Annotated in this window: 101 protein-coding genes, 1 tRNA gene and 1 riboswitch; of the genes, 53 read left to right on the top strand and 49 right to left on the bottom strand. The window is 71.6% G+C overall.

Translation table 11 applies throughout. From position 1 onward, the window contains the following. From fdh to ACFY2Q_RS26220, 9 genes are all read left to right on the top strand, one after another. Positions 1–2,625: formate dehydrogenase (fdh, locus tag ACFY2Q_RS26180; protein WP_387134590.1), on the top strand; the 2,625-nt coding region annotated here is incomplete at its 5' end. Beyond that, a complete protein-coding gene (locus tag ACFY2Q_RS26185) occupies positions 2,615–3,811 on the top strand; it encodes a 4Fe-4S dicluster domain-containing protein (RefSeq protein ID WP_387134593.1) in 1,197 nt (398 codons plus the stop codon). The genes fdh and ACFY2Q_RS26185, both read left to right, overlap by 11 nt. A 272-nt stretch (positions 3,812–4,083) precedes the next feature. After that, the gene (nrfD, locus tag ACFY2Q_RS26190) at positions 4,084–5,040 is read left to right on the top strand and encodes an NrfD/PsrC family molybdoenzyme membrane anchor subunit (protein WP_387134831.1); all 957 of its coding nucleotides are present in this window, start codon (positions 4,084–4,086) and stop codon (positions 5,038–5,040) included. Between the two features lie 34 nt (positions 5,041–5,074). Further along, positions 5,075–5,170: transfer RNA gene (locus ACFY2Q_RS26195), tRNA-Sec, on the top strand. Positions 5,171–5,192: 22 nt separating this feature from the next. Beyond that, positions 5,193–6,497 (top strand): L-seryl-tRNA(Sec) selenium transferase, encoded by a 1,305-nt coding sequence (gene selA / locus ACFY2Q_RS26200; protein WP_387134596.1) that lies wholly within the window; start codon positions 5,193–5,195, stop codon positions 6,495–6,497. Between the two features lies 1 nt (position 6,498). Continuing rightward, positions 6,499–8,253, top strand: a complete 1,755-nt coding sequence (selB, locus tag ACFY2Q_RS26205; protein WP_387134599.1) for a selenocysteine-specific translation elongation factor — start codon at positions 6,499–6,501, stop codon at positions 8,251–8,253. A gap of 70 nt (positions 8,254–8,323) precedes the next feature. Further along, on the top strand, positions 8,324–8,521 hold the full coding sequence (locus ACFY2Q_RS26210) for a hypothetical protein (protein WP_184187418.1): 198 nt from the start codon (positions 8,324–8,326) through the stop codon (positions 8,519–8,521). A gap of 58 nt (positions 8,522–8,579) precedes the next feature. After that, positions 8,580–9,857: a hemolysin family protein gene (locus ACFY2Q_RS26215; protein WP_387134602.1), complete on the top strand. Its 1,278-nt coding sequence runs from the start codon at positions 8,580–8,582 to the stop codon at positions 9,855–9,857. Between the two features lie 72 nt (positions 9,858–9,929). Further along, the gene (locus tag ACFY2Q_RS26220) at positions 9,930–10,115 is read left to right on the top strand and encodes a hypothetical protein (RefSeq protein WP_387134604.1); all 186 of its coding nucleotides are present in this window, start codon (positions 9,930–9,932) and stop codon (positions 10,113–10,115) included. Positions 10,116–10,118: 3 nt separating this feature from the next. Here ACFY2Q_RS26220 and ACFY2Q_RS26225 read toward each other — a convergent pair whose 3' ends face one another. Continuing rightward, on the bottom strand, positions 10,119–10,769 hold the full coding sequence (locus ACFY2Q_RS26225) for a hypothetical protein (protein WP_387134606.1): 651 nt from the start codon (positions 10,767–10,769) through the stop codon (positions 10,119–10,121). Positions 10,770–10,902: 133 nt separating this feature from the next. On the opposite strand from ACFY2Q_RS26225, the gene ACFY2Q_RS26230 reads away from it, so the two are divergent. After that, positions 10,903–11,106 (top strand): hypothetical protein, encoded by a 204-nt coding sequence (locus ACFY2Q_RS26230; protein ID WP_328654239.1) that lies wholly within the window; start codon positions 10,903–10,905, stop codon positions 11,104–11,106. On the opposite strand, the gene ACFY2Q_RS26235 is transcribed toward ACFY2Q_RS26230, so the two are convergent. The 3 genes from ACFY2Q_RS26235 to ACFY2Q_RS26245 all read right to left on the bottom strand — a co-directional run bounded on the left by ACFY2Q_RS26235 (position 11,103) and on the right by ACFY2Q_RS26245 (position 12,741). Beyond that, complete coding sequence (locus tag ACFY2Q_RS26235) at positions 11,103–11,579, bottom strand: hypothetical protein (RefSeq protein WP_387134608.1); 477 nt, start codon at positions 11,577–11,579, stop codon at positions 11,103–11,105. The two genes, ACFY2Q_RS26230 and ACFY2Q_RS26235, sit on opposite strands and share 4 nt — an antisense overlap. Beyond that, the gene (locus ACFY2Q_RS26240) at positions 11,576–11,788 is read right to left on the bottom strand and encodes a hypothetical protein (protein WP_053661037.1); all 213 of its coding nucleotides are present in this window, start codon (positions 11,786–11,788) and stop codon (positions 11,576–11,578) included. The genes ACFY2Q_RS26235 and ACFY2Q_RS26240 overlap by 4 nt, the downstream gene beginning before the upstream one ends. A gap of 71 nt (positions 11,789–11,859) precedes the next feature. Continuing rightward, positions 11,860–12,741, bottom strand: a complete 882-nt coding sequence (locus ACFY2Q_RS26245; protein ID WP_387134611.1) for a universal stress protein — start codon at positions 12,739–12,741, stop codon at positions 11,860–11,862. A gap of 111 nt (positions 12,742–12,852) precedes the next feature. Between ACFY2Q_RS26245 and ACFY2Q_RS26250 the strand changes: the two genes are divergently transcribed. The 15 genes from ACFY2Q_RS26250 (at position 12,853) to ACFY2Q_RS26320 (ending at position 24,460) form a co-directional block, all read left to right on the top strand. Then, positions 12,853–13,599, top strand: a complete 747-nt coding sequence (locus tag ACFY2Q_RS26250; protein WP_387134613.1) for an SAM-dependent methyltransferase — start codon at positions 12,853–12,855, stop codon at positions 13,597–13,599. A gap of 70 nt (positions 13,600–13,669) precedes the next feature. Continuing rightward, positions 13,670–14,848: a PP2C family protein-serine/threonine phosphatase gene (locus ACFY2Q_RS26255; RefSeq protein ID WP_387134616.1), complete on the top strand. Its 1,179-nt coding sequence runs from the start codon at positions 13,670–13,672 to the stop codon at positions 14,846–14,848. A 53-nt stretch (positions 14,849–14,901) separates the two neighbouring features. Further along, on the top strand, positions 14,902–15,366 hold the full coding sequence (locus ACFY2Q_RS26260; RefSeq protein ID WP_387134619.1) for a MarR family winged helix-turn-helix transcriptional regulator: 465 nt from the start codon (positions 14,902–14,904) through the stop codon (positions 15,364–15,366). A gap of 293 nt (positions 15,367–15,659) precedes the next feature. After that, positions 15,660–16,292 carry a CDP-alcohol phosphatidyltransferase family protein gene (locus ACFY2Q_RS26265; protein WP_387134622.1) on the top strand — a complete coding sequence of 211 codons (633 nt, stop codon included), beginning with the start codon at positions 15,660–15,662 and terminating at the stop codon, positions 16,290–16,292. Beyond that, positions 16,289–17,239 (top strand): DUF881 domain-containing protein, encoded by a 951-nt coding sequence (locus ACFY2Q_RS26270; protein WP_387134624.1) that lies wholly within the window; start codon positions 16,289–16,291, stop codon positions 17,237–17,239. Before ACFY2Q_RS26265 ends, ACFY2Q_RS26270 begins: the two co-directional genes overlap by 4 nt. After that, positions 17,236–17,568: a small basic family protein gene (locus tag ACFY2Q_RS26275; RefSeq protein ID WP_007460356.1), complete on the top strand. Its 333-nt coding sequence runs from the start codon at positions 17,236–17,238 to the stop codon at positions 17,566–17,568. The genes ACFY2Q_RS26270 and ACFY2Q_RS26275 overlap by 4 nt, the downstream gene beginning before the upstream one ends. 10 nt (positions 17,569–17,578) lie before the next feature. Further along, positions 17,579–18,583: a DUF881 domain-containing protein gene (locus tag ACFY2Q_RS26280; protein ID WP_387134626.1), complete on the top strand. Its 1,005-nt coding sequence runs from the start codon at positions 17,579–17,581 to the stop codon at positions 18,581–18,583. A 59-nt stretch (positions 18,584–18,642) separates the two neighbouring features. Then, positions 18,643–19,023 (top strand): glycine cleavage system protein GcvH, encoded by a 381-nt coding sequence (gene gcvH, locus ACFY2Q_RS26285; RefSeq protein WP_387134629.1) that lies wholly within the window; start codon positions 18,643–18,645, stop codon positions 19,021–19,023. Between the two features lie 214 nt (positions 19,024–19,237). Then, positions 19,238–19,690 (top strand): FHA domain-containing protein, encoded by a 453-nt coding sequence (locus ACFY2Q_RS26290; RefSeq protein WP_007071101.1) that lies wholly within the window; start codon positions 19,238–19,240, stop codon positions 19,688–19,690. Positions 19,691–19,740: 50 nt separating this feature from the next. Then, the gene (locus ACFY2Q_RS26295; protein ID WP_387134834.1) at positions 19,741–20,442 is read left to right on the top strand and encodes a MerR family transcriptional regulator; all 702 of its coding nucleotides are present in this window, start codon (positions 19,741–19,743) and stop codon (positions 20,440–20,442) included. 182 nt (positions 20,443–20,624) lie between these two features. After that, on the top strand, positions 20,625–21,089 hold the full coding sequence (locus tag ACFY2Q_RS26300; RefSeq protein ID WP_007460347.1) for a bifunctional nuclease family protein: 465 nt from the start codon (positions 20,625–20,627) through the stop codon (positions 21,087–21,089). A gap of 189 nt (positions 21,090–21,278) precedes the next feature. Continuing rightward, entirely contained in the window at positions 21,279–21,875 is a 597-nt protein-coding gene (locus ACFY2Q_RS26305; RefSeq protein WP_387134632.1) for a MerR family transcriptional regulator, read from the top strand. Between the two features lie 322 nt (positions 21,876–22,197). Then, a complete protein-coding gene (locus ACFY2Q_RS26310) occupies positions 22,198–22,596 on the top strand; it encodes a group 1 truncated hemoglobin (protein WP_387134635.1) in 399 nt (132 codons plus the stop codon). Positions 22,597–22,598: 2 nt separating this feature from the next. Continuing rightward, a complete protein-coding gene (locus ACFY2Q_RS26315) occupies positions 22,599–23,768 on the top strand; it encodes a globin domain-containing protein (protein WP_387134638.1) in 1,170 nt (389 codons plus the stop codon). Continuing rightward, complete coding sequence (locus tag ACFY2Q_RS26320) at positions 23,765–24,460, top strand: DivIVA domain-containing protein (RefSeq protein ID WP_387134641.1); 696 nt, start codon at positions 23,765–23,767, stop codon at positions 24,458–24,460. The genes ACFY2Q_RS26315 and ACFY2Q_RS26320 overlap by 4 nt, the downstream gene beginning before the upstream one ends. Before the next feature lie 34 nt (positions 24,461–24,494). Here ACFY2Q_RS26320 and ACFY2Q_RS26325 read toward each other — a convergent pair whose 3' ends face one another. Continuing rightward, complete coding sequence (locus tag ACFY2Q_RS26325; protein ID WP_387134644.1) at positions 24,495–25,151, bottom strand: SDR family oxidoreductase; 657 nt, start codon at positions 25,149–25,151, stop codon at positions 24,495–24,497. Between the two features lie 59 nt (positions 25,152–25,210). Here ACFY2Q_RS26325 and ACFY2Q_RS26330 point away from each other — a divergent pair, with 59 nt between their 5' ends. Together ACFY2Q_RS26330 and gcvP are read left to right on the top strand one after the other, a co-directional pair. After that, positions 25,211–26,050 carry an NAD-dependent protein deacetylase gene (locus ACFY2Q_RS26330; RefSeq protein WP_387134647.1) on the top strand — a complete coding sequence of 280 codons (840 nt, stop codon included), beginning with the start codon at positions 25,211–25,213 and terminating at the stop codon, positions 26,048–26,050. 60 nt (positions 26,051–26,110) lie between these two features. After that, positions 26,111–26,209, top strand: a riboswitch (glycine riboswitch). A gap of 71 nt (positions 26,210–26,280) precedes the next feature. Beyond that, the gene (gcvP, locus tag ACFY2Q_RS26335) at positions 26,281–29,103 is read left to right on the top strand and encodes an aminomethyl-transferring glycine dehydrogenase (RefSeq protein WP_387134649.1); all 2,823 of its coding nucleotides are present in this window, start codon (positions 26,281–26,283) and stop codon (positions 29,101–29,103) included. Positions 29,104–29,252: 149 nt separating this feature from the next. Here gcvP and ACFY2Q_RS26340 read toward each other — a convergent pair whose 3' ends face one another. Further along, positions 29,253–29,453 carry a DUF5999 family protein gene (locus tag ACFY2Q_RS26340; RefSeq protein ID WP_357000983.1) on the bottom strand — a complete coding sequence of 67 codons (201 nt, stop codon included), beginning with the start codon at positions 29,451–29,453 and terminating at the stop codon, positions 29,253–29,255. Between the two features lie 123 nt (positions 29,454–29,576). On the opposite strand from ACFY2Q_RS26340, the gene ACFY2Q_RS26345 reads away from it, so the two are divergent. Together ACFY2Q_RS26345 and def are read left to right on the top strand one after the other, a co-directional pair. After that, entirely contained in the window at positions 29,577–30,773 is a 1,197-nt protein-coding gene (locus ACFY2Q_RS26345; protein ID WP_387134652.1) for a chorismate-binding protein, read from the top strand. Between the two features lie 31 nt (positions 30,774–30,804). Further along, positions 30,805–31,314: a peptide deformylase gene (gene def / locus ACFY2Q_RS26350; RefSeq protein WP_387134655.1), complete on the top strand. Its 510-nt coding sequence runs from the start codon at positions 30,805–30,807 to the stop codon at positions 31,312–31,314. 10 nt (positions 31,315–31,324) lie between these two features. On the opposite strand, the gene ACFY2Q_RS26355 is transcribed toward def, so the two are convergent. Both ACFY2Q_RS26355 and ACFY2Q_RS26360 read right to left on the bottom strand, forming a co-directional pair. Beyond that, positions 31,325–32,110, bottom strand: a complete 786-nt coding sequence (locus tag ACFY2Q_RS26355) for a GNAT family N-acetyltransferase (RefSeq protein WP_387134657.1) — start codon at positions 32,108–32,110, stop codon at positions 31,325–31,327. Further along, positions 32,095–32,868, bottom strand: a complete 774-nt coding sequence (locus tag ACFY2Q_RS26360; RefSeq protein WP_387134660.1) for a sulfite exporter TauE/SafE family protein — start codon at positions 32,866–32,868, stop codon at positions 32,095–32,097. The genes ACFY2Q_RS26355 and ACFY2Q_RS26360 overlap by 16 nt, the downstream gene beginning before the upstream one ends. Positions 32,869–33,052: 184 nt before the next feature. Here ACFY2Q_RS26360 and ACFY2Q_RS26365 point away from each other — a divergent pair, with 184 nt between their 5' ends. The 3 genes from ACFY2Q_RS26365 to ACFY2Q_RS26375 all read left to right on the top strand — a co-directional run bounded on the left by ACFY2Q_RS26365 (position 33,053) and on the right by ACFY2Q_RS26375 (position 36,797). Continuing rightward, positions 33,053–33,832: an endonuclease/exonuclease/phosphatase family protein gene (locus ACFY2Q_RS26365; protein ID WP_387134663.1), complete on the top strand. Its 780-nt coding sequence runs from the start codon at positions 33,053–33,055 to the stop codon at positions 33,830–33,832. A gap of 110 nt (positions 33,833–33,942) precedes the next feature. Further along, entirely contained in the window at positions 33,943–36,045 is a 2,103-nt protein-coding gene (locus ACFY2Q_RS26370; protein ID WP_387134666.1) for a M14 family zinc carboxypeptidase, read from the top strand. 98 nt (positions 36,046–36,143) lie between these two features. Then, positions 36,144–36,797, top strand: a complete 654-nt coding sequence (locus ACFY2Q_RS26375) for a fasciclin domain-containing protein (RefSeq protein WP_387134668.1) — start codon at positions 36,144–36,146, stop codon at positions 36,795–36,797. A 4-nt stretch (positions 36,798–36,801) separates the two neighbouring features. Here ACFY2Q_RS26375 and ACFY2Q_RS26380 read toward each other — a convergent pair whose 3' ends face one another. Continuing rightward, complete coding sequence (locus ACFY2Q_RS26380; protein WP_387134670.1) at positions 36,802–37,812, bottom strand: tyrosine-type recombinase/integrase; 1,011 nt, start codon at positions 37,810–37,812, stop codon at positions 36,802–36,804. Between the two features lie 176 nt (positions 37,813–37,988). Between ACFY2Q_RS26380 and ACFY2Q_RS26385 the strand changes: the two genes are divergently transcribed. The 4 genes from ACFY2Q_RS26385 (at position 37,989) to ACFY2Q_RS26400 (ending at position 42,781) form a co-directional block, all read left to right on the top strand. Continuing rightward, complete coding sequence (locus ACFY2Q_RS26385) at positions 37,989–38,615, top strand: hypothetical protein (protein ID WP_387134673.1); 627 nt, start codon at positions 37,989–37,991, stop codon at positions 38,613–38,615. Positions 38,616–38,952: 337 nt separating this feature from the next. Continuing rightward, complete coding sequence (locus ACFY2Q_RS26390) at positions 38,953–41,412, top strand: PKD domain-containing protein (protein WP_387134676.1); 2,460 nt, start codon at positions 38,953–38,955, stop codon at positions 41,410–41,412. 35 nt (positions 41,413–41,447) lie between these two features. Further along, entirely contained in the window at positions 41,448–41,957 is a 510-nt protein-coding gene (locus tag ACFY2Q_RS26395) for a hypothetical protein (protein WP_387134678.1), read from the top strand. A gap of 71 nt (positions 41,958–42,028) precedes the next feature. After that, a complete protein-coding gene (locus tag ACFY2Q_RS26400; RefSeq protein WP_387134681.1) occupies positions 42,029–42,781 on the top strand; it encodes a FadR/GntR family transcriptional regulator in 753 nt (250 codons plus the stop codon). A gap of 7 nt (positions 42,782–42,788) precedes the next feature. Here the strand turns inward: ACFY2Q_RS26400 and ACFY2Q_RS26405 are convergent, their stop codons facing one another. The 16 genes from ACFY2Q_RS26405 to ACFY2Q_RS26480 form a co-directional block, all read right to left on the bottom strand. After that, positions 42,789–44,000, bottom strand: coding sequence for an LLM class flavin-dependent oxidoreductase (locus ACFY2Q_RS26405; protein WP_387134683.1), 1,212 nt, complete (start codon positions 43,998–44,000; stop codon positions 42,789–42,791). Continuing rightward, positions 43,997–44,743, bottom strand: a complete 747-nt coding sequence (locus ACFY2Q_RS26410) for an alpha/beta fold hydrolase (RefSeq protein ID WP_387134685.1) — start codon at positions 44,741–44,743, stop codon at positions 43,997–43,999. Before ACFY2Q_RS26410 ends, ACFY2Q_RS26405 begins: the two co-directional genes overlap by 4 nt. Beyond that, entirely contained in the window at positions 44,740–45,585 is an 846-nt protein-coding gene (locus ACFY2Q_RS26415; protein WP_387134687.1) for an alpha/beta fold hydrolase, read from the bottom strand. Before ACFY2Q_RS26415 ends, ACFY2Q_RS26410 begins: the two co-directional genes overlap by 4 nt. Before the next feature lie 15 nt (positions 45,586–45,600). Next, on the bottom strand, positions 45,601–46,122 hold the full coding sequence (locus ACFY2Q_RS26420) for a flavin reductase family protein (protein ID WP_387134690.1): 522 nt from the start codon (positions 46,120–46,122) through the stop codon (positions 45,601–45,603). Next, entirely contained in the window at positions 46,112–46,993 is an 882-nt protein-coding gene (locus ACFY2Q_RS26425) for an FAD:protein FMN transferase (RefSeq protein ID WP_387134692.1), read from the bottom strand. Before ACFY2Q_RS26425 ends, ACFY2Q_RS26420 begins: the two co-directional genes overlap by 11 nt. A 128-nt stretch (positions 46,994–47,121) precedes the next feature. Continuing rightward, entirely contained in the window at positions 47,122–48,000 is an 879-nt protein-coding gene (locus ACFY2Q_RS26430; protein ID WP_387134695.1) for an HpcH/HpaI aldolase/citrate lyase family protein, read from the bottom strand. Beyond that, positions 47,997–49,442, bottom strand: coding sequence for a dihydroorotase family protein (locus ACFY2Q_RS26435; protein WP_387134697.1), 1,446 nt, complete (start codon positions 49,440–49,442; stop codon positions 47,997–47,999). The genes ACFY2Q_RS26430 and ACFY2Q_RS26435 overlap by 4 nt, the downstream gene beginning before the upstream one ends. A 53-nt stretch (positions 49,443–49,495) precedes the next feature. Continuing rightward, the gene (locus tag ACFY2Q_RS26440) at positions 49,496–50,914 is read right to left on the bottom strand and encodes an MmgE/PrpD family protein (protein ID WP_387134700.1); all 1,419 of its coding nucleotides are present in this window, start codon (positions 50,912–50,914) and stop codon (positions 49,496–49,498) included. Continuing rightward, on the bottom strand, positions 50,907–51,761 hold the full coding sequence (locus ACFY2Q_RS26445) for a cyclase family protein (protein WP_387134703.1): 855 nt from the start codon (positions 51,759–51,761) through the stop codon (positions 50,907–50,909). Before ACFY2Q_RS26445 ends, ACFY2Q_RS26440 begins: the two co-directional genes overlap by 8 nt. Positions 51,762–51,791: 30 nt before the next feature. After that, positions 51,792–52,991, bottom strand: coding sequence for a CaiB/BaiF CoA transferase family protein (locus tag ACFY2Q_RS26450; RefSeq protein ID WP_387134706.1), 1,200 nt, complete (start codon positions 52,989–52,991; stop codon positions 51,792–51,794). A gap of 79 nt (positions 52,992–53,070) precedes the next feature. Beyond that, entirely contained in the window at positions 53,071–54,321 is a 1,251-nt protein-coding gene (locus tag ACFY2Q_RS26455) for an MFS transporter (RefSeq protein ID WP_387134708.1), read from the bottom strand. Next, positions 54,308–55,732, bottom strand: coding sequence for an aldehyde dehydrogenase family protein (locus ACFY2Q_RS26460; RefSeq protein WP_387134710.1), 1,425 nt, complete (start codon positions 55,730–55,732; stop codon positions 54,308–54,310). The genes ACFY2Q_RS26455 and ACFY2Q_RS26460 overlap by 14 nt, the downstream gene beginning before the upstream one ends. After that, positions 55,725–57,455: a thiamine pyrophosphate-dependent enzyme gene (locus ACFY2Q_RS26465; RefSeq protein WP_387134713.1), complete on the bottom strand. Its 1,731-nt coding sequence runs from the start codon at positions 57,453–57,455 to the stop codon at positions 55,725–55,727. Before ACFY2Q_RS26465 ends, ACFY2Q_RS26460 begins: the two co-directional genes overlap by 8 nt. Next, positions 57,452–58,525 (bottom strand): ABC transporter substrate-binding protein, encoded by a 1,074-nt coding sequence (locus ACFY2Q_RS26470; protein WP_387134716.1) that lies wholly within the window; start codon positions 58,523–58,525, stop codon positions 57,452–57,454. The genes ACFY2Q_RS26465 and ACFY2Q_RS26470 overlap by 4 nt, the downstream gene beginning before the upstream one ends. A 124-nt stretch (positions 58,526–58,649) precedes the next feature. Beyond that, entirely contained in the window at positions 58,650–59,522 is an 873-nt protein-coding gene (locus ACFY2Q_RS26475) for an ABC transporter permease (RefSeq protein ID WP_387134719.1), read from the bottom strand. 21 nt (positions 59,523–59,543) lie between these two features. After that, positions 59,544–60,338: an ABC transporter ATP-binding protein gene (locus tag ACFY2Q_RS26480; RefSeq protein ID WP_387134722.1), complete on the bottom strand. Its 795-nt coding sequence runs from the start codon at positions 60,336–60,338 to the stop codon at positions 59,544–59,546. 172 nt (positions 60,339–60,510) lie between these two features. On the opposite strand from ACFY2Q_RS26480, the gene ACFY2Q_RS26485 reads away from it, so the two are divergent. Next, the gene (locus tag ACFY2Q_RS26485; protein ID WP_387134724.1) at positions 60,511–61,131 is read left to right on the top strand and encodes a cysteine hydrolase family protein; all 621 of its coding nucleotides are present in this window, start codon (positions 60,511–60,513) and stop codon (positions 61,129–61,131) included. Here the strand turns inward: ACFY2Q_RS26485 and ACFY2Q_RS26490 are convergent. The 3 genes from ACFY2Q_RS26490 to ACFY2Q_RS26500 form a co-directional block, all read right to left on the bottom strand. Further along, positions 61,062–61,985, bottom strand: a complete 924-nt coding sequence (locus tag ACFY2Q_RS26490) for an IclR family transcriptional regulator (RefSeq protein ID WP_387134727.1) — start codon at positions 61,983–61,985, stop codon at positions 61,062–61,064. The genes ACFY2Q_RS26485 and ACFY2Q_RS26490 overlap by 70 nt on opposite strands. A 62-nt stretch (positions 61,986–62,047) precedes the next feature. Next, positions 62,048–63,247, bottom strand: a complete 1,200-nt coding sequence (locus tag ACFY2Q_RS26495; RefSeq protein WP_387134731.1) for an FAD-dependent monooxygenase — start codon at positions 63,245–63,247, stop codon at positions 62,048–62,050. 2 nt (positions 63,248–63,249) lie between these two features. After that, positions 63,250–64,035, bottom strand: coding sequence for a hypothetical protein (locus ACFY2Q_RS26500; protein ID WP_387134734.1), 786 nt, complete (start codon positions 64,033–64,035; stop codon positions 63,250–63,252). A gap of 248 nt (positions 64,036–64,283) precedes the next feature. Between ACFY2Q_RS26500 and zwf the strand changes: the two genes are divergently transcribed. Further along, positions 64,284–65,663 (top strand): glucose-6-phosphate dehydrogenase, encoded by a 1,380-nt coding sequence (gene zwf / locus ACFY2Q_RS26505; protein ID WP_387134736.1) that lies wholly within the window; start codon positions 64,284–64,286, stop codon positions 65,661–65,663. Between the two features lie 33 nt (positions 65,664–65,696). On the opposite strand, the gene ACFY2Q_RS26510 is transcribed toward zwf, so the two are convergent. From ACFY2Q_RS26510 to ACFY2Q_RS26525, 4 genes are all read right to left on the bottom strand, one after another. Beyond that, positions 65,697–66,623, bottom strand: coding sequence for a hypothetical protein (locus tag ACFY2Q_RS26510; RefSeq protein WP_387134738.1), 927 nt, complete (start codon positions 66,621–66,623; stop codon positions 65,697–65,699). Then, complete coding sequence (locus ACFY2Q_RS26515) at positions 66,620–67,978, bottom strand: hypothetical protein (protein WP_387134741.1); 1,359 nt, start codon at positions 67,976–67,978, stop codon at positions 66,620–66,622. The genes ACFY2Q_RS26510 and ACFY2Q_RS26515 overlap by 4 nt, the downstream gene beginning before the upstream one ends. Continuing rightward, a complete protein-coding gene (locus ACFY2Q_RS26520; RefSeq protein ID WP_387134743.1) occupies positions 67,975–68,280 on the bottom strand; it encodes a DUF6403 family protein in 306 nt (101 codons plus the stop codon). The genes ACFY2Q_RS26515 and ACFY2Q_RS26520 overlap by 4 nt, the downstream gene beginning before the upstream one ends. Positions 68,281–68,417: 137 nt before the next feature. Continuing rightward, the gene (locus ACFY2Q_RS26525) at positions 68,418–69,146 is read right to left on the bottom strand and encodes an SDR family NAD(P)-dependent oxidoreductase (RefSeq protein WP_387134746.1); all 729 of its coding nucleotides are present in this window, start codon (positions 69,144–69,146) and stop codon (positions 68,418–68,420) included. A gap of 89 nt (positions 69,147–69,235) precedes the next feature. Here ACFY2Q_RS26525 and ACFY2Q_RS26530 point away from each other — a divergent pair, with 89 nt between their 5' ends. From ACFY2Q_RS26530 to ACFY2Q_RS26540, 3 genes are all read left to right on the top strand, one after another. Next, complete coding sequence (locus tag ACFY2Q_RS26530; protein ID WP_387134748.1) at positions 69,236–70,069, top strand: patatin-like phospholipase family protein; 834 nt, start codon at positions 69,236–69,238, stop codon at positions 70,067–70,069. A 46-nt stretch (positions 70,070–70,115) separates the two neighbouring features. Further along, positions 70,116–70,577: a peroxiredoxin gene (locus ACFY2Q_RS26535; protein WP_387134751.1), complete on the top strand. Its 462-nt coding sequence runs from the start codon at positions 70,116–70,118 to the stop codon at positions 70,575–70,577. An 83-nt stretch (positions 70,578–70,660) separates the two neighbouring features. Beyond that, positions 70,661–71,347 (top strand): hypothetical protein, encoded by a 687-nt coding sequence (locus tag ACFY2Q_RS26540; protein WP_387134754.1) that lies wholly within the window; start codon positions 70,661–70,663, stop codon positions 71,345–71,347. A gap of 6 nt (positions 71,348–71,353) precedes the next feature. On the opposite strand, the gene ACFY2Q_RS26545 is transcribed toward ACFY2Q_RS26540, so the two are convergent. Continuing rightward, positions 71,354–71,800, bottom strand: a complete 447-nt coding sequence (locus tag ACFY2Q_RS26545) for a MarR family winged helix-turn-helix transcriptional regulator (protein ID WP_387134757.1) — start codon at positions 71,798–71,800, stop codon at positions 71,354–71,356. Positions 71,801–71,895: 95 nt separating this feature from the next. Here ACFY2Q_RS26545 and ACFY2Q_RS26550 point away from each other — a divergent pair, with 95 nt between their 5' ends. Next, on the top strand, positions 71,896–72,342 hold the full coding sequence (locus ACFY2Q_RS26550; RefSeq protein ID WP_387134760.1) for a hypothetical protein: 447 nt from the start codon (positions 71,896–71,898) through the stop codon (positions 72,340–72,342). A 99-nt stretch (positions 72,343–72,441) separates the two neighbouring features. Here ACFY2Q_RS26550 and eis read toward each other — a convergent pair whose 3' ends face one another. The 3 genes from eis to ACFY2Q_RS26565 form a co-directional block, all read right to left on the bottom strand. After that, positions 72,442–73,635, bottom strand: a complete 1,194-nt coding sequence (gene eis / locus ACFY2Q_RS26555; protein WP_387134762.1) for an enhanced intracellular survival protein Eis — start codon at positions 73,633–73,635, stop codon at positions 72,442–72,444. An 86-nt stretch (positions 73,636–73,721) separates the two neighbouring features. Next, a complete protein-coding gene (gene cydB, locus ACFY2Q_RS26560; protein ID WP_387134765.1) occupies positions 73,722–74,720 on the bottom strand; it encodes a cytochrome d ubiquinol oxidase subunit II in 999 nt (332 codons plus the stop codon). A 14-nt stretch (positions 74,721–74,734) separates the two neighbouring features. Continuing rightward, positions 74,735–76,150 carry a cytochrome ubiquinol oxidase subunit I gene (locus tag ACFY2Q_RS26565; RefSeq protein WP_387134768.1) on the bottom strand — a complete coding sequence of 472 codons (1,416 nt, stop codon included), beginning with the start codon at positions 76,148–76,150 and terminating at the stop codon, positions 74,735–74,737. 202 nt (positions 76,151–76,352) lie between these two features. Between ACFY2Q_RS26565 and ACFY2Q_RS26570 the strand changes: the two genes are divergently transcribed. After that, positions 76,353–77,126, top strand: coding sequence for a lysophospholipid acyltransferase family protein (locus ACFY2Q_RS26570; RefSeq protein WP_387134771.1), 774 nt, complete (start codon positions 76,353–76,355; stop codon positions 77,124–77,126). Positions 77,127–77,152: 26 nt separating this feature from the next. Here ACFY2Q_RS26570 and ACFY2Q_RS26575 read toward each other — a convergent pair whose 3' ends face one another. Further along, positions 77,153–77,989, bottom strand: coding sequence for a nitroreductase/quinone reductase family protein (locus ACFY2Q_RS26575; protein WP_387134774.1), 837 nt, complete (start codon positions 77,987–77,989; stop codon positions 77,153–77,155). A 339-nt stretch (positions 77,990–78,328) separates the two neighbouring features. Between ACFY2Q_RS26575 and ACFY2Q_RS26580 the strand changes: the two genes are divergently transcribed. From ACFY2Q_RS26580 to ACFY2Q_RS26590, 3 genes are read left to right on the top strand one after another with little or no spacing between them, the layout of a single operon-like run. After that, a complete protein-coding gene (locus ACFY2Q_RS26580) occupies positions 78,329–79,096 on the top strand; it encodes a glycerophosphodiester phosphodiesterase (RefSeq protein WP_387134777.1) in 768 nt (255 codons plus the stop codon). Between the two features lie 17 nt (positions 79,097–79,113). Next, positions 79,114–80,505 (top strand): MFS transporter, encoded by a 1,392-nt coding sequence (locus ACFY2Q_RS26585; protein WP_387134779.1) that lies wholly within the window; start codon positions 79,114–79,116, stop codon positions 80,503–80,505. A 57-nt stretch (positions 80,506–80,562) separates the two neighbouring features. Then, positions 80,563–81,276 (top strand): thymidine kinase, encoded by a 714-nt coding sequence (locus ACFY2Q_RS26590; RefSeq protein ID WP_387134782.1) that lies wholly within the window; start codon positions 80,563–80,565, stop codon positions 81,274–81,276. 9 nt (positions 81,277–81,285) lie between these two features. Here ACFY2Q_RS26590 and ACFY2Q_RS26595 read toward each other — a convergent pair whose 3' ends face one another. Next, a complete protein-coding gene (locus tag ACFY2Q_RS26595) occupies positions 81,286–82,476 on the bottom strand; it encodes a low temperature requirement protein A (RefSeq protein ID WP_387134785.1) in 1,191 nt (396 codons plus the stop codon). Beyond that, on the bottom strand, positions 82,463–82,921 hold the full coding sequence (locus ACFY2Q_RS26600) for a hypothetical protein (RefSeq protein ID WP_387134788.1): 459 nt from the start codon (positions 82,919–82,921) through the stop codon (positions 82,463–82,465). Before ACFY2Q_RS26600 ends, ACFY2Q_RS26595 begins: the two co-directional genes overlap by 14 nt. 147 nt (positions 82,922–83,068) lie before the next feature. On the opposite strand from ACFY2Q_RS26600, the gene ACFY2Q_RS26605 reads away from it, so the two are divergent. Further along, the gene (locus ACFY2Q_RS26605) at positions 83,069–84,772 is read left to right on the top strand and encodes an acyl-CoA dehydrogenase family protein (protein ID WP_387134789.1); all 1,704 of its coding nucleotides are present in this window, start codon (positions 83,069–83,071) and stop codon (positions 84,770–84,772) included. A 119-nt stretch (positions 84,773–84,891) separates the two neighbouring features. After that, positions 84,892–85,263 carry a VOC family protein gene (locus tag ACFY2Q_RS26610; RefSeq protein ID WP_387134792.1) on the top strand — a complete coding sequence of 124 codons (372 nt, stop codon included), beginning with the start codon at positions 84,892–84,894 and terminating at the stop codon, positions 85,261–85,263. 25 nt (positions 85,264–85,288) lie between these two features. Here ACFY2Q_RS26610 and ACFY2Q_RS26615 read toward each other — a convergent pair whose 3' ends face one another. From ACFY2Q_RS26615 to ACFY2Q_RS26650, 8 genes are all read right to left on the bottom strand, one after another. Beyond that, positions 85,289–86,287 (bottom strand): tyrosine-type recombinase/integrase, encoded by a 999-nt coding sequence (locus ACFY2Q_RS26615; protein ID WP_387134794.1) that lies wholly within the window; start codon positions 86,285–86,287, stop codon positions 85,289–85,291. A 142-nt stretch (positions 86,288–86,429) separates the two neighbouring features. Continuing rightward, entirely contained in the window at positions 86,430–86,855 is a 426-nt protein-coding gene (locus tag ACFY2Q_RS26620; RefSeq protein ID WP_387134836.1) for an Hsp20/alpha crystallin family protein, read from the bottom strand. 102 nt (positions 86,856–86,957) lie between these two features. Beyond that, positions 86,958–87,452 carry a GNAT family N-acetyltransferase gene (locus tag ACFY2Q_RS26625; RefSeq protein ID WP_387134796.1) on the bottom strand — a complete coding sequence of 165 codons (495 nt, stop codon included), beginning with the start codon at positions 87,450–87,452 and terminating at the stop codon, positions 86,958–86,960. A 50-nt stretch (positions 87,453–87,502) separates the two neighbouring features. Beyond that, positions 87,503–88,009 (bottom strand): DUF664 domain-containing protein, encoded by a 507-nt coding sequence (locus tag ACFY2Q_RS26630; protein WP_387134799.1) that lies wholly within the window; start codon positions 88,007–88,009, stop codon positions 87,503–87,505. Then, positions 88,006–89,037 (bottom strand): aldo/keto reductase, encoded by a 1,032-nt coding sequence (locus tag ACFY2Q_RS26635; RefSeq protein ID WP_387134801.1) that lies wholly within the window; start codon positions 89,035–89,037, stop codon positions 88,006–88,008. The genes ACFY2Q_RS26630 and ACFY2Q_RS26635 overlap by 4 nt, the downstream gene beginning before the upstream one ends. Before the next feature lie 48 nt (positions 89,038–89,085). Next, entirely contained in the window at positions 89,086–90,315 is a 1,230-nt protein-coding gene (locus ACFY2Q_RS26640) for an MFS transporter (RefSeq protein WP_387134803.1), read from the bottom strand. A gap of 83 nt (positions 90,316–90,398) precedes the next feature. Continuing rightward, the gene (locus tag ACFY2Q_RS26645) at positions 90,399–91,592 is read right to left on the bottom strand and encodes an RNA polymerase sigma factor (protein WP_387134806.1); all 1,194 of its coding nucleotides are present in this window, start codon (positions 91,590–91,592) and stop codon (positions 90,399–90,401) included. A gap of 77 nt (positions 91,593–91,669) precedes the next feature. Continuing rightward, on the bottom strand, positions 91,670–92,026 hold the full coding sequence (locus tag ACFY2Q_RS26650; RefSeq protein ID WP_387134808.1) for a YciI family protein: 357 nt from the start codon (positions 92,024–92,026) through the stop codon (positions 91,670–91,672). 448 nt (positions 92,027–92,474) lie between these two features. Here ACFY2Q_RS26650 and ACFY2Q_RS26655 point away from each other — a divergent pair, with 448 nt between their 5' ends. From ACFY2Q_RS26655 to ACFY2Q_RS26665, 3 genes are all read left to right on the top strand, one after another. Next, positions 92,475–93,062: an NTP transferase domain-containing protein gene (locus ACFY2Q_RS26655; RefSeq protein ID WP_387134811.1), complete on the top strand. Its 588-nt coding sequence runs from the start codon at positions 92,475–92,477 to the stop codon at positions 93,060–93,062. A 9-nt stretch (positions 93,063–93,071) separates the two neighbouring features. Next, positions 93,072–93,533, top strand: coding sequence for an HNH endonuclease (locus ACFY2Q_RS26660; protein ID WP_387134813.1), 462 nt, complete (start codon positions 93,072–93,074; stop codon positions 93,531–93,533). Positions 93,534–93,618: 85 nt separating this feature from the next. After that, positions 93,619–94,395 carry a maleylpyruvate isomerase family mycothiol-dependent enzyme gene (locus ACFY2Q_RS26665; RefSeq protein ID WP_387134816.1) on the top strand — a complete coding sequence of 259 codons (777 nt, stop codon included), beginning with the start codon at positions 93,619–93,621 and terminating at the stop codon, positions 94,393–94,395. 61 nt (positions 94,396–94,456) lie between these two features. On the opposite strand, the gene ACFY2Q_RS26670 is transcribed toward ACFY2Q_RS26665, so the two are convergent. After that, positions 94,457–95,065, bottom strand: coding sequence for a TetR family transcriptional regulator (locus ACFY2Q_RS26670; RefSeq protein ID WP_387134819.1), 609 nt, complete (start codon positions 95,063–95,065; stop codon positions 94,457–94,459). Between the two features lie 94 nt (positions 95,066–95,159). On the opposite strand from ACFY2Q_RS26670, the gene ACFY2Q_RS26675 reads away from it, so the two are divergent. Then, a complete protein-coding gene (locus ACFY2Q_RS26675) occupies positions 95,160–96,200 on the top strand; it encodes an NAD(P)-dependent alcohol dehydrogenase (protein ID WP_387134822.1) in 1,041 nt (346 codons plus the stop codon). Positions 96,201–96,648: 448 nt separating this feature from the next. Next, on the top strand, positions 96,649–97,500 hold the full coding sequence (locus tag ACFY2Q_RS26680; RefSeq protein WP_387134824.1) for a hypothetical protein: 852 nt from the start codon (positions 96,649–96,651) through the stop codon (positions 97,498–97,500). Between the two features lie 210 nt (positions 97,501–97,710). Here ACFY2Q_RS26680 and ACFY2Q_RS26685 read toward each other — a convergent pair whose 3' ends face one another. Further along, on the bottom strand, positions 97,711–98,445 hold the full coding sequence (locus tag ACFY2Q_RS26685) for an alpha/beta hydrolase (RefSeq protein WP_387134827.1): 735 nt from the start codon (positions 98,443–98,445) through the stop codon (positions 97,711–97,713). Positions 98,446–99,051: the final 606 nt, after the last annotated feature.

Consider the following 99,051-nt stretch of genomic DNA (forward strand, 5'->3'; position numbering starts at 1 on the left):
TCCGACCTGATCGTGATTCAGGGTTCGAACATGGCCGAGGCGCATCCGGTGGGTTTCCAGTGGGTGATGGAGGCCAAGCGTCGTGGCGCGAAGGTTTTCCACGTCGACCCGCGGTTCACGCGTACCAGTGCGGTGGCTGATTCGTATCTGCCGATCCGGGCGGGCACGGACATCGCGCTGCTGGGTGGGGTGGTGCGCTACATCCTGGACAACGAGCTGGACTTCCGCGAGTACGTGCTGTCGTACACCAACGCGGCGACGATCATCAGCGAGCAGTTCAGCGACACCGAGGACGGCGACGGGTTCTTCTCCGGCTTCGACTCGGAGACCGGAAGTTACGTGCAGGACAGCTGGCAGTACGCGGGTCACGAGGATTCGTCGGGCAGCGGGCACACGGCCAAGGAGCGCGACACCGCGTCCGGTTTGGAGCACGAGTCGCACGGCGCCCAGGTGGGTGGGCAGACCCAACGGGACGAGACGTTGCAGCACCCGCGCTGCGTCTACCAGATCCTCAAGCGACATTTCTCCCGCTACACGCCGGAGATGGTGGAGCGGGTCTGCGGCATCCCGCAGGCACAGTTCCTGGAGTTGGCGCAGGCGTGGACGGCGAACTCCGGCCGGGACCGCACCGGGATGCTGATCTATTCGGTGGGCTGGACGCAGCACAGCGTGGGTGTGCAGTACATCCGGACCGGGGCGATCATCCAGCTGCTGCTGGGCAACATGGGCCGTCCCGGTGGCGGGGTCATGGCCCTGCGCGGGCACGCCAGCATCCAGGGCTCCACCGACATTCCCACGCTGTTCAACCTGCTGCCGGGTTACCTGCCGATGCCGCACCACGCCGATCACCCGAGCTTCGACGAGTGGGTGGACAGCATCCGGCATCCGGGCCAGAAGGGCTTCTGGGGCAACGCCGGGTCGTTCGCCGCCAGCCTCCTCAAGGCGTACTGGGGTGACGCGGCGACACCGGACAACGACTACTGCTACGGCTACCTGCCCCGGCTGACCGGCGACCACGGCACGTACCAGCAGGTGCTGAACATGATCGACGGGAAGATCAAGGGGTACTTCCTGCTCGGCCAGAACCCGGCGGTCGGGTCCGCGCACGGCCGCGCGCAGCGTCTCGGCATGGCCAATCTCGACTGGCTCGTGGTCCGCGACCTGTTCATGATCGAAAGTGCCACGTTCTGGCAGAACGGCCCCGAGGTGGCCACCGGCGAGATCGTTCCGGAGGAGTGCCGCACCGAGGTGTTCTTCCTGCCCGCCGCCTCGCACGTGGAGAAGGAGGGCACGTTCACCCAGACGCAGCGGCTGTTGCAGTGGCGGGAGAAGGCCGTCGAGCCGCCCGGCGACGCCCGCTCCGAGCTGTGGTTCTTCTACCACCTCGGCCGCAAGCTGCGGGACAAGCTCGCCGACTCGACGCTGCCGCGCGACCGCGCGCTGCTCGACCTCACCTGGGACTACCCCACGCACGGTCCGCACGCGGAGCCGAGCGCCGAGGCGGTCCTGCGCGAGATCAACGGGTACGACGTGACGACCGGCCGCCCACTGTCCAGCTTCGCCGAGGCCCGCGACGATGGCACCACCGCGATCGGCTGCTGGATCTACACAGGCGTGTACGCCGACGGCGTCAACCAGGCCGCCCGCCGCAAGTCCCGCCACGAGCAGGACTGGGTGGCCGCCGAGTGGGGCTGGGCCTGGCCCGCGAACCGGCGGATCCTCTACAACCGTGCCTCCGCCGACCCGGACGGCAAGCCGTGGAGCGAGCGCAAGAAATACGTGTGGTGGGACTCGGACAAGGGCGAGTGGACGGGCTACGACGTGCCCGACTTCGAGAAGACCAAGCCGCCGTCGTACCGGCCGCCGCCCGGCGCGTCCGGCACCGAGGGCATCGCCGGTGACGATCCGTTCGTCATGCAGGGCGACGGCAAGGGCTGGCTGTACGCGCCGAGCGGCGTCCTCGACGGGCCGCTGCCCACGCACTACGAGCCTGTCGAGTCGCCGGTGCGTAACCCGCTCTACCGTCAGCAGGCCAACCCGACCCGCAAGTCGTACGCGCACCCGGTGAACTCGGTGAACCCGAGCCCGCCGCAGGAGCACAGCCAGGTCTTCCCGTACGTCTTCACGGTCAGCCGGCTCACCGAGCACCACACGGCCGGGGGGATGAGCCGTACGGTGCCGCACCTCGCCGAGTTGCAGCCGGAGATGTTCGTGGAGGTGTCGCCGGAGTTGGCGGTCGAGCGTGGCCTCACCCACCTCGACTGGGCGCATCTGGTGACCGCCCGCGCGGCCATCGAGGCGAAGGTGCTGGTGACCGACCGGCTCACCCCGCTGCGTGTCGACGGCCGGGTGATTCACCAGGTCTGGTTGCCGTACCACTTCGGTTTCGAGGGTCTGGTCACCGGTGATTCGGCAAACGACCTGTTCGGCATCAGCCTCGACCCCAACGTGCTGATCCAGGAGAGCAAGGTCGGCACCTGCGATGTGCGGCCTGGCCGTCGCCCGAGAGGACAACAGTTGCTGGATCTGGTCGCCGACTACCAGCGCCGGGCCGGGATCACCGCGGGCGGGCACGCGCCGGCCGTCACCACGGACAGTGAGGGGGAGGGACAGGGTGCTTCCTGACCCGAACAGCCTGTACGGGCCGCTCGACCCGGCGCCGGACGCCGGTTATGAGGACGCGCCGCCGCGGATGGGGTTCTTCACCGACACCAGCGTCTGCATCGGATGCAAAGCCTGCGAGGTGGCCTGTAAGGAGTGGAACGGGGTGCCCGGCTCCGGCCTGGATCTGCTGGGCATGTCGTACGACAACACGGGTGCCCTGACCGCGAACTCGTGGCGACACGTCGCGTTCATCGAGCAGCCCCGCCCGTCGGGGCACGGCAGTGCGCCGTTCACGGGTACCCCGACCGGCGGGACGGCCAGTGCGGCGTCGGCGACCGTCGCGGCCGGCACCACCGGCCCGACCGGCACCCAGCCGGGCCTGCCGCCCGGCTCACCGCCGGCGGCCGCCCGCATGTCCGTCGGCGACCATGGCGGTGCCACCGGCGGGCCGGTCGACGTGCTGGGCGCTCCCGTCGCTGCCGGTCCGGCTGGCGGCTCGGCTGCCGGCGCCTCGAATGCCGCAGGCCGGGGCGACGCCGCCGGCGCCCCGCCCGCCGCCGGCCGGGCGGGCGGTCCGGAGTTTCTGGGGATGCCGGGTGCGCGGCCGCCGGGTCGGGGCACGGGCGCGGAGGGGCGTACGGACTTCCGCTGGTTGATGATGTCGGATGTGTGTAAGCACTGCACGCATGCGGCTTGCCTGGATGTCTGTCCGACGGGTTCGTTGTTCCGTACCGAGTTCGGCAGCGTCGTGGTGCAGGAGGACATCTGTAATGGGTGTGGGTACTGCATTTCGGCGTGTCCGTATGGGGTGATTGATCAGCGTAAGGGTGATGGTCGGGCGTGGAAGTGCACGCTGTGTTATGACCGGTTGGGTGTGGGGATGACGCCGGCGTGTGCGCAGGCGTGTCCGACGGAGTCGATTCAGTTTGGGCCGTTGGAGGAGTTGCGGGAGCGGGCGGCGGCGCGGGTGGCGACGTTGCATGAGCGGGGTGTGCCTGAGGCGCGGTTGTACGGGGATGATCCGAATGACGGTGTGGGTGGTGATGGTGCGTTCTTCCTGTTGTTGGATGAGCCGGAGGTGTACGGGTTGCCGCCGGATCCGGTGGTGACGACGCGGGACCTGCCGGCGATGTGGAAACGCGCAGGCCTCGCCGCACTGGCCATGGCCGCGGCAACTGTCGTCGCTTTCGCCGGGAGATCGTCGTGAGTCCACACCGCCCACCGGTGGGCGACCTGTTCCGCCGCTTCCGCGCCCGCCTCGCCGCTCAACCCACCGACCGCCTCGTTGCCGAAAGCGCCGACCGCCTCGCCGCGCAACCTCCCGACAGGCTGGGCGACTCGGCCCGCCGGGCACCACACGAACACACAGGCGCGGCGCACGTCAACGGCGCGGACACACCCACCGACCCAGGCGCACAGCCACCCAGGGCCGCCCCAGCTAGCCGCCGCCGACCCGGCCGGCGCGGCGGCGGCGAGGAACTGCGGGTGCCGGAGGCCGAGTTCACCTCGTACTACGGTCGGCCGATTCTGAAGGCGCCGGTCTGGAAGTGGGACATCGCCGCGTACCTGTTCACCGGAGGGCTGGCCGCCGGCTCGTCGCTGCTCGCCGCCGGAGGGCAGGTCACCGGCCGGCCGGCGCTGCGCCGCGCCGGTCGGGTCACCGCCTTGACCGCCGTGACCGCAAGCGCCGTGTTCCTGATCCACGACCTGGGTCGGCCGGCGCGGTTCCACCACATGCTGCGGGTGGCCAAGCCGACCTCGCCCATGTCGGTGGGCACCTGGATCCTCACCGCGTTCGGGCCGGCCGCCGGGATAGCCGCGATCGCCGAGGGCGCCGGCCTGCTGCCGCGCCACGGCCCGCTCGGACTGGCCCGCCGGGTGCTGCCACCGGTCGGGCACGCCGCTGGGCTGCTCGCCGCCGCCACGGCCCCGGCGCTTGCCACGTACACAGGGGTGTTGCTCGCCGACACGGCGGTGCCGTCGTGGCATGAGGCGTACCCCGAGTTGCCTGTCGTCTTCGCGGGCAGCGCGTTGGCCAGCGGCGCCGGCGTGGGTCTGCTCGCCGCGCCGCCGGCGCAGGCCGGGCCGGCCCGGCGGATGGCGGTGGCCGGCGCGGCCCTGGAACTGTATGGCGCGCACCGGGTGGAGACTCGTCTCGGGTTGCTCAGCGAGCCCTACCGGCTGGGCCGGCCCGGTCGTCTGCTGCGCGCCGGTCGGTTGCTGACCGCCGCCGGGGTCACCGGTGCGCTGCTGGGCCGGCGCAGCCGGACGGTCGGCGTGCTCTCCGGTGCCGCGTTGCTGGCCGCGTCGGTGGCCACCCGGTTCGGCATCTTCTACGGCGGTGTCGCGTCGGCCCGCGATCCGCGCTACACGGTGGTGCCGCAACGCGAGCGGGTGAACGCTCGGCGGGCCGGGACGGATCTGGCGGCTGACTGAGCGTCCACGTCGGCGTTGTGATCGAATGGCCGACGGAGGCGTTCAGGCGGCTGGTGCCCCTCCCGGTCTTCAAAACCGGTGTGGTCCGGGACCCGGGCCAGGCGGGTTCGATTCCCGTCCGTCTCCGCCAACATGGGGCAGGAGATGACGCGATGCGCGACGGTGCGGTGGATCCGCGACGTCGGGTGCCTCGCACCGACACGTTGCTGGCCGACCCGCAGTTGGCCGCGGCCACCTCGACGCTTGGCCGGGATCGGGTCAAGGCGCTCGTCGTGCGGGCGCAGGAGCGGGCCCGCCGAGGCGAGATCAGGCCTGACGAGGTGCGGGACGCGGCGGTCGCCGCGTTGCCGGCGCCGAGCCCTCGCGCGGTGCTGAACGCGACGGGCGTCGTGCTGCACACCAATCTGGGTCGGGCGGCGCTGTCGCCCGCCGCTGTCGCCGCCGTCGTGGCCGCCGCCGGTCACACCGACGTCGAGTTGGACCTGAGCACCGGGCGTCGTGCCCGCCGCGGCCGGGACGCGCTCGCCGCGCTCGCCGCCGCCGTACCCGACGCGGGCGCCGTGCACGTGGTCAACAACGGCGCGGCCGCGCTGGTGTTGGCGGCGACCGCGTTGGCCGCCGGGCGGGAGATCGTGGTCAGCCGGGGTGAGCTTGTCGAGATCGGGGACGGGTTCCGCCTGCCCGACCTGTTGGAGAGCACCGGCGCCCGGCTGCGGGAGGTGGGAACCACCAACCGCACCACAGTCGCCGACTACGCCGCAGTGCTCGGCCCGCAGACCGGCTTCGTGCTCAAGGTGCACCCGTCGAACTTCCAGGTCACCGGGTTCACCTCGGCCACGCCTGTGCGACAACTGGCGACGCTCGGGGTGCCTGTGGTCGCCGACATCGGCTCCGGCCTGCTCGCCGCCGATCCGCTGCTGCCCGACGAACCGAACGCGGCGGCCACCCTGCGTGCCGGCGCGTCGCTTGTCACGGCGAGCGGTGACAAGCTGCTCGGTGGGCCGCAGGCGGGTCTGCTGCTCGGCGACGTCGAGCTGATCGACAGGCTGCGCCGCCACCCCCTGGCTCGTGCGTTGCGCGTGGACAAGCTCACCCTCGCGGCGCTCGCCGCCACCCTGCACCAACCGGCCACCCCGACCCGGGCGGCGCTGCACGCCGACCCGGCCGCCCTGCGGGAGCGGGTGGAGCGGCTTCGTGACCGGCTCGGCGCGGACGGCCGCAAGGCGGAGGTGGTGCCGGCCGTCGCGGTGGTCGGCGGCGGCGGTGCCCCCGGCGTGGAGCTGGACTCGTGGGCGTTGAGCCTGCCCGAACGGTACGCGGCGCCGCTGCGCACCGGAGACCAGCCGATCCTCGGCCGGGTGGTGCGGGGTCGACTCCTGCTCGATCTGCGCTGTGTGCCCGCCGACGCCGACGAGGCTGTCCGCGCGGCCGTGCTCCAGGTGCCTGGGGACGACTGACGTGTTCGTCGTCGCCACCGCCGGGCACGTGGACCACGGCAAGTCGACACTGGTCCGGGCGTTGACCGGCATGGAACCGGACCGGTGGGCCGAGGAGCGCCGCCGGGGCATGACGATCGACCTGGGCTTCGCCTGGACGACGCTGCCGTCCGGCGGCACTGTCGCCTTCGTCGACGTGCCCGGTCACGAGCGGTTCGTGCCGAACATGCTCGCCGGGGTCGGCCCGGTGCCGGCCGCGCTGATCGTGGTCGCCGCCGACGAGGGGTGGATGCCGCAGTCCGCCGAACACCTGGCCGCGCTCGACGCGCTCGGCGTCGCGTACGGCCTGCTGGCGGTGACGCGCGCGGACCTGGCCGACCCGGGGCCGGCGATGGCCCAGGCCCGCGCCGAGATCGCCGCGAGCAGCCTCGGCGCGGTGGAGGCCGTGGCGGTCAGCGGCCGGACCGGCGCCGGCCTGCCGGAGTTGCGGACCGCCCTGGATCGGCTCGCCGGCGGCCTGCCGGCGCCCGCCGTGGACGATCCGGTCCGGCTCTGGGTGGACCGCAGCTTCACCGTGCGCGGCAGCGGCACCGTCGTCACCGGCACCCTCGGCGCCGGTCGCCTCCGGGTGGGCGACGAGGTGGAGGTGGCCGGCACCGAGGAGACGGTCCGGGTCCGTGGCCTGCATTCGCTGGGCGAGGCCCGACCGGAGGCCGCGGCCGTCGCCCGGGTGGCGGTAAACCTCCGGGGTACGCCCCGCGACCTGATCGGCCGCGGCGACGCCCTGCTCACCCCGGGCCGGTTCCACCGCACCGATCTCGTCGACGTCCGGCTCACCGGCGACCCGGCCGCCGACCTGCCGGCCGCCCTCACCCTGCACGTCGGGTCGGCGGCGGTGCCGGTGCGTGTTCGGCCGCTCGGCGTGGACACCGTCCGGCTCCGGCTGGCCCGGCCGCTGCCGCTGCTGGTCGGCGACCGGGCGTTGCTGCGCGACCCGGGGCGGCACCACGTCTCCGGCGGCGTGCGCGTGCTCGACGTGGCGCCGCCGCCGCTGGCCCGCCGTGGGGCGGCGGCGGCCCGCGCGGCGGTCCTCGCCGGCCTGGACGGTCGACCCGACTTGGCCGGTGAGCTGCGTCGCCGCCGGCTGGTCCGCGCCGGCGCGCTGATCCGCATGGGTGTGCCGGCGCAGGTCACGCCGGTGGCCGGTGACTGGCTCGCCGACGCCGAGCACTGGGAGCGGCTGGGCGTCCAACTGACCGAGGAGGTCACCCGCTACGCGCGGGAGCACCCGTTGGAGCCGGGCATACCTGTGGACGCGTTGCGCCAACGCCTCGCCCTGCCCGATCGGGCGCTTGTCGAGGCGTTGGTCCGGCCACCGCTGCGCGTCCACGCGGGTCGCGTCGGGGCGGCGAGCGTGGACGTTCTGCCGGAGCCGGTGGCCCGTGCCGTGCGGCGGGTACGCGCCGAGTACGCCGACCGCCCGTTTCGCGCTCCCGAGGCGGACCACCTCGTCGAGTTGGGCCTGGGGCCCCGGGAGATCGGTGCGGCGGTGCGGGCCGGCGCGCTGCTGCGGCTGGCCGACAACGTGGTGCTGCTTCCCGACGTGCTCGACGACGCGGTGAAGGTCCTGGCCGGGCTGCCCCAGCCGTTCACCCTGTCGGCGGCCCGGCAGGCGTTGGACACCACCCGCCGGGTGGCCGTGCCGCTGCTGGAGTTGCTGGACCGTCGGGGCGCCACCCGTCGACTGCCCGACGACGCCCGGATGATCGTGCCCTGAGCGGCTCGGGCGCGCGGTGGTGTCGCGCCAATGGCCTCCCCGGCCGGTGTCGGTCACCTACGGTGACGCCATGGACCCTTCGGCGGTCTGGCGGGACCGGCAGCACCGGTGGCGGATCGAGGCGTACCGCGCGCCGGACCTGCGGTTCGCCATCTACGCGACAAACGGCCCCACCGAGTCCGTTCCGCTGTGGCTGTTCGGCATGTCGGCGCTGGCCCGGTGGCTGATGTCGCACGCCATCTCACTGGACGACCTGGAGGTCGACTGAGCGCCTGGTGCGCTGCGGCTGAGGTGACAGGGGGTGGCGGGCGGACGGGGGATGCGCGATGGGCGGCCAGCTCGGGCAGTTGGCGTTGGTGGCCGTGCTGGTGCTGGTGAACGCGGCGCTCTCCGGCAGCGAGATGGCGCTGGTGACCCTGCGCGAGGGGCAGCTGCGGCGGCTGGGGCGGCGAACCCGTGCCGGCGAGCGGTTGGCGCGGCTCGTCCGCGACCCGAACCGCTACCTGGCGACCATCCAGTTGGGCATCACCCTTGCCGGTTTTCTCGCCTCGGCGGCCGCCGCCGTGTCGCTGGCCCAACCGCTCGTGGCCCCGCTGGGCTTCCTCGGCGCGGCGGCCCGGCCCGCCGCCGTCGTTGTGGTGACCGTGGCGCTGACATTCCTTACGCTCGTGTTCGGCGAGTTGGCGCCGAAACGGTTGGCCATGCAGCGGGCGGAGCGTTGGGCGCTGCTCAGCGCCCGGCCACTGGACCTGCTCGCCCGGGTGTCCCGGCCGGCGGTCTGGCTGCTCAGTTGGGCCACCGACCTGGTGGTCCGGTTCGCCGGCGGCGACCCACGGGCCAGTCGGGAGGAGATGAGCGAGGAGGAGCTGCGCGAGATGCTGGTCAGCCAGCGGGGCCTGTCGGCCCAGCAGCGGGAGATCCTGAGCGGCGCGTTCGACATCGCCGGCCGGACGCTGCGCGAGATCCTGGTGGCGCGGCGGGAGGTGACCACGTTGCCGGCCGGTCTGGCCGCCGACGAGGGTGTGCGTCGGCTCGCCGCCGCCGGCCGCTCCCGTGCGCCGGTGACCGGCCCTGGCGGGCTGGACGACGTGACGGGCGTGGTGCACATCCGCGACCTGGTGCGGGCCGGCGCGGGCACGGTGGGGCAGTGGTGCCGGGCACCGCTGCTGCTGCCGGTCACCCTGCCGGTCGCCGACGCGCTGCGTCAGCTGCGCCAGGAGCACCAGCAACTGGCCCTTGTCGTCGACGAGTACGGCGGCATCGACGGCATCGTCACCCTTGAGGACCTGCTGGCCGAGGTGGTCGGTGAGTTGTACGACGAGACCGACCGCGACCTGCGGGGCGCGATCCGGGAGCCGGACGGGTCGCTGCTGGTGCCCGGTGACTTCCCGCTGCACGACCTGCCCGATCTGGGGGTGCGGCTGGGCTTTCCGCTGTCACGGGAGTACACAACGGTGGCCGGTCTGGTGCTGGCGCGGCTGGGTCACCTGCCGGGTGGGCCGGGTGAGACGCTGCGGCTGCCCGGGTTGACCATCGAGGTGGTGGAGGTCGCCGACCGGGCGGTGCGGCGGGTGCGGCTGCGCGGCTGCGCCACCGGCCGCTGACCGTCGCCCGAACGGCTGTTGATTCGGGCAAAAACATCCCGAAGTGGCCCTGCGCCACCTAGCGTGCGGTATGTGAAGGACCGAGGGTTTCGCAAGTTCGCCGCCGTACTCGCCGGCCTCGCGGTGATCTACTTCGGCACCGCCGGCCGCAGTCCCGAGGAGGGCCGTGGCATCTCCGGCGGGTTGGTCGTCCTGGCGCTGCTCGCCGCGCTGCTGGTGTGGCACCTGACCCGCCCGGGTGACAAGACGGTCAAGTGAGCCTCACCGGGCGGCGACCCGGGTGACGTCACCGGCGGACTCCTCGCCGAGCGCCACCCGGACCAGCGCCGAGGCCAGGCGGCCGAAGTTCGGCCCGTCGACGAGCCCGGCCAGCCGGTCCGGTGATCCCGGCAGACCGAGCCGCTTCGCGCCGGCCAGCGCACGCCTGTCGGCGTACGGGCGCAGGTCGGACCAGACCGTCTGGGCCTCGCGCAGGTAGATGTCCGCGCCGGTGGGCCCGATGCCGGGAAACTCGGTGAGCCGTCGCCGCAGCCCGGCCGGGTCGCCCTGGGCCTCCCGGTGCAGCCGCCGCAGGTCGCCGTGCCAGCGGTCCAGGCACAGTCGGGCGCCGGTGCCGAGCATGGTGGCGGTCCGCTCGTCGTAGCGGCGGTAGTGGCCCCGGCCCAGCGCGTCGACCCGCTGCTGCCAACTGGCCGCCTCCATCGCCTGCGGGGTGCGGTAGCCGGCCGCGAACAACTCCCGCGCGGCGTCGACGGCCACGCACGCCCGGATCCGGGTGCTCAGCAGGGTGGCCAGCACCAGCAGTTGGTACAGCGGCCCGGGTCGGTCGGAGAGCCGGATCCCGGCCTCCTCCGCGTACGTGTGGCCGCGCCGGTCCAGCAGGACCCGCACCACCGCTCGATCGTCGCCCACGCCCGGTAGGTACCCGCAGCGACGGCGAGTAGCCCTCGCGGCGGCCGGCGGGGCCGGAATGGCGTCGGGTCGGGCGGGTATGCGTGCGGTGGCGGCGGTCGATACCGCCCGCCCTACCTGGAGGGAGACACCTGTGGTCAACCCGCAGCAGGAGGAGTTCCGGCGTAACGCCAAGGGAGCAACCAGTCAGGACAGCAAGGGACCGAAGCCGACCGGGCATCCGCTCAACAGTGGTTCGTCGCGCGGAGACGCCGGTCGGCCGGTGCCCAAGGGGCAGGTGTCGCCGTACGGCCCGGCGGGTGAGCCGGTCGCCGAGGACGACAGCGACACCCGCTAACGGTGGCGTGCTGACGGCCGCCGCAACCTGTTCCAGGTGGCGGCGGCCGTCAGTCCGTACGCCAGGTGCGGAATGATGTCGGAGACCCAGTCGGAGCGCCCCCACGTCCGCGGGTTGCTGATGCCCAGCGCGGTGATCGACCCGTCGGTCATCGCCATGACGCCGGTGCCGAGCACAGCCGTGGACAGGGGCAACGACTGCCGCCGTCCGCCCGCGTAGACCGCGAACGCCACCCCGGCGGCGATGCCCAGCCCGTAGCCGATCAGGGGCCCGAGCCCCGAGCGGCGGGTCGCCGCCCGGGGCTCCGACCCCAGGTTCACGTGCGCGATGTCCGCCAGCCGGCCGACGGTCTGCTCCGGCGTGCTGCTCGCGGGTCGCGCCCGCAGGGCGATGTCCAGAAAGCCGACCACGTTCAGCGCGGTGCTGCCGACCGCGCCCGCGATGGCGCCGTCGGCCAGGTCGACCCTCCTCACTTCGGGTCGCCCGGTTCGCGCTCACCCTTGGGGCCGTAGGTGCGCTCTCCGCGCACGACGCCCCGCTGGCCCCGATCCTCCTGGAGGATCTTGTTGGCGACCTGGTTGGCCTTGCCGTCGGGCACTCGCCGTCCGGAGTCGTCGATGGCGTTGCGCAATCGCGCCCGCTGCTTGTCGTACGCGTTGCTTCCCGGCCGTGGTCCTGGCATCTGCTGCCTCCTTCGTCGCCGTTGGCGTACCGCGGCCGTCTACCCGTCTCGCGGCGTGCCAACCCCCGGTTTCAGCGCGGCGCGCGGATCACGGCGACGGGGCAGTGCGCGTGGTGCAGCACCGACTGACTCACCGACCCCAGCAGCAACCCGGTCACCTCGCCGCGACCCTGCCCACCGACGACGACAAGTTGGGCCGTGCGGGACGCCTCGGCGAGCACGGCGCCGGCGCGGCCCCGTGTGGTCCGGCAGGTCAGCCGCAGCCCTGGGTGGTCCTCGACCAGCCCAGACAGCCACCCGTCGAGCATCCGGTCCTCGTCGGTGTGTAGCCCGGTCTCGTCGTACACCAGAGGTTGCATGTCGCCGGGGCCGCTGCTGCCCGGATGCCGGTAGACGTGCACGGCGTGCAGCGGCACGCCGCGCGTCACGGCGGTCTCGGCGGCGAACTCCGCGGCGCGCCGGGACGCCGCCGAGCCGTCGATCCCGACAAGCACCGGTTCGTCGGGGCGTTGCTCGCCGCGGGCCACCAGGACCGGGCAGTCGGCGTACGCGGCGACCTGCACCGCCACCGAGCCGACGACAAGCGCGGAGAAGCCGCCGAGCCCTCGGTCGCCGAGCACGATGAGCGCTGCGGTGGGGGATTCGCCGACAAGCACGGCGGCGGCCTCGCCGTCGATGATCTCGCCCGAAATCGACAGGCCCGGTACTGTCGCGTCGGCCTCGGCCACCGCAGCGGCGACCAGTTCCTCGGCCTGGTGTCGCAGCCCGCCGCCGGGCGGCGCGTCCGGCGCGGGGGAGACCGGCACGTGCAGTAGCGGCCAGATGAACCCGTGGACGACCCGCAGTGGCCGGTGCCGGCGGGCGGCCTCGATGGCGGCGAGACGCACCGCGCGCAGGGACGGCTCCGAGCCGTCCACGCCGACCACCACCGCCGCGCTGTTCGCCGAGTTCACCGCGTACCTCCCGCCGGCAAGTATCGCGGGCGGGGCGACTCGGCGGAGCGATACCGCCCAGCGGGCCCGGGTCGGTACGCTGGGCGGTGATCGCCGGAGGGAGCGTCGTCGATGGGTGAACCGGCCGAGCCGAGCACCGCCCGCATGATCGACTTTTGGTTGGGCGGGGAGCATCACTTCCCGGTCGACGTGGCCGCCGCGAACGCCTTCGAGCAGGCGTACGGGCCATGTGCTCCGGTCTTTCGCGAGCTGCGGGCCTTTCTCGGTCGGGCGGTGCGGGCGATCGCCGAGCAGGGCGTGGACGGTTTCCTGGTCTTCGGTGCGGGGGTGCCCACGATGGGCAACGTGCACGAGGTCGCCGCGGATGCCACAGTGCTCTACACCGACGTGGATCCGGTGACCATCCGGTTGGGGCAGCGCATCCTCGCCGGCAGCGACCGGGCGGGCTACGGCTACGGTGACGCCACCGACATCGGCACCATCGACCCGGCGCAGCTGCACCGGTTCGTGCCGGGCTGGGGGCGGCGGCCGGTCGGGGTGGTGTTCCTCGGGCTCGCGGCCTTCCTCGACGACGACACGTTGACCCGTACCCTCGACGAGTTGTATGCGGCGGCGGCGCCGGGCAGCCTGCTGGCGCTGGATTTCGACACCGAGGAGCTGGCGGGGCATCCGCGGGCGCTGGCGATGATGGGGCCGGCGTTTCGGATGCGTCCGCCGGCGGCGTTCCCGCCGCTGCTGGGGCGGTGGACGCCGACGCCGGACGGGATCGTCCCGGTCAACAGGTGGCGGCCGGACGGGCCGCCGGTCGAGGTGCCGGACGCGTTCCACGGGGTGCTTGCCACGCGCGACGCCGACTGACCCGCGCCGACCGCCAGTCGGCGGCGTCCGTATGATGCTTGCCCTGTAGCAAGTTTCTGGAGGAGCGAGCATGGTGGACGCGCCGGACGCGGTGTCGCGGGCGCTGCGTGAGGCGTCGCCGGACCAGTTGGCGGAAGCCGCGGACCGGGCGATCCGCTCGGCGCTGGGTGCCGTACGCACCGACGTGTTCGTCGCCGACTACCGGATCAGTGGCCTCTGGCCGGTGCTGGATCCGGACCTACCGGCGGGTGGGTTCCTGGCGTGTCACACAGTGGCGCAGCGCTGTTTCAGCAGTCAGCAACCGGTGCGCGACAGCGCCGACGACGGCGCGTGCCGGCTCTACCTGCCGTTGACGGTGTGGGGGGAGCGGCTCGGCGTGCTGCTCATCGAGCTGCCGGAGGTGCCCGGCGCGGCCGTCACGGGCCGCGCCACCGACATCGCCGGCGACCTGGCGGTGGCGATGCGTGCCGCGGACCGGGAGACCGACCGTTACCGGCGGGTCCGCCGACGTGAGCGGCTCAGCATGGCCGCCGAGATGCAGTGGGACCTGCTGCCGGGTCGCAGCGTGGCGCACCGCGCGTTTCACCTGGCGGGTCAGCTGGAGCCGGCGTACACGGTGGGTGGTGACCACTTCGACTGGTCGTTGGACGGTGACCGGTTGACCCTGACGGTGCTCAACGGCGAGGGCAACGGGCTGGCGGCGTCGCTGCTGACGTCGGTCACTGTGAACGCGATGCGCAACGCGCGGCGCTCCGACGGTGGTCTCGTGGAGCAGGCGGAGCTCGCGTCGGACACGGTCTTCTACCAGCATCGGGGTCGCCGGCACGTGGCCACGTTGCTGCTGGAGCTGGACATCCGGACGGGGCTGACGCGGGCTGTCGACGCCGGCTCGCCGCACATGCTGCGGATGCGCGGCGCGACTGTCGAGCCGATGGAGCTGGAGCAGCAGTTGCCGCTTGGCATGTTCGCCGAGACCCGCTACGAGTTACAGGAGTTCCAGCTCGCGCCGGGTGAGCGCCTCTTCGTCGTCAGCGACGGGGTGTGGGCGGCGGAGCCGGCGGGCCGGGAGCCGTACGGCCAGCGGGCGATGGCGCGTTCCCTGCGTGCCACGCGGTTGCAGCCAGCGACCGAGGCGGTTGGTACGGTGATGCGCGAACTGCACGCCTATCACGCGGATTCCGATCTGCGCGACGATGCCGTGGTGGTCTGCCTGGACTGGCATGGTCCGCGCGAGCGGGACGGCGAATGAGGATCGCCGCCGCGCCTGGCGGGCACCAGCGCGACGACGGCAGGGGACATCGGGTGGAGCGACCTGAGGATCTCGCCTCGGCGATCGAGGCGGCCGCCGAGACGCTGATCGCCGTACTTGACTCGGCGGCGTCGCGACATCCGGTGCCGCCGACCCAGTTGCGGGTGCTGGCGCTGATCAGCAGCCGGCCGGAGACAAACGTCAACAGGTTGGCCGAGCTGTTGGATGTGGTGCCCTCCTCGGCCAGCCGGCTCTGTGACCGGCTGGAGGCGACCGGTCTGCTGCGTCGGGTCGCCGATCCGCGGGACCGGCGGGAGGTGCGGCTGGTGCCGACGGCTGCCGCGCAGACCCTGCTGCGGGAGTTGGCGGAGCGGCGTCAGCACGCGGTGCAGGTCGTGTTGGACCGGATGCCGCCTCGGATGCAGCACGACCTGTTGCAGGCGCTGCGCGCCTTTGCTCGGGCGGCGACCCAGACGGTGCCGGAGCAGCAGACCGACCCGGCTGTGCAGACGGCCTGAGGCGCCACATCCCTCCACTAGCATCCTAGGACGCTCTACGCGTGGTGACCCACCTCACAATGCGGCAACGCCGCACCAACTGAGGCACGACGGCACCCAAGACCCGGCCACGAGCCCGATATAGTGGCAGCGCCCTTACCCGGCCCGCGATCATCGAGATCGCGGGCCGCGTCAGGAAAGAGGTCCCGTCCCGGGGCCGCAGGGGAGCCGGTGGTTGCCGGCCCGACAGCGCGTACGACCTCCGCCGCGCCCGACGACGGCCGGGTGCCGGAGCGTGCCGTGGAGGAGGTTCGGTGTCGCGTCGGCCGGCTCGGGAAGAGCACCCACGGGACATCGACGACCAGACCCCTGGCGACCAGGTGCTCACCCTGCCCAACCTGATCAGCTTCGGGCGACTGCTGGGCGTGCCGATCTTCCTTTACCTGTTCCTGGTAGCCCGCGCGGACGTGGCGGCCGTGATCGTGCTGGTCATCGGCGGCACCACCGACTGGGTGGACGGCTGGATCGCCCGCCGGCTGCGTCAGGTGAGCCGGCTGGGGGAGCTGCTCGACCCGCTGGCCGACCGGCTCTACATCCTCGCCACCCTCGTCGCCTTCACCGTCCGGGAGGTGGTGCCGTGGCAGTTCACCGCGGCGCTGCTGGCCCGGGAGTTGCTGCTGCTCGGCTCGCTGGGGGTGCTGCGCCGCTACGGGTACGGCCCGCCTCCGGTGCACTACGTCGGCAAGACGGCCACCTTCCTGCTGCTCGCGGCGTTCCCGGTGCTGCTGTTGGCGACCGCGGCGACAGGCGTGGCCACGGCCGCCGCCGCCATCGGTTGGGGTCTGGCCTGGTGGGGTCTGGTGCTCTACTGGGTGGCCGGCGCGATGTACGTGGTGCAGGCGGTGCGGCTGGTGCGCGCGGCGCGTGACCCGGGAGCGGCGGCGTGAGCACGACGCCGACGCCGCCCGAGCGGCCCCGCCCGGACCGGGTGTACGCGCCGGACTTCCTCACCGAGCTGTTCCGCAACCCGCTGGACCCGGGGTACGCCGACGCGGCAGCGGCACGCGGGCGTTTGGGCTCGTCGACGCCGGCCCAGGGATGGCGGGCCTGGTCGGGGCGCTCGATCAGCATGTTCGTGGTGGTGGTGCTGGGTTTCCTGTTCGCTGTCGCCTACCGGCAGACGATGGCCGACGAACCGGGGCGCGCTCAGGCACGCTCCGGGTTGGTGGCGCAGATCAAGGATCGGGAGAGTCAGACCGACCGGTTGTCCACGCGCGCGGACCAGTTGCGCGAGGAGGTCAGCCGGCAGCGGGACGCGGCGTTGACCGGGTCGGCGGCGGCGCGGCTGCGGGACCTGGAGGCGAGCACCGGGCTGGGTCGGGTGCGCGGCGACGGCGTGGTGGTGCGGTTGGCGGACGCCCCGGGTAAGGCGGACGCGGTGACCGGTGCGGGTGCGGGGCCACCGCGGGTGCTCTACAGCGACCTGCAGGGTGTGGCGAACGCGCTGTGGAGTGCCGGTGCGGAGGCGGTCGCCATCAACGGGCAGCGGTTGACCTCGACGTCGACGATCCGTTCGGCGGGTGAGGCGATCCTTGTGGATTTCCGGCCGGTGACCGGGCCGTACGAGGTGTCGGCGATCGGTCCGAGGTCGATGCGGCGCGCGTACGACGACAGCCGTAATGCGGCGTTGATGAGGCAGGTCGCGCAGGAGACTGGATTGTCGTTCGGTCTGCGCAGCGCCGATAACCTCACCCTGCCGGCGGCTCCGGAGCCGCAGCTACGCTACGCCAGGCCGTCGGTCAGTCCGAGCCCGTCCGTGTCGGGTGGCCGGTCCGTCAGTCCCGGGTCGTCGGGTTCCCCGCCGACCGCTAGCCCTTCCGGAGGTGGCCGATGATCGCGGTGCTGGCGTTGCTCGCCGGTGTGGTGCTCGGGGTGTGGCTTGATCCCACGGTGCCGGCGGCGTTGCAGCCGTACCTGCCGATCGCGGTGGTTGCCGCGTTGGACGCGGTGTTCGGTGGGGTGCGGGCGAAGTTGGACCGTATCTTCGACGACAAGCAGTTCGTGGTGTCGTTCATCTCGAATGTGCTGGTGGCGGGTCTGATCGTGTACCTGGGTGACCAGTTGGGGGTGGGCGGGCAGTTGTCCACGGGTGTGGTCGTGGTCCTCGGTGTGCGGATCTTCGGGAACGTGGCGGCGATCCGCCGGCACCTGTTCCGGGCGTAGGTTTGAGGCGATGAGCGACGAGCAGACGGAGACGGGGACGGGTTGGCCGCAGCCGGCGGGTCCGGCGCGGCCGGGTGGGCCGGCGGGTGAGCCGGACCCTCGGCCGGATGCGCCGGATCCGGACGAGCTGAGCCCGTTGGCGCCGCACGGCCCGGTGGAGCCGGAGTCGCCGGCTGCGGAGCCGGGGGCGCCGCCGGTCGGTGACGAGGCCGCGACGGTGGATCTGAGCGCGATGCCGCGTCCGGAGGAGCCGGTGGAGCGGTCCGACGGGTTGGCGGAGCTGCCAGTGCGGCGGGCCGGGCCGGTGGTGGCGGGTCGGTGGCGGGTGAGTACGGCCGGGGTGATGATCGCGACGTTGTTGGCGTTGTTGGGCTTCACGCTTGTGGTGCAGTTGAAGACGACGTCGACGGATCCGACGTTGGGGGCGACGCGTCAGGAGGACCTGGTGCGGATCCTGTCGGATCTGGATGCGCGGGAGAACCGCCTTCAGCAGGACATTCGGGCGTTGGAGGACAGTCAGCGGCAGTTGGCCTCGGGTGAGCAGGGTCGTCAGGCGGCGTTGGACGAGGCGACCCGTCGGGCGGACGAGCTGGGCATTCTGGCGGGCACGTTGCCTGCGGTGGGGCCGGGGTTGACTGTGCAGTTCACCGGTGGGGTCAAGCCGATCTCGGCGAACCGGGTGTTGGACGCGGTGCAGGAGTTGCGGGGCGCGGGCGCGGAGGCGATGCAGATCTCCGGTGGTGACCGGGTGACGGTGCGGGTCATCGCGTCGACGTACTTCCTGGATGGGGAGAACGGTTCGCTTGTGGTGGAGGGGCGGCGGTTGGCGGCTCCGTTCACGATCACGGTGATCGGTGATCCGGCGACGATGCGTACGGCGTTGAACATTCCTGGCGGGGTGGTCGCGTCGGTCCGGGGTGACGGCGGTAACGTGACGTTTGGGGAGCGTGAGGTTGCCGAGGTTTCGGCGCTGCACCTGCCGATCGAGTTGGAACACGCCCGTCCGGTCTCCTGACCGGCGCGGCCGCGCCGGGCCCGGGTGGTCCGGGGCACCGATGGATGAGGACGCGTCTGGTGATTCCCGAGGATCTGCGATACACCGCCGAGCATGAGTGGGTGGCGGGTGACGGCACGGGTTCGGCCCGGGTCGGCATCACGCACTTCGCGCAGGACGCGCTGGGCGACATCGTGTACGTGCAGTTGCCCGAGGTCGGTGCGGTGGTGGCGGCCGGTGATTCGTTGGGTGAGATCGAGTCGACCAAGAGTGTGTCGGAGATCTACGCGCCGGTGGCGGGTACGGTGGCGGCGCGCAACGAGGCGCTGGGTGACACACCCGAGTTGATCAACACTGATCCGTATGGTGCGGGTTGGTTGGTGGAGATCACGCCGAATGACCCGACCGCTGTGGACGGGTTGCTGACGGCGGGTGCGTACCAGAAGATCACCGAAGGCTGAGTGTGCTTGATCCGGCGGGCGGGTTGTCTGCGCGCGTCCGGTTGCCCTGCATTTCGGCGCTGGCTAGGCTCGCCCAGTCGACCGAGAAACCATTAGTTGAGCGTTGCGGAATTGCCTTCCCGGGCACGGGGAGCCAGCCGCCGGGTGTTCGAGTGCCCGGCGGCCAGACCCGCCATTACCCGACGCCGACCGAACAGATCCGTGAGGTGGTCCCATGACGCGGCCAGACGACGAGTTCCCCCCGCTCGACGTCACTTCGACGCTCAATCTCGGTTCGCTCGACGAAGTGCTGGAGGGGCCGGACACCGATGTGGTGCCGAGCCGGATGTCCGGTTCGCTGCCGCCCGGTATGGCGCTGCTGGTGGTTCGTCGCGGTCCGAATGCGGGTGCCCGGTTCCTGTTGGACCACGATGTGACGACAAGTGGCCGGCACCCGGACAGTGACATCTTCCTCGACGACGTGACGGTGTCGCGTCGGCACGCTGAGTTCCACCGGGATGGTGGCACGTTCACGGTGCGGGATGTGGGCAGCCTCAACGGCACGTACGTGAATCGTGAGCGGGTCGAGGCGGCCACGTTGAGCAATGGTGACGAGGTTCAGATCGGTAAGTTCCGGGTGGTGTTCATCGCCGGTCCGCGCCCGGAGGAGGAGGCCGGCCGGGGGTGAACGAGCCTGCGGCCTCCACGCCACCCGGGGCGGCCCGGTCCCAGCCGCTGATGAGCATCGGTGAGGTGCTGGGGCAGTTGCGGGTGGATTTCCCGGACACGACGATTTCGAAGTTGCGGTTTCTTGAGGCCGAGGGCCTGGTGGAGCCGCAGCGGACGGCGGCGGGTTACCGGAAGTACAGCTGGGATGATGTGGCGCGGTTGCGGTTTGTGCTGTCCGCGCAGCGGGACCGGTATCTGCCGTTGCGGGTGATCCGTGAGCAGTTGGCGGAGTGGGATTCGTCCGGTGAGCAGCCGGGGCGTTCGCGGCCTTCGTTGGTGGCGGTGGGTCCTGATGGTGCGGTGCCGGGTCGGGAGTCGGTGGAGCCGGCCGAGTCGTCGCAGGTGCGGCTCGGCCGGCTTGATCTGGTGGCCCGTAGTGGGATCGACGAGTCGACGTTGACGGAGTTGGAGCGGCTCGGTTTTCTCGTGCCGGATCCCCCGGGGTGGTATGACGCGGATGCGTTGATCATCGCGTCGGCGGTGGCGGGGTTGGCGGCGTACGGGTTGGAGCCGCGGCATCTGCGGGGTTACCGGAGCGCGGCGGACCGTGAGGTTGGATTGTTCGCTCAGTTGGTGGCGCCGTTGGCGCGGCAGAGTGATCCGGCGGCGCGGGCGCGGGCTGCGGAGACGGCGCGGGAGTTGGTGGCGTTGTCGGAGCAGTTGCACGCGGCGTTGGTGCGGGTGGGTCTGCGGTCGACGTTGGGTCGGTGAGGGTCCCGGTGGGCGGCGGCGGAGCGGAAAGATCTCTTTCGGGAAGCGTGCCGTAGGCTTGCCGGGGTAACCCCTTTCTGGCGCGGTTGTGGTGCTGTAGCGCATGGGACGGCCGTGTCGCGGTCCGTGTACCGTGCAGGGAAGGGCGCGGTGCGTAGGTTGACGACGACACGGAGGCGGCGGTGCGCGAGCTGAGCGTGGTCGGAGTTCGGGTGGAGCTGCCCAGCAACCAGCCGATCGTCCTGCTCAGGGAGGTCGAGGGGGACCGCTATCTGCCGATCTGGATCGGCGCGGTCGAGGCCACGGCTATCGCTTATGAGCAGCAGGGGGTCAAGCCGGCCCGTCCGTTGACGCATGATCTTCTGCGGGACGTGTTGGCGGCGTTGCAGGCGCCGTTGCAGGCGGTGGAGATCACCGAGCTCAAGGAGAACGTGTTCTACGCGGATCTGTTGATCGGCGATGGGGTGCGGGTGTCGGCGCGGCCGAGCGATTCGATCGCGTTGGCGTTGCGGGTCGGTGCGCCGATTCGTTGTGCGGAGCAGGTCCTCAGCGAGGCGGGGATCGTTATCCCTGACGAGCAGGAGGACGAGGTGGAGAAGTTCCGCGAGTTCCTGGAGCAGGTGCGTCCGGAGGATTTCGCGGGCTGACGGGCTCGGGTCCGGGTGGCTGATCACTGTGGGTGATGCCCGGCCGGTTGGTGATCTTTCTTGGTGGGTGCGCGGCGTGTCGCGCCGGTTCCTCCGTGGTAACTCCTGAGCGTGGCGATAGGGTTGCCGTGTCGAGGGGTGCGCGTCCCGGAAACGACGCGTCGCCGCACTGACGGGGAGGTTGTCCGGATGCACGAGCCGCAGGATTCCGATCCGGGTACACAGTTGAGCGAGCCGGGCGCGTCGTCGTCGGGTGCGGCGACTGAGAGTGACGGTTCGGTGGGCTACCGAGGTGTGACGGCGTGTCACGCGGTGGGCATCAGTTATCGGCAGTTGGATTACTGGGCGCGTACGACGCTTGTGGTGCCGAGCGTGCGGGACGCGTCGGGTTCGGGGACGCAGCGGCTGTACTCGTTCCGCGACCTTGTGGTGTTGAAGGTCGTGAAGCGGTTGTTGGACGCGGGGGTGTCCCTGCAGAACATCCGTAAGGCGATCGAGGCGTTGCGGTCGCGTGGCGTGGAGGATCTGGCCGGGATCACGCTGATCTCTGATGGGACGACGGTGTACGAGTGCCGGTCTCCGGAGGAGGTGGTCGACCTGTTGCAGGGTGGGCAGGGCGTGTTCGGGATCGCGATCAGTGGCGCTTTCAAGGAGATCCAGGGGTCGTTGTCGCATCTGCCGGCGGAGCCGGCGGCGAGCGGTCCGGTGGAGCCGGCGGTGGCGTCGGCTGTGGATCCGGGGGGCGACGAGTTGGCGGCGCGGCGGGCGCGGCGTCGCGCGGGCTGAGTTCGCGGGTTGCGGTGTGACCGGCTGGTGACCGTGGGTCAGGCCGGGTGGCTCGGGTGGTGGTTCCCCGGGCTGTCGATTCCACAGTGGACGCCGTGGGTGGTTGTCCGGTTGCCGAGTGTGGAGCTTGAGTCTGTCTTTGGTGACTCTGTGTGCGCGGTGTGGTGAGAATCGGATAGGGGGGCCCGGACCGCTGGTTGGCGGCACGCTATGGTCCGAACGGCCAAGCGGTGCGGCGTCGTGACTTAGCGGGTGCCGCGCCGGTGGGCCGTTTGCCCCTCCGCGCTGCCCGGCGCGATTTCTCACCCCGGAAGGAACGACCGTGACGGTTACCCAGGAAGCCGCTCCCGTCTCGCACTACGACCGCATCGGCGGTGCGAACGCTGTGAAGGCGGCCGTCGAGCTGTTCTACGACAAGGTGCTCGCCGATCCTGACCTGGCTGACTATTTCGCCACTGTGGACATGGTGGGTCAGCGCCGGCACCTGGCCCTGATGTTGGCTGTGGTGTTGGGCGGCCCGAACGAGTTCGACGGCCGCGGGTTGGCCGAGGCGCACCAGCCGCTGGGCATCACTGTGGAGCAGTACGCGTTGGTGGGTGGGCACCTGAGCGCGGCGTTGACCGAGTTGGGTGTGCCGGCGGACATCCTTGCCGACGTGCAGGCGGTGCTGGCGCAGGTGCAGGACCAGGTGGTGGCCGCCGGGACGCGTCCGGGCGCCTGAGCGTGGACGCGGCCCGACTCAAGCAGAGCTGGTCGGTGGTCGCCGGGCACGGCGATCAGGTGCCGCTCTATTTCTATTCGACGTTGTTTCTGGCCCATCCCGAGACGCGGCAGATGTTCCCCACGAACATGGCCGGTCAGCGGGACCGTCTGGTGACCGCGCTGGGGCACATCGTGTCGCACGTGGACCAGGTGGATCGGCTGGTGGGTTACCTGCAGGATCTCGGCGGGGACCACCGTAAGTTCGCGGTGCGCGCGGAGCACTACCCGGCGGTCGGTGAGGCGCTGCTGGCGACGTTGCAGCATTTCTTGGCGGAGCAGTGGACCGATGAGCTGGCCCAGGAGTGGGCGGCGGCGTACGGGCTGATCGCGCAGGTGATGACGGAGGCGGCGCAGGCCGCGGAGGCGGTGAACCCGCCGTGGTGGGTGGCGGAGATCGTTGCCCATGAGCGGCGGGCGTTCGACGTGGCGGTGTTGACGGTGCGCCCGCAGTATCTGTTGCCGTTCGTGCCGGGTCAGTCGATCGGGGTGTCGCATCCGTCGGTGCGGTCCTGGCGGTATTACTCGCCGGCGAACGCGCCGCGCGCGGACGGCACGTTGGAGTTGCACGTGCGGGCCGCGCCGGGTGGTGTGGTGTCGTCGCGGTTGGTGTACGGCTCGGCGGTGGGTGATGTCGTGCATCTGGCCGCGCCGGTGGGGGAGCGGCTGGCGTTGTGGCCGGCGGGTTCCAGTGATCTGTTGCTGCTGGCGGCGGGCACCGGCTGGGCGCCGGTGAAGGCGTTGGTGGAGCAGGTCGCGGCGGAGGGTTCCCGCCGCCGGGTGGATCTGTATGTGGGTGCCCGTTCACGTGGCGAGTTCTACGACAGCGACGCGATCGACAAGTTGGCGTCGTCGTGTCCGTGGTTGACGGTGACGTACGTGGAGGGTGCGGACGTGTCCCGGCCCGGTGAGTTCGTGCACGTGGTGGATCGGGCGTTGGCCGATGGTGATTGGCGCTCGCGGCACGTGTACGTGTGCGGGTCGGACGAGATGGTGTCGCATTCGGTGCAGGTGTTGGCCCGGGCGGGCTATCACGCGGGTCAGGTGCACCACGAGGGCCTGGGCGCGCAGTGGTACGGCGCGTCGTGGCGTACGTCGGTGCAGCAGCAGTCAAACGAAAGGGGTGAGCAGTGAGCGCGACCCCGATCAGCCGGTACGACGGTGTGCAGGTCTCCGGTGGTGTGCAGGTGCGGATGACGGCCGACCGGGTCCGGCGGTGGGAGTTCGGTGCGGCGCCGTTCACGCGGCGTGGCTATGACAGTGCCGACGTGGACCGGTTCCGGATGCAGGTCGCCGACGAGTTCGATCTGATGGCGACGCAGGTCGCGAATCTGCGGGCGGAGATTGAGCGCCTCACCGACCGGGTGGAGTTGCATCGGCACGGGGTGATCCCGAGCGCGGGTGCGGCGGCGAGGACGCCGGCGGCCAAGGAGGTGAATCTCCTCTCGGCGGCGCAGCGCGAGGCGGAGCAGATCATCGCGCAGGCGCATGACTACGCGCGGCGGGTCGCCGAGTACGCCCGGGTGCAGTACGAGAGTTACATGCGGGCCGCGGCGGAGGAGGCGAAGCAGGAGGCCGAGCGGGCGGTGGCGGAGTACCGCGCGTCGGCCGGGTCGAGCTTCGACGACACGGTGGCGACCCGCGAGGCGTTGCGGATCTTCGGCGAGATGATGGTGTCGCACATGCAGGCGGCGGCGCGGCATCTGGACGACGGCAGTGAGCAGTTGGCGCGCACGATGGACCGGATCGCGAGCCAGACGCCGGGGGCGCCGTTCGTGGGCGGTGTGTCGGGGCAGGCGGCGCTGCCGCGTCACCACCAGCGGTGATCGTCGCGGGGGTGGGGTTCGTCGTTGACGAGCCTCACCCCTGTGGGTGTTGGACGGCGTCGGTGATCGGCGTCGACCCGCCGACGAGTTCCAGTGTCGCGCCGGCGGTGTGGGGGGTGTCGAGGAGCGCGGCGAGGACGTGGGCGACGTCGGCGCGGCTGATCGCGCCGCTGCCGGCGTGCCGGGTGAGCGTGACCTGTCCGGTGGGTGCGTCGTCGGTGAGCCGGCCGGGGCGCAGCACCGTCCAGGCCAGGTCGCGGGCGCGGAGGTCGTCTTCGGCGGCGCGTTTGGCCCGCAGGTACGCGGCCCACACGTCGTCGGTGCCGGCGGTCGGTGGGTCGTCCACACCCATCGAGGAGACCAGCAGGTAGCGGTGGACGCCGGCGCGGGTGGCGGCGTCGGCGAGCAGCGCGGCGGCGGCCCGGTCGACGGTGTCCTTGCGGGCGGTGCCGCTGCCGGGGCCGGCTCCGGCGGCGAAGATCACCGCGTCGGCGTCGGCGAGGTGCCCGGCGAGTGTGCCGACGTCGGTGTGTTCGAGGTCGCAGACGATCGGGGTGGCGCCGGCGGCGCGCAGCGCGTCCGCCTGGTCGGGGTTGCGGATGAGGCCGACGGCGGTGTCGCCGCGGTCGGTGAGGTGACGTTCCAACAGCAGGGCGATCTTGCCGTGGCCTCCGGCGATGACGACGCGCATCCTGCCAACCTACCGGTTGGGGTTCGCCGTCGGCTGCCGCGTTGAGGCAGCATGGGAGGGTGACGGAGAGCCTGGAGGTGTTGGCGTCGCTGCTGGCCGGCGGGCGGGTGGTGGTGCTCAGCGGCGCGGGCCTGTCCACCGAGTCCGGCATCCCGGATTACCGGGGACCCAGCGGGGTGGCGCGGCGGCACACCCCGATGACGTTCCAGGCGTTCACCGGTGATCCCCTCGCCCGGCAGCGGTACTGGGCGCGCAGCCACCTGGGGTGGCGGTTGATCGCGCGGGCCGCCCCGAACGCCGGGCATCGGGCGGTGGCGCGGCTGCAACGCGCCGGCCTGGTCGACGCGGTGATCACCCAGAACGTGGACGGGCTGCACGGGGCTGCCGGCAGCGGGTCGGTGGTGGAGTTGCACGGTCGCCTCGACGAGGTGACATGCCTGGACTGCGGCAACCTGACCTCCCGGGAGGAGGTGGACCGGCGGCTGCGCGAGGCCAACCCGGGCTTTGTGGCCCGTGTCGCCGCGGTCAACCCGGACGGTGATGTGGATCTCCCCGATGAGCAGGTGACCGCGTTCCGGCCGGTGGACTGCGGGATCTGCGGGACGGGGATGCTGAAACCGGACGTGGTGTTCTTCGGCGAGACGGTGCCGCCGCAGCGGGTGGCGCGGTGCTTCGCGCTCGTGGAGCAGGCGCGGGCGTTGGTGGTGCTCGGGTCGTCGTTGACGGTGATGTCGGGCCGCCGGTTCGTGATCCGCGCGGCGAAAGGCGGCATTCCGGTGGCGATAGTCAACCAGGGACCGACCCGGGGTGACGCGTACGCCACCGTGTGCGTCGACGCGCCGTTGGGTGAGGTGCTGCCCGCGCTTGCCGACCGGGTGACCGGCGGGGTGCGGGTGTGAGGGCCCGGGGGTAGGACATCTGCCGGTAACACCGACGCTGGTAGCGTTGACCATGCCGGTAGCACCCACGTGGGAGAGACCGCCCGACAGCACCCGGGGCGGCGCCGAAGGGGCAAATCCTCCCCGGAACCTCTCAGGCAAAAGGACCTCGTGGGCAGGCACTGTGGAGCGCTCTGTGGGCGTGACAGAGGGGGAGGCCGACACGTCGACCTCGCCCGGGAGCTTCCCTGATGACCGTAGAGCAGTTCGCCACCCGTCACATCGGTCCCGGACCGGACGATGAGCGCCGCATGTTGGAGGTCGTCGGGCACGGCTCGATCGACGAGCTGATGGACGCGGCGATCCCCGAGGTGATCCGCTGGCACGGCACCCTCGACCTGCCGGAGGCGGCCACCGAGGCCGAGACGATCGCCGAGCTGCGGGCCCTCGCGGCGCGCAACACCGTCGCCGTCTCCATGATCGGCCTCGGCTACCACGGCACGCACACCCCCGCGGTGATCCGCCGCAACGTCCTCGAGGACCCCGCCTGGTACACGGCGTACACCCCGTACCAGCCAGAGATCAGCCAGGGTCGCCTGGAGGCGCTGCTGAACTTCCAGACGATGGTCACCGACCTGACCGGGCTGGCCACCGCGAACGCCTCGATGCTCGACGAGGGCACCGCCGCGGCGGAGGCCATGACCCTCGCGCGCCGCGCCTCCAAGAGCAAGAGCCGGGTGTACGTCGTCGACGCCGACACGCTGCCGCAGACCATCGCGGTGATCACCAGCCGGGCCGAGCCGCTCGGCATCGAGGTGCGGGTCGTCGACGTCGACTGCGACGAGTTGCCGGCGGAGTTCTTCGGGCTGCACCTGCAGTACCCGGGTGCGTCCGGGGCGGTGCGGGACCACGCCGCGCTGGTCGAGGCGGCGCACGCCGTCGGTGCCCTGGTCACCGTCGCGGCGGACCTGCTGGCGTTGACGCTGCTGCGCGCCCCGGGGCAGATCGGCGTGGACATCGCCGCCGGCACCACCCAGCGTTTCGGCGTACCCATGGGCTTCGGTGGGCCGCACGCCGGTTACCTGGCGGTGCGCTCGGGCCTGGAGCGGATGCTGCCCGGGCGCCTGGTCGGGGTGTCGCGGGACGCCGACGGCAACCCGGCGTACCGGTTGGCGTTGCAGACCCGTGAACAGCACATCCGGCGGGAGAAGGCGACCAGCAACATCTGCACCGCGCAGGTGCTCCTCGCGGTGATGGCCGGCATGTACGCCGTCTACCACGGCCCGGACGGGCTGCGGGACATCGCGACGCGTACCCACGCGATGGCGGCGCGGCTCGCGGCCGGGCTGCGCGCCGGCGGGGTGGACGTCGCGGACGTCGCGTTCTTCGACACGATCACCGCGAGTGTGCCCGGCCGGGCGGCGCAGGTGGTGGCCGCGGCGGCCGAGCGGGGCGTGAACCTGCGGCTCGTCGACGCCGACCGGGTGGGCATGTCCTGCGACGAGACGACCACCGGCGCGCACCTGGAGGCGGTGTGGGCGGCGTTCGGAGTGCCCGCCTTCGACGGCGACGGCGCGACGGCCCTGCCGGCCGGTCTGGCCCGCACGACCGACTTCCTCACCCACCCGGTGTTCCGCAGCCACCACTCCGAGACGGCGATGCTGCGCTACCTGCGGCGGCTGTCGGACTTCGACTACGCCCTGGACCGGGGCATGATCCCGCTGGGGTCGTGCACGATGAAGCTGAACGCGACCACCGAGATGGAGCCGATCAGCTGGGCGGAGTTCGCGCACATCCACCCGTTCGCGCCGGACGCGCAGACCGCCGGCTACCGGGAGATGATCGGTCAGCTGGAGTCGTGGCTGGCCGAGGTGACCGGCTACGACGCGGTGAGCGTGCAGCCCAACGCCGGGTCGCAGGGTGAGCTGGCGGGGCTGCTGGCCATCCGCTCCTACCACGCGTCGCGGGGCGAGTCGCACCGCGACGTGTGCCTCATCCCGTCGTCGGCGCACGGCACCAACGCGGCGTCGGCGGTGATGGCGGGCATGCGGGTCGTCGTGGTGGCCTGCGACGACGACGGCAACATCGACCTGGTCGACCTCGACACGAAGATCGACAAGCACCGGGACGCGCTCGCCGGGATCATGGTGACGTACCCGTCGACGCACGGGGTGTACGAGACGGGCATCGCGTCGCTGTGCGCGAAGGTCCACGACGCCGGCGGGCAGGTGTACGTCGACGGGGCGAACCTCAACGCGCTCGTCGGTTTCGCCAAGCCGGGGAAGTTCGGCGCGGACGTGTCGCACCTGAACCTGCACAAGACGTTCTGCATCCCCCACGGCGGTGGCGGCCCCGGTGTGGGTCCGGTGGCGGTGCGGTCACACCTGGCGCCGTTCCTGCCCGGTGACCCGCTGGGCGCGCACGCCGACGCCACGCCGGCGATCTCGGCGGCCAAGTACGGGTCGGCGGGGATCCTGCCGATCCCGTGGGCGTACCTGCGGATGATGGGCGCGGCCGGCCTGACCCGGGCGACAGGCGTGGCGGTCCTCGCCGCGAACTACGTGGCGGCGCGGCTGCGCGGGCACTTCCCGGTGCTGTACGCCGGCAACAAGGGCCTGGTGGCGCACGAGTGCATCCTCGACCTGCGGCCGCTGACGAAGGCGACCGGGGTGAGCGTGGACGACGTGGCGAAGCGGCTCATCGACTACGGCTTCCACGCGCCGACGATGTCGTTCCCCGTCGCGGGGACGCTGATGGTGGAGCCGACCGAGAGTGAGGACCTGGCCGAGCTGGACCGGTTCTGCGACGCGATGATCGCGATCCGCGCGGAGATCGACCAGGTCGGCTCGGGCCAGTGGCCGGCGGGGGACAACCCCCTGGCGAACGCGCCGCACACGGCGGCGATGGTCAGCGGTGACGAGTGGCCGCACCCGTACCCGCGGTCGGTGGGCGCGTACCCGACCGGGGTGGACCGGGCGGGCAAGTACTGGCCGCCGGTGCGGCGTGTCGACGGCGCGTACGGCGACCGGAACCTGGTCTGCTCGTGCCCGTCGCCGGAGGCGTTCGAGGACTGACACCGCCGGAGGCGGTCAAGACTGACGACGGCGGGCCGGGGCGGGCTGTCTGTGCCGCCCCGGCAGCCGGGCTGACCTGGGCTCGAGTGTCCCGTACCGGGGGACTAGCCTGGGTCGGCGGCGGCGATTCGGTGACGCTGGGTGGTCGGTCAGGCCGCGAGGGCGTGTCGGGCGGGGCCGCGGTGCGGGGCGATGCTGCTGCCGTCGGGGAGCAGCTCGCCGGTGTCCTCGAAGACGATGACACCGTTGCAGAGCAGGCTCCAGCCCTGCTCAGGGAAGCAGGCGAGGACCCGGGCGGCTTCCCGGTCGGTGGCTTCAGCGGAGGGGCAGGTCGGTTGGTGCTGGCACATCGGGTTCTCCGGACTGTGGGGGCACTGTGTCATGGTTCACATGACCAGTGACGCACAGTACCAAGCGAATGTGTCCAACGCCGAGCAGGTGTCGGTCTTGGACACGGGAAATCCACTGAACGGATGAGGAAGGTCGGGCCATACGGCGTGGAAACGCTCCCAGAGGTGCTGGTCGATGTCCCCGCGGCACCCGCCGGCTGCCGGGGCGCGCTCGTCGAACGCGCCCGTCTGCAGTGGCGCCGCACCGACGGAGGCGACCCCGCCGCCCTGGCCGAGGAATTCCTCGCCGCGCACGGCCTGCCGCTGCACGACCTGACCCGACCCGCCCCCACCCACCACGGCGACACCCGCCTCTGCGGCGCCGCACTCTACCTGTCCGCGGCCGCCGGCGCGCTGCTGGCCGGCGCCCCACCCGCCGCGCCGGAACCCGCACCGGCCCTGCCCGACCTGGCCGTCGTCGTCTACGACCACCGCCCGACCCGCACCCCCGACGGCGGGCCGCCGACACCGTGGTGGCTCGGCCCATGGGCCGAGAGTTGGACCCCCGCCCAACACGCCGCCGCCGTCGACGCCGTCCGCGCCGCCATCGGCCGCGGCGACGTCTACCAGACCAACCTCGTCGGACACGCCGCCGCCCGCTACACGGGCGACCCGCTACCCGCGCTGAGCCGCCTCGGCGCGCTCCCCGGCGCCCGCTACGGCGGCGTGCTCACCGGCGACGGCTGGGCCATCGGCTGCGCCTCACCGGAAACCCTCATCGAGGTCCACGACGGGCACCTGATCACCCGACCGATCAAAGGCACCCGCCCCGCCACCCCCGCCGGCCGCGCCGAACTGCTCGCAAGCGCCAAGGAACGCGCCGAACACATCATGATCGTCGACCTGGAACGCAACGACCTCGCCCGCATCGCCCGCACCGGCACCGTCACCGTCGACGACCTGTTCGCCGTACGCCGCTGGTGCGACCTGTGGCAGGCCGAATCGACGGTCCACGCCACCGCCGCCGACGGCCTCGGCCTGGCCGACCTGCTACGCGCCACCTGCCCCGGCGGCTCCGTCACCGGCGCACCCAAACGCGCGGCCCTCACCCAGATCACGCGCCTCGAACCCGTCGGCCGGGGCGCCAGCATGGGCGCCCTGGGCTGGGTCGCCCCCGGCCACGTCGACCTCGGCCTCACCATCCGCACCGCCGCCGCCGACGGCGAGAAGCTGCACACCTGGGCCGGCGGCGGCATCACCTGGGACAGCGACCCCCACGCCGAGGTCGCCGAGGCCGCCGCGAAGACCGCACCCGTACGCGCCACCCTGGCCGGGCGCTGAACCCACCGCCACCGGCGATACGCTGACCCGCATGACCATGCGGCCCATCCGGATCATCGGCGACCCCGTCCTGCGCACCCCGGCCGAACCCGTCACCACCTTCGACGCCGACCTGCGCGCCCTGGTCACCGACCTGATGGACACCCTGCTCGGCGCACCCGGCCGCGCCGGCGTCGCCGCACCCCAGATCGGCGTCAGCGCCCAGGTGTTCGTCTACGACGCCGACGGCCACCGCGGCCACCTCATCAACCCGACGCTCGAACTGTCCGAGGAGACCGAGGACGACGAGGAGGGCTGCCTGTCCATCCCCGGGCTGTACTTCCCGACCACACGCGCGCTGCACGCCACCGCCCACGGCGTCGACCAGAACGGCGAACCCCTGACCATCACCGGCAGCGGCTTCCTCGCCCGCGCCCTGCAACACGAGACCGACCACCTGCGCGGCACCCTCTACGTCGACACCCTGCGCGGCGACACACGCCGCCGCGCCCTGCGTGAGATCCGCGCCGGCCGCTTCGACTCACCCAGCCGCCGCCGCTGACGGCACGCGCCTACCGGGCCGTCAACGTCCACTCGTCGTAGTCGGCCACCCGGGTGAACCCCACCCGCTCGTACAGCCGCACCGCCGCCGCGTTGTCCGCCTTCACGTTCAGCGTCACGTGCGTGACGCTGACCCGCAGCCGCGCCGACAACGCCGCCACCACCGCCGTGCCCAGACCCCGACCCCGCCACCGGGGGTGCGTCGCCACGTTGCCCAGCGCCGCCACCCGGTACGCCGACGAGAACACGTGCACCCCCGCCACCGCGACCAGCTCACCGCCGTCGCGCACCCCCAGGTACTGCCCGGTGTCCAGCATCCGCGCGTCGAACCAGTTACCCGGGTACGCCCGCTCGTACAGCTCCCGCAACCGCGGCAGATCCGCCGCACCCAGCACCGCGCCGGCCGGCGTCACCGCCGCCAGCCGCGCCGGATCGGTGAGCGCCATCCGGTGGTGCCGCCCGCCGGACTCGCACCGGAACGACCCCTCCAGCGCCTCGGCGAGCCCGGGGGAGAGGTGCGCGTACAACCGGGCGGGCAGCAGCGGCGCCACCTCGGCCAGCAACGCCGCCATACCGTCGCGCTGCGCCGGCGCCGCGAACGCCAACAACGTCGGCGGAGCCACGCCGTGATACAGCAGGACGACCTGGTCACCCCGGCGAAACCACGACGTGTACGGCCAGAAGAAATCGTCCAGATCACCCAACTGGTAGGCGTGCAGCACCGGATCGCGCCCCAGCAGCCGCGCCAGCACCGCCCGGTCGTGCTCCGCCCGCACCGGCATCAGCGGGCCATCCACTGGTCGTAGCCCAGCTTCGCCACCAACGCCAGCACCACCACCAGCAGCACCACCCGCACGAACCCTGAGCCGCGGCGCAGCGCCATCCGCGCACCCACCACCGCGCCGGCGATGTTGCACACCGCCATCCCTGCGCCCAGCAGCCACCACACGTGCCCGGTCACCCCGAACACCACGAGCGCACCCAGGTTCGTGCCCGCGTTGACCACCTTCGCCATCGCCGACCCGTGCACGAAGTCCGCGCCCACAAGCGTCGTGAACGCCAACACCAGGAATGTGCCCGTACCCGGGCCGATCAACCCGTCGTACAGGGCGATGCCCAGCCCGGCCACCGCGATCACCACCGCCACCCGCACCGGGGTACGCCGCGCCGGCTGCGCCACCACCCCCAGCCGCGGACGCAGCAGCACGAACAGCGCCACCGACACCAGCACCACCAACACCACCGGCCGGTACGCCGACGCCGGCACCGCCCCGGCCAACGCCGCACCCACGCCCGCGCTGAGCACCGCCAACCCCGCCGCCGGTCCCGCCACCCGCCAGTCGATCTTCGTGCGCCGCGCGTACGTCGCCGCCGCCGTCGCCGTACCGAAGATCGCCGCCAACTTGTTGGTGCCCAACGCCGTCGCCACCGGCAACCCCGGCGCCGCCACCAGCAACGCCGGCAGCAGCAGCAACCCGCCACCGCCGACGACGGCATCCACCCACCCGGCCATCGCGGCGGCGGCCAGCAGCGTACTCAGCGTCACGGCGTCCACGGCCGGCAATTCTGCCCACCCCCGCGCGCCTGAGCGGCACCGGAGTGGCCAGCCTCACCCGGTCAGCGACCCCGCATACGCCGCAGCCACACCCCCAAAGCGCCCACCGCCACGAAGACCAGCACGGAACACAGCAGCAGTTTCACCACCGGGCAACCATGCCACGGGGACGTAGGGTGCAGAGGTGCGCCTGGCCACCTTCAACCTGCTGCACGGACGATCCCTCACCGACGGGCTCGTCGACCCCGAGCGCCTCACCGCCGCCGTCCGCGCCCTCGACGCCGACATCCTCGCCCTCCAGGAAGTCGACCGCGACCAGAGCCGCAGCGGCCACCTCGACCTCACCGCCATCGCCGCCCGCGCCCTCGACGCGCCCCACCACCGCTTCGCCGCCGCCGTCGTCGGCACCCCCGGCGAACAGTTCCGCCCTCTGCGCCACGACGACGACGGGCACGGCGAACCCTGCTACGGCATCGGCCTCATCAGCCGCCACCCCGTCCGCAGTTGGCACGTCACCCGCCTCAAACCCGCCCCCGTGCGATCCCCGGTCTACGTCCCCGGCCCCGGTGGCGGCCTCATCCTGCTGCACGACGAACCCCGCGTCGTCCTCGCCGCCGTCGTGGACACCCCACACGGCCCACTGACCGTCGCCGCGACACACCTGTCCTTCGTGCCCGGCTGGAACGCCCACCAACTCCGCCGGACCATCCGCGCGCTGCGCGCCCTGCCCGGCCCCCGCGTCCTGCTCGGCGACCTCAACCTGCCCGCCGGTCCGGCCCGCCTCATCACCGGCTGGCGCCCTTTGGGCCGCCGCCCCACCTACCCCGCCGGGCAGCCCCGCGTCCAACTCGACCACATCCTCGCCGACCGGCACGCCCTCGACCGGCTCCCGCCGGTGCGGGCCGTCACCGCACCGCTGTCGACCATTTCCGACCACCGCCCGCTGCTTGTCGACATCGGCTGAAACGGGCACTCCGGCCATCGAGTCGCAAGATTCCCTCAAGATCTTTGCATCGACGAACTCCGACGATCATGCTGTGCGGGTCGCGCCACGATCAACTAGTCGGAGGCCACATGAGACGCCAGCGACCCACCCTGATCGCCGTATCCACGGCTATCGCTTTAACGCTTACCATCGCACCCAGCCCCGCCAACGCCCAGACCGCCGCGCAAGCGGACCAGGTCGCCAACCTCACGGTCCGCCAGGCCGAGGGGTACGCCACCCTGGCGTGGCAGCCCGTCGAGGGCGCCACGGACTACCAGATCGAACGCACCGCCGTCGACGCCAGCGGCAACCCCACCGGCGCCCCGACAATCGTTGGCATCTGGCGGCCCAACCGCCAGATCAACCAGCAGGCACCCACCTTCGCCGACGCCGGATTCAACCCCGGCGACACGTTCCAATGGCGAGTGCGCGCCCGCGCAGGCACCACCGAGCAGCCCTACTCCGCGCCGGTCGTCGCCACCACCACCACACCGTGGGGCAACCCCGCGACCCCCGGCGAGCAGCTGCGCACCCAGTGGGAGACCACCCGCGGCGCGCAGTACACAAGCGACGTCAACGAGTACGCCTACACCGAGGCCATCGACGCCCTCAGTGACCGCGTCCGCGTCGTCGAGCTCGGCCGCACCCTCCAGAACCGACCCATCAACATGATGGTCATCGGCCACCCCACCCCGGCGGCCACTCCCGAAGCCGTCGCCGCCACCGCACCCGTTGCCATCAACTGCAACGTGCACGGCAACGAGCCCGGCGACCGCGAAGCCTGCCTCATCATGGCCCGCCAACTCGCCTTCAGCACCGACCCCCGCGTTGTGGACCTGCTCAGCCGCACCAACGTGCTGATCATCCCCACCATCAACGGTGACGGCCGGGCCAACAACACGCGCGGCAACTCCGCCGGCCAGGACCTCAACCGCGACTACTCGCTGATCCGTCAGCCCGAGACCGCCGCGTACATCAAGATGGTCCGCGACTACCGGCCCGTCGCCGGCTACGACGGCCACGAGTACGGCAACACCCGCGCCGGCGACCTGCCGATGCTGCCGCCGCGTCACCAGAACGTGCCCCAGGCCATCTTCGACCAGTCCCAGGACATGATCGAAGGCCACATGTACACCAAGGGCGCCCAAGACGGCTGGTGGGCCTGCCCCTACGGCTGCGAAGGCGGCAGCACCGTCGGCAACAGCGAGGAAACCATCCTCCGCAACACCCTCGGCCTCAAGAACGTCGCCAACTCCCTCCTGGAGCTTCGCAGCTCCGGCGGACAGACCCGACCGGACGAGGGCAACACCGCCAACAACCGGCGCCGCAAGACCTACTCCGCGCTGTGGACCTTCAACCAGTTCCTCGACTACCGGGCCGCCAACAAGGCAGAGATCCTCGCCGCCCGCGCCGAGGGCATCGAGGGCCAGGCCGCCAACACCGGCCGCCTCGTCTTCCGCGGATCCCGGCCGATCCCGGCCTACCCGGCCCCGCACCCGGGTGACAGCCCGCCGGGGCTCGACGCCCCCCGCGCCGACCTCATCCTCGACAACGCGCCGTGCGCCTACAAGCTCACCGAGGCCCAGTACAACGGTGCCCGCACCGACGGCCCCGGCGGCGTCGGCGCCACCGTCGCGCAGCGCATCGCCGCACACGGTTGGAAGGTCATCAAGACCGCCGACGGCTACTACGTGCCCCTCAACCAGCCCGAACGCGGCCTGATCCCGCTGCTGCTGGACACCAAGGGCGTCGAGAAGCTCGTCGACGGCGAGCGCATCTACCCCAACCTCACCGGCCGGCGCAACGGACCACTCACCGTGTCCGGCTTCACCTGCGCCGCCAACGCCACCATCAACGGCCCGGTCACCATCCAGGCCGGCGCGGCACTCGTGGCGACCGGCACCACCATCAGCGGCCCGGTCACCGCCAACAGCGCCGCCGGCGTCATGCTCGCCGACAGCACCCTCAACGGCCCGCTCCAGATCACGAAGGCCACCGGCGCGGTGTCCCTCATCGACGTCGCCGTCTCCGGCCCGGTCAACCTGACCGGCACCACCGGCGACGTCCCGCTGCTGGCCGGCAACACCATCCGCGGCCCGCTCAACTGCTCCGCGAACAGCGCGACCCCGACCACCCTCGGCGTCGCCAACACCGTGCACGGCCCCCGCAGCAACCAGTGCGCGGCCGTGTGACCACCTAGCTAGCCGCACCACCGTGCCGGCGGCGTGGGCCTGACGCCCGCGCCGCCGGCACACCCCACCCACCAACCCGCGAACCCGTGGAGACCGCCGTGCCACAACCCGCCAACCCGAACGGCACCCCACCGCGACGCCGTCGACGGCCGGCCCTCGGCCTCCTCGTGCCAACCCTCCTGCTGCTCGCCGCCTGCACCAGCAGCCCCGCCGCCCCCCGCGCCGACGCGGCACCCCCACTCACCGGACCCCTCTGCGCCGCACTGCCCGCCGACACCGAACCCGGAAACCCGGCCTTCCTCGCCGGTCAACCCGTCAACGAGGCGCTGCGCTGGATGCCCACCCTCACCACGTTCGAGGCCGCCCTGCGCACCAGCGGCCTCCTGGCCGAGCTGCCCACCGACGGCCTCACCATCCTGGCGCCCTCCGACGACGCCTTCGCCGCCAAGTTCTCCGAGGACAACTGGGACGACCTGATGGTCCGCCACGCCGACAAGCTGCGCACCCTGCTGAAGGCGCACCTGATCGCCGGCACCCACCAGATCGACGACCTGGTCGACGCCGGCACCGCCACCACCCTCGACGGCACCGCCATCGCCGTCACCCGCACCGGCCCCACCGCACGCCTCGCAGACCGCGCCGACGCGGTCTGCGCCGGCTACCAGGCCACCAACACCCGCATCCACATCATCAACGCGGTCCTCGGCCCACTGCCCACCACCGCAAGCGACTCCGACCACCGCGCGCACTGACCGCTCAGCCCGACGCCGCGCGGTCGCCTGGCAGGAGCGCCGCCAGCGCACGGTTGGTCCGGTTGGCCCGCACCGCGTCGCGCTGCTGCCCGGCCGTCACCTCGATGTACGTCTGTGACGACGCCAACGACGCGTGACCCAACAACCGCATGATCTCCGCGGCGCCCGCCCCGTCCTCGGCCAACCGCGTCGCGAACGTGTGCCGCAGCGCGTGCAACCGCGCACCACGCGGCACACGATCGCCGATGCCCGCCCGCCGGTAACACGACTCCACCAGATATTGCAGCCCACCACGACGCAGCGGCTCGCCCTGCCGGTCCACAAGCAACGCCGAGTCGGCGCGTACCGACCGCGCACCGAAGCGCCGCCGCCGACTGTCCAGGTAGTCCACAAGCACCCGGTCCAGATCCGCCTCGATCGGCACCACCCGGGGCCGTCCACCCTTGCCGACGACCTCGACGCGCCGCTCACCGGGCCGGCCGCCCAACGAGTCGACCCGCAACGCGAGCAGCTCCGACAGGCGCAGCCCCGCGCAGAGCGCCACCGCCAACACCGCGACGTCCCGCTCGGGCCACGGGTCACGCTGCCGACCCTCGTCGCGGGCGGCCGACGCCAGCAGCACCTCGGGAGTGTCCGCACCGCGCAACGGCTTCGGCTGGGGGAGTAGCGCCCGGGGACGCCCCACCGCAGGCATCGGATTGCCCGCCACGACCCCGTCGGCGACCAGGAACGTGAAGAAACTGTTCCAGGTGGACCAGGCCCGGTGCACCGACGCGGGCGCGCGGGGTGCGGCGAACCGGGCGAAGGCTGCCCGCATCACCCGGGGGGAGAGGTCGGTGATCACCAGCGCGTCGAGGGGGAGGGGAGTGGTGGCGTCCTCGGCGACAAGCGTCGCCACCGCGTGCAGATCCCGCCGGTAGGCCGCCAGGGTGTGGGGGGAGGGCTTGCGGGTGGCCCGGGCGGTCAGGAACTCCTCGATCAAGTCGATGAGCGATTCGTCCTGTTTGTCATGCATAAGGGATATTATGCATGAATCTCAGGTTTCCCGGCAAGGCGGGCGAGGGGAGTGCCCGTATCGTGCGCGGTATGACGTCGCACACCGCCGGGTGCCGCGAATGTGGTCGGCGCGGCATGCCGCTTGCGTACCGGGAGTCGGGCGGGTGGGTTTGCCCTGAGGGGCACGAGCGGCAGGTGGACGCCCAGCCCGGGTGGGCGCCGGCACCGACCGCCGTCGCGCAGCAGGCGTCGACCCGCAATCCGGTCGACGCCACCTTGGACGGGCGGAGTTGGCGGATCGGCACCGACGACGACGTCGCCTGGCTTTCCGGTCACACCACGCCGCACGGCTTGACCATCACCACCGCGATCCCGGCCGTGTTCGACGCGTACGCCACCTTCCACCCGCCCGACGGCGTCAGCGTCGACGCCCACGAGCGTGCCCTCGTCGACGAGTTGACGGCGTTCACCCCGGACCAGCCCTGGTGGCTGGGCTATCTCGACACCGGCGCACACGACATCGTCTTCCCAGGCGCTCCGACGGTGTCGCTCTACTGGGGCTGGTCGTATGTCCTCGTCGAGGCCGGACCGGAGCAGGCGCTCACATGGCGGACCGGCCATCTGCGCGGTGACGGATCTCTGCCCGACCTGTTCTTCCCGGCGGATCGTTCCTGGCTCGTCTCCGCACTGTGGGACGACACCTGGACCGACATCGGTGGCGGTACCGCTGTGCTCGCGGGCCTGCGGCGCAACCCGTTGGTCAGGGCTCGGCTCGTCCGGCCCGACGAGGACGCGCTTCCGCCGGGTCTGACCCGCGAATGACAATCCTCGGGCTCCTCCGAGGGGACCGCCAGATCACGCAACTTTACATAATGTGCATTATCGAATCTTGCTGTGAGGCGGGTCAGGGCCTTTTCCGCCAGGGCCGGTGATCAGGTGGTGGTGGACGCATCTGATCATGCGAGTGCGTCTCGGCCTTTAATGCATATCCATGTAGCTCACTTTCTGCGTAGCATCCGTTACGAACCTGCCGGAGGCATCGGTGCCCCGCGGGTGGCACGGGGGTGCCTCTACCCCGCCGCAGTTCCTACCGGAACCCACGCACCGCGGCGGTCCTATGGTCCGGCGACGGCTGCGTGACGGCTGTCAGGAGAACGTGTTGGCATTCAGCGGGTGGCATCGCCTGGTGGCGATGTTGGCGATCAGCACACTGGGGGTGGGACTGCTCGTGGCGCCAGCCTCGGCAGAGCCCACCTCGACGACGTACGGGCCGGACAACCCGGTTCGCCTGGAATCCTTCTACGAGCCCACCCCGGACGGGCGGGCGGCGGCCGACCTGTCGGCACCTACCTCACGCGCCCCGCTCGCCTCCAGCTCCGTCCGCAGGCCACCGGCCTCACCGGACGCCGACGGACGAGCCTCGGAGTGCATGGACCAACCCGGTGTCGGGAGCGTCGAGGGGCGTACCCACAACCGGTTCCTGTGGTGCCAGTCCATCTTCGTGGGCAGCAGGGTCTACAGCATCGACCGCAAGGTGTACGTCGGCCAGGCGGTCTTCGCCATGAACGCCGTGGCGTACGGCCGGGACGACGGCAACCGCACGGTGGAGGTCTTCTTCCGCTCCGTGCCCGGCAGTCTGCGGTATCTGGAAGGTGACCGGGGCGAGTTGGCCAACGCCATCATGATGGTGTTCGCCGACTGCAAGCAGTGGCTCACCGGCTGCTCGGCGGGAGGGCCGTCGGCCGCGAAGAGGTTCGCCGACTGGAACGTCGACGGATCCTGGCACTCCTGGACGATCGCCTCGTCCGAGTTCCAGGGCGTGGGGCCGGACAAGGTCAACCGGCACGACTGGGCGCTGACCATCGACGCGTACGCACCCGGCACGCCGGACGCCGGTGGGGAGGCCCTGCCGTCGCACCGGATCCGTTGTGACACCGCGCAGGTGGGGTTCTCCACGCGGCCGAAGGCCTGCATCATGGACGACGTCATCCCCCACCTGCAGTACTCGTTGCAGAGCGCGAACTACGCCCAGGTTTCGGCGCACGTGCACTGTGCGATGACTCCGGGCTGTCAGACCTGGCCGGGGCCGCGTAGCGACCGGGTGATTCCCGGCCGGTACACGGGTAGCCGCGACGATCCGGGCCTGCATCGGATCACCGAGGATTTCCCTGTCGACGCGTCGGACAACAGGACGTTCTACTCGAAGAACTCCTCGGCCAAGAATACGGCGTGCGCGACGCTGCCGGCGTACATCCTGGACCGGACGACCCAGCAGTGCGACGAGTTCCCCTTCGCCTCGACCATCGAGGGGGCGGGTAAGGGTGACGGCAACTTCTCCGTGCTCGGGGTGACGAGCCGGCACAACAGTTGCGCCGGTAACGCCCTGGCCAGGTACTACCGGCAGGACCGCATCCTGGTCTGGCAGCCGGGTTTGCCGAACGAGGCCCTCGACACGTACTACGTGGAGATCACCGACGTGCCGACGAGCAGCACCGACGAGTGCCTGCCGCCGCAGGACGACCCGGCCGAGCCGAACTCGCCGCCGACGGCGAACGCGGGGCCGGACACCACAGGCGACGAGGGTTTCACGATCGTGCTGGGTGGCTCGGTCAGCGACCCCGACGGTGGGCCGCCGACGGCGCAGTGGACGTACGCGCTGGGCCCGGACGCGGATCCCGGCATGTCCTGCACGTTCCACGACTCGCGCAGCGCCAACACCACTATGCGGTGCAACGACGATGGAGCGGTCACTGTCACGTTGACGGCGTTCGACGGGGTGAACGCGGCGGTCAGCGACAGCGCCCTGGTCACCGTACGCAATGTCGACCCGAGGCTGCGGCGGCTCGGCGAGCTGGCGCCACCGAGGGTGGCCGCGGCGGAGGATGTCGAGTACGGCATCACCTCGCCGCAGCCGTGGCAGGTGTTCCGGGTAGGCGATGCGGTGCCGTTCAAGGCCCGTTTCCTCGATCCGGGTGACAACGACACCCACTCCTGCGCGATCGAGTGGGACGACGGGCAGACCAGCACCTTCGACTCGTACGCGGACCGGTGCGAGGCGACGCACACCTTCACCCACCCGGGGATGTACACCATCAAGCCGACGATCACCGACGACGACGGTGGTGCGTCGCCCGCGGCGAGCGTCATGGTGATCGTGTACGACCCGAACGCCGGGTTCGTCACCCAGGGTGGCTGGCTGAACTCCCCTGCCGGCGCGCTGGTCGACGAGCCTGCGGTGCAGGGGCGGTTGATGGTGGAGTTCAACCCGAAGTACCTGCCTCGGGAGCCGGGGCCTGCGCCCGGTGGCGGCAAGGTGGCCGCAGCGCTGCGGGGTACCGGGTTCGACCTGGCCTCCACCACTCTCGAATGGCTTGTGGTCACGCCCGATCAGAAGGCCGCTGTGAAGGGCACCGGCACGATCGGCGGGGCGGCCGGGTACGGCTTCGTGGCCTACGGCGTCGACACGCCGGACGCGGTGCGGCTTGTGGTGTGGCCGCTGTCGGCGGGGCACTATCCGCAGCAGACACTGGTGTATGACAACCGGCCTGGGAAGAGTTACGACCTGGATCTGAGCGATCCGCAGCCGCTGGGTGGTGGATCGGTGCAGGTGCACGACTAGCGCCACCGACGCCCGTACCGTGATCGGGGGGTTCGATGACCGTTGCCTTCGACGGCCTGCTGAGTGTGTCCTACAGCCAGGCGTACGTGGTCAGCGACGACGATCCGCCCGATCCGGTACGGGCGTTCGCCGGCCAGGTCAACGGCCTGTGCGGCGCCCGCGTCCCCGGTGCGCTGTTCCTGGTGACCGGCCGGCACACCGGTAAGGTCGCTTTCCGGGTCGACGTGGTGGACGGGCCGCCACCTGTCGACCCGGGGTGGGAGGAGGTCGTCGAGGTCTCCTTCACGGCGTTCTCCGGCGATGTGCATCTGATGGATTGGCACCAGGGGATGTATCCGCTGCCGTTGCGCGAGTCAGTCAGCTACCGGGTGCGTTACTGCGCCAGGGGTATGGACGCGGGCAAGACGTACCTCGGTGAGCTTGAAACCGTCCTGGACCACTACCTGTTGGTCTTCTGGCCGGCGCCGGTGGAGGCGGACCGGATCGTGCGGCGGACCAGCCGGATCGCGGCGTACTGGCACGACGAGGGTTTCCTCGTGGGTTGAGCTGCGGCTCCCCCGTCACGTGGCGGCGAAGGAGTCGTGGCGGCAAGATCGTGGGCCCGTAGGATCGGGTCATGTCTGAGGCCCAGCCTGCCCCACGGTTCCGCCAGCACGCGGCGAAGATGGGTGAGCTGGTGGCCCGACAGATCCTTGAGGACATCGTCGAGCAGGGGTTGTCGGCCGGGGCGGGGCTGCCCACCGAGGCGCAGATGGTGCAGGCGTATGGCGTGAGTCGCGGGACGCTGCGGGAGGCGCTGCGGATCCTGGAGATCAACGGGCTGGTGCGGGTACGCCCGGGTCGTGGTGGCGGGCCGATCGTGGGGGCTGTCGATCCGCACACGTTCGGTCGGACGATGGCGTTGTTCATGCAGATGGGTCGGACCCGGTTCGGTGAGCTGGTCGAGGCGCGCGTGATCATGGAGCCGTTGATGGCCCGGTTGGCCGCCGAGCGCAGGGATGAGGCGCACCTGCGGGAGTTGGCCGAGTCGATGCGTGAGCACGCCACGTTGGAGGAGCGCGACGAGGCCAGCTATCTGGCGGTGATGCAGCGTTTCCACGGTGTGGTGGCGGGGTTGTCGGGCAATGGGGTGCTGGATCTGTTCGGCCGGGCGCTGAAGGAGATCTACACCGAGCGGGTGGTGGCTGCGGAGCGTCGTCCGGAGCGGTGGGAGGACGTGCGGCGGGAGCACCAGGCGGTCGCGGCGGCGATCGCCGACGGGGACGCGGCGCGGGCGGAGACGTTGATGCGGGCGCACATGGTCGCCCTGGCCGATCACCTCGAACGCGACTATGCCGGGTTGCACGACGAGGTGATCGGCTGGTGGTGACGTCCGGTCAGGACAGCGCGCTGGAGAGCACCGCCTGCACCGGTGTGGTGTCCTTGTCGACGCGCCAGGTCGTGTCCTTGTCGCGCCAGTCGGCGCCGAGGGCGCTGACGGCGGGCATGACCTCCCTGGCGAACAGGGTGAGGTGGTCGCGTACCTCGTTGCTTGTCATGTCGCCGGCGTGGTTCATCAGGATGAGGTGTCCGGCGCCGGTCTGTTCGTAGAGGCGGTGGATCTGCGCGGTGACCTGGTCGGGGGTGCCGATGAGGAGGATGCCGGCGTCGATGAGGTCGTCGTAGCTCATGCGGCGTACGGCGCCGAGGCGTCCCTGGAGGGCGGCGACGGCGGCGGCTGGTGGGAAGTAGCCGGGTGGGCTGGCGGCGCCGAGGCGGAGTTTGCCGGGCTTGAGGTAGTACATGAGTTTGCGGCCGATCTCGCGGGCTTTCGCCTCGGTCGGGGCGACGTGGCACAGGGCCATGTAGGCGAACCGGTCCGGGCCGGGTTCGGGGAGGCCTGCGGCGACGGCGGTGCGGCGGTAGAGCCGGAACGAGGTGGCGGTGTCGTCGTAGGTGCCGAGCAGGTTGCACAGGGTGTAGCCGTGGCGGGCGGTCCATTCGACAAGTCGGGTGGAGGTGCCGCTGATCCAGATCGGTGGGTGTGGCTGTTGGTACGGGCGGGGCCACACGCTGACGTACCGGTAGTGGTAGTGGCGGCCCTCCCAGGAGAAGACGTCGCCGCTGGTCCACGCCTTTTTGATCAGGTCGTGGGCTTCGATGAACATGTCGAGGTTGTGTACGGGGTTCTGGTTGGAGGGGAACGTTTCGCCCTGGACGCCGCGGACGAAGCCGCAGTCGATGCGGCCGCCGCTTACCGAGTCGAGGTAGGCGATCTCCTCGGCGACGCGGATGGGGCTTTCGCGGTGTGGCAGTGGGGTGCCGAGGACCAGGACGCGGCCGCGGCGGGTGCGGTGCAGGACGGAGGCGGCGCTGAGGGTGGCGGAGACCTGCAGGGTGGATGCGGACTGGTGGTGCTCGTTGACCATGAGGTCGAAGCCGAGTTCGTCGGCGAGTTCGTACTCGTCGAGGTAGCGCTGGTAGAGCTCGTGGCCGAGGACGGGGTCGTAGTAGCGGTTGGGCATGAAGTATTTGAGGCCGCGGTTGGCCTCTTCGGCCTCGGGTGGAACGAACGGGTAGGGCATTTCGGTGAAGTGGTAGAGCTTCACGGGGTCGCTCCGATCAGGAAGGACCGGAGCAGCCGGTGGAATGCGTCGGGGCGCTCCAGGTACGGGTAGTGCCCGGCGTGTGGCAGCTCGACGAAGCGTGCCGAGGGCAGCAGGTCGGCGAGTGCGGCGCTGTGTCGTGGCGGTACGAGCCGGTCGTGGGTGCCGGCGATCACGAGTGTGGGCATGGTGGCCAGGTGTAGCCATCGGCGCAGGCGGGGGTCGTGCAGGAACGGTTTCCAGGCGTACCGGGACAGGGCGGCCCGGTCGGCGAAGGCCCGTTCGTACTCGCTGTCGGTGAGGCCGGTCGGGAAGCCGGGCATGCGCAGGTCGTGGCAGGCGGCGGGGTCGGCCCAGCCGAGGTCGACGATCTCGGTGGGGTCGAGCAGGAGGATGTCGGCGAAGTCGGGTTCGGTCGGCCCGGACAGTTTCACCCCGTACGGGCTGACGAGGGTGAGTGAGGTGAACAGGTGTGGTGCGCGTACGGCCATCTCCAGGGCGATCCAGCCGCCGAAGCCTGCGCCGGCCAGGTGCAGGGGGCCGTGTGGCGGGTCGGTGACGGGGTCGGACAGGTAGTGCTGGGCGAGGTCGGCGACGCTGTCCCACTCCTGTGCGGTGTCGTCAAGTGGTGTGCCGAAGCCGGGGTGTCGGGGTACGGCGACGTCGAGGTCGGTGGCGAGGGGTGTGAGGGCGCCGACCGGTCCGGGGAGGACGTCGGCGTCGTGCAGGAACAGCAGGGTGCTCATGGGGTGCCGCTCCCCCGGGTGAAGAAGGTTCGCAGGAGGGTGGCGAGGGCTTCGGGTTGGTCGAGGTTGGGTGCGTGTCGGGCGTCCATGCGGTGTACGTGGACCTGTGGGGTGAGGTTTTCGAGGTGGCGGCCCCAGTCGGGTTCGAGGAGGTCGTCGCGGGTGGCCTCGATGACCAGGATCGGGACGGGGGTGTCGCGGAGTGGGGCCGGCCAGTTGTCGGGGCCGGGTTTGGGCAGTGTGGGGTGGTGGAGGCGGGGGGCAAGGCACGCCTGGACGTGGCCGGGTTTGCGGGTGTTGGCGTAGCGGATCTGGACGGTGTCGTCGAAGCCGGCGTAGTTGTCGGTCATGAGGGCGACGAGGCGGCGTACGTCGTCTTCGGTGCCGTCGAAGCGGCCGAGTTCGGTGGTGCCCTTTGTGGAGCGCCAGGGGCCGCCGGTGCCGCAGATGCTCACCGCGGACAGGGCCGGCAGGGTGGGTGCTGGTGTGGCGAGCGCGCGTAGCAGGAGGGATCCGCCGAAGGACTGGCCGGCGAAGTGGGCGGCGTCGACGTCGAGGGCGGCGCAGAACGCGGCGAGGTGGTCGGTGCGGAAGGAGTACGGCGAGCGGTCCAGGTAGATGACCTTGTCGGTGTCGCCGTAGCCGAGCAGGTCGGGTGCGAGGACCCGGTAGTGCGTGGCGAGGAGGGGCATGACGCTGGCCCAGCTGCCGATGGCGTCGCCGCCGAATGCGCCGTCGTGGACGAGGACGACGGTGCCCTCGGGTTGTCCGGGTGGTGTGGATTCCCAGTAGCGGGTGGTGAAGCCGCCGGCGTTGATGGTGTGGGTCCGGGGTTGGGTCATGGTTCTGCCTCGCGGTCAGGGGCGGTCGGTGTGGAAGGTGCCGTAGCGGCCGTTGAGGTAGAGCAGGGGTTGGGCGTCGGTCTGGGAGCGGGCGTGCAGGACCTCGCCGCAGAGGATCCAGTGGTCTCCGCCCTTGTGGATGGCGGTGGTGCGGCATTCGAGGACGGCTGTGGTGCCGGTGGCGAGGGTGGGTACGGGTGTGCGGCCGGTGACCACGGCGGCGGCGAGGTCGTCGAGGTCCCGGCCGCGGGTGGCGAAGGCCCGTGCCCAGGCGGTGCGGTCGGCGGCGAGGTAGTTGACGCTGAACCGGCCGGCGTGTTCGGCGAGTGGTGCGAGGCCGGTCTTGGTGTCGACGGCGACCATCACCATCGGTGGTTCGCCGGACAGGGAGGTGGCGGAGGTGCAGGTGAGGCCGGTGACGCCTGCGGTTTTGTCGGGGACGAGCAGGATCGCCACGGGTGCGGGCACCTGGCGGTAGGCGGCGCGGAAGCGGGGGGTTTCGACGAGGCGGTCCGGGTGGGTGAGGTCAGGGTTCATGGCGCCGCTCCCCTGTCGGTGGGTTTGTCGTTCGGGTCAGCCACATGTGGTGCACGTCGGCGCGGGCGTTGAGGTGTGCGGCTGTGGGGCTGCCGCCGATCACCGTCGCCGAGGCGACCCAGTCGGCGCTGGCGCCGGTGCGGGCCAGGATGGTGCTCTGGGTGATGTCGGAGGCGCTCGGTTGGCCGGTGCGCGGGTCGATGAGGTGGTGACCGTCGGTGCCCCAGCGGCGTTTGCCGGTGCCGCTGGTGGCGACGCCGCCGTCGCGGACCAGCAGGACGTCGCCGTTGGGCAGGTTGACGGGCCAGCCGTCGCCGTTGGGGCCGGGGCCGCGGCAGGTGACGTCTCCCCCGATGCTGGCTGCGGAGTTGGGGCCGAGCCAGGTCACGACGTCGTCGGCCCATCTGCCCTTGGCCAGTGCGCCGACGTCGACGCCGTATCCGGGTGCCAGGCGGGCGGTGTTGTCGCGTAGTTCCAGCAACGCTGCCAGCGGTGGCACTGGTGTCGGTGTCGTGGGCGCGGCGGTGGGTGGGGTGCCGGTGGCCCAGGAGCGTACGTAGCCGGCGGCGAGTAGCCGGGGCAGCATCGCCGCGTTGACGAGGTTGGCGCTGGCGACGGCGACGGCCAGGGCGTGTCGGAGCATGGCGTGCAGGTCGGCGGAGATGGGGTGCCATCGGCCGGCGGCGGCGTTCAGTTGGGACAGTTCGCTGTCGGGGCGGAAGCGGGAGTAGCGCCGGTCCAGTGCCTGTAGCCGCCGCTGCACTTCGGTGAAGGGTGTGGCGGGTGGCCCGTGGCTGGCCAGGGTCACCTCGCAGGTGAACACCGGGCAGGTGAAGCGCTGCACGGGGAGCGGGTGGTGTGTGCCGGTCATACGGGTTCTCCCTCCACCACCAGTTTTAACATGCTAAACATGATGATGTTTCGGGAGCAAGAGTCTGTCCGGGTGGTTCCCGGCCGGCCCCTCGAATGAGGGGTCGGCCGGGGGAACGCGGTCGACGGCTAGCGGCCTGCCGCGTCGCGGTCCAGCACCTCCCGCGCGCTGCGGGCGACAGCGGCGTCGATCATCCGCCCGTCGGCGGTGACCGCCACCCCGGAGCCGGCGTCGGCCAGCCGGTCGACGACGTCGCGGGCCGCGTCGACCTCGGCCGCCGTCGGCGAGAACACCCGGTTGACGACGGGCACCTGCGCGGGATGGATCGCCGTGCGGCCACGGAATCCCTGACGCAGCAGCAGCCGGCTGGTGGCCTCGAGCCGTTCCGGGTCGCGCAGGGCCGTCTCGGTCGGGCCGACCGGCGCGGCAAGGCCGACCGCCGCGCAGGCCAGGACGATGCGCGCACGGTACGGCCACAGCTCCTCCCGGTCGGGGCCGGGTTGCAGGCGCAGCTCCGCCGCGAGGTCCGCCTCGCCCAGGCCGAGGCGCTGGACGCGGGGGGCGGCGGCCACGGCCTCGGCGTGCAGCACACCGCTTGCCGTCTCCAGCAGCGCGAACACCGCGATCTCCCCGGCGGGGAGGCCACTGTCGCGTTCGGCGTCGCTGAGCAGTTGGTGCACCTCGGCCAGCAGGTCGACGTCGGCCTTCGGCACGACCACGCCCGTCAGGTTCGGGCCGACCACCGCGGCGATGTCGGCGGCCGGCGTGTCCGCGTTGATGCGTACCCACCACTGCGGGGCGTTCGGCACCTCCGCGGCGCCGTCGGCGAGGGACACGCCGACGGCGCCGCGGGCGGTGGCCTTGTTCGACGGCGACACGGCGTCCTCGAGGTCGAGGATGCAGGCGTCGGCGCCCCGGGCCGCCGCACGCGCCACCTTGTCCGGCTGGTCCCCCGGCACGTACAGGTAACTGCGGGCGGTCGGCCGGGGTCGTCCGACGGCCGTCACGGGCGGGTGGGGCGGGCCAGGTACTGGCCGCGTGGCTGCCCGACCACGGCGCCGCCACGCAGGATCTGCTCGCCGCGCAGGAACGTGTCGGTGACGCGGGCGGTCAACTCCATGCCCTCGAACGGCGTGTACTCCTGCGTCGACAGCGACTCCTCGGCCCGTACCGTCCAGGTGTGGTTCGGGTCGACAAGGCAGAAGTCGGCGTCCAGGCCCTCGGCGATGGCGCCCTTGGTGGCCAGACCGAAGCGGCGGGCCGGCGCCCACGACGTCAGCTCGGCGACCCGGGAGTACGACAGGCCGCGCTTGGAGCCCTCGCTGACCAGGCCGGGCAGCAGGTACTCGGCGCCGCCGAAGCCGGACTTGGCGACGAAGATGTCGTCGGCCGGCTCGCCGAACTTGGTCTCGGCGCGGCAGCACGCGTGGTCGCTGACGACCCAGTCGAGGTGCCCGTCGAGCAGGTGGCCCCAGAGCGCCTCCACGTCCTCGCGGGGACGCAGCGGCGGGTTGACCTTGCCGCCGAGGCCGTACGCGGTGTCGATGTCGGCGAGCAGGTGGCCGATTGTCACCTCGCGGCGGAAGTCGACGTGCGGGAACGCCTTGGCCATGCGCAGTGCCGCGTCGACGGCCTTCTCTGACGTCAGGTGCAGCAGGTTGATGGTGGGCAGGCCGGTCTCGTGGGCGAGGTAGGAGGCGATGCTGATCGCGAGGCCCTCGGAGTGCGGCGGCCGGGACGCGCTGTAGGCGGCCAGGCCGGTGAGGTTGCCCTCCTCCTCGACCAGGCGGGTGTATGCCCGCATGATCTCGGCCGTCTCGCAGTGCAGCGACAGCGAGATCTCGTCGGCCAGCTCGGGGAACTGCTCGCGGGCGGCCTGCACGCCGCGCATGACGAACTCGAAGTGCGCGTAGTCGTAGCGGGCGTCCGGCGGGATCATGAGGAAGGAGCTCTGGTCGGTGGAGCGGCCGTGCAGGCCGTGGCCACCGTAGAACATGAACACCTTGAACGAGGTGACGCCGTGGTCGCGGATCAGCTCGGGGATCTCGTCGATGTGCTCGCTGGTCATGGGCGCGACGTGGAACGCGAAGTCGACGTAGGACTTCTGGTCGGTGGCGCTGCGCACCTCCGGGAAGAACTCGCGGTACGGTCCGCCGCGGTTGAGGTAGTACTGCCCGGTGCGGATGTAGTTGATGGCGGAGGTGACGCCGCCCTGCGCGCAGGCGCGGCTCTCCGTCGCGGTGTCCTCGGCCAGCGGGTGGTAGATGCCCCAGTGCTGGTGGGCGTCGACGACGCCGGGGAAGGCGAGCTTGCCGCCACCGTCGACGACTGTCTTCGCGCCGGTCGGGTCAATCGACGGCGCGAGGTGGGCCACGCGGCCGTCGCGGACGCCGATGTCCAGCGCCGCGGGCTCGGCCTGGTCGTGCCGCACCACTCTGACGTTCTTCACTACGAGATCGAAAGGTTCCACGGTGTGCTCCTGGGATTGAGTCGGTGGCGGCGTCACGCGGCCTGTAGTCGGGTCAGGGGGCGCAGCAGGTCACCGACGTCGGTGACATCGGCGAGGCCGAGCACCGCGGCGACCACCTGGTCGGCGGTGTCCGGGTCGACGCGCCCGGCGACGTTGTCCCGGAACTTCAACGCCAGTTCCGCGTCGGACAGTGGCCGCTGCGGCCCACCGCGGTTGGTCAGCACCTCCTCGCGCCACGTCCGGCCGTCGTCGGTGCGTACCTCCACGACGGCCGGGAACTGGTGCGGGAAGATCGCGTTGCACTCGTCGTCGGGGACCACGTCCACGCGGGCCATCAGCGCCCGGCGTTGCGGGTCACGGGCCAACTCGTCGGTGAAGTCGCCCAGCCCGAGGCCCAGTCCGCCGCCGCCGAGCAGGCCGGCGACGACCGCATAGGGGCCGCTGAACTGCGCCTGGTAGCCGGTGTCCGGGGCGCGTTTGGTGGCGATCGGCTCCCCGATGGTGCGGATCACCGCGGCGGGTACCCGCAGTTCGATGTGCGTGATCCGGTCCACGGGCACGCCCCGGGCGCGCAGGGCCAGGCCGGCGTCGATGGCGGCGTGGGTGAAGTGGTTGGCGGGGTACGGCTTGAAGAAGATGTCCGGCACCGCCCACCGCTCGCCGAGCCCGTCAGTGATCTGGTTGTGGTCGGCCTCGCCGCGCAGGAAGGCGGTGAAGAAGCCGAACCGGCCCTCCAGCACCGTGGGTGGCCCGGTGAAGCCGCGCCGGACCAGGTCGGCGGCGGTGACGGCGCTGTGCGCGGCCCAACCGCAGTGCAGCCGCTTGACAGTGCCGCCGGTCCGGTTGGCCTCGATGACCCCGGAGGCCATGGAGGCGGTCACCCCGAGCACGTCCAACAGACCGTCCTCGTCGAGGCCCAGCAGCATGCCGGCGGCCACGGCGCCGCCCATCGCGCCGCAGATGCTCGTGGCGTGCTGGCCGTGTTCGAAGAACACCGAGTTGTTCAGCACCGGGTCGAAGCCGGCCATCCCTAGCCGTACCGTCGTCTCGATGCCGACCGCTACCGCGTTGGTGAGCGCGACGCCGTCCGCGCCGGCGGCCTGGGCGGCGGCCAGGGCCGCCGGGACCACTGCGGCGCTGGGGTGCAGCACCGAGGGCAGGTGGGTGTCGTCGTAGTCCAGGGAGTGCGCGAGGACGCCGTTGCCGAACGCGGCCTGCGCCGCGGGCACCGCGTCGGGCAGCCCGACGACGTGGGCCTGGGCGCGTCCGCCCTGGTCGGCGACGTAGTCCAGGGCGGCGCGGCTGGTGGGCAGCCGGTGCGCGGCCACGCACAGCCCGAGGATGTCGAGCACTCGTTGGCGCACGCTTGTGGCGAGCCGCTCGGGCAGGGGTTCGTCGCCGGTGCGGGCGGCGAAGGCGGCCAGTTGCCGGGCGAGGGTCTGCTCAGCCATTGGCGATCACCGCCAGGGGGCGGACCGGCGAGCCGGTGGCACCGAAGATGGCCAGCGGCGACAGGACGAAGAGGAACTCGTGGACGCCGTCGGCGGCCAACTCCTCCAGCGCCATCGTCTCGATGATGTAGATGCCGCGTTCGACGAGCAGCACGCGGTGGGCGGGCAGGACGCTGTGTCCGGCGCCCGGTCGCAGGCACTCGAAGGCGATCGTGTCCGCGCCGACGGCGTGGATGCCCTTGTCGGCGAGCCAGGTGGCGCCTGCCTCGCTGACGCCGGGTACGCCTGTGGTGAGCCCGATGTAGCGGGTGCGGTCCTCGTGGTCGAACAGCCGGCCCCAGCCGCTGCGGATCAGCGCCACGTCGCCCGGCCGGAGCGGGGTGCCCTGCCGGTCGACGGCGGCCGCCAGGTCGGCCGGTGTGATCTCGTAGCCGGGGGCGCAGCCTTCGGGCAGGTCCAGGGCGGCCGGGATGTCCAGCAGCACGCCTCGGCGGACCATCGGGGCGATGGTGTGTGCGCCCAGTTCGGGGTACCTGCCGCCGCGTCCGGCTTCGGTGGCGTCGGAGCCGTCGAACAGCCGCCCGTCCTGGGAGACGTGGGAGAAGGCGTCGATGTGGGTGCCGACGTGGGTGCCCATGGTGATGATGTCGTTGGCGGCGGAGCCGCCGTCGGAGCGCACTGCGTCACCGTGCCGGCGGGGCAGGGCATGCCAGAACGGCGGATGGTTCGGCGACTGCGGCATGCCGATGCTCAGGCGACGACCCAGGTCGTACGTCCGGACTCCGGCGTCGACGGCGGCCAGGAGCGCGGCCGTGCCGGTGTCGGTGCTGATGTTCGTTGTGGTCACGACAATCCTTACCTTCGGTGGTGACGGCCGTCAGGCCACGATCTCCCGCGAGCGCAGCTCCGCGACGGTGTCCGGGGTGCAGCCGAGTTCGTTGACGAGGAGGTCGTCGGTGTCGGCGCCGAGAGGGCGACCGGTGAAGCGGATGCGGCCTGGCGTGTCGGACATACGCCACAGCACGTTGTGCATGAGGACCTCGCCGAGGTCGGGGTCGGGCACCTTGACGACCATCTCGGCGGCTTGGACGTGTTCGTCGGCGACGATGTCGCGGGCGGTGTAGACGGCCGCGACGGCGGCGCCGGCCTCTTCGAAGGCGCGCATGACCTCGTCGCGGGTGCGCTCGGCGATCCACCCGCCGACGTACTCGTCGAGCAGGTCGGCGTGCGCGGCCCGCTGCCGCCCGGAGGCGAACCACGGCTCGTCGATGACCTCGGGGTGACCGACGAGGCGCAGGACCCGCTCGGCGATGGACTGGGCGCTCGTGGACACGGCCACCCAGTCGCCGTCGCGGGTGCGGTAGGTGTTGCGGGGTGAGTTGTTCGTGGACCTGTTGCCGTGCCGGTGCTCGACCACGCCGAGCTGGTCGTAGACGGTGGGGCCGGGGCCGACCGCCATCATGATCGGCTCCAGCAGGCTCATGTCGACGACCTGGCCCTTGCCGCCGTTGCGGTCGCGGGCGAACAGCGCTGTCATCGTGGCCGACGACGCGGCGATGCCGCAGATGCTGTCGGCCAGGCCGAACGCCGGCAGCGTCGGTGGGCCGTTTTCGTCGCCGGTGAGGTGGGCGAAGCCGCTCATCGCCTCGGCGAGCGTGCCGAAGCCGGGTCGGCTGGCGTACGGGCCCTTCTGGCCGAAGCCGGAGATGCGCACGATGACCAGGCCGGGGTTGACCTCGTGGAGCTTCTCGGGGCCGATCCCCCACCGTTCCAGGGTGCCGGGGCGGAAGTTCTCCACGAGCACGTCGGCGGTGGCGGCCAGGCGCAGCAGCAGGTCGGCGCCCTCGGTCGTGGACAGCTTGAGGCCGAGTGTGCGCTTGTTGCGGGAGATCTCCTTCCACCACAGCGGTACGCCGTCCTTGGCGTGGCCGTGTCCGCGCATGCTGTCACCGGCGACGGGGTGTTCGACCTTGATGACGTCGGCTCCGAAGTCGCCGAGGATCTGGCAGCACAGTGGGCCGGCCAGGATCGTCGAGGCGTCGATGACACGGAGTCCGGTAAGCGGTCCGTCGTGCACTGGGCCTCCCCAACTCAGATCGTTCGCTTCAAGCGAACGGTGTTTCGCTCAGCAGAATAGGTTGTGATGAGGTGCGGGGTCAACGTCCACGTCGGATCAACCGACCCCGCAGGACCACCGCGGCGGCCACCGCGGACGCCGCCGCGACGAACGCGCCGGTAGACGCCGAGAACGTGTCCCCCAGCCAGCCGTGCAGCATCGCCGCACCCGGCCGGATACCGAGGAAGCACATCGACCACAGCGCCATCACCCGGCCGCGTACCGCGTCGGACAGTCCCTCCTGCATGGTGGCGTTGACGTCGCTCACGGCCAGCAGGTAGCCGGCCCCGCCCACCGCGATGCCCACGGTGGCCAGCACCGGGCCGGGACTGACCGCCAGCACCACCATCCCGACGCCCAACGCGGCCACGCCGACCGCGCCGGTCCGGCCGCTGCCCACCGTGCGCCGCAGCCGGCCCACCCAGATGGCGATAAGCGCCGAGCCGACACCGAAGAAGGTGATGAAGACGCCCACGAGCAGCTCGCCGCCGCCGAAGCTCTCCGCGAACAGCGGCGACAACGTGTTGATCGGCTCCATCGCCAACCCGATCAGGGCCACGGCGACCAGGCACCGCACCAACTCGGGTCGGTGCCGCACATAGGCGACCCCGTCGAAGACCCCGAACCGGCCGCGTCCCCGGGCGCTGTCGGAGCGGGGCAGCCGCACCCGCGTCAGCGCCAGCGCGAACACCAGGAAGCTGGCGGCGTTGACGGCGAACGCCGTACCGGCGCCGGCCAGCGCGTACGTGGCCGCGCCGGCCACCGGGCCGATCGCCCGCGACAGGTTGAACGTCAGCGAGTGCAGGGCGATCGCCTGGGGCACGTCGGCCCGTCCGACGATGTTGGGCACCAACGCCTGCGCGGCCGGGCCGGTGACCGCCTGACCCACCCCGGACAACCCGATGAACGTCAGCAGCAGCACCGGGTTCAACGCGTCCAGGAACGCCAGTAGCGCGAGCACCGCGGCGGCGGAACCACCAAGCGTCTGCCCCACGATGATCAGCAGCCGCCGGTCCACGCGGTCGGCCAACGCCCCGATCACCGGGGCGAGGACCAACTGCATGGCGAACTGCAGGGCGGTCACCAGACCCACCATGAACGCCGAGCGGGTCAGCGCGTAGATGGTCAGGATCGCCGCGACGTTCTGGAACCACGTGCCGGTGTTCGACGCCAACGACCCGAAGAAGTACGGGCCGAAGCGGCGGTCCCGCAGCAACGCGAGACCGCCGCGGCCCCTCTCGTCGGCTGACCCGTCGGCCGGTGGCTCGGCCGGGCGGTCAGCCTGCCGCACCAGCGCCTCCCATTCCGTACCCCTGGGGGGTGCCGCTGGTCAGCGAGGTCCACACCGACTTCGGGCGCAGGTAGAGCCGGGCCGCCTCGGTGCCGTTCTCGCGGCCGTACCCGGACAGGCCGACACCGCCGAACGGCACCAGGTCGGACAGCACCCGGTAGGTGTTGATCCACACCGTGCCCGCCCGCACCTGCCCGGCGAACCGGTGCGCCCGGGCGATGTCGGCGGTCCAGACGCCCGCCGCCAGCCCGAACTCGGTGTCGTTGGCCAGCCGCAGGGCCTCGGCGTCGTCGCGGAACGACGACACCGCCAGCACCGGCCCGAAGACCTCCTCGCGCAGCAGGCGGGCATCGTCGTCCAACCTGTCGAACACCGTCGGCGGTACGTAGAAACCGCCGCGCAGCCGCTCGTCCTCGGGCAGGGCGGCCTGCGCGACAAGCCGTCCGGCGCCGGTGGACTCGGCGATGAACGCCACCGTCTTGTCCCGCTGCGCCGCGGTGATCTGCGGACCGAGGTCCGTCTGCGTGTCGAACGGGTCGCCCACCCGCAGCGCCCGCACCCGCTCGGCCACCCGGTCGAGGACCTCGTCGTAGATGGACTCGTGCAGGACCAGCCGCGAACCGGCGATGCACATCTGCCCGCAGGACGCGAACACGCCAAGCACGACGGCGTCGACCGCCCGATCCAGGTCGGCATCGGGGAAGAGGATCTGCGGCGACTTGCCACCCAGCTCCAACGCCACGGGGGTGAGGTTGGCCGCCGCCGAACGGGCGATGGCCTTTCCGGTGTCGTGGTGGCCGGTGAACACGATCAGGTCGACGTCCGGGTGCGACACCAGCGCCACGCCGGTCTCGCGACCACCGGGCAGCACCCGCACCAGACCCTCCGGCACGCCCGCCTCGGCCAGCAACTCACCGAGCCGCAGGGCGGTCAGCGGGGTCTCCTCGGCCGGCTTGAGCACGCACGCGTTGCCGAAGGCCAGCGCCGGAGCGATCTTCTTGGCCGCGAAGAAGAACGGCACGTTCCACGGGATGACGCCCGCGACGACGCCGTGCGGCTCGGGCACCGTGTAGGTGTGGTACTCCGGTCCGACCGGGATGGTCTCGCCACGGACCTGCTCGGCCCAGCCCGCGTAGTAGCGGAAGCTACCGGCCGCCCGGAGGACCTCCCGCCGGGTGTCGCTGAGGATCTTGCCGGTGTTGCGGGTCTCGGTCTCGGACAGCTCGTCGACCCGGGCCTCGATGAGATCCGCGACCGCGTGCAGGACCCGGGCGCGATCGCTGCCGGTACGACGGGCCCACGCCGGTTGGGCGGCGCGCGCCGCCCGGACAGCGGCGTCCACGTCGGCCGGCGAGGCGGGCGCGACGGTGCTCAGAACCTGGCCGTCGATAGGCGAAAAGACATCAGCCATCGGTGTTCCCTTCGTCGTGAGCCGAGCGCGCCCGGCGTCCCGGGTCCATCGACCCGGTGAGGTGCTCGGGCACCCAGACGTCCAGCACGGCCGGGACGCGGTCCCGCGCCACCGCCGTGCGGGCCCGGTCCAGGGCCGCGGTCAGATCGGCGGCCCGGACCACCCGCTCGCCATAGCAGCCCTGCGAGCGGGCGTGCGCCGCGAAGTCCGGCGACGGGGTGAGGTGCCCGCCGATCACAGTGGGTTCGGTGACGGCCAGGCCGTCCGGGTAGTGCGCAGCGAGCGTGGTCGTGCCGGTGCGGTACCCGCCGTTGTTGACGACCACGGTGACCACCGGGGCGTCGTGCTGCTGCTGCAACCACAGGCATGAGTCCGGCGAGCCGAACAGGTACGAGCCGTCGCCGGTCACCGCCACCGCGTGGGTGCCGCCGGCGGCCATGCTGGCGCCGGTCGCCGCCGCCACCGACCAGCCGAGGCTGGACCCACCCTTCTCGAAGAGGGTGCCCGGCTTCGTGCGGCGGACCGTCGTGGTGTCGAACACCTCCCAGGTCAGCAGGTCGTCGGGGTGCAGGTGCTGGTCCAGCGCCGCGGCGATCAGCGCCGGCGTGGGTGCGCCGGAGACCGCCGCCGACCCGCCGGCGGGCCGCCGCGGGACTGCCGGCCGTTGCCGCCGTCGGCGCACGGCGTCGGCGTCGCCCGGGCCGGCCGCGCCGACCTCGGCCAGGACCGCCGCGAGGAACGCCGCCGGGTCGGCCGTGGTACGGGCGTCGGCGCGCAGCTCGTACAGCGGGACGCGACCCTCGATCGGGTCGGGTCCGGCCCAGCCGATCCAGGCGTCGTCGTGTGGCCGTTCCACAGCGGGCATCCAGGGCACCGGGTGGTCCAGCACGATGACCACGTCGAACTCGTCAAGTGACGCGCTCGTGTGCCACGGGTTGTCGTCGGGCAGGTTCACCCGGTAGCGGGAGGCGCGCACCTCCACGCCGAGGGTGTCGGCCAGCTCGGCGAGCAACGCCACGGCCCGCGGGTCGACGCCGACCCGGTCGGTGACGATAACCGGCCGCCGGGCGGTCGTGAGGCGGCGGGCCACCTCGCTGACCACGCCGGGGTCGCCCGGGCCGAGGGTCGGAACGCCGAGCCTCTGGGCGCTGGGAACCGGGTCGCCGATCGCGACCGGGTACCGGCCCACCTCCTCGGGCATCGCCAGGTAGACGGGGCCCCGCCGGGGCGCGAGCGCGACCTGGAAGCCACGCGCCACGACCAGGGCGGCGTCGTCGAGGGCGGACAGCTTGTAGTCCCACTTGACGTACTGCCGCACGATCGAGCCCTGGTCCCAGCGCTGCTGCTTCCAGAACACCGGCGAGTTACGCGACTCCGTCCGGGTGGGCGGATAACCCGACATGATCATGATGGGGTGGTCGCCCCACATGGCGTTGTGGATGGCGCCGCCGTGGTGCAGCAGGCCGAGGTCGGCGTGGGCCGCGGTCATGGAGGGCTGGCCGGAGACCATCGTCTCGCCCATCGCCGCGGTGAGCGCGACGTGCTCGTGCGGGCAGGTGATGACCTCCGGGGTCGGCTCGCCCCGGTGCCGGGCCTGCGCGCTGGCCTCCTGGAACGAGGTCAGCTCGGAGCCGCTGTTGAACCACAGCCGCCGCACGCCGCTGGCCGCGGCCGCCGCCAGCACCGCCGAGGCGGCGCTGGCGGCGGCCGGGCCGCCTGTCACAGGTTCCTCGCGCGCTCGAGGTAGCTGCCGTTGATCAGTTTCTCGATCGGCGCGGCGGACTTGACCAGCTTGGCCTTGATGAGGCTCTCCTGACCCTTGAGCCAGACCTGCTCGTTCATCTGCAGGGCCTTGTCGGGACCGGCCGCCAGCCAGCTCTCCACCAGCAGCGGCAGCTCCGCGCGAGCCTGGGCCGGGTCGGTCTCCGGGTTGTACTTGCGCAGGTCGGCGATGACCTGGTCCCAGTTCTCTTCCTTGCTGGCGAACTCGATGGCCTTGAGCACGCCGGCGAGGAACTTCACAGGCATGTCGCTGCCCGACTCGACCATCTTGGAGCTGGTGTTGTACGAGTCCGACGGCATCGGCGCGAAGTCGTCGGTGCTGAAGAAGACGACCTCGCCGACGTCCTTCTGGATGGTGGCCCGGTCGGTGTTGACGCAGATCCAGGCGTCCACCTGGCCCTTGCGGGCCAGTTCGTACGCGGCGGTGCCGACACCGGTGACCGGACGCTTCACCGACTTGGGGTTGACCCCCGCGTTGATCAGCATGACGTCGAGCAGGTTCTCGGTGGCGCCACCGGTGGAGACGATGCCGCAGGTGCGGCCGGCCAGCTCGGCCGGATTGCGGATCGGCTTGTTCGGCAGGGACACCACCTCGAACTGCGACTTCTGCCGCACGCTGGCGATGCTGACGAACGGCGCCTGCTCGTTGGCCACCGCGATGATCGCGTTGATGCCGTTGGCCCGGGTCAGGTCGGCCGAACCGCCGAGCACCGCCTGGATGGCCGTGGCGGTGCCCTGCCCACCCTTGATCTCCAGGCTCAGGCCGAACTCGGAGAAGTAGCCGCGCTCCTTGGCGACCATCGTCTCCACGAAGCTCAGCGTCAGGCCGGAGGCGGTCATGTACGAGCCGGAGATGCTGCCGTCGGCGTTGACCTTGTTGTCGTCGCTGCCGCAGCCACTGAGCAGCAGGGTCATGCCGCCGGCGCTGGGCAGCAGGAGCCCTGCTGTGGCGCCGGCCCGGAGGAACGAGCGCCGCGAGACCGGCGCGCCGATGGAACGGTCAAATTTCATGTAAATCTCCTGGTGCCGAGGGGGGAATGGAGATGGTGCGACGGATAGAGGCAAGGAGGGCCCTGCCCGCGCCGCGTCGCGGCGCCGACCGTGGATCGGAGGTGGGGGTGTGGAGCGGGGCCCGTCAGGGGGTGCGGCGGGGCTGCACCGACTCGTGCCAGGGGATCAGCAGGCGGCGGGCACCGGTCACGATGCTGTAGAGGGTGAAGCCGAACAACGCCATGATCAGGATCGCGCCGAACAGTTTGTCGACCTGGAGGCCGTTCTGCAGGTTGACGGCGTACCGGCCGAGGCCCTTGTCACCGCCGAGATACTCACCGACGATCGCGCCGATTGTCGCCTGGACGACCGCCAGCTCCATGCCGGCCAGGATGAACGGCATCGTGTACGGCAGGTCGGCCCGCCAGAACCGCTCCCAGCGCGACGCCTTCAGGGTCGTCATCAGGTCGTGCATGGAGCTCGGCACGGAACGGACGCCGAACGAGGTGTTGATCAGCAGCGGGAAGAAGGCCAGCAGCGCCGCCATGACCACCTTCGACGACGGGCCGAAGCCCAGCCAGAGGATGAACAGTGGCACCAGCGCGACCTTCGGCACCACCTGGGTGGCGACGATGAACGGCCGGACGATCCGGTCGAACAGCGGCGACTTGCCGATCATCAGGCCGAGCCCGACACCCAGCACGATGGCCAGTGCCAGACCGATCATGACCTCGTAGAAGGTCGTCCAGATGTGCGTCTGCCACACGAACGGGTCGGTGATCTGCTCGAGGAATGACTTGAACACCGCCTCGGGCGGCGGCAGCACGAACCGGGACAGGTCCGTGACCTCGACGTACACCTTCCAGAGGACCAGGAACAACGCGATCAGCAGAGGGCTGGTGTAGAAGGACAACCAGCGGTTGTTGCGCAGCCGCTGCGACAGGGTCGGCGGCGGCGGGCGGAGCTGCTGTGCGGAAGACGTCGTCGGCGCCGGGTGGCGCTGATCTGTAGTGCTCACGTGCGACACCTCAAGTGCTGCTCAGGCCGAGACGGCGGGTCGAATGTCGTTGTCCTGCACCTCGCCGATCTGCCGACGCAGCTCGGTAGCGAGGGCGCGGAACTCGGCGGACTCGGTCATCGCGAGGGTGCGCGGCCGAGGCAGCGTCACCTCGGTGATGGAGTGGATGTGCCCGGGCTTGGTCCCCAGCATCACGATGCGGTCGGCCAGGAACACCGCCTCGGAGACGGAGTGCGTCACGAAGACGACCGTCTTGCGGTTCTCCAGCCAGATGCGCTGCAACTCCGCGTTCATCATGTCGCGGGTCTGCGCGTCCAGGGCGCCGAACGGCTCGTCCATGAGCAGCACCTGCGGGTCGTGTGCCAACGCCCGGGCGATGGACACCCGCTGCCGCATGCCGCCCGACAGCTGGTGCGGGAGCTTGTTCTCCGCGTCGGGGAGCCCGACGAGGGACAGCATCTCCCGGACCTTCGCCGTGCGCTCGCTCCGGCCGACGCCGGCCATCTCCAGCGGCAGGGCGACGTTGGCGCCCGTCGACCGCCACGGCATCAGGGTGGCCTCCTGGAAGACGAAGCCCAGCGGGCGGTCGGCGTTCTCCTGTTGCCCACCGTGGTCGAGCCGTACCCGCCCCACGGTCGGGCTCTCCAGCTGACCGATGATCCGCAGCAGGGTCGTCTTGCCGCACCCGGACGGGCCCAGCAGCACGACGAATTCGCCGTCGGCGATGTCGAGCGATACGTCGCTCAACGCGACCATCGACTGCCCACCGGCGCCGGCGAAGACCTTGCTGACGCCCTCCACTTTGATCGCACTCATGGCTACCCCTGTCACCGACCGGTCCGCGATTAACGCGAATTTGTTCGCTTGTGCAGTACGCCGTTCTGTTGGAGGGAACGTAAGCTATGTTCGGCGGCAAGGTCAATGGCCCACAGGGCCCGACTCCATACCACTAGTTCCTTACTAATCGCCCAACTCCGGAGGAACTGCCATGGAACGACTGGCTCAACGCACTGCGGTGCTGGTCATCGACATGCAGAACGACTTCTGCGCCCCCACCGGAGCCATGGCGAACCTCGGCGCCGATGTCAGCGTCAACGCCGACCTCGCCCGCCGGCTGCCGAGCTTCCTCGACCACGCGCGGACCGCCGGTTGCCTGGTCATCTGGGTACGTCAGGCCGCCCACGAGCAGCTCGTGTCACCGGCCCGGCGGGCACGCGCCGAGGCGATGGGCCGCAGCCCGCTCAGCGTCTGCGCCGCCGGCTCCTGGGGCGCCGAGCTGGCCGACGGCCTGCACCCCGAGCCGGGCGACTGCCACCTGGAGAAGACGCGCTACAGCGCGTTCGTCGGCACGCCCCTGCACAACCTGCTCCGCGCGCACGGACGTGACCACGTGGTGGTGGTCGGTACGGCCGCCAACGTCTGCGTGGACTCCACCATCCGCGACGCGTACATGGCCGACCTGACCACCACGATGCCGACCGACCTGGTCGGCTGGACCCGCGCGGACCTCGCCGAAGCGGCGATCCGCAACCTGGGCTTCTACTTCTGCGAGACCACGACCTCGGCCGAACTGGTCGCGGCGTGGTCCGCGACGGACCGGGTCGCCTGACGCCGGGTAACGCGCTTGCGCTCCACCGGCTCCGGGGCCCCATCCGCCGCCGCCGGCTGGTAGCCCAGCTCGGCGCTGACCTGGCGGGCCGCGTCGGCCACCAGTTCGCCGTACTCGGCGAGCAGTTGCGACGAGAAGCGGTCCTGTGGGCCGCACAGCGACAGCGACCCGTAGACCTCGCCGGAGGCCAACCGGATCGCTGCCGCCACGCTCGCCGCGCCGGCCTGCCGTTCGCCCCGGCTCACCGCGTAGCCCTGCTCACGGACCACCCGCAGGTCGGCCCAGAGCTGCTCGACCGACGTGATGGTGGCAGCGGTGACCGAGACCAGCTCGTGGGTCGCGAGGTATTCGGCGATCTCGGAATCCGGCAGTGCCGCCAGGATCGCCTTGGACGACGATCCGGCGACGAGCGAATGTCGGGAGCCGAGCGTGACCGACATCCGGATCTCGTGCGGCGACAGCACCTGGTCGGTGTAGACCCGCACCCAGCCCTGTCGCATCGACAGCGTCGCCGTCTCCCCCGTGGCCTCCACCAACCGCCGCATGTGCCGATTGGTGATCGCCTGCACGTCGATGGCGCGCAGGGCGGCCAGGCCGACCGCGAGGGCGCCCGGCCCGAGCCGGTAGCGCCGGGTGCCCTCGTCGAAGGTGACGAACTGGTTGGCCGTCAACTCCTTCAGGATGCGATGGGCCACCGCCTTGGGCAGGTTCAACTCCCGCGCGACAGTGGACACCCCGATCATCTCCGGGCTGCGCTCGGCGAGCAGGTCGATCACGGCCAGCGCCCGACCCAGGCCGCTCGTCGTGTAGCGATGACCATCCTCCGGCTCAGTCACCGGCACGCTGATCCCCATTCAGATCACCTCTCGAAGGTGCATGTGAGCACGCAAGCGGTCGACTGTGGTGGGCCCGGCGCCTAGTGCTGGATCCCGAGCATACTGACACGCCGGAGGTACTCTCGGGCATCCTCGGGGTTCTCGGCGAGTGCCCGCAGGCGCAGCAGCCGCTCGCGGCGCCCGGCCAGTTCGACACCGTCCGCCGAGGTGCGATTCTCGGTAGTGGTCGGCTGGACGAAGCGCTCGGCGACCGACCGGCGGCGCTGCGCGTACTCGCTGGTAGCAGCGTCCGGGTCGGACTCGGCCAGCGCGGCGGCGACCGCAACCGCGTCGTGGATGCCCGAGTTCAGACCCATGCCCCCGGTGGTGCTGCTCAGGTGGGCGGCGTCGCCGGCGAGCAGCACACGGCCGATCCGGAAGGAGGCCGCGAGTCGCTGGTGGCTGCGGTACAGCTGGTGTTGGCTCAGCGGCAACTCCCGGGCGTCGGGCTGACCGCCCAGCAACAGCTCGACGGCGGCCAGGAACGCCGGGTGGGTGCCGGTCGGCGGCTCCTCGTCGACCCCGGTCCCCGTCGACAGCGCCGCACGCCAGATGTCGGGTGTCCTGATCAGCGAGAAGCGACCCTTGGGGCCGGACCAGTATCCGACCGCGCCGAGGTCGGGCACCGCGTCCTCGAAGCGGAACGGCGTGGCCACGACCAGGCTCAGCGACGGGTACGTGAAGCCGGGGAACGGGACGTCGAGCAGTTTGCGGGCGATGCTGTGCGCGCCGTCGGCCGCCACCACCCACGGGGAGGCCACCACGGTCCGGGTGTCGCCCACCGCGACGTCCAACTCGACGTGCGTGTCGTCCTGGCGCACGCCGACGACCTCGTGCCCGAACCGGATGTCCACGTTCGGCGCCTCCGCGACCGCCTGGCGCAGCAGTCGGACCAGCTTGTACTGCTCGTACTGCAACCGGAACGGATACCGGGTCTCACCTTCGAGCGCCTCGTAGGAGAAGCAGGCGGACTCGGTCAGCTCCAGGTCGCGGTAGTCCAGCCGCTGAACCCGGACCGCCTCCTTGAGCAGCGGGCCGGCCAGGTCGAGCTCGTCGAGCAGTTCGGTCGTCGGCGGGTGAACTGTCGAACCGCGCCATTCCGACTGCACCTCGTCGGGGCCGCGTTCGAGGACGATCACCGGGATGTCCCGGCGGGCCAGGGCGAGGGCGGTCACCATGCCCACCGGTCCGCCGCCGAGGACGACGACGGGTGCTTGCACGGCGTGACTGGATGGCGCCACGTTCACTCCTTCCCGCCGGCGATACCGCCGACGAAACCGGTCGAGGGGGATTGGGCCAGGGTCGCGGCCAGGTGCCGCAGCGCCGGGCTGGGCGACTCACTCGCCAGGTCGGTGATGCCGGCGGTCTCCAGCAGTTGCCAGGCACCGGCCAGGTTCGACGACAGCACCGGCAGGGGTGCCTGCGGCAGGACCTCGTCGAGGACGTCCAGGCTGGGCGCGCCCGTTCCGGTCAGCAGCACCGCGTGCCCGGGCGGGAAGCTGTCGGCCAGTGACTCGAGGGTCTGGCGCACGGTGTCGCGCACGGTGGTCGAGGTGAGGTCGTAGATGGCGCCGGTGCCGGGCACCGGCACGGGCGTGTCGACCCTGCGGCCGGTCGCCCGCCAGAACGCCGCCGCCTGCTCGGTGAGCCAGTCCGGGTACGGCGAGACAAGTGTCAGTGACCGCACCGCGAGGCGGTCCAGCACCTGCCGCACGGCGGCGGCCGCTCCGAACACCGGCGAGCCGAGCCGCTCGGTGGCCGCGCCGTCGGTGCGCTGTGTGTCGCGCCCCGGCCGGTAGTAGCAGCCGGTGCAGGCGACGTAGGTGGCCCGCAGGCCCAGGCCGTCGAGCGTGGCCGCGGTGTCCGGCAGCAGGTCGGCGTAGCGGTCCAGCCGCTGCGCGAGTGAGCCGTTCACGACCGGCAGGCGGGCGGTGTGGTAGCGGACCCGCGCCGGCAGCAGGCGGCGGAGTTCGGGCTCCACCGTCGGGTTGGCCGGTGGAACAATGATGCCCAGAGCTGCGTCGACCACTATCTACCGCCAAATCGTTCGACTGAGCCGTACGGCGTTCTACGTACTGGAACGATAGGGGCTGCGGTGGGGTCGGTCAACCCATCACGGGCAGCCGCTCACACCCATCTGACCAGGGCAACTGCCTACAATCTGGGCGTCGGGGCCCGCCGCTGCCCTGTCGCGGGCCTCACGCGGGGAATTCGACGAGGGGTCGGGAGGTTCTCCGTTCGGAAGATCAGGTTTCACTCCGATCGGATGGAAGAACCATGCGCGTGCGCTCAGACGCGATAGTGCTGTTCGGCGTCACGGGAGACCTCGTCTCGAAGAAGCTCTTTCCGGCGCTGTACGAGCTGACCAGACGCGACCGCCTCGACGTCCCCGTGATCGGCGTGGCCCGCTCCCCCTGGGACGACCAGCAGCTCGTCACCACCGCCCGCAAGTCGATCGCCGAAGCCAATCCCCAGATCGACGACGAGACGTTCGACGCCCTGGCGGCCAACCTCTCGATGATCTCCGGCGACTACGCCGACCCCACCACCTACAAGCGGCTGGCCGAGCGCCTGCGCGACGCCGAACGACCGATCTTCTACCTCGCGATTCCGCCGGCGGTGTTCGGCGCCGTCGTCGACGGACTCGCCGCGGTGGGCCTGGCCGACCGGGGCCGGGTGATCGTGGAGAAGCCGTTCGGCCGCGACCTGGCGTCCGCCCACGAACTGGACCGCACCCTGCGCGCGGCCTTCGACCCGCAGCGCGTGTTCCGCATCGACCACTACCTCGGCAAGGAGGCCGTCGAGGGCCTCTACGCCTTCCGATTCGCCAATCGGCTGTTCGAGCCGCTGTGGAACGCCGAGCACATCGACAACATCCAGGTCACCCTCGCCGAGGGCTTCGGCACCCAGGGCCGCGCCGGCTTCTACGACACCGTCGGGGCCACCCGCGACGTACTCCAGAACCACATCCTGCAGGTCGTGGCGCTCATCGCGATGGACGCGCCGGCCGCCGACGACACCGACGCGTTCCGCGCGGCGGAGGTGGCGGTGCTGCGGCAGATCGCGCCGCTGGCACCGGAATCCACCGTGCGGGGACAGTACGCCGGCTACCGGGACGAGCCGGGCGTTCGGCCGGACTCGAACACGGAGACGTTCGTCGCCACCCAGCTGACCGTCGACTCGCCCCGCTGGGCGGGGGTGCCGTTCTATCTGCGCACCGGAAAGTCCCTGCCCGGCACGGCGACCGAGGTCGTGGTCGAGTTCAAGCAGCCGCAGCGGTCCCTCATTCCCGCCGCGGACGGCGCCGCGACGCCTGCGAACCGGCTGCGGTTCCGGCTGGGCCACGGCGACGGCATCACCATGTCGATCCAGGCGAAGAGCCCCGGCGCGGAGGTGGCCAGCCGTCCGGTGGACCTGTCCGTGGACTTCGGCGCGGCGCTCGGACGCCGGCAGGAGGCGTACGAGCGGCTGCTCGACGACGCGATGGACGGGCAGCACCTCCGGTTCGCCCGCGCGGAAACCATCGAGCAGGAATGGCGCATCGTCGAGCCGATCCTGGACCTGGCGACACCCGTGCAGACGTACGACAAGGGCAGTTGGGGTCCGGCGGACGCCGACGCGCTCGCCGGCGGCTGGCACACCCCGGACCTGCGATGACCGTGCGTGCGCTCGCCGAGCGGGCCCACGCCGTCAGCCACTCACCTGCGCTGCTCGCCGGCTCAGCGCATCGACGTGCTCGACGAGCCGGCGTACCGCCGCGTCGTCGTCCGCGTCCACCGTGGCGATGCGGTCGAGCAGTTCGGCGTAGTCCGAGGTCAGTGCCACGTACCGCCTGCCGAAGTCCCTCTCGACGTCGCTGACACGGGCTTGGCGTCGGTTCGCCGCGTACCGCTTGTCGAGGTCGATGATCTGCTGGGCCAGCACGGCGGCGGCGGCGCTCAGCGCGCTGCGTCCGTCGGCGTTCTCGTCGCGGCGACGCCGGCGGGCGTTCGCGAGCCGACCCGCCCGGCGGCCTCCGATGTAGAGGGTCGCCGCGCCGACGACGACTGCCGCGAGGGCCGCCACCGCGAGCAGGAAGCGGGGCAGCGACGGGCTGATCGTGCGCGTGCCGTCGGGGACGGTGCCGGCCTTCACCAGCAGGTCGTAGTTGACGGTGACGACCTTCAGCGCCTCCAGCGGACGGTCGGGGAACGTGTCGACGCCCCGACGGATGATCGACTCTGCCACCGCGGACTTGCCGAAGTTCTCGTCGTCGCGCCCGGGCAGCAGCGCGCACCCGTACGTGTCGTAGTCGTCGCCGTCGCGGCTCAACACCAGCACGACGTTGCCGTCAACGGCGCGCGTGACCTGGCGGCAGCCCTCCCGCAGGTCGGCGCCCGGCTCCAGCAGCAGCACGACAAGCCTGCGGTTGCCGATGATCCGTTCGGCGGCGGCCCGGTCCAGGTCGACGCCGGGTGCCGCGTAGACGGAGGAGGTGCGGACCTGGCGGGCGGCCGGACCGTCGAGCACCCCGCCGGTCCACAGCGCCCAGCCGGCCAGCACCAGACAGGCCAGGACGGCGAGGCCGAAGGGCGTGCCGACCAGGGCGGCGAGCCATCGCCGGACGGACTGTTTCACGACAACCTGCCCTGCAGATAGAGGTCCGGACGGTAACTGACGAGCCCCGACGTCCGGGCGCTGTCGTCCAGTTCGTCGGACGCCTCGTTCAGCAACGAACGTACGTGGTGCTCCGGCAGGCCCTCGTCCAACGCGGCACGTGCCGCCTGGAGCTTCACGATGCCCCGGGTCAACGCCGGATTGCTGCGGGCGTCGGTCAGCAGGGACATCTCGACGGCGAGCGCGGTGAGACCGGCCAGTCGGGCGGGCGCGCCGGCGCCCTGCCGGATCCCCATGCCGTCCGGCCGGCGCAGCGACCGGACCGACAGGGCCAGGAACGCCGCCACGCAGCCCGCGAACAGCCACGGCAGCGCGGGCAGCGCCACCCGCAGCGGGTCGACCGGCTGGTACGGCAGTGGACGGTCGAACAGCCCCGAGTAGCGGATGTCGGTGACCCGGTTCAGGTAGACCGCCAGCACCTGATCCTGGGGATAGTCGTACTGGCTGATCCGGTCGGCGAAGTGGCCGTAGAAGCTCGCCCCGGCCACCTCGGCGAAGTCCGCCGCCGGGCCGTGGTATTCGATCCAGTTGCCGTACATCACGATGATCGGGGTGCCCGGAAACAGGCCGGTCAGGGCCGGCCCGAACCGGGGCAGGGGTTCGCCGAACGGCTGCGCGGGAAGCGCCACGTACAGGGCGCCGTCCGGGAAGGCGGTGGTCGCGGCCTTGCCGGGCACGCCGGTGAGGCTCGCTCCGGGCGCGGCGTGCAGGCCCTTGGCCCGCAGGTCGGCGGCGACGGCGGCCACCTCCGGGCCGGTCGGCTCACGCCACCGCAGCCCATCGTGGTCGGGCGGGGCGGGCACGTCCCGCAGCGCGGCGATAAGTGTCACGAGGGGGCCTGTCACGTCGGCGGTGGCGAACTGCGCGCGCCAGCCGGTCAGGTCATCGGGTACGGCCCGGTAGATGTCGCCGGACACGTCGGTGCCGCTCACCACGATCGTGGCGTTCTCCACCTCGCGTAGCCGACGCCTCTCGTCCTCGTCGAGCCAGGGCGGCGCGACCAGGATGCGGACGGGGTGGTCGCCGGCTGCCTCTCTGACCCGCTGCTCGTCCCAGTGCGCGATCGAACCGGGCAGCCGCACCACGGGGCTGGCGGCGACAAGCGCGGTCATCTCCTCCACCGACGGCACGGTCGGGTCGCCCGATCGGGGCACCGGGTTCTTCGGGATCGTCGCCGAGTCAGCCGGGGACCGCCCGTAGCTGACGTCGGCGCCGTGTTGCTGCTGGGCCTGCACGAAGATCACCAGGATGACCGCGGCGACGCCGAGGAGCGCCCAGCGCAGCAGCGTGCGGTGGTGCGGCCGGCGGGCCGTCACCGCTGCGTCCGCCACAACCGGTCGGCCTGCTGCGCGTGCTGCTCCGCCGTTCGCGCGGCGGAGACCCCGCCGCGGCCGGCGGCGATCAACTCGGCGCGGGCCAGCAACTGCTCGGCCGCGGGCACCGGGCTCGTCGCCGCGTCCCGGCTGACGGCCGCGCTGTCGATGGCCGCGCGGGCGGCGGACCAGGCGGTCTGCCGTTTGCGGTCCCGTGCGCGCCGGGCGGGGACCACTGTCGTGGCGAGGCCCGCGCCCACGAGCAGGACGCCGCCAACCAACCAGACCAGGAGGGTGTGGGACATGCGCTCCAACCATCGGACGAGGGGGGTACGGGGCTGCTCGACGAAAGCCGGGCAGACGCGGGGGGCATGATCGAGTCTGACTGACGCTGTCGAATCGGCGCGAACGAGTCCCGGTCGGCCGGGCGAGGGCGCAGTGGTCAGAGACCGCCGGCGACGCGCAGCACCGTGCCTGTGGCGTACGAGGCGTCCGGGCCGAGCAGCCAGGCGACGGCGGCGGCGATCTCGTCGGGTTCGCCGGCGCGGCCCAGCGGAATGCGGCCGGCAGCGCTGTCGGGACGGTCGGGTACGCCGGAGACGGCGTGGATGTCGGTGCGCACGATGCCGGGGGCGACGGCGTTGACCCGGATGCCGCGCGGGGCGAGTTCCTTGGCGAGGCCTACGGTGAGGGTGTCGGTGGCGCCCTTGACGGCGGCGTAGTGCACGTACTCCCCCGGCCCGCCGAGGGTCGCGGCGGCCGACGACACGTTGACGATGGCCCCACCGTCGGTCATCCGGCGGGCCGCCTGCTGGGCACAGAGGACGTACCCGATGAGGTTGACGTCGACGACGCGGCGCAGGTCCTCGACGCGCAGCTCGGTGAACGGCCCGATGGGGCTTGTGACACCGGCGTTGTTGACCAGGCCGGTGAGCGGGCCGAGCCGCGCGGCGGCGGTGAACAGCTCGTCGACCTGGTCGGGGTCGGTGGTGTCGGCGCACACCGCCACGGCCGAGACGCCGGTGGCCCGAAGGTCGGCCAGGACCGTCTCGGCGGCGGCATGGTCGCTGCGGTAGCACAGGGCGATGTGGTGGCCGGCCGCGGCGAGGCGGCGGGCGGTGGCCGCGCCGATGCCCCGGCCGCCGCCGGTGATGACGGTGACGGGTGCCACGGCGCCCTCCCGGGGTGTCTGGTGGCTGCGAACCGGATGCGCCGACGCTACCGTGACCGGCGCGGGCCGGTCGTCGAGAGGAGAGTCACATGCAGCGGGCGTTGGTGCTCGGTGGTGGCGGGGTGACTGGCGTGGCCTGGGAGCTGGGGCTGCTGGCGGGGTTGGCCGAGCGGGGCGTGGACGTCTCCGAGGCGGATCTGGTGGTGGGCACGTCGGCGGGTTCGGTGGTGGGCGCGCAGGTGTGCTCGGGGGTGCCGCTGGAGCAGCTGTACGCCGAGCAGTTGGCGCCACCGTCGGGCGAGCGGGCGGCACGGTTGGGCTTCGCGGCGTTGGCGCGTCTGGTGTGGGCCGGTGGCCGGACCCGCGACCCGGTGCGGTCGCGGGCGCGGATCGGGGCGATGGCGGTGGCGGCGCGTACCTCGTCGGAGGCGTCGCGGCGCGCGGTCATCGAGGCCCGCCTGCCGGTGCGGGAGTGGCCGGCGCGACGGCTGCTGATCACGGCGGTGGACGCGGCCTCCGGCGAGTTCGTGGTGTTCGACGCCGACAGCGGCGTGGCCCTTGTGGACGCGGTGGGCGCGAGCTGCGCGGTGCCCGGGGTGTGGCCGCCGGTGACTGTCGGCGTGCGCCGCTACGTCGACGGAGGGATGCGCTCGCCGGTGAACGCGGACCTGGCGGCCGACGCCCGGCGGGTGCTGGTGATCGCGCCGACGTCGGGGGCGTTCGGCCCGATGCCACGGTTGTCCGCGCAGGTGGCCGCGTTGCGGGCCGCCGGGTCGCGGGTCGTGCTCGTGACGCCGGACGCGGGCGCGCGTAAGGCGATCGGCCGCAACGTGCTGGATCCGGCGCGGCGGGCTGGGTCGGCGCGGGCCGGTCGGGCGCAGGCGGCGGTGATCGCCGACGAGGTGGCGGCGCTCTGGGCGTGATCGCTTACGCTCACCGCCTGGCCGGACTGACCAACGGAGGTGCGCGGTGGCGGGTGTGAAGGTCGGCGACGTGGTCGAGGACTTCGAGCTGCCGGACGAGACGGGCACGCCACGGCGGCTGTCGGAGTTCCTGGCGACCGGACCTGTGGTGCTGTTCTTCTATCCGGCAGCGATGACCCGGGGCTGCACGGCGGAGAGCTGCCACTTCCGGGATCTGGCGGCGGAGTTCGCGGCCGTGGGCGCGACCCGCGTGGGCATCAGCGCCGACCCGGTGGCCAAGCAGGCCGAGTTCTCCCGGCTGCACGGCTTCGACTATCCACTGCTGTCGGATGAGGACCGGGCTGTGGCGCAGCGGTTCGGCGTGCGTCGGTGGCTGCCGTTGGGCCCGCTGAGCACCAGGCGGATGACGTTCGTCATCGGCGCGGACCGGCGGATCATCGAGGTGATCCACAGCGAGGTCAGCATGAACGACCACGCGGACCGGGCACTGCGGGCACTGGGCGGCTGAGCGGGCGCGAACCCCGTGCGGCGGGTGTCGCAGTGGGCTGGTATCAAGACAGCAATCAAACAGGTGTACGGAAGAGGGTAGTGATGGATGCCGGCCAGGGTTTGTCCACTGACGAGGTGCAGAGCATCCGCGAGGGGTTGGCGGCCGGGCGTAAGCCGAGAGTGGTGTTCACCGCGTCGGCGGGGCAGATCGCCGGCCAGGTCGGTCAGGTGATCGAGCTGACCGACCCCGAGGTGTCCGACGAGTTCGTGGTGGTGCGGTTCGGCCGTGACGAGCTGCCGTTCTCCCCCGCCGATCTGGCCGTGGCGCCCAAGGGCGCGGGCCGTCGGGTGGTGGAGCCGAAGCCGGAGCCCGAGCCGCAGGAGCCGCCCGCGGTGGCGGCGCCGGAGTTCGTGTTGGACACGCCGCGGGTGCCCGCGCAGCGACAGGAGGAGCCCAAGGTGGAGCAGACGGAGAAGCCGCCGGCGCGGCGGGCGGTCAAGGCCGTCAAGCCGAAGGGCCCGGCGGGCCTCACGGTGACGCTTGCGTACGCCGACGGTGAGTGGACGGTCGCCGCGCAGCAGGGCAGCAAGGCGCTCGCGAAGCCGTACGTGGTGAAGCCGGCCGAGGCGTTGAGGATGGTGGCGCTTGTCGACGTGCCCGGCGTGCAGGAGGCGGTGGAGCAGATCCTCGGCACCGAGCGGGCCGAGGCGGAGCAGCAGGCCGAGAAGCTGCGCGCCGAGCTGGCCGAGATCGAGGCACGGTTGGCGGAGTTGCGCGAGGCCCGCTGAGGCGGGTCAGCGCCCGTTGTGGTGCTCGACCAGCCGGGTGAGCAGGCGGGTCAGCTGCTCACCCTCGGCGGCGGACAGCGGGGCGAGCAGGTCGCGCTGGACGCGGTCGACGGTCTCACCCATCCGGCGGGCCTCGTCGACTCCGGCGGCGGTGGGGCTGATGACGTTGCGGCGGCGGTCGGCCGGGTCGGGGGCGCGTACGACGAGTCCTCGACCGGCCAGGTCGTTGACGGCTGCCACCACGTCGCTGCGGTCGATGCCGCAGCGTCTGCCGAGGTCGGCCTGGCTGGCGGGCCCCTCCGCGGCCAGCGTGGCGAGCAGGCGGTAGTGGTAGCCGCGCAGGTCGTGCGCGGCGAAGCCCTCGCTCAGCAGGCGGGCGGCGTGGCGGGCGGCCTGGTTGAGCAGCCAGCTCGGGGTGGTGCGTAGCCCGGCGGGTGACTGCGGGGACTCCATGGCGGCAGCCTAACAGGAATCGTTGGCGCGACCCACGATCCATGTTACGTTGGCCGCACCAACGTTGGCGTAGCCAACGTTTCGAAGGAGGCGTCATGTCCACCACTCCCACACTCACCGGCCAGGTCATCGGCCAGGCCCACTACGCCACCCGGGCCCTGCTGGAGCGTGCCGTCGCGCCGCTCGGGCTCACCTTCGGGCAGGTGCTCGCCCTCAACGTCCTCGCCGCCGGCCCCGTCGAGCGCACACGGATCGTGCACCGGATCACCAGCACGCTCAAGGTCGACGAGCCGGCGGTGCACGAGATCATCACCGGCATCCTCGACGCCGACCTCGCGCGCAGCGCTTCCCCGGACGTCGACGACCCGCGCATGCAGCTCACCGACACCGGCCACGACGTGCAGGCCCGCGTCGCCGCCGTCGTCGCGGGCATCACCGCCCGGTTGTACGCGGACATCCCGGCCGACGAGGCGGCCACCGTCGCCCGGGTGCTCACCCTGGTCACCCAGCGCGCCAACGCCGAGCTGCCCGGAACCGTGTGATCGACTCGGCTTCCTGGACGTCGGCCTGTCCCGGTCGCCCGGACACCCCGGTTTCCCAGAACCCGAGTCGATCACACGAATAGGCCCGGCAGCGGCCGGTCAGAAGTAGTCGAGCAACTGCGCCGGGCCGCCGACCGCCAGGAGGTCCAGGGCAGCCGGGTCGACGCCAGCGGTGTGGTGCAGCAGACCGGCCTGCGCCACCGAGCGGGCGGGGGCGGCGCCGGCGTAGAGCAGGGCGAAGCCCCGTACGTCCAGGCGCAGGTCCGGCTCGCCATCGACCCGGGTCAGCTCGGCGGCGCCGTCGGCGACGACCAAGCGCCAGGCGCCGGAGTTCCACTCGGCGAGCGGGTCGGCGAGGGCGAAGTCGACGGCGCCCCGGGCGTGGGCGGGCCACCCGCGTGCGGCGACGGCGCGAGTCACGTCCACCGGGCGGTGCATCCACAGCTTCCGCTGGTGTTCGCGGGCCGCCTCCAGTGGCAGGTGAGGGCCGACGGCGTCGCCGTCGAGCGGGCACAGCCGCACCGTCGGCGCGACGCTTGCCCAACTGGCGAGCACGCCGACGAGTTCCCGAGCGGCCTCGGGGTTGACGGCCAGAGCCTCGTCGACGGTGAGCACGGACTCGGCGTGGTAGCCCCGGCCCCGCTCCCAGCTGGCATAGCCGACCAGGCCGCCGCCATCCTCGACGAGGGTGAGCCCGTCGCCGGGCAGCCCGCCGTCGGCGGCGAAGAAGTCGAACAACTCGCCCCGGCGGGTGAGCGGACCGTTGCGGTGCCGGACGACCCGCTCGTACAGGTCGGTGACGGCGGGCAGGTCGGCGGGCGTACCGGTGCGGACGGTGAGCCGGGGATTCGGCCGGTGCCGGGGCAACGCGGCGGTGGCCAGGTCGAGGGTGTGCAGCACGCCGGCGGCCTCCCAGCCGCAGGCCCGGTAGGGGGCGGCGACGGTCGGATACAGCGCGCTGATCGCCGCGCCGCGCTCGTGGGCGCCCCGCAGCAGCGCGCTGAGCATCGCGCGGGCCACTCCCCCGCCCCGGGCCTCGGGCGCGACCGCCACACCGGCCACGTCGGCGGCGGGCACCGCCCGTCCGGTCCACCACTGGTCGTGGTGCAGGTCCACGGCCTTGCCGACGAGCCGGCCGTTGTCGTCGAACGCGCCGTAGCGGGTCATGCCGGGCACTGCGGCGGTGTGGTGCGCGGGCCGTTGCGGGTCCGAGCCGAACGCGAGCCGGCCCAGCTCCCAGGCGTCGTCGAGGTCGTCGACGGTGAGTTCGCGGACGTGCACGATGGCGGGCATCGGCACACCCTAGCGGGATGGATCTTCGCCGACCGCCCCATTCCGGCCCGGGGCGCGGGGCCGGTGTCGGCCCCGCGCCCCGGCGGTCAGTGCTGCGGGATGTTGGCCACGCCGATGCGCTTGCGGAACACCCAGTACGTCCAGCCCTGGTAGGCAAGCACGATCGGGGTGAAGATCACCGCCACCCAGGTCATGATCTTCAGGGTGTACGGGGTGGAGGCCGCGTTGGTGGTGGTCAGCGTGCCCGCCGCGTCCAGGGTGGACGGCATGACGTTCGGGAACAGCGCCGCGAACAGGGTGGCCACCGCCAGACCGATCGCCACTGCCGTACCGGTGAAGGCCCAGCCCTCTCGGCGTACCTTGGCGGCGGCCAGACCACCGAGCAGGGCGACTGCCGCGCCCACGGCGAGCACGACGGCGGCCGCGCTGGAGCGGATGGTGAGCGTCCAGGTCAGGAAGCCCACCGCGAGCACTGCGGTGCCGATGCCCAGGCGCACCGCGAGGGCGCCGGCGCGCTCGCGGATGTCGCCCGTGGTCTTCAGAGCCAGGAACACCGCGCCGTGGGTGAGGAACAGCGCGAGGGTGGTCGCGCCGCCGAGCAGGGCGTACGGGTTGAGCAGGTTGAGCAGGCCGCCGACGTACTCGTGGTCGGCGTCCAGCGGCACGCCGCGCAGGATGTTGGCGAAGGCGACACCCCACAGGATCGCCGGCACCAGTGAGCCGACCACGATGGCGGCGTCCCAGCGGCGCTTCCAGGAGGCCTCGGGGCGCTTGTGCCGGTATTCGAAGGCCACGCCCCGGGCGATCAGGGCCAGCAGGATCAGCAGCAGCGGCAGATAGAAGCCGGAGAAGAGGGTGGCGTACCACTCGGGGAAGGCGGCGAACATGGCGCCACCGGCGGTGATCAGCCAGACCTCGTTGCCGTCCCAGACCGGGCCGATGGTGTTGATGAGGACGCGGCGTTCACGGTCGTTGCGGCCGAGCACGGGCAGCAGCATGCCGACGCCGAAGTCGAAGCCCTCCAGGATGAAGTAGCCGGTGAACAGCACGGCGACGAGGAGAAACCAGATGGTGGTGAGGTCCACGATGGGCTCCGGGATCAGTAGGCGAAGGCGAGCGGACGCTCGGAGTCGTCATGGGTGTCGTCGATGGGTGGCTGTTCGCTGACGTCGGGCACGCCGGCCTTGGCGTAGCGCAGCAGCAGCTTGACCTCGATCACGGCGAGGGTGGCGTAGATCAGCGTGAAGGCGGTGAACGAGGTCAGCACCTCGGCCAGCGAGACGCTGCGGGACACGCCGTCGCGGGTGAGCATCTCGCCGAAGACGATCCACGGCTGGCGGCCCATCTCGGTGAAGATCCAGCCGAAGGAGTTGGCCAGCAGCGGCAGCACCGGCATGGCCAGCCCGGCGCGCAGCAGCCACTTGCTGCTCGGGGTGCGGCCCTTGCGCTGGGTCCAGAGCACCAGCAGGGCGATGGCGGCGGCGGCCAGCCCGAAAGCGATCATGAAGCGGAAGCTCCAGTAGGTGACCGGGATGATCGGGGTGTAGTTGCCGGCGCCGTACTGGGCGGCGTACTGGGCCTGCAGGTCGTTGATGCCGTGCACGGTGCCGTTCGGGTCGCCGGTGCCCAGGTACGACAGCAGGTACGGGATCTTGAGGGCGAACACCTCGCGGCTGCCGTCGAGGCTGCCGATGGTGAGCACGGAGAACGAGGCGGGGCTCTCGGTGGTGTAGAGCCCTTCGGCGGCGGCCATCTTCATCGGCTGCACCTGCGTCATGATCTTGCCCTGGATGTCACCGGTGAGCACGACGGCGGCGGAGGAGACCAGGACGACCCAGGAGCCGAACTTCGTGGCGAAGCGGTACGCGCCGGTGTCGGCGGAGTCCCGGTTGCGGATCACGTGGTACAGGCCGACGGCCACGACAAGCGAGCCGGCGACCAGGAACGAGCCGGCCAGTGTGTGCGGGAAGGTGATCAGGGCGACCTTGTTGGTGAGCACCGCCACGAAGTCGGTCAGCTCGGCGCGGCCGGTGTCGGGGTTGAGCCGGAAGCCGACCGGGTTCTGCATGAAGGAGTTGGCCGCGAGGATGAAGTACGCGCTGAGGTTGGTGCCGATCGCTGCGGCCCAGATGCTTGCCAGGTGGAGCCGCTTCGGCAGTCGGTCCCAGCCGAAGATCCACAGGCCGATGAATGTGGATTCGAGGAAGAAGGCGACAAGCGCCTCGATGGCCAGGGGCGCGCCGAAGATGTCGCCGACGAAGCGGGAGTAGTCGCTCCAGTTCATGCCGAACTGGAACTCCTGCACGATGCCGGTGACCACACCCATCGCAAAGTTGATCAGGAACAGCTTGCCGTAGAACTTGGTGAGCTTCAGGTAGCGCTCGTTGCCGGTGCGGTGCCACATCGTCTGCAGAATCGCCACCAGCACCGACAACCCGATGGTCAGCGGCACGAACAGAAAGTGGTAGACGGTGGTGACACCGAATTGCCACCGGGCGACGTCTAACGCGTCCACCTGAAACCCCCAGCTTTTTATACTACGAGACGTAGTAAATACTACTGCTCGTCGTAGAAAAAGCGGCAGGGCCTGCCGGCCCGAACCAGCCCGGGACCAATGACCCTGATCACCCCGGCCGCCCGGCCCCTCTTCAGCCGAGGAGGGCAACCAGCCGACCGGCCCTCGCGGCCCTGCCGCCGCGTGCGACGATGGCGCGCTGATGGACACCGCGCACACCCCCTGGCAACCGCCGTTGATCTGGCGCGCCGCCCAACTGCTGGCCCGGGCCCTGGTCAGCCTCCTGGCCCGCCTTGAGGTCACCGGCGACGTCCCGGCGCACCTGCGCCGCGGCCCGCTTGTGCTGACCGCCAACCACATCAGCCCCTTCGACCCAGTGGTGATGGTCGCCGCCTGCCAGCTCCGCGGCATCGCTCCCCGGGCCATGGCGACCGCCGGGCTGTTCCGCGCACCGCTGCTCGGCACCCTCATGCGCCACGCCGGGCACATCCGCGTCGACCGCGGCACGACAGCCGTGCACCGGGCACTCGACGCCGCCACCACCGCCGTCGCCGCGGGCTCGGTGATCCTCATCTACCCGGAGGGACGCATCGGCCTGGACCCCGGCATGTGGCCCGAACGCGGCAAGACCGGCGCCGCCCGGCTCGCCCTGGACTGCGCCGCCCCGGTCATCCCCGTCGCCCAGTGGGGCGCCCACGAGGTGCTTCCCTACCGGGCGCCCCGCGGAATGCTGCGCGGCCTCGCCCGGGCGGTCTGGCGCCGGCCGGTGATCCGCGTGCACTTCGCCGAACCCGTCGACCTGCGCGAGATCGACGCCGCCGATCCGGGCGCCGCCCGCCGGGCCACCGACCGGATCATCGATGCGCTCACCGACGCCCTCGCCCCGCTGCGCCCCGACGAGCCCGACACACCCCGGTACGTCGACCCCGGCCGCCCGAGCGACACCAGCCGCGCACACCGCCGCCGGTCGGGCTGACCCAGGGCCAGCCCGACCGGTACACGTCAGCGGGCGGCGTCCAGCAGCGGCACGAGCTGCTCCTCCTCGTACGCCAGGTGCGACCGCACCTGCTCGGTGAGCCGGGCCACCTCGCGGCGCAGCACCTCCCGGTCCGGCTGTGGCGTGCCCAGGACGACACGCAGCTCGTCCAGCACCGCCGCCATCGCCCGGTGCTCGTCGGCGAGCCGGGCCAGCACCGGGGCCAGATCGGGCCGTTGGTCGGCGAGCCAGGCGAACAGGCCGGCGTCCTCGCGCTCATGGTGGCCGTGCAGCCCCTGGCACAGGCTCAGGCAGTTCACCCGCAACTGCGCGCCCACCTGCGGGCCCGCGTCGTCGACCTCCTGTTGGATCAGCGCGAGTTCCCGCCGGAACGCGTCGTGCACGGCGACGAGCGCCGCGCCCGGCGGACCCGGCGGCGGCGTGGGCGGACCCGGCAGCGGCTCCAGCGCCACGACCGGAAGCACGCGCCCCGCCCGGTCCTGGTACTCGCCCCAGCCGGGGTCCGCCGCCACCGCCCGGGCGAAGACCGCGTCGCGGTCGGCCCCGGTCAGCACCTCGGCGCGGGCCCGATAGGTGAACACCCCGTCCTCCACCGTGACCAGCGGATCGGCACGCACGTTGCGGAACCACTGCGGGTCGCGTGGCGCGCCACCGGCGGACGCGATGACCAGGACCCGCTCGCCGCCGTCGGGCAGGTAACCCAGCGGGGTGGTGTGCGGCGCGCCGGTGCGCGCCCCGGTGGTGGTGAGCAGCAGCAGGCGGGCGTTGGCGAACCAACCGCCGACGCGACCGCCGTTGGCGCGGAACTCCGCGATGACGTCGTCGTTGAAGGTGTGGGGCATGTGACTCCCGGTGAACAGGGGCCCGCCACGACACGGCGCGGCGGGCACGGGCAGGCAGGAATGGGTCGGCCATGCGGCGGCGACGACACGACGCGGGCGGGCGAACGTAAGGGCGAAGCGGAGGCAGGGCGGGCCTCGGGCCCGCCCGGGAGTCACTCGCTCGCCGGGTGCCCTGTCCGCTCGTGGCCAATGGCCGACCCGGCAGTCACGACACCGAACCTAGTTGGAGCGCCCGCGCGGCGGCAACCCTCGATTCGGAGCCGCCCCGCACGACCGCATTGCGGCGATCGTCGCCGCAAGGTCACCCGCGATCCACCGGCGACAGGCATACTGCGTCGCGTGCTGACCCGATCCGGCTACCTCGACGCGCCCGGGCCGCTGGCGTTCGCCCACCGTGGCGGCGCCGCCGAGGGCGACGAGAACACCACCGAGGCGTTCGCCCGCGCCATCGGCCTCGGCTACCGGTACGTGGAGACCGACGTGCACGCCACCGCCGACGGAGTCGCGGTGATCTTCCACGACCCGACGTTGCGGCGGGTCACCGGTGAGCCGGGGCGCATCGCCGAACTGAGCTGGGCCGACCTCGCCTCGGTACGCGTCGGCGGCGCCGCCGTCGTACCGAGGCTCGACGAGGTGCTGGGCGCCTGGCCGCAGGTCCGGTTCAACATCGACGTGAAGGCCGACAGCGGCGTCGCGCCGACGGTGGCGACAGTGACCAGGGCCGGCGCCACCGACCGGGTGCTGCTCGCCTCGTTCAGCGACGCCCGGCTGACCCGACTGCGAGCGCTCACCGAGGGTCGGGTCGCCACCAGCCTGGGCATGCGCGGCGTGGCCCGGCTGCGGCTCGCCTCGCTGCACGGTCGGCCGCTGCGCCTGCCGGAGTCGGTGGTCGCCGCGCAGGTGCCGCCCCGCTACGGGCGGGTGCCGGTGGTGGACCGCCGGTTCCTCGACTACTGCCACCGTCTCGGCCTTCAGGTGCACGTCTGGACTATCGACGAACCTGCCCAGATGCACGACTTACTTGATCGTGGTGTGGATGGCATCATGACCGATCACGTCGGCCTGCTGCGCGACGTCTACCGCAGCCGCGGCCACTGGGCCGCCTGATCGTCGAAGGACCCCCGATGGCCGAAACCGTGACCCCCACGGTGGACGACACCCCGCCCCCGGCGAGCACCCGCCGCGAGCGCCGCGGCTGGTACATCTACGACTGGGCGAACTCCGCGTTCCAGACCACGGTGATCACCGTGTTCCTCGGCCCGTTCCTGACCACAGTGGCCGAGATGGCCGCCGGTTGTGAGCTGGGTGCCGACACCTGCGACGGTTACGTCTACCCGCTGGGCATCAAGGTCGCCGCCGGGTCCTACTACCCGTACCTGATCTCGCTGTCGGTGTTCCTCACCGTGTTCGTTCTGCCGGTCATCGGGGCGATCGCCGACCGGTCGGCGCACAAGAAGCGGTTGCTCGGCGGGGCCGCGTTCACAGGCGCCGGCGCGACGATCGCGATGGCCTTCGTGACCGGCGACCGCTACCTGCTCGGCGGCGCGCTGTTCCTCGTCGCCAACATCTCCTTCGGCGCCGCGATCGTGGTCTACAACTCGTTCCTGCCGCAGCTCGGCGGCCCCGACGAACGCGACGGCATCTCCAGCCGCGGCTGGGCGCTTGGCTATCTCGGTGGCGGCCTGCTGCTGGCGCTCAACCTCGTCGCGATCACCATGTTCGACGAGGGCGACAACCCGCAACGCACATTGGACCTGGCCCGCTGGTCGATCGTGTCCGCCGGGGTGTGGTGGGCGCTGTTCACGCTTGTGCCGCTGCGCTGGCTGCGTGAGCGTCCCAGCGTCGCGGCGCTGGCCGGTGGCGGCAACGTGCTCATCGACGGATTCCGGCAGCTCGGCCGCACCATGCGGGAGATCAAGGCGTACCCGCTGACGCTGTACTTCCTGCTGGCCTTCCTGGTCTACAACGACGGCATCCAGACCGTCATCACCCTGGCCAGCCAGTACGGCACCGAGGAGCTGCGGCTGGAGCAGAGCACCCTGATCATCACGATCCTGCTCGTGCAGTTCCTCGCCTTCGGCGGCGCGCTGAGCCTCGGCGCGCTCGCCCGGCACATCGGCGCCTGGAAGACCGTGCTGCTCAGCCTCGTGCTCTGGACCGGTGTGATCATCGCCGCGTTCCGGCTGCCCGCCGAGGCGCCGGTGCCGTTCATGATCCTCGGCGGGGCCATCGGCCTGGTCCTCGGCGGCAGCCAGGCGCTGAGCCGGTCGCTGTTCAGCCAGCTCATCCCCGCCGGCAAGGAGGGCGAGTACTACGGGTTCTACGAGATCAGCGACAAGGGCACCAGCTGGCTCGGCCCGCTCGCCTTCGGCCTGGTGTTCCAGCTCACCTCCTCCTACCGGGTGGGCCTGGTCTCCCTGCTGATCTTCTTCGTGGTCGGGTTCCTGCTGCTCCTCGCCGTACCGATGCGCCGCGCCATCATCGCCGCCGGCAACACCCCACCACGGGTGCTCTGAGCACGCCTCCCATCGGCCGACCAATCCAGGACGGCCGATGGGCTAGGCTGCCCGACCGTGACTGACGACGCCGCCACCTCCCCGACCTGCCTGGCCCACCCGAACGCCGGCCCGCACCACGCGGCCGGGTGCGCGGCGGCGAGCGGCCTCGACGGGCGTCCCCTGCACGCTGCGGCGTTGAAGTGGTTCTGGGGGCCGATGGACTGCGGCAAATCCACGATGGCGTTGCAGATGAACTACAACCACGCCCGGCAGGGCCGCCGCGGGCTGGTCACCACACGCATCGACCGCTCGCTGGGCCCGCAGGTCACCACCCGCATCGGCCTGGCCCACGAGGCCATCGAGGTCACCGACGACCTGGACCTGCGGGCGCTCGTGCGGGGTCGCTGGGCCGACGGGGTACGCGTCGACTACCTGATCTGCGACGAGGCAGGCTTCTACACCGTCGAGCACGTCGAGCAGATGGCCGAACTGGTCGACAGCTACGACGTGGACGTGTTCGCGTTCGGCCTGGCCACCGACTTCCGGTCCTGCCTGTTCCCCGCCGCGCAACGGCTGTTCGAGCTGGCCGACGAGGTGGCTCGCATCCAGGTCGAGGTGCTCTGCTGGTGCGGCCGGGAAGGGCTGCTCAACGCCCGGGTCGTCGACGGGCGGGTGGTCCGCGAGGGCGCGCAGGTCGTCATCGGCGACACCGTGGACACCGCCGACGTGCGCTACCAGGTGCTCTGCCGCCGGCACTACCGCACCGGCGACCTCGGCCCGCGCGTCTGACCGCCGCGCTCAGGCAGACCGGGCGGCCCGCCGCCGATCCGTCAGGATCACCGCGATGGTCACCGCCACCGCCGCCGCGCTACACGCCGCCACCGGCACGGCCAGCCCCACACTCACCGGCACCAGCGCCACCAGCACCGCGACCGCCACGAGCCGACTGACCGGCGGGATCCTCCACAGCACCGCCTTGTAGGCGGCGTGCCCGGCGAGGAACAGCGCCGGGCCGCCCAGGATGAACAGCGCGGCGACCGGGGTCGCCGGGGCGCCGGGCTCGCGCAGCAGTCGCTCGTCGCCCGCCGAGGTGACGACGATTCCGGCGACCATCACCGGGTGCAGGTAGTTGAACGCCAGCCGGCTCAGCGCGCCCGTGCGGTCACCGGCGCGGGCCAGGATCTCCGTGGCGGCCGTCGCCGACCGGGCGAAGTACACCCACCACAGCGCCACCGACCCGGCGAACGCCAGCAGGAACGCCCCGGACGTCGCCCGGTCCAGATGCCGGGTGAGGGTGCTGCCGGTGACCAGGATCGACTCGCCGAGCGCGATGAGGATGAACGCCGCGCAGCGTTCGGCCAGGTGTCCGCCCTCGACCATCCACCGCTCGGGTCGGCTGCGTCCCCGGCCGGGCAGCGGGTAGCCGCTGGACAGGCCGATCACATCGAACACGATCGCCGCCGCCCACAGCGTCTCCCGCGCGGCCCCGCCGAGGAGACCGCCGATCAGGATGAGCAGCGACGTTCCCACCGCCCACGTCAGCGACTGCTGAAATCCCGCGACCAACCACGGACTGCCCCGCACCGCCCACAAGCCGAACACCGCCCTGCCCAGTTGCACGGTGACGTAGACGACCGCGAAGAACAGACCCATCCCGGCGAACGCCTGCGGGATCGCCGCCGACAACAGCACGCTGCCCAGCGCCACCCCGAGCAGCATCGCCCGGACCGGTCCCTGATCCGGTTGCAGCCAGTTGGTCACCCAGGTCATGCGGACCCAGACGAACCAGATCAGCGCCAGCAGCAGCGCGGTACGGGCCGCGCCACCCGCGTCCGGGTGCTCGATCAGATAGTGCGACAGCTGGGTGATGGTGAAGATGAAGACCAGGTCGAAGAACAGCTCGCTGGAGGTGGTCGGCTCGACGCCGTGGCGTTCGCGCAGCAGCCGGGGACGTGCCGGGTGGGCGACCGGCGGCTCAGAAGGGGTCACCGCACACCCTCCAGCCGCCGCTTTCGCGGACCACCGGCAGGCGGCGTTCCTCGTTGAGCCCGCCGTCGCGGGTCAGCTTCACGGTCACCGTGCCCTGCGGGCGCCCGCTGCGGGTCGCGACCGACACGTCGGTGATCTCGTAGTCGGTGACCATCGGCGGCGTACGCACCCAACTGGTGAAGCCGATCGGGCTCCACTTGCCGCGGGCGTCCGCGCAGAGCCGCTCGTACGCCTTGTCGCTGTCGCCGAGGGTCACCTCGCTGAGGAACCCGTCGGCGGTCTCCCGGATCGGGCCGGTTGCCTGGCGCACGGTCTGCAGGTTCCATACGCCCAGCCCGGCCACCCCGACGCAGCACAGCGCCACGCCGATCCCGACGAAGGCCAGCCCGGTACGCATCGGGCGGTGCCGCCGGGCCGGTCGGCTCCACGACTGGCTGGCACCCACGACTACCGACCGTAGAGAACGCCATCGCCGCAGAACGGGACAAGTCGGAAACTGGGTGCGTCCGGTGCGTGGCTGTGCCCTGTTCGCGGCGGCCACGGATCGTCTACCGTCGGCGCACACCCCCGAGCAGTGCCAGGGAGCCGATCTATGAGCCGCTTCGTGCAGCCGGTACCACCCCCCGCCGACCCGTACGCCGGTGACGCCCTGCTGCGGTCCTGGCTGGAGCGTCACCTCGGCCCGGCCGGACACGCGGCCGCCAAGGGTCGCCTCGCCGACCTGGCCGCCGACGTGACCGGGCCGCTGCGGGCGGCGCACGCCGACGCCGAGGCACACCCACCGACGCTGGTCCGCTACGACGGGTGGGGCGCCCGCGTCGACCGGATCGACACGTCGGCGGGTTGGCAGGCCCAGCGGGAGGCCGCCGCCCGGCACGCCGTGGTCGCCCTGCCCTACCTGGTGGACGCCCGGGGCACCTGGGGTGCGGCCGCGCGGGTCGTGCAACATGCCCTGCTGCATCTGTACGGGCCGGAGTCGGCGACGTTCTCCTGCCCGGTGGCGATGGCCGACGGCGCTGCGGCGCTGCTCAGCCTGCCCGACGTCGACGCCGGGATCCGGGACGCGTGGCTGCCCCGGCTGGTCTCCACCGACCCGGCCACGGCGATCACCAGCGGGCAGTGGATGACCGAGGCGCAGGGCGGCTCCGACCTGGGCCGTTCCAGCACGGTCGGCCGGCCCGCCGCGGACGGTTCGTGGCGGCTGACCGGCGAGAAGTGGTTCTGCTCGGCCGCCGACGCGGCGATGGCCGTGGCGCTGGCCCGACCGGAGGGCGCCGGCCGGGGCAGCCGGGTGCTCGCCCCGTTCCTGGTCCCCCGCTACGCGGCCGACTCACCGCTGGCCACCGGCGCGGCACCGGACGCGCCCGCCACCGGTGTGACAGTGCACCGACTCAAGGACAAGCTCGGCACCCGGGCGTTGCCGACCGCCGAGATCGGCCTGCACGACGCGTACGCGTTGCCGCTGGGCGACCCGGCGGTGCCAGGCCTGGTGCGGGCGATGACCCTGGTCGTGGTGACCCGTGTGCACAACGCGGCCGCCGCGGCCGGTGGGATGCGGCGCGGCCTGGCCTACGCCCGCGCGTACGCCGACGTGCGGCACGTCGCCGGCGGCCCGTTGGCGTCCTCGCCGCTGCATCGGGCCACCCTGGGCACCCTCGCGGTCGACGCGGCGGGCGCGTTCGCCCTGGCTGGGCACGCGTTCGCGCTGCTCGGGCGGGTCGAGGTCGGCGCCGACCCGGAGGCCGCCGCGGAGCTGCGCGTCGTGGCGCCGCTGGCCAAGCTCGCCACGGGCCGGCTCGCGGTCAGCTCGGCAAGCGAGTACGTGGAGAGCTTCGGCGGGGCCGGCTACGTGGAGGACACCGGCGTGCCCCGGCTGCTGCGCGACGCCCAGGTGCTGCCGATCTGGGAGGGCACCACAAATGTGCTGTCCCTGGACGTGCTGCGCGCGTTGACCCGCGAGGACGCCGGGGCGCCGCTGCTGAGCAGGCTCGCCGCCGCCGTTGACCTGGCCCGGCCGATGTCGCCGGCGCTTGCCGACACCCTCGCCACGACCGCCGCCCAACTGGGCGACACGATCGCCGCGGTGACCGCCGACCCCGGCGCCGAGGCGGTCCTCGCCGGTGCTCGCGGCCTGGCGCTGCGCCTGGCGTACGCGCTGACCGCCGCCCTGCTCGTCGAGCACGCCGCCTGGGGTGACGAGCAGGCGGAGCTGGCCGCCCGGCTGTGGGCGCGACGCTGGCTGCGGCACGAGGAGATCGCCGAGGACGCCCACCACCACCTGGACCTGCTCTGCTGACCGGGCGGGGTCTCCTGCGACGGTGTCAGCGCAGCGGGCCGCGGGCGACGGCGGCGCGCATCGGCGCCGACTCACCGGCCGGGACGAATTCTGTCGGACCTCGGCGACATACTGCCGATGTGACAGTTTCTGCCGACCTTGCGATGGTCAATCTGGACAGCTCCGATCCCGCCGGCCACGCCGCGTTCTACCACGAGGTGCTGGGCTGGGAGATCACCCACAGCCAACCGGAATACGCGATGATCAAATCCGGTGGCGTCTCCATCGGCTTCGGTCTGGTCGACGGCTACCGGCCTCCGTCCTGGCCGGACCCGGCGGGCGATCAGCGCTACCACCTGGATCTGTACGTCGATGATCTGGCAGCCGCGGAGCAGAGCTTCGTCGCGGCGGGCGCGTCGAAGCCGACTTTCCAGCCCGGTGGCGAACGGTGGGTGGTGCTGCTCGACCCGATCGGGCAGCCGTTCTGCATCTGCCCCCGCCCGCAGAGCTGAGCGGTGCCCCCGCTGTGCGGGGCGCTCAGGCGCGGCGGCGCGACCGCGCCGCCCAGACCGCGTACGCCGGGTCGCGGTCGAGGTTGTGCCGGTCCCGGTCGTAGCGGCGGGTGGTGCGCGGGTCGGCGTGGCCCATCGCGTCCTGCACGTCTTCGAGGGGGACGCCCTCGGAGCGGGCGGTGGTGGCGAAGGCGTGTCGCAGCGAGTGCGGCGACAGCCTGGCCCAGGCCGGGATGCCGGCGGCGCGGGCGAGGCGGCGGACCATCCGGAACACCGAGTGCCGGTCCAGTCGGGCACCGCTGGCGGTGACAAGCAGCGGCCCGGAAAGCTGCGTCACCGGCACGCCGGTGGCGGCGGCCCGCTGGGCCAGGTACGCGTCCACCGCGTACCCGGTGCCGGGGGTGAGGGCGCGGCGGCGCTGCTTGCCGCCCTTGCCGACGAAGCGCACGCTGCGGTGCCCGCGTTCGGTGCCCAGGTCGCTGAGGTCCAGCGAGACCAGCTCCCCGACCCGCAGGCCCAGGTCGGCCAGGAGGGCGACTGCCGCCCGGTTGCGGGCGGCGGTCGGGCCGGTGTCCGCGTCGGCGGCGCTGAGCAGGGCGTCGACCTCCTCGGGGCTCAGGCCGACGGTGGCGGAGTGGTCCCGGTCGACGCGGGGCCGGTCCGCGCCGGAGACCGGGTTGGCCGGCACACCGCCGAGCTTGACGAGGAAGTCGTACCAACTGGACAGCGCGGAGAGCCGCCGCGCCACGGTCGCCGGGGTCAATGGGCGGCCGCTGCGGGCGGCGAGTGTGGATTCCAGCGCGCGAGCGTACTCGTTGACGTGCAGGAAGGTGGCCCGCAGCGGGTCGAGGTCGCGGCCCGCGCACCAGGTGAGCCAGGCGGTGACGTCGCGCCGGTAGGCGTCGCGGGTGTGCTCGGACAGCCGGCGGTTGCGCAGCCACGCCTCGGTGACGTCGACCGGCCCGCCGGCCAGGGCCGGTCGGGCGGTGGGGCGGGCGAGCACCGGAGCGCCGGAAGACACCATGTGAAAAAGCTTCTCAGCAGTGGATGGGATTGCCATGCAGGCGCGCCGACAACGCCAGCCGCGCACCGCCCACCCCGCACGACAGCCGGCGGCCGGCACCTGAACCAGGTGCCGGCCGCCGAAGGCTCGTACGGTGTCGGTGTCAGGCGTTGATCTGGCGGCGCGCCTCGCCGTTGGCCTTGATGGTCACGCGCCGGGGCTTGGCCCGCTCGGCGACCGGGATGCGCAGCGTCAGCACCCCGTTCTCGTAGCCGGCCTCCAGCTTGTCGGTGTCCAGGGTGTCGCCCAGGAACAGTCGCCTGGTGAACGTGCCCATCGGGCGCTCGGCGGCGACCAGTTCGACGCCGTCACCGGCGGGCCGGCGTCGTTCGGCGCGGACGGTGAGGACGTTGCGCTCGACGGTGCAGTCGATGCTGTCCGGGTCGACGCCGGGCAGGTCGAACGCCGCGTAGAAGTAGTCGCCGTCGCGGTAGGCGTCCAGGTGCATCGCCGCGGGACGGGCTGCCGTACCGAAGAACTGCTCGGCGAGCCGGTCGATCTCGCGGAACGGGTCGGTACGCATCAACATGGTCATGCCTCCTCGGTTCTCCTGGCCGAAGGTGTTGAGTTGAGTCGGGGTGACTCAACTTCCTCTTCTTATTTACCGCGTCCGTCGGCAGTCGTCAACTGCTCACTCCAGCGGTTTCTCAAACCAGTGCTCGGCGTACGGGCCTCGCGAGTAGGCGGGGATCTCGACGTAGCCGTGCCGGGCGTACAGGGCGCGGGCCTCGACCAGGTCAGAGCGGGTGTCGAGGCGGATCCGGTCCATCCCGGCCGAGCGCGCCCGCTGCTCGACGGCCGCCAGCAGCGCCGCTCCCCCACCAGCGCCGCGGTGTTCCGGGCGGACGAACACCCGGGTCAGCTCGGCCCAGCCGGGGTGCCACCGCAGCCCGGCGCAGCCGGCCAGGTCGGCGCCGTGGTGGGCGACAAGCAGCAGCCCGCCCGGGGAGGTCAGGTCGTCGCTGGGCACCTCGGCCAACGCCGCGTCGACCTCGCCGGGTCGATCCGGACGGCCGTGGTAGCGCACCACCATCTCCGTCATGTACTCGCGCAGCAGCAGCACCGCGTCGGGGTGGTCGGGTGGGCTGACGCTGGTCAGCCAGGTTGGCCGGGCGGTGGTGGTCACCTGTCGATCATCACCGCCCGGTCAACGGCATTAACCAGCCCGGGGCGGGCTCACTCGCCGGTGGGGCCGCCGGCGAGTTCGGCGACCACGTCCAGGTGGCCGAGGTGGCGGGCGTACTCCTGGACCAGGTGGAACAGCACCCGCTCCAGCGACGCCGGGTCGGCGCCGTCCCAGCGCGGCCCCGGCACGCCGACCTCGGCCAGGTCATGCGCCGTGACCACCTCGGCGGTGTGCGCGCCCTGCGCCCGCAACTCCGCCACCAGGCCGGCGAGGGTTTCGTCGGGGGCGACGTACCAGCGGTCGTCACGGCGGTCGCCCCACGGTTCGGCGACGTCCCGGCCCTGGAAACCCCACTCGATCCAGCGCCGCTCGACGTGACGCAGGTGCGTGAGCAGCTCCAACGGGGTCCACCCCGACGGCAGGCGGCTGTGCCGCAGCTCCGGCCCGGCCAGCGCCGACACCTTGGCCACCATCGACTCCCGGAAGTAGTCCAGGTAGCGCAGGAAGACCTCGGTGCGGCTGCCGGCCGGGTCGGTGGGCTCGGGAAACGACGTCACGATGCGGTCGGCAGGTCCCGGCCGCGCTGGCGCACACCCGCGCCGCCGTACGGGTAGTCGCCCACCAGCGGGGCGCTCGCCTCGTCCAGCAGCCGCATCTGCTCGGCATCGAGGACCAGGTCGGCGGAGGTCAGGTTGTCGTCGAGCTGCTCGGTGGTCCGTGCGCCGAGGATCACCGACGTGACCGCCGATCGCGCCGCCAGCCAGGCCAGCGACACTGCCGACATGGACACGCCGCGCTCCCCCGCGACCTGGCGTACCGCGTCGAGCACCCGCCAGGTGCGCTCCTCGGCGTTGCGACCGGCGTACGCCTCGACGCCACGATCCGGGTTCTCGCCGAGGCGGGTCGCGCCGGTGGGCGTGCTGTCGCGCTGGTACTTGCCGGTCAGCCAGCCACCGCCCAGCGGTGACCACGGCAGGATGCCGATGCCCTCGTTCTCGCAGACCGGCACCAGCTCGAACTCGATCTCCCGGGCCAGCAGGTTGTACTGCGGTTGCAGGGTCACGATCGGGGTGAGGCTGAGGTGCTGGGTGAGCAGGGCGGCCTTCTGCAACTGCCATCCGGTGAAGTTGCTGACCCCCGCGTAGCGGATCTTGCCTGCGCGGACGGCGTCGTCGAAGAACCGCAGCGTCTCCGGCAGCGGGGTCAGCGGATCCCAGGCGTGCGCCTGGTAGAGGTCGATCGCCTCGACGCCGAGCCGGCGCAGGCTGGCGTCCAGCGCCCGGGTGAGGTGTACGCGGGACAGGCCCGCGTCGTTGGGCCCCGGGCCCATCGGGAACCGGCCCTTGGTGGCGATGACGAGCCGGTCGCGCACATCGGGCCGCGTCCGCAGCCAACGGCCGACGATCTCCTCGGAGACACCCGTGGAGTAGACGTCGGCGGTGTCGATGAACGTGCCGCCGGCCTCGACGAACCGATCCAGTTGGGCGAAGCTGCCGGCCTCGTCGGTCTCGTTACCGAAGGTCATCGTGCCCAGGCAGAGGGTCGACACCACGGTGCCGGTGGCGCCCAGAGTGCGATAGCGCATGTCGTCCTTTCGGTTCGTGGAACAAGCCGATCTTCGCACCTGGTTCCTCTACGCGGCGACCCCAGCGGCGGCACGCTCGCTCGCCGGCCGCACGCGGCCGCTCGTCACCCGACCCGCTGCCAGGGCGACCGCGAGGAGTAGCGGCGCCAGCGCGGCAAGGACCCAGCGCAGGCCGACCTGGTCGGCGAACCAGCCGATCACGGCGGGCGCGAGCAGGATGCCGGTGTAGGTCAGGGTGGTGAACCGGGCGACCGTCATGGCCGCGCCGGGGCCGGCGTTGTCGCCACCCAGGTCGCCCACGACACCGAACAACACCGGCAACGGGGTGGCCAACCCGGCTCCCACCAGCGCGAATCCGGCAATGGAGAGCGCCGGCCACGGGCTTGCCACGGCCACGGCCACACCCACCGCCGCGGTGGAGGTGCCGACCCGCAGCAGGCGCGTCGCCGACGTCCGCTCCTGAAGTCGGTCACCCACCAGCCGCCCCGCTGTCTGGAAGATCGCGAACATCACGTAACCCATCCCGGCCGCACCCAGCGACGCGCTCAGGTTGTCGTGCAGGTAGACACCGCTCCAGTCGGCCACCGCGGCCTCGACGGTCAGCACGATCGCGCCCATCACGCCGAACAGCACCACGCGCAGACTCCACCCGGCCCGCCAGCCGGCGCGGACACCGACCGGCGACGCGCCGGTCCCGCGGTCCGTGGCGGCCGGCAGCAGCATCCGGCCGCAGACGACAGCCGACGGGATCAGCACCACGGCCGACAGCAGCAGGTAGTGCGCGGTGCGGGACAGTCCGATGTGCGCCGCGCCCGTTCCGAGCAGCGCGCCGGCAACCGCGCCGATGCTCCACGCCGCATGACAACCGTTCATGATCGGCCGGGTCAACCGGTGCTGTACGGCCACCGCGTGCGCGTTCATCGTCACGTCGAGCATTCCGTGCACCGCCCCGAACGCGAGATGCACCAGGATCTGCCACCACAGGCTCGGTGCCACGCCCATCCCCACCAGCAGCAACGGCAGCACCACTGTGGTGGCCCGCACGATCACCCGGCTGCCGGTACGGGCCACCACGTTGCCGACGGTCTGCATCATGATCACGGCCGCGATGCCGAACATCGCGGACAGCAGTCCCAGTTGCCCCGGGGTCATCCCGAGGTCGATCTTCAGCGAGGGCGTCCGCACCGCCATGCTGGCGATCAGCATTCCGTTGATCCCGAACACCGCGGTGATCGCCCACCGCGCTCGGGTCGCAGCCCGACTCGTCGGCGTCTGCATGCCATGCCCTCCTCTAACGTTCTCGTCGTTCCGCCGTACAACCAGACGACGAACGGCGGAGGCGGTATTCGGACAGGAGGGCCTCAGCCGTGGCGGCGGATCTCCTCGAGACGACCGGCGAGGAAGGCGCGCTCCACATCGTTGCCGGTCAGAGTGAGCGCTTCCTCGTACGCCGTCTCGGCCTCGGCCCAGCGCTCGAGTCGACGCAGGAAGTCCGCACGGGCGGCGCTGAGATAGCCGTAGGTGGCCAGGGCCGGCACGTCCACCAGCGGTTCGAGGGCGGCGAGGCCGGCCTGCGGCCCGTCGCGCATGCCCAGCGCCACCGCCCGGTTGAGGTCCACGACCGGCGACGGCCACAGTGAGCGCAGCACGTCGTACAACGCGACGATCTCAGCCCAGTCCGTGTCCGCCCAGCTCGGCGCCTCGGCGTGCACCGCGGCAATCGCCGCCTGTACGGCGTACCGGCCCGGCGGTCGCCGACGCAGCGACTCCACAAGCAGAGCGACACCCTCGCCGATCTGGTCGGTGTCCCACCGGCTGCGGTCCTGCTCTGCGAGCAGCAGCAGACGTCCATCCGCGCCCACCCGGGTCTCCCGCCTGGAGTCAATGAGCAGCATCAGCGCCAGCAGCCCGGCCACCTCGCCGTGCTGCGGCAGCAGCACGTGCATCACCCGGGCCAGCCCGATCGCGCCGTCGACCAGGTCACGGCGGATCAGGGATTCGCCGACGGGCGCTGCGTGCCCGGTGGTGAAGACCAGGTGCAACACCTCGAGTACGGCGTCGACCCGCTCGGGCAGTTCCTCACGTGCCGGCACCCGGTACGGGATCCGAGCCGCGCTGATCTTCTTCTTGGCCCGGGTGATCCGAGCCGCCATTGTCGTCTCCTGGACGAGGAACGCCCGGGCGACCTCGACGGTGGACAGACCACACAGCAACCGCAACGTGAGGGCCACCTGCGCGTCGCGCGACAACGCCGGGTGACAGCAGGTGAAGATCAGGCGCAGCCGGTCGTCGTCGACGACAGGCGCCTCGTCCCCCTCCTCCGGACCCGGCACCGCCTCCTCCATCACGAGCAACGGCAGGGCACGCCGCCACAGCGACGCGCGGCGCATCCGGTCCCGGGCACGATTGCGCGCCACGCTTGTCAGCCAGGCACCGGGCCGGGCCGGCACGGGGGCGCCGCGCCCCCACGTCCGCAACGCCTGGGTGTACGCGTCCTGTACGCACTCCTCGGCCAGGTCCAGGTCACGGGTGTAATGCACGGTCGCGGCCAGCACCGCGGCCCACTCTCGTCGGTGCGCCTGTGCGATCACCTCGGCGGCGCCGCAGGTCGTCGCCGAGGTGTCCTCAGCGCTCAGCCCACGTCCCGGACGGGGCGGACCTCGACCGCACAGTGCGGCATCTTCAGCTCAGGAAGCCGTCGCGCCATGGCGATCGCCTGGTCCAGATCGGAGGCCTCCACCACGTAGTAGCCGCCGAGCGCCTCCTTGGTCTCCAGGAACGGCCCGTCGGTCGGGGTGGCCCGGCCGGCCGGATTGCTGTGCAGGGTCGTCGCCGTCTCGGCCAGCTCCAGCGGGTGGCTGTCCAGCACCGCCGAGCCGGCTGCCTCGACGAAGGCCACGTGACCGTCGTCGCGCCTCTGGATCTCCTCAGCAGTCATGGCATCCCACTCCTGCTCGTTGCCGTAGATGAGAAGCATGAACTTGGCCATGTGTCAGGTCCGTTCGGCTCGGGGCCCGGTCGGCCCGTGCACTGATACGACGAATGAGCTGCCCGCTCATCGACACCCAGAATGACGATAATGTCCAGCCGGTGCGCCGGGGCTGACGCACGAAGCAGCCAGGTAGCCGGTACGAACCGGCGCGGTGGCCCGCTACGGGCCGGCGCGTGGGCTGCCCGCCGCGTACTCCGGGCACAACAGCATGGTCGACGTCGGCCGGCCACCCGCCGACGCCGACGTGGTCATCGCCGTGGGCTGGGAGCGCCCCGACCCGCTGACCGCCTGGTGTGTGTGCTCGGAGGGCGGGTGGACCAGCGGGTCGAGGTCGACAACGACGAGAACGGCGGCCCGATCTACGTGTGCCGAGGGCTGCGGCGTCCGTGGGCGCAGATCTGGGACACCGAGGTACGCCGCACCGGCTGACCATTACCCTCGGCGCATGGCTACGGCGGGGTTGCTCCTCGCGGCCGGTGCCGGCCGCCGGTTCGGCATGCCGAAGGCCCTCCTGTCCTACCGGGGGCAACTCCTGGTGGAGCACGCGGCGGCGATCCTCACGGCCGCCGGCTGCGGGCCCGTCGTGGTGGTGCTCGGCGCGCGGGCCGAGCAGGTCCGCGCCTACGCCCGGCTGCCCGGCGTGGTGGTCAACGACGACTGGGCGACGGGCATGGGCTCGTCGCTGCGCGCAGGGTTGTCCGCCCTGACGTCCAGCGCCGCCGAGGCCACCGTGGTCACCCTTGTCGACATGCCTGGTCTCACCCCCGACGCGGTACGCCGGGTGGCCCGCGACGCCACCGCCGACTCCCTCGCGGCGGCCACCTACCAGGACGGTCGCCGTGGACATCCGGTGCTGCTCGGCCGCGACCACTGGCCCGGCGTGGTCGCCGCCGCCACCGGCGACCGGGGCGCGCGGGACTACCTGCAAGCCCAGGGCGACGGGGTACGACTGGTGCCCTGCGCGGACGTCGCCGACGGCACCGACGTGGACCTGCCCGAACAGGCGGCCCGCTTCCGCCTCACCCCCGGCTAGAGTGGCGCGGTGCTCAGCAGGGTCAAGGGTCTGTCACGACACTTCACCGAGGACACGCTGCGCACCTATCTGCTGGAGCGCTCCGTCCGGCGGGACGACGGCTGCCTGATCATCCGCGGCTACGGCGCCCAGCGTGGCGTCCACCAGAAGGTCGCGGGTCGGGCTTGGGCGCACATCGCGGCGTACGCCGCGTTCGTCGGCGGCTACGACCCCGACCTGGACGTCGACCACCTCTGCGACGCCAAGGACTGCGTCGAGCCCACTCACCTGCGACAGATCAGTCATGCGGACAACTGCCGCACCCGCGCACAGGCGCCGACCTGCCGCAACGGGCACGACCGCGAGGTCGACGAGTCGACGGGGCGATACCGCCGGACGTGCCGCGCCTGCAACCGGGACAGCCAACGCCGCTGGCGGGAGCGCCAAGCCGCCGAGGTGGCCCAGGCCCGGGCGACGAACGTCCGGACCTAGGGGGCGGGCAGGCGGTCGTGGCCGTACCGCGAGGGCGCGGGGAATTCGCTGTCGGTTGTCGGAGAGGTGGTGGTACAAAGCCGCGATGGAACAGACTCTGGAGTTCGCTGACCTGTTGCGGCTGATGGATGAGCGATCGACCGCCTTCCACGCGACGGTTGCCGCGGCGCCCAGCCTCGACGTGCAGGTGCCGACCTGCCCCGAGTGGACGTTGTTCGATCTGGTGCAGCACTTGGGTGAGGGGCGTCGCAGGTGGGCCGCCATCGTGGCCGCAGGGCCTGCCGACGCTCCGCCGGCGACGTCCGCCCCGGTGGCGCCCCGGGAGCGCGAGGCCCTGCTGGCCTGGTTCGCCGAGTCGACGCGGGAACTGTCGGGCGCGCTGCGGGAGGCCGGCCCGGATCGTGGTTGCTGGACGTGGTGGGGTTCGTCGCAGGCACCGCAGACGGCTGGTGCCGTCGCCCGGCACCAACTCCAGCAGGTCGCCGTGCACACCTACGACGCCCAGGTCACCGTGGGCGCCCCGCAGCCGCTGCCGGAGGACGTGGCCCTGGACGGTGTCGACGAGTTCGTGACCACATGCGTCGCGACGACGGCCGCGTGGCCGCACAAGCCGGCGGTCGTCGACTACCACGCCACCGAGGGCCGTTCCTGGCGGCTGTGGTTCTCCGCCGACGGCGCCCGGGCCGCCCGCCTCCCCGAGCCTGTCGCGCACGAGGACCCGGAGGTCGCCTATGTCTCCGCCCGGGGCACGGCCAATGAGCTGGTCATGTTCTGCTACGGCCGCATAACGATGGACTCGCTGCAGGTCGAGGGCGACCGGCGCGTCTTCGAGCAGCTGATCGCCTGGGAGCCTGAGGACTAGGACGGGCTCACCTATGCGGACCGCCGGTCGCTGTCCCCGCTGTCACCAGGGGCGGTGGCGGTCAAGAGAGGGATGCGTCCCCTCCGTCGCCTCCGGTGGCGCGTTGGACGCAGTCGCGGAGCATGGCGCGGCGCTGGTCATGTACGTCATCGGGTTCTTGGCTGCTGGCCGCGTATACGTTGCTGACCGGTGACCAGGCCATGGACATGGCGATGACCATGGCCATGATGTCGAACGGGTCACCCGGGCGGACCCGCCCGGCGGCCTGGGCCCCGGCGATGGCCGTGAGCTTTCGGTCGTCGTAGTGCTGGTGGGTCTCGACGAGGTGCCCGGCAGGCCGACGCTCCAGTCGTGTCCAGGTCGCCAGCCGGATGAGGTCGGGGCGGCGTAGGTATTCGTCGTAGAGACGGACGGCCCAGTCCGCGAGATCGTCGGCGTCGATGGGCACGACGTTGGTGATGCGTTCCAGCGAGCTGAGGAAGATCGCGTCGAAGAGTCGTTCCTTATCGCCGAAGTAGGCGTAGAGCTGTGCCTTGTTGGTGCGCGCCGCCGTCACGATGCGCTCGATGCGCGCCCCGGCGATGCCGTGCTGGGCGAACTCTTCGGTGGCGGCGTCCAGGATGCGCTGGTAGGTCGCGGCGCCTCGCGAGGTCTGGGGCTGTTCCGGCATGCCCCCACTCTACCAAACAGAACGGTTGGTTTGCCTTAGGAGAACGGTCGCGCTACGTTGAAACAGACCGAACAGTCTGTTTAAGGAGTCACGTATGCGAACGACCGTTGGATGGCAGGCGACCGGTCCGACGGCGCTGCGGCGCGCGTCGCTGGAACGCCGTGACCTGCGTCCGGATGACATCGCGGTGCAGGTCGACTACTGCGGCGTGTGCCACACCGACCTGCACGCCCTGCACGCCTACGACCAGCACACGAAGACGCCCCTGGTGCCCGGTCACGAATTCACCGGCGTGGTGACCGCGACCGGCCCCGAGGTGGCCACCTTCTCGGTCGGCGACCACGTCGCGGTGGGCAACATCGTCGACTCCTGCGGCGTATGCGCCATGTGCGGAGCCGGACAGGAGAATTTCTGCCACTCCTTCCCGACTCTGACCTACGGCGGCACCGACCGGCAGGACGGGTCGACCACCCTGGGCGGCTACTCCCGCGAGTACGTCGTGCGCGACACCTTCGCCTACCCGCTCCCCTCGGGCCTCGACCCGGCCGCAGCCGCCCCGCTCATGTGCGCCGGCGTCACCGTCTGGGAGCCCCTGCGCTCCCTCGGTGTGGGTCCCGGCAGTCGCGTCGCCGTGGCCGGCCTCGGCGGACTGGGCCACCTCGCAGTCAAGATGGCCGTGGCACTCGGTGCCACTACGACTGTCATCAGCCGCACCCAGGACAAGCGCGACGACGCCCGCCGGCTCGGCGCTCACGATTTCATCGACTCCACCGACACTCAGCAGATGGCCGCGGCACGCGACACCTTCGACGTCGTCATCGACACGGTCTCCGCCTCTCACGACCTCGCCCCGTATCTGAAGACGGTGGCGATGGACGGCACCCTCAGCCTCCTCGGATACCTGGGCCCCGTCACCGTTGAGGCCACGGACCTGCTCATCGGCCGCAAGAAGCTCAGTTCCGCGGGCAGCGGAGGTCGCCTGGCGACAGCCGAGATGCTGCAGTTCTGCGCCGACAACAGCATCGCCGCCGACATCGAAGTACTCCCGTCGTCACAGGTGGACACGGCACTCGACCGCCTCCGGCGAAACGACGTCCGCTACCGCTTCGTGCTCGACATGTCCGACCTGGACTGACGAGAAGGGCGGGCCGGGCCAGCGCCGATGCGGGCTCGCACCACGGCAGCACACCATCCTGATTCCTTACGCACAATAACTGTCATTATGGTGTGTGCACGTTATGCCCGCTATGTGGCGACTAGTTATCGGATTATCGTTACCGGCAAACCGATAATCCGGTCACACCTCCCTCCGAACTGCTGTCGCGGCGTTGAGGAGGCGGTCCCGTGTTGTCGACTGCCAGTTGATGTGAGGCACTGCCAGCGCGTCTGAGGCATCTCGCGGTTTCTGCCATTTAAGTTGAGGCACACCTTGATGGGCTGCTTCGGCGAGGGCGGTGGCGGTGCACGCTGCGAGCGGCGTCTCTGGCAAGACCGGGTGACGGGTTCGAGTTGGTCTACGTCGACTCAGTCGGTGTACGCCAGCAGGGGCCTCTGTCGTTGTGCTGGAGCGTTCCGTTCGAGCGATGCGCGTCGCCGGCCGCCCCCTGCCCAACCCCCACGATCGACCCCCTACCCGGCAACGGCCCGCCTGCCGACAGTGCGTCGCCCGGGACAGCGCCACCACCAGGGCCTACGTCTGGGCCACCCACGAGGATCTCGCCTGCCTACGGCACCAGCGATGGTTCGGAACGATCTACCAAAACGAGCAACTCGACCTCGGCCCGCACCCGGACATCCTGCGCGCCAACCGCCGCCATCGACGACTGATCGCAGCTTACGGAGGCGAACAGGTCAGATCCGCGTTCACCGACGCCACCACGATCTGGCACCACTGGCGCCAGCACCAATGGTCAGACAGCCCGTTCCACCAGCGCCTCAGGATCTTCGAGAAGCAGGGATACTCCACCCTCACCTGGACCGACACCGCCATCGACGCGGCAACCTACCCAGAGACCGTCGCCCTGACCAGGCTGCTCGCCTCGCCCTATTGGCGTCACCAGGCACTGTCAGACAACCTCGCACCTCAGCCGTCGAGCGCCGATGACGCCTGGGACACCATCCAAGCCGAGATCCGCGCCGGGCAGCGACACCCAGACGACATGCCCGACGACCTCCGTCTCGCCGCCGCCGGACTCCTCCGCCAAGGCCCCGCGCTGACCCGGTTCATCAACGAGATCCAACGCACCGTCAACGTCAACTACCGGTGGAGCCCCTGGGCGCACTACCGCCGCTTTCCGCCCCTCACGGAATGGATCATGGACCAGATCAGCGCCATCCAGAGTTCACATCACTTCCGGCCCAGACCACCGTCGCCCGAACGCTTCGGAAGCCAACTGTCGGGGTACTCCTTGGAGTACCCAATTAGGTACGGCTGATCTTGCAGAGGTCAAGCCGGTCGCCAAGAGCAGAACTCCGCCCCGACCGGCCGGTACCGCCGATGGCAGGTACCGCCGCGATCGGGGCGGTTGTGCATCTGCTGGCCACCGCCATCGAGGAGGGCCGGTGTCTTCCCTCGGTGAGCGGCGTGCTGGCCGGCGCCGCCTACCGCCTGCTGCTGGCCTGGCGGCGGGGCCCCCGGCCCGCGGCTAGCGCAGGTGCCGGGCGAAGAACCCGGCCGCGTCCTCCCCTGCGAACTGCGGGACACCGGTGTGTCCGCCCATGTTGGCGTGCAGCGTTTTCTCCTTGGAGCCGAAGGCGTCGAACAGGTCCAGTGCCGCCTGCCGGTCGTTCCCTTCGTCATCCCACTGCAGCAGGACATGCAGCGGAATGGTGACCTGGCGGGCCTCCTCGAACATGGCGCGCGGCACGAAACTCCCGGCGAAGAAGCCGGCGGCCACGATGCGCGGCTCGACCACCGCAAGCCGGATGCCGACGGAGATCACTCCCCCCGAGTACCCGACCGGGCCGCCGATCTCGGGCAGCGACAGGAGGGCATCCAGGGCAGCCTGCGATTCCGGGACCGCCTTGTCGACGAGCGGGAGGATGAGGGCGTCGATGATCTCGTCGCTGACCGGCTCGCCGGCCTCCAGCGCCCGGCGCAGGTCGGCGCGGGCCTGCTCGGCGGCGGCCCAACGGGGCCGGTCACCGCTGCCGGGGAGCTCGATGGTGGCCGCGGCGAAGCCATCCGCCGCGCAGTGCCGGGCCCGCGCCACCAGACGGGGGTACATCTTGCGCAGTCCGAGCGGGGGGTGGCCGAGCAGGATCAGCGGGACCGGTGCGGATGCGGATGCGGGCGTCCACAGGATGCCGGGGATCTCGCCGAGGGTAAATTCGCGTTCGAGGACGCCGTCATCGAGGCGCTGCTCAGTAGTGAATCGCATGGTCTTGCCTTTCGGGAGTGCTCGTGAACGGCGCTCCCGGACGACCTATCGCCCGACCGTGACCCCAGAGGGGAGCACCCATGTCGAAACGTTCACGGGTACCACCTCCTCGGTCTCTCGCACGGCCTCCCGAAAACTAGCAGCGGCCGCCGTGATCCGCCAAACGTGTTTTCTGCGGAGGCTCCGTGGCCGGATGCCATGGACAGGCCGCTGCGGTGACGGTGCGATGTGAGCTCACCCGATCACGTCCAACGACGTGGCCCTGGTGTTCCCTTCCTGAGTCCCGCCCTGCCCTGACCGGCGGAGGCGGAACCTCAATGGTTCGGCCAGTGCTTGCTCTGCAAGATCAGTCGTACGCGGCTCTGCACAACAACCAGTACGCCGACACCAACCCAGGCGACACGATCCCAACACCGCGACTTGCCTCAGAAAGACTGGCAGGAACCCTCGCCAAAACCTGCCAGTCATCTTGAGGCACCGCAGCTCAGGGGCATGATCCTGCCTCAACCTCGGGGCCTGTCTCGCTAAGGGTGTTTCCGGCGATCTTGGTTAGTAGGTTTCAGCGGCTGGGAAGCGGTCGCTGAAGGTGATGGCGAAGGCGTTCAA

This window comes from Micromonospora sp. NPDC000316, assembly GCF_042898885.1.
In the GTDB taxonomy this organism is placed as follows: Bacteria; Actinomycetota; Actinomycetes; order Mycobacteriales; family Micromonosporaceae; genus Micromonospora.

Bases quoted from the DNA above. Each gene is read 5' to 3' on its own strand.
- selA (WP_387134596.1), top strand. From the start codon at position 5,193: ATGCGCGACGGTGCGGTGGATCCGCGACGTCGGGTGCCTCGCACCGAC.
- ACFY2Q_RS26210 (WP_184187418.1), top strand. From the start codon at position 8,324: ATGGACCCTTCGGCGGTCTGGCGGGACCGGCAGCACCGGTGGCGGATC.
- ACFY2Q_RS26215 (WP_387134602.1), top strand. From the start codon at position 8,580: ATGGGCGGCCAGCTCGGGCAGTTGGCGTTGGTGGCCGTGCTGGTGCTG.
- ACFY2Q_RS26240 (WP_053661037.1), bottom strand. From the start codon at position 11,788: ATGCCAGGACCACGGCCGGGAAGCAACGCGTACGACAAGCAGCGGGCG.
- ACFY2Q_RS26250 (WP_387134613.1), top strand. From the start codon at position 12,853: ATGGGTGAACCGGCCGAGCCGAGCACCGCCCGCATGATCGACTTTTGG.
- ACFY2Q_RS26255 (WP_387134616.1), top strand. From the start codon at position 13,670: ATGGTGGACGCGCCGGACGCGGTGTCGCGGGCGCTGCGTGAGGCGTCG.
- ACFY2Q_RS26275 (WP_007460356.1), top strand. From the start codon at position 17,236: ATGATCGCGGTGCTGGCGTTGCTCGCCGGTGTGGTGCTCGGGGTGTGG.
- ACFY2Q_RS26280 (WP_387134626.1), top strand. From the start codon at position 17,579: ATGAGCGACGAGCAGACGGAGACGGGGACGGGTTGGCCGCAGCCGGCG.
- ACFY2Q_RS26290 (WP_007071101.1), top strand. From the start codon at position 19,238: ATGACGCGGCCAGACGACGAGTTCCCCCCGCTCGACGTCACTTCGACG.
- ACFY2Q_RS26295 (WP_387134834.1), top strand. From the start codon at position 19,741: ATGAGCATCGGTGAGGTGCTGGGGCAGTTGCGGGTGGATTTCCCGGAC.
- ACFY2Q_RS26305 (WP_387134632.1), top strand. From the start codon at position 21,279: ATGCACGAGCCGCAGGATTCCGATCCGGGTACACAGTTGAGCGAGCCG.
- ACFY2Q_RS26325 (WP_387134644.1), bottom strand. From the start codon at position 25,151: ATGCGCGTCGTCATCGCCGGAGGCCACGGCAAGATCGCCCTGCTGTTG.
- gcvP (WP_387134649.1), top strand. From the start codon at position 26,281: ATGACCGTAGAGCAGTTCGCCACCCGTCACATCGGTCCCGGACCGGAC.
- ACFY2Q_RS26340 (WP_357000983.1), bottom strand. From the start codon at position 29,453: ATGTGCCAGCACCAACCGACCTGCCCCTCCGCTGAAGCCACCGACCGG.
- ACFY2Q_RS26345 (WP_387134652.1), top strand. From the start codon at position 29,577: ATGAGGAAGGTCGGGCCATACGGCGTGGAAACGCTCCCAGAGGTGCTG.
- def (WP_387134655.1), top strand. From the start codon at position 30,805: ATGACCATGCGGCCCATCCGGATCATCGGCGACCCCGTCCTGCGCACC.
- ACFY2Q_RS26370 (WP_387134666.1), top strand. From the start codon at position 33,943: ATGAGACGCCAGCGACCCACCCTGATCGCCGTATCCACGGCTATCGCT.
- ACFY2Q_RS26380 (WP_387134670.1), bottom strand. From the start codon at position 37,812: ATGCATGACAAACAGGACGAATCGCTCATCGACTTGATCGAGGAGTTC.
- ACFY2Q_RS26395 (WP_387134678.1), top strand. From the start codon at position 41,448: ATGACCGTTGCCTTCGACGGCCTGCTGAGTGTGTCCTACAGCCAGGCG.
- ACFY2Q_RS26400 (WP_387134681.1), top strand. From the start codon at position 42,029: ATGTCTGAGGCCCAGCCTGCCCCACGGTTCCGCCAGCACGCGGCGAAG.
- ACFY2Q_RS26410 (WP_387134685.1), bottom strand. From the start codon at position 44,743: ATGAGCACCCTGCTGTTCCTGCACGACGCCGACGTCCTCCCCGGACCG.
- ACFY2Q_RS26415 (WP_387134687.1), bottom strand. From the start codon at position 45,585: ATGACCCAACCCCGGACCCACACCATCAACGCCGGCGGCTTCACCACC.
- ACFY2Q_RS26420 (WP_387134690.1), bottom strand. From the start codon at position 46,122: ATGAACCCTGACCTCACCCACCCGGACCGCCTCGTCGAAACCCCCCGC.
- ACFY2Q_RS26425 (WP_387134692.1), bottom strand. From the start codon at position 46,993: ATGACCGGCACACACCACCCGCTCCCCGTGCAGCGCTTCACCTGCCCG.
- ACFY2Q_RS26440 (WP_387134700.1), bottom strand. From the start codon at position 50,914: ATGGCTGAGCAGACCCTCGCCCGGCAACTGGCCGCCTTCGCCGCCCGC.
- ACFY2Q_RS26460 (WP_387134710.1), bottom strand. From the start codon at position 55,732: ATGGCTGATGTCTTTTCGCCTATCGACGGCCAGGTTCTGAGCACCGTC.
- ACFY2Q_RS26470 (WP_387134716.1), bottom strand. From the start codon at position 58,525: ATGAAATTTGACCGTTCCATCGGCGCGCCGGTCTCGCGGCGCTCGTTC.
- ACFY2Q_RS26480 (WP_387134722.1), bottom strand. From the start codon at position 60,338: ATGAGTGCGATCAAAGTGGAGGGCGTCAGCAAGGTCTTCGCCGGCGCC.
- ACFY2Q_RS26485 (WP_387134724.1), top strand. From the start codon at position 60,511: ATGGAACGACTGGCTCAACGCACTGCGGTGCTGGTCATCGACATGCAG.
- ACFY2Q_RS26490 (WP_387134727.1), bottom strand. From the start codon at position 61,985: ATGGGGATCAGCGTGCCGGTGACTGAGCCGGAGGATGGTCATCGCTAC.
- zwf (WP_387134736.1), top strand. From the start codon at position 64,284: ATGCGCGTGCGCTCAGACGCGATAGTGCTGTTCGGCGTCACGGGAGAC.
- ACFY2Q_RS26520 (WP_387134743.1), bottom strand. From the start codon at position 68,280: ATGTCCCACACCCTCCTGGTCTGGTTGGTTGGCGGCGTCCTGCTCGTG.
- ACFY2Q_RS26530 (WP_387134748.1), top strand. From the start codon at position 69,236: ATGCAGCGGGCGTTGGTGCTCGGTGGTGGCGGGGTGACTGGCGTGGCC.
- ACFY2Q_RS26540 (WP_387134754.1), top strand. From the start codon at position 70,661: ATGGATGCCGGCCAGGGTTTGTCCACTGACGAGGTGCAGAGCATCCGC.
- ACFY2Q_RS26545 (WP_387134757.1), bottom strand. From the start codon at position 71,800: ATGGAGTCCCCGCAGTCACCCGCCGGGCTACGCACCACCCCGAGCTGG.
- ACFY2Q_RS26550 (WP_387134760.1), top strand. From the start codon at position 71,896: ATGTCCACCACTCCCACACTCACCGGCCAGGTCATCGGCCAGGCCCAC.
- eis (WP_387134762.1), bottom strand. From the start codon at position 73,635: ATGCCCGCCATCGTGCACGTCCGCGAACTCACCGTCGACGACCTCGAC.
- ACFY2Q_RS26570 (WP_387134771.1), top strand. From the start codon at position 76,353: ATGGACACCGCGCACACCCCCTGGCAACCGCCGTTGATCTGGCGCGCC.
- ACFY2Q_RS26575 (WP_387134774.1), bottom strand. From the start codon at position 77,989: ATGCCCCACACCTTCAACGACGACGTCATCGCGGAGTTCCGCGCCAAC.
- ACFY2Q_RS26585 (WP_387134779.1), top strand. From the start codon at position 79,114: ATGGCCGAAACCGTGACCCCCACGGTGGACGACACCCCGCCCCCGGCG.
- ACFY2Q_RS26605 (WP_387134789.1), top strand. From the start codon at position 83,069: ATGAGCCGCTTCGTGCAGCCGGTACCACCCCCCGCCGACCCGTACGCC.
- ACFY2Q_RS26615 (WP_387134794.1), bottom strand. From the start codon at position 86,287: ATGGTGTCTTCCGGCGCTCCGGTGCTCGCCCGCCCCACCGCCCGACCG.
- ACFY2Q_RS26620 (WP_387134836.1), bottom strand. From the start codon at position 86,855: ATGTTGATGCGTACCGACCCGTTCCGCGAGATCGACCGGCTCGCCGAG.
- ACFY2Q_RS26635 (WP_387134801.1), bottom strand. From the start codon at position 89,037: ATGCGCTATCGCACTCTGGGCGCCACCGGCACCGTGGTGTCGACCCTC.
- ACFY2Q_RS26640 (WP_387134803.1), bottom strand. From the start codon at position 90,315: ATGCAGACGCCGACGAGTCGGGCTGCGACCCGAGCGCGGTGGGCGATC.
- ACFY2Q_RS26650 (WP_387134808.1), bottom strand. From the start codon at position 92,026: ATGGCCAAGTTCATGCTTCTCATCTACGGCAACGAGCAGGAGTGGGAT.
- ACFY2Q_RS26655 (WP_387134811.1), top strand. From the start codon at position 92,475: ATGGCTACGGCGGGGTTGCTCCTCGCGGCCGGTGCCGGCCGCCGGTTC.
- ACFY2Q_RS26665 (WP_387134816.1), top strand. From the start codon at position 93,619: ATGGAACAGACTCTGGAGTTCGCTGACCTGTTGCGGCTGATGGATGAG.
- ACFY2Q_RS26670 (WP_387134819.1), bottom strand. From the start codon at position 95,065: ATGCCGGAACAGCCCCAGACCTCGCGAGGCGCCGCGACCTACCAGCGC.
- ACFY2Q_RS26675 (WP_387134822.1), top strand. From the start codon at position 95,160: ATGCGAACGACCGTTGGATGGCAGGCGACCGGTCCGACGGCGCTGCGG.
- ACFY2Q_RS26680 (WP_387134824.1), top strand. From the start codon at position 96,649: ATGCGCGTCGCCGGCCGCCCCCTGCCCAACCCCCACGATCGACCCCCT.
- ACFY2Q_RS26685 (WP_387134827.1), bottom strand. From the start codon at position 98,445: ATGCGATTCACTACTGAGCAGCGCCTCGATGACGGCGTCCTCGAACGC.